The following is a 114,057-nucleotide window of genomic DNA, read 5'->3' on the forward strand; positions in this document are numbered from 1 at the left end:
GTACAACCACCACCGGCCCCACACCGCAATCGGCGGGTCAGCACCGATCACCCGGTTGACCAACCTCACCGATCAGTACAGCTAGCCGGTGAAACTGGAGCCTCACCCCCGAAACTTCGGCCGGTAACCTCCAGCTTCCCCGGATAGCCGGGGATCGCAACATCGCCCGTACCCTGCTCCGGTGAACGAGCAGCACCCGCAGGGGATCGACCCGGACGACCTCGCGACGACCGTCCGCGTCCTGCAGCAGGTGCACCAGCTGCCCGGCGACCACCCCGACCACATCCGCGTCAAGCGCGCCGCATCGGGCATGTACAAGGCGATCAAGGCCGAGCGCAAGCTGGCCAAGCGGGCCGCCGAGCTGGCGCACGACCAGGCCGTCACCGCGCGGACCGCGACGGGGTCGCCGATGCGCATCGACGACGAGACGGCGGGCCTTCCGCTGGTGTCCACGACCACCGGCGCCTTCGCCGGTGAGCTGCTCAACCCCCGCGGCTGCTACATCTGCAAGCAGGACTTCACCCTCGTCGACGCGTTCTACCACTGGCTGTGCCCCTCGTGCGCGGCCATGAGCCACGCCAAGCGCGACCAGCGCACCGACCTCACCGGCAGGCGCGCGCTGCTCACCGGCGGCCGCGCCAAGATCGGCATGTACATCGCGCTGCGTCTGCTCCGCGACGGCGCGCACACCACCATCACCACCCGCTTCCCCAAGGACGCCGTACGCCGGTTCAGCTCGCTGCCCGACGCGCCCGAGTGGATCGACCGGCTCAAGGTCGTCGGCATCGACCTGCGGGACCCGACCCAGGTGCTGTCGCTGGCCGACGACGTCGCCGCCGCCGGGCCGCTCGACGTGCTGATCAACAACGCGTGCCAGACCGTACGCCGCACGCCGGGCGCCTACGCCCCGCTGGTCGAGGGCGAGTCCCTCCCGCTCCCCGCCGGGGTGGCGCTGCCCGAGGTGGTCACCTTCGACCACGTCTCCGAGGCGCACCCCGCCGCGATCGCGGGCGCGCTGCGCGACACCGCGGTCGCGCACCACGAGGGCGAGTCGGTCGAGCACGCGCGCGCCGTGCACAACGCTGCCACCCTCACCGCGCTCGCGCTCAAGGCCGGACACGCGTCCCTCGACGCCCACCTGGCCGGGACGGCCGTCGACGCCGGCGGCCTGCTGCCCGACCTGCAGACCACCAACTCGTGGACCCAGACCGTCGGCGAGGTCGACCCGCTGGAGCTGCTCGAGGTGCAGCTGTGCAACTCGATCGCCCCGTTCCTGCTCGTCTCCCGGCTGCGCCCGGCGCTCGCGGCCGCGGCTGCGGGCGCGGCGTCCGGGCGGGCGTACGTCGTCAACGTGTCGGCGATGGAGGGCCAGTTCTCGCGCCGCTACAAGGGCGCGGGGCACCCGCACACCAACATGGCCAAGGCCGCGCTCAACATGCTCACCCGGACGTCGTCGGGCGAGATGTTCGAGACCGACCGGATCCTGATGACCGCGGTCGACACCGGCTGGATCACCGACGAGCGACCGCACCAGGACAAGCTGCGCATCGCCGCCGAGGGCTGGCACGCCCCGCTCGACCTGGTCGACGGAGCGGCGCGCGTCTACGACCCGATCGTGCAGGGCGAGGCCGGCACGGACCTGTTCGGCTGCTTCGTGAAGGACTACCAGCCCTCACCCTGGTGAGCGGCCTGCTGGAAACGCGCCCGCCAGGCTCACCGGTCCCTAGACTCCGGCGCGTGCGCATCCTGACCCTCGCGGCCGTCCTCGCCGCATCCATGCTCGTCCCGTCCACGGCTGCAGCGGCCGCGCCCGCTCCGAAGGACTGGCGCGCCGCTGCCTGCACCGACGGGGGGACGGTGGAGGACGCCCCGTCCGGCCCCTCGACCCGCGTGGCACGCAGCCTCGTCCCGGTCGACGGCCTGCCCGGCGTGCGGGTCGGGGTCGACCGGCTCGACTTCACCGGCGTCACCTGCGAGGTCCTCTACGTCCGCGGGGCGCTGCCGCGCGGCGCCTCGGTGAAGGTGGTCCGCAACAGCTCGTGCCGGGGGTTCGACTACGCGCTCGACGGCGTCCCCCAGGAGGAGGGGCGTTCCTGCTCGTCCACCGCCGGTCCGCTCCGCCTCTACTCGGGCGGCTGGTACGACGTGCCGAACAACGTCGAGGTGCTGGGCGTCGAGGCGTTCCGGGGCCACGAGACGGAGGTCATCGGCGCCGAGCCCGGCCTGCCGCCCGAGCTGGTCGGTGCGACGGTGTCGACCGTCCACACGGGATCGTGGTGGAGCGTGACCCTCTCCGGAACCTCGCTGGCCCGCCGCGAGTTCGTGCGATCGCGGGCCACGGACCGAGCCGCCCGAGCGGCGTACACGAGGCAGGTCGCCCGTGCCGCGCGGGTCTACGAGCAGCGGGTGGCGGAGATCGAGGAGAGCGGGCGCTCGCAGGCCTGGAAGGAGTGGCAGACCGACCGGGCCGCCACCGTCAGGAACGAGTCGGTGGCGCTGGCGCGCAAGAAGCGCCGTCTGGCACTGGAGGGCGTCCGCCTGGTCACCCGCGAGCTCGAGGGCACCTACTCCGGCACGCTCCCGCCCGTCGCGTGATGCGCTCACGGCGCGCGTCGCGACCCCCAGCCCTCACCCTGGTGAGCGGCCCTCGTCCGCGTCGTCCGCGGCGATGCCGACCCGCCACGTGACGCCGTAGCGGTCGACCACCGTGCCGACCTCGTCACCGTGCGCGGTGACCTCGAGCGGGCGCGTGACGGCACCCCCGTGAGCGAGCCCGGCGAACCACGCCCGCACCTGCTCGGCGTCGCGGTGGCTGGCCGACAGGCTCAGCGAGACGCGGCCGCCGACGGCGGGTCCCTGCTGGCCGGGGCACTCCTCGGCGCCGAGCAGCGTGAGGCCCGCCGGGGTCTCCAACCGCGCGTCACCGTGAGACGTGCGGACCAGCTCGCCGCCCAGCACCGACCGGTAGAACTCCATCGCCTCGCCGGCGCGGCCGTCGCGGAAGGTGAGGTACGGGGCGAGCCGGCTCGCGACCGTGGTCGTGCCACCGGTGGCGGCCTCGGTCCCGTCCGGCCCGAGCCGCGGGCGCGGCAGCACGCCCGGCGTCGAGGGGCGCGGATCGGGCGTCGGCTCCGCGGCCCTTCCGGTGGGGATCACCGCACCCGGCAGGATCGCCGGCGGCCGACCGGGCGAGCTCTGGCCCCGTCGAGCGCGGCGGCGCGGCTCCTCGCGATGTCGTCCATGGCGTCCCCTCCCCGAGTACGTCGTGCTCCCACGAGCGACGCAACCATGTTGGTACAGGATGCAACCACACCCGCGGGGCGGTGTCGTGCCGGCGAGCGCCTCAGCGTCCGAGGTTCAGCAGCACCGTCAGCAGCACCGACAGGACCACGGAGACGAGGATCATCATCAGGCAGCCGATGCCGCCACCGAGCGGGCGGACGCGGACGGGGCTCACCGCTCGCCCACGTTGCCTCCGGCGCCCTCGCCGGTCGACCACGCCTGGCCGGGCAGGTCCTCGCGGTTCTCGTGGCCGGTGCGCTGGGTGTAGTGCTCGGCGTGCAGGCCGCGGGCCTGCTCGTCCCAGGAGCCCTCGTCGTAGTCCGGGGCCTGCTTCACCTGGTCCTTGCTCACGTTGACGATGATCCGGCGTCCGTCGTGGTCCATCCCGACGACGGTGCCGGCCGGGATCACCCGCTTCTTGCCGAAGATCCAGAAGCCGGTGTCGACGACGAGCCACGCCCCGTCGGTGTCGGCGGTGGCGCGGTCGACGGTGCCGAGCGACCCGTCCTCGCCCTCGACGTCGTAGCCCACCAGGTCGCGGTCCTGCGCCCACTCGCTGTCGCGGTAGCTCCAGACGGTGTCGCTCATGGTCTCCTCCAGGGTCGGCGGTGCATGACCCTGCGAGGCAACCACGCGCCGCGGCTCGTCGCCACCCGCGTCGGGGTGGTGCCGGCGCGCGCCCGCCTCGACTGGAGCTCAGCTGGAGCTCGGCTGGCGCTCAGCCGGAGCCTCAGTCCGTGCCGCTGTGGCCTCGGAGCAGGTCGCCGAACGGCGTCACCTCGGCCTCGACCTCGGTGCCCGAGCTGCGCCGCGGGCGTGCCGCCAGGTCGGGGGCGAAGCCGCCGACGCCGTAGCCGCCCTGGCTCAGCACCGCCGCCGCGAGCTCGGCCGCCGCGCGGGTGATCCGGTCGGACAGGCCGTGGCTGCCGAAGTCCTCGGTCGCCGCGAACACCCCGGTGGGTACGACGACCGCGCGGAGGTAGGCGAACAGCGGCCGCATGGCGTGGTCGAGGACCAGCTGGTGGCGCGCGGTCCCGGCGGTCGCGGCGACCAGCACCGGCGTACCGGTGAGCGAGTCGGGGTCGAGGGCGTCGAAGAACATCTTGAACAGCCCGCTGTAGCCGCCGTTGAAGACCGGCGTGACCGCGATGAGGCCGTCGGCGGAGGCGATCTGCTCGCGCAGCGCGGTCAGCCGCGGGGTGGGGATGCCGCCGGTGACCATGAACGTCGTCAGCTCGCCGGCGACCTCGCGCACCTCGACGAAGTCGATCTCGACCGCCTCGCCCCGCGCGGTGACCTGTGCCGAAGTCGCCTCCGCGACCTGGTCGGCCAGCAGCCGGGTCGAGGACGGGACGGTCAGCCCGGCCGTGACGACCACGATGCGCCGGGTCATGCGTTCGACCCGGCGGCCTGGGCGGCCTGGGCGGCCTCGACACGGGCTCGGGCCGGCTCGACGAGGTGGTGCGGCGCCTCGGGCCCGGCCGCCACGAGGGAGGCGTGGGTGGGCGGGTCGCTGGGCACGTGGGCGGGACGACGCCGCTCGAACTCCGCCCGGAGCACCGGCACGACCTCGGTGCCGAGCATCTCCACCTGCTCCAGCACCAGCGACGTCGGCAGTCCCGCGTGGTCGACGAGGAACATCTGCCGCTGGTAGTCGCCGACGTAGTCGGCGAAGCCGAGGGTGCGCTCGATGACCTGCTCGGTCGTGCCGACGGTGAGCGGCGTCATCGTGCTGAAATCCTCCAGGGAGGGGCCGTGGCCGTAGACCGGGGCGTTGTCGAAGTAAGGCCGGAACACGCGCTTGGCCTCGGCCTCCGTGCCGGCCATGAACACCTGCCCGCCGAGGCCGACGATCGCCTGGTCGGCGGCGCCGTGCCCGTAGTGCTCGAAGCGCCGGCGGTAGAGCCGCACCATCTGCTCGGTGTGCTCCTTGTTCCAGAAGATGTGGTTGTGGAAGAAGCCGTCGCCGTAGTAGGCCGCCTGCTCGGCGATCTCGGTGCTGCGGATGGAGCCGTGCCACACGAAGGGCGGCGTGCCGTCCAGCGGCGCCGGGGTGGAGGTGTAGCCCTGGAGCGGCGTGCGGAACTGGCCCTGCCAGTTGACGACCGGCTCGCGCCACAGCTTGCGCAGCAGGTGGTAGTTCTCCACGGCGAGCTTGATGCCGTCGCGGATGTCCTTGCCGAACCACGGATAGACCGGGCCGGTGTTGCCGCGGCCCATCATCAGGTCGACGCGCCCGCCCGAGAGGTGCTGCAGGAAGGCGTAGTCTTCGGCGATCTTCACCGGGTCGTTGGTGGTGATCAGCGTCGTGGACGTGGAGAGCAGCAGCTTCTCCGTCCTGGCGGCGATGTAGCCGAGGTGGGTCGTCGGCGAGGACACGACGAACGGCGGGTTGTGGTGCTCGCCGGTCGCGAAGACGTCGAGCCCGACCTCCTCGGCCTTGAGCGCCAGCTGGGTCATCGAGGCGATCCGCTCGGCCTCGGACGGGGTGGTCCCGTCGGTCGGGTCCGTGGTGACGTCGCCGACGCTGAAGATGCCGAACTGCATGGTGTCCTCCGACTTGGTTGAAGTTTGTATCACCTCCAACGGGGCTGCCCCGCCCAGTATTCCGTGGAATCGCCGCGAGGCGTACGGCGTTGGGCCGGCATCCGGGCGCACGCTCGGGGTACCCCCCGAAGGCGACCGGCGCGAGAGGAGCGACGATGACCGACTTCACCCCGTTCGAGGACCTCCTGCGCGGGCACGCGGGCCTGCTCGAGGACACGACGCACGACCGCTGGGTGCGCGCGCAGGCCCTGTTCGAGGAGCGCGCCTACCGCGAGGCCGCCGTGCTCCTGACCGAGCTGCTCGACGACCCCGGCGAGGTCCGGCACGAGCTCACCGACGTACGCCTGCTGCTCGCGCGCTCGCTGTTCCACTCCGCGCAGCTCGACGGCACCATCCGGGTCGCCACCGAGCTGCTCGAGCACGACCCCAACGAGCCCTACGCCCACCTGCTCCTGGGCCGCGCGCTCCAGCGCCAGGGCCGGCGCGAGGAGGCGCAGCCGCACCTGCGACTGGCCGAGCTGCTCGGCGGCTACCGCAGCTGACGCCCCGCGACGACCGGGTGTACGACGTCCGCTGGCACGCCACCGACACCGGCGCTCGCCGGGCACTCGAGCTGCACGCCGCCGCCCACCTGCGCGCTGCCGCCGGGCTCGTCACCAGCGGGCGCCTGTGCCCGCGGTGCGGGTCGTCGAGGCACGGGCGCCCGTGGCTTCGCGTCGGCGGCACCCGCCACCACGTGTCGCTGTCCCGGTCCGGCCCCCACCTCCTGACCGCGATCGCCGACCGCCCGGTCGGCGTGGACGTCGAGTCGGTGGCCGCGGTCGCGTCGCGCTGGGACCCGGGCCTGGTGCTGGCCGGCGGCGAGGTGGCCACGGACGACGTCGCTCGGGCGCGCGCCTGGGCGCGCAAGGAGGCGGTGCTCAAGGCACGCGGAACCGGCCTGGCGACACCGATGGGCGCCGTCCTGCTCGCCGAGGAGCGGTGGGCCGACCTCGACGCGCCCGAGGGCTACGTGGCGGCCGTCAGCTGGGGAGGTCGGGGAGCGGGAGCTCCCTGAGCCACGCGTCGAGCAGCGCGCCCTGCGGCGACCCCGTGACGTCCTCGACGAGGGCCTCGAAGTCGGCCGTCGTCACGCTGCCGCCGGTGTTGTCGGCCACCCAGGTGCGGAGCACCGAGAAGAAGGCGTCGTCGCCCACGGTCGTGCGCAGCGCGTGCAGCGTCAGCGCGCCCCGCTTGTAGACGCGGTCGTCGAACATCAGCTCCGGGCCGGGGTCCGCGAGCAGGAGGTCCTGGTCGAGGTCCGCCAGCAGCTCGTGGTGGTGGCGCGCGCACTCGTGCGCCGACCGGCGCCCGGACTGCTCGGACCACAGCCACTCGGCGTAGCAGGCGAAGCCCTCGTGCAGCCAGATGTCCTTCCACTCCGTGAGCGTGACCGCGTTGCCGAACCACTGGTGGGCGAGCTCGTGCGCGACCAGCCGCACGGCGTCCCAGTCCTCGGAGGCGAAGTTGCGCCCGAAGGTCGACAGCGACTGCGACTCCAGCGGGATCTCGAGGTCGTCGTCGGTCACCACGCACGTGTACGTGTCGAACGGGTAGTCGCCGAAGCGCTCCTCGAAGAAGTCCATCATCGCCGGCTGCTGCCCGAACGAGGCGTCGTACGCCGGCCCGGACAGGTCGCCGGGGGCGACGACGACGACGCGGTCGGACAGCTCGCGGGAGACGTAGCGCCCGATCTGGCAGGTCGCGAGGTAGGTCGCCATGGGCGTGGTCATCTCGTAGGTCCACTCCACGGTCGACCCGCGTCGGGTGCGGCCGGTCAGCTCGCCGGACATCGCGACGTGGTAGTCCTGCGGTGCCGCGACCGTGACCGCGTAGGTCGCCTTGTCGGCGGGGCGGTCGTTGCAGGGGAACCACGTCGGGGCGCCGTGGGGCTGCGCGGCGACGATCACCCCGTCGGCTAGCTCCTCCCACCCGGCGGTGCCGAGGTGGCGCGCGCGCACGGGCTGCGGGTTGCCGGAGTAGCCGACGCGGACCTCGAACTCCTCGCCCCGGCTCGCCGAGACCGGCACCTCGAGCCGGTTGCGGCGGTGGTGGTGGCGGACCTGACGGCCCCGCACCCACACCTTGGCGACCCGCAGGCCGGCCAGGTCGAGGGTGATCGACTCGAGGTCGGCGTGGGCGACGCAGGTGAGGCGGGCGTCGCCGTCGAGCCGGTTGCCGACCACCTTGTAGGCCAGCCCGAGGGAGTAGTGGCGCACCCCGAACGAGGTGTCGCCGTGGTCGGGCACGTAGGGGTCGGTCATCGCCGAAGCAGCGTATCCGCTGGTCACCTCACGCCTCCCACGGGCCGATGGGGTTGCCGATCCAGCGGGTGCGCGAGGGCACCGCCTCGCCGCGCATCACCAGCGACACCGGACCGACGGTGGTGTGCCGGCCGATGCTCGCGGCGGGCAGGATCACGCTGTTGGGACCGAGCGTCGCGCCGGCGCGCAGCACGACCTCGTCCATGCTCAGCACCCGGTCGTGGAAGAGGTGGGTCTGCACCACGCAGCCGCGGTTGACCGTGGCCCCGTCGTCGAGCCGGACCAGGTCGGTCTCCGGGAGCCAGTAGCTGTCGACCCACACGCCGCGGCCGATCCGCGCGCCGAGGCTGCGCAACCACACGTTGAGGGCGACCGTGCCCTGCGCCGGCCCGGCGAACCACGGTGCCGCCACCACCTCGGTGAAGGCGTCGGCCAGCTCGTTGCGCCACACGAAGGACGACCACAGGGGGTGCTCGCCGACGCGGTGCCGGCCCACCAGCACCCACTTGGCCAGGGTGGAGATGCCGGCCGCCGCGATCCCGGCCAGCAGGAGGACCGGGCCGGCCGTCAGCACCGCGACCCCCAGGCTCTGCTGCATCAGCCATCCGATTCCCAGCGCCACGCCCGCGACCAGGTGGGCCAGCACGAGCATGGGCACGACCCGCACCAGCTCCACCGCGCCGCGGGCCACCCGCAGCCGCGTCGGTGGGTCGTAGGTCCGCGAGCCGTCGCCCGCCGCGGCGGAGCGGCGCAGCCTGGTCGGCGGGCTGCCGACCCAGGACGACCGTGCCTTCGCCTCCCGCCGCGCCGGGGCGGCGGACAGCACCGCGACCAGCGACTCCTTGGGGACCTTGCGGCCCGGAGCCGCCATGCCGGAGTTGCCGACGAAGGCGCGCTTGCCGATCTTGACGTGGGCCACGCGCATCCAACCGCCCCCGAGCTCGTAGCAGCCCACCAGCGTGTCGTCAGCCAGGAACGCGTGGTCCCCGATCGTGGTGAAACGCGGGATCAGCAGGACCGTGGAGGCCTCCACGCCCTCGCCGACCCGCGCGCCGAGGAGGCGCAGCCAGGTCGGCGTGAGCGCGCTGGAGTAGAGCGGGAACAGCCAGGTGCGGGCCTCGTCCAGCACGCGGAGGGTGCCCCAGATGCGAACCCCGGTGCCGGAGCGCACCGGGACGTGGCCGTCGCTCATCCCCGCGCCGAGCACCCGCACCAGCCCGAGCACCAGCAGCGCCAGGACGGCGTACGTCACCAGGGTGGCCAGGGGCAGCCAGGGCCAGCCGGCGCGGACGGCGTCGCCGAGCGAGTCGGCACCGCGCACCGCGGGCAGCAGCACGAGGCCGCCGCACGCCAGCGCGACGGCGGGCAGCGTCGCGATGAGCCAGGCGAGCGCGCCGTAGGCACCCAGCCAGACGCCGTCCCCGGACGAGGACGCCTCGCCCTGCCACGGCCCGCGAGCCCGGTCCGCCTGGCGCTCCGCCGGAGCCCCCGACCAGTACTCCCCGGCGGGCACGACGCCGTCGACGTACGACCCCGGCGCCACCTCGGCGTCCTTGCCCACGACCGCGCCCGGCGCGAGGGTGCACCGCGCCCCGACGCGGGCGCGCGCCCCCACGGTGATCGGCCCCACGTGGAGCGCGTCGCCGTCGATCCAGTGCCCGGCCAGGTCCACCTCGGGCTCGATCGCCGCGCCCTTGCCGACGGTGAGCATCCCGGTCACGCTCGGCAGCGTGTGCAGGTCCACGCCCCGGCCGACCCGGTTGCCCAGGAGCCGGGCGTACGCCGGGAACCACGGGGCGCCCGCGAGCGCGCGGGCGGCGAGCTCGTCCTGGATCCGCTCGGCCAGCCAGATGCGCAGGTGCACCTTGCCGCCGCGTGGGTGCTCGCCCGCCGTCACGCCGCGCAGCACGAGACGGGCCAGCAGCGCGGCGAGCGTCATCCGTCCCGGCGGGACGAGGAAGAACCATCCCAGGACGATCAGCGCCCAGAGCGGGTACGTCGGGAGCCAGGCCAGGTCGAGGGCGCCGTGGGCCACGGTGCTGGCGATCATCAACCAGGTCAGCCACCGCATCCCGGCCAGCGCGCGCAGTGGCCAGAAGGCCAGCAGCTGGCCGGCCTGGGTCTTGCGGCGCAGCGGCACGACGTGGCGGTCGGTCTGGGTGGACCCGGTCGAGAGCCTGGGCAGCGCCGCGGCGAGGGCGCCGATCGTGGGGTTCTCGTAGACGTCGCCGACCACGACCTCCGGGTGGCGCTCGCGGATCCGGCTCACCACCTGGGCGGCGGTGAGCGACCCGCCGCCGAAGGCGAAGAAGTCGTCGCGGGGACTGGTGGCCTCCGCCCCGAGGACGTCGGACCAGATCCCGGCCAGCCATGCCTCGGTCTCGTCGAGGCCTCCCTCGCGCGCCGCTCCGGCGCCCGGAAGGGGCCAGGGCAGTGCGTCGCGGTCCACCTTGCCGCTCGTGCGCGTCGGCATCTCCTCCACCACAGCCAGCCGCGGCACGAGGGCGGCGGGCAGGCGCTCGCGCAGCAGGTCGGCCGCGGCGGCGGCGTCGTACGACGCGTCGACGGTGAGGTAGCCGACGAGGAGCTTGTTGCCCGACCTGGTGGACCGGACGGCGGCGGCGGCGGAGACCACGCCCGGAAGCCGGAGCAGCTGGTCGTCGAGCTCGCCGAGCTCGATGCGGCGCCCGCCGATCTTGACCTGGTCGTCGGCGCGGCCGGCGAAGACCAGGCCCAGCGGGTCGTTGCGCACCACGTCGCCGGAGCGGTAGGCGCGGTCCCAGCCCAGCGCCGGCATGGGGGCGTAGGCGGCGGCGTCCTTCTCGGGATCGAGGTAGCGGGCCAGGCCGACGCCGCCGATGATCAGCTCGCCCGACTCGCCCTCGGCGACCGGCTCACCGGCGGCGTCGACGACCGCGAGGTCCCACCCGTCGAGGGGCAGTCCGATCCGGACCGGCTCGCCGCCGTCGAGCAGCGCGGCGCACGCCACCACCGTCGCCTCGGTGGGGCCGTAGGTGTTCCACACCTCACGGCCCGGCGCCTGGAGCCGGGCGGCCAGCTCGGGCGGGCACGCCTCGCCGCCCATGATCAGCAGCCGCACCCGCGCCAGGGACTCCGCCGGCCACAGCGAGACCAGGGTGGGCACGGTGGAGACGACGGTGACGCCGTTGGCGACCAGCCACGGGCCGACGTCGACCCCGGAGCGGACCAGCGAGCGGGGTGCGGGGACCAGGCAGGCGCCGTAGGCCCAGGCCAGCCACATCTCCTCGCAGCTGGCGTCGAAGGCCACGCTGAGGCCCGCCATCACGCGGTCGCCGGGTCCGATCGGCGCGTCCTGGAGGAAGAGCGCGGCCTCGGCGTCGACGAAGGCGGCGGCGTTGCGGTGGGTGACGGCGACGCCCTTGGGGGTGCCTGTCGAGCCGGAGGTGAAGATCACCCACGCGTCGTCGGACGGCACCGGGTCGCGCCGGGGCCGCGGGGGCTGGACCCGGGTGACGCTGACCGCCAGGTCGTTGCCGACGATCGCCGCGGCGCGCGACTCCGCGACGACGACCCGCGCCCGCTCGTCCGGGTCGTCGGCGTCGAGGGGGACGTACGCCGCTCCGGCGCACAGCACGCCGAGGATCGCGACGTAGAGGTCGGTCGTCCCGGACCGCACCCGCACCGCCACCTTGTCCCCGGGGCCGACGCCCGCCTGGGCCAGCTCGTCGGCGAGTGTGTCGGCCGCCTCGAGGAGCTCGGCGTACGTCAGCACGGCGACGCCGCTGTCGACCGCCGGCTCGTCGGCGTAGTAGGCCGCCGTGGCGCGCAGGATGTCGACGAGCGTCCGCGGTGCCGGTGCCCGGTCACCGGCGAGGAGCGAGGGCAGGAGAGGGTGCGGCACGCCGCGCATTGTGGGGGGTGCCGGCGACCAGCAGGTGAACGCGTGTCGGGACCCGGACGCCCCGACGAAGCCTCGGTGAACACTCGCTCGCCGGGCCCGCCGCACCGCGACAGCCAGGGCACGGCGGCCCATGCTGGGTCCGTGACCAGCTACGGCGACCACACCGGCCCGCTCGCCATCGCGCACCGCGGCGGCATGGGACTCGCACCCGAGAACACGCTGGCCGCCTTCGGGCGGGCCACCTCACTGGGCCTGACCCACCTCGAGACCGACGTGCACACCACCCACGACGGGCACGTCGTGTGCTTCCACGACGCCACCCTGCGTCGCGTCACCGGGCACCCGGGACGCGTCGCGGACCTCGACCTCGCCGACATCCGCCGCCTGCGGGTGGGGGGCACCGACCAGGTGCCGACCCTCACCGAGGCGATGGCGACCTTCCCGCAGGCACGGTTCGCGATCGACCTCAAGGACGAGGCGTCCATCGGTGCGATGGCCCGCCTGCTGCGCGCCCACCCGGGCTGGGCGGAGCGGATCTGCGTCGCCGGCGCCCGCAGCCGCTGGCTCAGCCGCCTGCAGGACCAGGCGCCGGGCGTCACCACGGCGCTCGGCTGGCGCGCCCTGACGGCCCTCATCGCCTGCTCGCGCGGCGGCGTCCGTCCCCTCGGGGTGGCGGGCGGCGCGTTCGCCCACGTGCCGCTGCGCCTGGGGCGGCTGCCGGTCCACTCCGAGCGGGTCGTCGCGCGCGCCCACGAGATGGGGATCCGGGTCGTCGTGTGGACCGTCGACGACGCCGCCACCATGCGCTCGCTGCTCGACGCCGGCGTCGACGGCATCATCACCGACCGCCCCGACGTGCTGCGCGAGGTGCTGATCAGCCGCGGCCAGTGGACGCGGGCGGACCTACGACCGGCGCCGCCGGTCGCGCCCGCGGGGCTGGCGCTGCAGGACGGGTGAGGCTCAGGCCCGGTCCAGCACCTCGGCGCGGACCCCGTGGGAGACCGCCCACAGGACCGCCTGGCTGCGACTCTGCACACCGGTCTTGCGATAGGCGCTGCGGATGTAGGACTTCACCGAGTTGAGCGAGATCTGCATCTCCTCGGCGATCTCGTTGTTGCTCTTGCCGGTCGCGATGTGGGCCACCGTCTCGCGCTCGCGGACGGTGAGCAGGTCGACCTCGCTCGAGGTCCTCAGGCCGCTGCGGGCCGGGACCGGCTGGCGCGGTGCCACGACGAACTCGCCCATCTCGATGGCTCGCAGCGCCCGGCCGAGCTGCGCGGCGCTCAGGCTCTTGCTGAGGTAGCCGGCCACGCCCGTGCCGACCACCTCGTGGACGAGGGCCGGCTGGTGGTTCCAGGTGAAGACGGCGACGTGCCTGATGTAGGGGTCGGCGACGGCCCGCTGCAGGTTGGTGTCCGCGCGCGCGCCGAAGGTCTCGACGAGGGCGACGTCGATGGGGGCGTGAGCGCGGTCCTTCACGCTGCCGAGCTCGAAGCCCCCGAGGGTCCTGAGCATGCTTTCGAGTCCACGGCGGACGAGCTCGTCGCCGCCCAGCAGGGCAACACGGATGGTCATGGGGGTCCTCACACGTCGTACGACAGAGGCGTACGTGCGTACGCCCCTCGACGACCCCCAGATCGCCACCACCGACTGTAGGCGACGTCGCCCGCTCCGGTCGCCTGCCGGAGCCCCGCTTCCGCGTGCACCGGGCGGTTTTCCCACCCCGACAGGTGGGCCCTGGATTGTCCGCAATACCCCGGGGGGGTATGGTCGACGACATGAGCGAGCACCACGGGCACCTGCAGGGCAACGACGACGCCGTCCAGGCCCACCTCAAGCGGCTGCGCCGCATCGAGGGGCAGGTGCGCGGCATCCAGCGCATGGTGGAGCAGGAGGCCTACTGCATCGACGTCCTGACCCAGGTCTCCGCAGCCACCAAGGCTCTGCAGGCCCTCGCTCTCTCGCTCCTCGACGACCACATGGCCCACTGCCTGGTGGACGCGGCCCGCCAAGGCGGTGCCGAGCAGGAGCAGAAGATCAAGGAGGCCTCGGAGGCCATCGCGCGCCTCGTGAGGTCCTGAACCACCCACATGCCCGAGTCCCCCACCCGAACCCCGAGGAGCACCCCATGAGCCAGACCCAGTCGTTCACCGTGACCGGCATGACCTGCGGCCACTGCGCCACCTCCGTCAGCGAGGAGATCTCCGAGATCGCCGGCGTCGAGTCCGTCGACGTCGTCGTGGAGACCGGAGCCGTCACCGTCACCAGCACCGCACCCCTCGACGCCTCGGCCGTGCGTGCCGCCGTCGAGGAGGCGGGCTACGCCCTCGCCGACGCCTGATCCCTGACCCAGGAGCCACCATGAGCACCCCTGTCCGCGTCGCCGCGTTCGTCACGGCCCTCGCCACCGCCTTCGCGCTGGCCTGGGGCGGCGGCCGGCTGGTCGGGCCACTCGACGCCGAGCCGGTCGCGCACGAGGGATCGGGCACGCACGATCCTGGCGAGTACGATCCTGCCGGTCACGGCTCGGCAGGCCACGGCTCCGGCGTCGCGGACGCCACCGGGCTGACCGCCCGGGTGGACGGCTTCACCCTGGCGCTCGCCGACCGCACGCTGCCGGCCGGGCGCACGCGGCTGGACTTCCAGGTGCTCACCTCGAGCGGGCGGCCCCTGCTCGACCACACGCGCCAGCACGAGAAGGACCTGCACCTGATCGTCGTACGGCGCGACCTCACCGGCTTCCAGCACGTGCACCCGCGTCTCGACGAAGCGACCGGCACCTGGTCGACCGAGGTGCGCCTGTCGCCCGGCGTGTGGCGGGTCGTCGCCGACCTCGCGCCGGCGGGCTGGGAGGGCATCACCCTCGCCGACGACCTGGCCGTGCCCGGCGACTTCGAGCCCGCGCCGCTCCCCGCCGACGACCGCTCGGCGAGCATCGCGACGCCCGAGGGCACCTACACCGTCACGCTCGGCGGCGACACCGCCCCGGGCGCGGAGACGGTGCTGACCACGCGGATCGAGCTCGACGGCCGACCCGTCACCGACCTCGAGCCCTACCTCGGCGCGTTCGGACACCTCGTCGCGATCCGCGCCGGCGACCTCGGCTACCTGCACGTCCATCCCGAGGAGGGCCGGCCGGGGCCGGGCATCGACTTCGCGACGGCGTTCCCCACACCCGGGACGTACCGCCTGTTCCTGGACTTCGCGCACCGGGGCGCCGTCCACACCGCCGCCTTCACCGTCGAGTCCGGCGGCGTCCCCAGCGTCCCCCGCAGCAACGACGACAGCGGCACCAGCCACGAGCACGAAGGAGGCACGGACCATGCCCACTGAGTCCACGACAGGTCCCCTCACCGACGTCGAGCTCGCAATCACCGGCATGACGTGCGCGTCGTGCGCCAACCGCATCGAGCGCAAGCTCAACAAGCTCGACGGGGTCAGCGCCTCGGTCAACTACGCGACCGAGAAGGCGAAGGTCACCTATCCGGCGACGCTGTCCCCCGACGAGCTGCTCCGCACCGTCGAGGCCGCCGGCTACGCCGCCACCCTGCCGACGACGGCCGAGGCGGACGGGGCCGACCGGGCCGACGGGGTCCCCGAGCACGACCCGCTGCTCCAGCGGCTGCTCGTCAGCGCCGCGCTGAGCGTCCCCGTCGTGGCGATGGCGATGGTGCCCGCCTGGCAGTTCACCTACTGGCAGTGGGCCTCGCTGGCCCTGGCCGCACCGGTCGTGGTGTGGGGAGCGCTGCCCTTCCACCGAGCCGCGTGGACCAACCTGCGCCACGGTGCCACCACGATGGACACCCTCGTCTCGGTCGGCGTGCTGGCCGCCTTCGGCTGGTCGCTGTGGGCGCTCTTCCTCGGCACGGCCGGCGAGCCCGGGATGACCCACCCCTTCCGCATCCCCATCGACCGCACCGACGGCGCCGGCAACCTCTACCTCGAGGCCGCCGCCGGCGTGACCACCTTCCTCCTCGCCGGCCGCTGGCTCGAGCACCGTTCCAAGCGTCGTGCGGGGGCTGCGCTGCGCGCCCTGCTCGAGCTCGGCGCACGTGACGTCGCGGTGCTGCGCGACGGCGTCGAGACCCGGATCCCGGTCGACCAGCTGCTCGTCGGCGACACCTTCGTCGTACGCCCCGGGGAGAAGGTCGCGACCGACGGCGAGGTCGTGGAGGGCACGTCGGCGGTCGACGCCTCGATGCTCACCGGCGAGTCCGTGCCGGTCGAGGTCCGGCCGGGGGACCCCGTCGTCGGAGCCACCGTCAACGCCGGCGGCCGGCTCGTCGTGCGGGCCACCCGGGTCGGTGCCGACACCCAGCTGGCCCAGATGGCCCGGCTCGTCGAGGACGCGCAGAACGGCAAGGCCGAGGTGCAGCGCCTCGCCGACCGCGTCTCCGGGATCTTCGTCCCGGTCGTGATCGGCCTGGCCGTGGCGACGCTCGGCTTCTGGCTGGGCGCCGGCGCCGGCACCACGGCGGCCTTCACGGCAGCCGTCGCGGTGCTGATCATCGCCTGCCCCTGCGCGCTGGGGCTGGCCACGCCGACCGCCCTCATGGTCGGCACCGGCCGCGGTGCCCAGCTCGGCATCCTCATCAAGGGCCCGGAGGTGCTCGAGTCCACCCGCCGCGTCGACACCGTGGTGCTCGACAAGACCGGCACCGTCACGACCGGCGAGATGACCGTGCACGACGTGGTGGCCGCACCCGGCGAGTCCGCCGACGACGTACGCCGCCTCGCCGCCGCGCTCGAGTCGGCGTCCGAGCACCCCATCGGCCGGGCGATCGCCGCCGTGCCCGGTTCGCTGCCCGCGGTGGAGGACTTCGCCAACCGCGAGGGCCTAGGCGTGCAGGGCGTCGTCGACGGGCACGCCGTCGTCGTCGGCCGGCCCAGCCTGCTCGCCGAGTGGGCCCAGCATCTGCCACCCGAGCTGTCCGGCGCGGTCGCTGCGGCCCAGGGCGCCGGTCGCACGGCGGTGGCCGTGGGGTGGGACGGCCGGGCGCGTGGCGTGATCGTCGTGGGCGACACGGTGAAGCCCACCTCCGCCGAGGCCGTCGCCCGCCTGCGCGGCCTCGGACTGACGCCGGTCCTGCTGACCGGCGACAACGCGGCCGCCGCCCGCCACGTCGCCGACCAGGTCGGCATCGACACCGTCGTCGCCGACGTGCTGCCCTCCGACAAGGTGGCCGAGGTGCAGCGGCTCCAGGCCGCCGGCAAGGTCGTCGCGATGGTCGGCGACGGGGTCAACGACGCGGCCGCGCTCGCCCGCGCCGACCTCGGCCTGGCGATGGGCACCGGCACCGACGTGGCGATCGAGGCCAGCGACCTCACGCTCGTGCGGGGCGACCTCCTCGTGGCCGTCGACGCGATCCGGCTCTCCCGGCGGACCCTGGGGACGATCAAGGGGAACCTGTTCTGGGCCTTCGCCTACAACGTCGCCGCCCTTCCGCTCGCCGCCGCCGGGCTGCTCAACCCGATGCTCGCCGGCGCGGCGATGGCGTTCTCGAGCGTGTTCGTGGTGACCAACAGCCTCCGGCTGCGGGGCTTCCGGTCCTCGCTCGCCTGAGCCGCGGCGCGGCCTGCGAGAATCGCCCGTCGTGGACGGACCCCTGCCCCTCGCGCTGCTCGTCGGCTCGCTGCTGTTCGCCGCCGTCGTGCTGGTCTACGTCGTGCTGGACCGCACGCCCGACTGGGGCCTGCTCGGCCTCGCCGCCCTGCTCGAGGCGGCGACGCTGGTGCTGCTCGTGGTCGCGGCGGTCCAGGTCGGCGACGTGGACCTGTCCGGCGGCGCGGTCGTCACCCTCTTCGGCTACCTCGTGGCGGGCCTGGTGCTGCTGCCGCTCGGCTTCGTGTGGTCCCTGGCCGAGCGCAGCCGCGGCGCGACCGCGGTGCTGCTCGTGGCGGGGCTGGCGCAGGCCTTCGTCGTCGTACGCGTCATGCAGGTGTGGCCGTCGTGAGCGCGCGCACGTCGGGGCGCACCTCGACCAGCACCGGCCTCGGCCGCGTCCTGGTCGCCGTCTACGGCGTGTTCGCCCTCGCCGCGACCGCGCGCTCGCTCGTGCAGCTGCTGACGAAGGCCGGCGAGGCGCCCCTGGCCTACTCGCTCTCCGCCGTCGCCGGACTGGTCTACGTCGCCGCCACGCTGGGGTTGGCGGAGGTGGGTCCGTCCCCGCGCCGGACGGCGTGGGCGGCGGTGGCCTTCGAGCTCGCCGGCGTGCTCACGGTCGGCACCCTGACCGTGCTCGACCCCGAGCTGTTCCCCGACCAGACCGTGTGGTCGGCGTACGGTGCCGGCTACGGCTGGCTGCCCCTCGTGCTGCCGTTCGCCGGGATCGCCTGGCTGGTGCACACCAGGACGCACTCGCCCCGGACGTAGGCCCCGGACGCGGCCACCCGCCGCGTCGTGTCCCTACGTCGTGGGCGGCAGGTGCTTCTTCATCAGGCGCCGCACCCGCTTCTGCTTGCGGTCGGGGATCATCGAGCGCATCTCCTCGAGCTTGCCGAAGCAGAGCAGCCGGTCCTCGCCCTCCAGCACCGTCTTGTTGCGCGGGTTGGGGATCACCTGCGTCCCGCGGTGCAGCGTCAGGACGGTGATGTCGCGCTCGTCGAGCCCGGACTCCCCGAGCCGCTTGCCCACCATGTCGGAGCCGGTGTGGACGACGATCTCGGCGACGCCGTAGCCCGTCGACACGGTGAGCCGCTGGCGCACGTCGATGTCGGGGAAGGCGACCTGGTTGGCCATGTAGTCGACGATGGCGCCGGCCACGTCGAGCTTGGTGGCGGTCTCGATGCCCTCGAGCCCGGGCGAGGAGTTGACCTCCATCACCTGCGGACCCCTGCGGCCCTCCAGCATGTCGACGCCCGCCACGCGCAGCCCCATGATCTGCGCCGAGCGCACCGCCACCCGCTCGAACTCCTCGTCGAGCTCGACCGACTCGACGCTCCCGCCGCGGTGCACGTTGGAGCGGAACTCGTCGCCCTGCGCGACGCGGCGCATCGCCGCGACGACCCGGTCGCCGACGACCAGGGCGCGGATGTCGCGGCCCTTGCTCTCCTTGACGAAGCGCTGGATCAGCACGTTCTGCCGCGTGCTCTGCAGCGTCTCGATGATCGCCTCGGCCACCTTGATCGTCGGGGCCAGGATCACCCCGATGCCCTGGGTGCCCTCCAGCAGCTTGATGACGACCGGCGCACCACCGACCCGCTCGATCGCCGGGATCACGTCCGCGCGGTCGCGCACGAAGGTCGTGGCCGGCATCGGGATCTTGTGCCGCGAGAGGATCTGGGTGGCGCGCAGCTTGTCGCGGCTGTTGGCGATGCCGTAGCTGGTGTTGGGCGTGTAGACGTCCATCTGCTCGAACTGGCGCACGACGGCGGTGCCGAAGTAGGTGATCGAGTTGCCGATGCGCGGCAGCACGGCGTCGTACGTCGAGAGCTGCTTGCCGCGGAACAGCAGGTCGGGCTCGTCTCCCGAGAGGTCGATGCCGAAGCGCAGGGTGTTGAGCACCTTGACGTCGTGGCCGCGGTCCAGCGCGGCGGTCCGCAGCCGCTGCGTGCTGTACGAGCGCGGCGCACGGGAGAGGATGGCGAGCTTCACGGGCGACATACAAGCACGCCCGCCGAGGCACCGGACCACCTGACAAGATGGGCCCGTGTCCTCCGCCGAGCCGCCCGACCCGGAGCAGGTCGTCGTCGGCTGGCGCGAGTGGGTGGCGCTCCCGCAGGCCGGCGTGCCGTGGGTCAAGGCGAAGATCGACACCGGCGCCCGGACCTCCTCGATCCACGCCTTCGGCCTCGAGGCCTTCGCGCGCGACGGCGAGGAGTGGGTGCGCTTCCTCCTCCACCCCTGGCAGCGCTCCGACGAGGACTCCGTCGAGCTCCGGCTGCCGGTGCTCGACCGGCGCGAGGTGCGCAGCAGCAACGGCCAGGCCGAGCAGCGCTACGCCGTCGCGATGGACGTCACCCTCGCCGGCCGCACCATCACGACCGTGATGACGCTCAGCAACCGCGACGAGATGGGGTTCCGGATGCTCATCGGGCGCGAGGCGCTCGAGCGCGGGTTCCTCGTGGACGCCGCGCGGTCCTACGCCGGCGGCCGGCCCCGGCGCGCGGTGCGCCGCAAGAACTGGGGCAGGTAGTGGCCCGGGAGTCCTTCGCGATCGGCGGCGTGCGGATCCGCGCCGGGTCGGCTCGGGCGCTGGAGCTGCCCATTACCCGGCTGGTGACGGGCGCCGACGTGACCCTGCCGGTGCGCGTGGTGCACGGTCGCGAGGACGGACCGAGCGCCTGGATCAACGCCGCCATCCACGGCGACGAGGTCGCCGGGGTGGAGGTGGTGCGCCAGGTGATGGCCGACCTCGACCCCAAGACGTTCCGCGGCACGCTGGTGGCGGTGCCGATCGTCAACGTCCTCGGCTTCATGACCGGCGACCGCTACCTCCCCGACCGTCGCGACCTCAACCGCTCGTTCCCGGGCTCCGCGCGCGGCTCGCTCGCCAGCCGGATCGCCCACCTCTTCATGCGCGAGATCGTGGCCGGCTGCGAGGTCGGCATCGACCTGCACACCGGCTCGGACCGGCGCAGCAACCTGCCGCAGGTCCGCGCCGACCTCGACGACCCGCGCACCCGCGAGCTCGCCGCCGCGTTCGGCGCGCCCGTGATGCTGCACGCCCGGATCCGCGACGGCTCGCTGCGCCACGCCGCGCGCGAGCAGGGCGCCAAGGTGCTGCTCTACGAGGCGGGCGAGCCGCTGCGCTTCGACGCCTACGCGGTGGACGCCGGCGTGGTCGGCGTACGCCGGGTGCTGGCCGCGCTGGGCATGACCGAGGCGGTCGACGAGCCGGCCGCCGAGCCGAGCCGGGAGTGCCGGGCCAGCGGCTGGGTGCGCGCGCGGCGCACGGGCATCCTGCACCTCGACGTCGCCCTCGGCCAGGAGGTCAGCGACGGCGAGCGGCTCGGCACGCTCTTCGACTCCTTCGGCAAGACCCTCCGCGCGGTCTACGCCGACCGCGACGGCATCGTCATCGGCCGGACAGAGGCACCGCTGGTGAACTCCGGTGACGCGGTCGTGCACATCGCCAGCTGAGCGCGCGCGGCCGTCTGGTTGGCTTGCGGCATGTCCTTCGACGTGGCGGCGTTCCGCGCCGGATTCCCCTCCCTCGCCTCGGGGATCGCCCACTTCGACGGCCCGGGCGGGACGCAGACCCCCCAGGTGGTCGGTGACGCGATCGCCCGGACCCTCACCGGGCCGCTCTCGCAGCGCGGCTCAGCGCTGGTCAGCCAGCGCAACGCCGAGGACGCGGTGGCCGGCTTCCGGTCCGCCATGGCCGATCTCGTCGGCGGGAAGCCCGGCGGGGTGGTCCACGGCCGCAGCGCCACCGCGCTGACGTACGACTTCTCCCGCACGCTGGCGAAGGAGTGGTCGGCGGGCGACGAGGTCGTGGTGTCCGAGCTCGACCACGACGCCAACGTGCGTCCGTGGATCCAGGCGGCGCAGCGCGCCGGCGTGACCGTGCGGTTGCTGCGCCTGGACCCGGCGTCCGCGGAGCTCGACCTGTCCGACCTCGACGAGGTGGTCAACGAGCGCACCCGGCTGGTCGCGCTCACGGCGGCCTCCAACCTGCTCGGCACCCGCCCGCCGGTCGCGACCGTGGCCCGCCGCGCCCACGAGGTCGGGGCGCTGGTCTTCGTCGACGCCGTGCACCACGCCGCGCACGGCGCACCCGACCTGGTCGCGATGGGCGCGGACCTCCTGGTGTGCTCGCCCTACAAGTTCTTCGGCCCCCACTGCGGCGCGCTGGTCGCCGATCCCGGGCTGCTCGAGACGCTGCGCCCCGACAAGCTGGTGCCGTCGAGTGACGCGGTGCCGGAGCGCTTCGAGCTCGGGACGCTGCCCTACGAGGTGCTGGCCGGGGTCACCGCCGCGGTCGACGTGATCGCCTCGCTGGCTCCCGCGCCGGGCTCGCGCCGCGACCGGCTGGTCGCGGCCGCGGCGGTGGTGGCCGAGCACGAGCACCGGCTGCGCCGCCGGGTCGAGGACGGCCTGGCCGCCCTGGGCGACCGCCTGACCGTGCACTCGCGGGCGGCCGAGCGCACCTCGACGCTGTTCCTCACCTTGCGCGACCGCTCGCCCGTGGACGCCTCGGCGTTCCTGGCGGCGCGCGACGTGCTGGTCCCGGCCGGCACGTTCTACGCACACGAGACGTTCCGTGCGCTGGGGCTGCCGGTCGACAGCGGGCTGCGGATCGGGCTGGCGGCGTACAACGACGACGCCGAGGTCGACCGGCTGCTCGAGGGGCTGGCCGACTTCCTCGCGGCGCCGGCCGCCTGATCGGGCGCTTCGCCCGGCGCAGCGCGTCACCCGGTCCCGGAGCGACGCAGCCCCCCGTCGCGCCCGCGGGTGCGGGGCGACGGGGGGCTGCTCGGGACGGAAGCGCCGGTGGCCGGTCCTCAGCGACGGACGCGGGCGTCGACCTTGGTCTCGCGGAACGCCGTGATGCGGTCGCCGGTCAGGGGCGCGTAGCCGCTCGCCTCGGAGTTCCAGGCCAGCCCGAACCACACCTCGGGGGTGGACAGCAGCGTCTCGCCCGCCTGGGCGATCGCCTGCGCGGTGAAGCCGTTGTACTCGCCGAGGCCGAGAGGCTTGTCGGGGTGCCCCACCGAGTCCATCCACCGCGCCAGCAGCGGGATGGCGCGGGCGGGCAGCAACGCACCGGGGTCGGCGGCGGTGCCGGACTGGTAGGAGTCGACGGCGACGAAGTCCCACTTGCGCAGCAGGTCGGCGTCCGTGTATGACGCGAGGTCGGCGACGCGACGGTCGAGGAGCCAGCCGTTGAGGATCGGGCCGACGGCGATGTCCGGGGCGTCGACCACGTCGACGAAGCGGTGGCTCGCGGCCCGGAAGACGGCCGGATCCATGTCGCCGTGCGGCTCGTGCCAGAACGTCGCGGTGACGGGGGCGTCGAGGGCCACGAGCTGCTCGCGCAGGGTCGCCAGCCAGGAGTCGTACGCGCCGTTTGCCATGGCTGCCGGGTCGGCGACCTTGTAGGAGATGACCGGCATCATGCCGTCGGCGATCGCCCGGCGGATGAGCGGCAGCTGGCTCGAGCCGGAGGCGGTCAGCTCGGCGAAGACGCGGCGCGCCGTGACGCCTTCGGCACCGACCTCACGGAGCCGGGCGTCCCACAGGGAGTCGGGGGCGCTCATCCCGATGACCTTGGGGGCGACCGGAGCGGCGGGCGGGAACGCCTCGCTGCCCGGCGCGGGCGTCGGGACCGGGGGGGTCGGGACGGGCGTGGTCGGGACGGGGGTCGTCGGGACGGGCGTCGTGGGGACCGGCGTCGGGACCGGCGTGGTGTCCGGCGCGTCGGCGACCGTCACGGACAGCACCGGCCGGGTCGCGGCGCGCGCCTCGCGCGATCCGAAGGTGAGCGTCTTCCGCGCGGAGGTCTCCACGCGCAGGGCGAGGGTGCGACCGGGGGTGATGCGCTGGGCATCGAGGGCGACGACCTCGGCGGTGCCGGCGCGCAGCGCGTCGGACGTGCCGAGCAGCGTCCGCTCGGTGGGCATGGAGCGCCACGTCAGGGCGTCCTCGTCCCACCCGGTTCCGGAGCGGTGGACGGTGATCCCGCGCGGCGACGCGGTCAGCGGGTGCAGGCGCAGCTCGACGGCGTCGAGGCGCTCGCCGGAGGCGAGCGCGGGCACGGTGAACTCGAGGAACGCGTGCTTGCGGCGACCGGCGGTGCCGTCGACCTCCAGCACGCGGCTGTCGCCGAAGTTGGCGCTCGCGGAGCGCGCGTCGACGTGGGAGTCCGCGACGGGGGCGAGGTCGCTCGCCGCGGCTCCCGCCGGGGTCAGCGCGAGGCCGGTGGCGCCGATCGCCAGGGCCAGGACGGGGGTGAGCTTCTTCATGCGGGTGGATCTCCAGGGGGGTCGGGGCTTCAGCACGCAGTGCTCCTCGGCGGCTGCCGGCCGTCCCAGCGCAAGCGCGGCGGCATGCCGCACCGACTCCGGGGCATGCGTGCGCGGCCGCCGGAGGTGCGCGTGCCGGCGCGCGCTGGACGCGCGCGGCACCGCTGGACGTTCTGTGCAGCGCGCTGGATGCGGCGCTGCCGGGGACGAGCGTCAGGTCCCGTCGAGGAGTGGTGCCCGGTCCGCGCACGGTGACGAGGACCGGTTTCTTTACTTTGTCGACATTAGACAAACCTGTCGACGACTGCACATCGACCGACGCTTTTCAGCAGTGAGTCGCCTCACGGCTGCACGGACCGCTGCCCTGGATGCGGGGGTCCGCCGCCCCGATCCTCAGTCGGCCTGGTGCCCCTCGACCTGCTCGTCGACCTCCTCCGCGCCGGCGCCCTGCTCGTGGGCGCGCGAGTCGACGCCTCCGGCGTCGACCATGTCGCCGACGGTCGCGTTGCCCGCCGGCGCGGCATCGAGGGCGGCCTGCCGCTCCTCGTCGCTGACGCGCTCGCCGGCGGTCGGGAACGCCGACTCCTCCGGGTGCGGCGCGTAGGGGTCGGGCTGGGTCTGGTCGTCGCTCGTCATGCCCCGACCGTACGCCCGCCGTCGGAGGCCTCCGACACAATGGCCGGGTGAGCCAGCAGGGGCCGCAGCACTGGGTGCTCCACGTCGACATGGACCAGTTCCTCGTCGCGGTCGAGCTGCTGCGCCGTCCCGAGCTCGTCGGACGGCCCGTCGTGGTGGGAGGCCGGGGCGACCCGAGCGAGCGAGCGGTGGTCTCCACCGCGTCCTACGAGGCGCGCGCCCACGGCGTACGGTCGGGGCTCGCGCTCCGGCTCGCCGCCAGGCGCTGCCCCGACGCGGTCTTCCTCCCGGTCGACTTCCCCGTCTACGAGGAGGCCTCGGCGCGGGTGATGGAGACGCTGCGCGGGTTCCCCGGTGCGGTCGTCGAGGTGCTGGGCTGGGACGAGGCCTTCGTCGGGGTCGAGACCGACGACCCGGTCGCCACTGCCCGGGCGATCCAGGCCGCGGTGCTGGAGGCGACCGACCTGCACTGCTCGGTCGGCATCGGCGACACCCTGGTTCGCGCCAAGATCGCCACCGACTTCGGCAAGCCGCAGGGCGTCTTCCGGCTGACCCGCGACAACTGGATGGACGTGATGGGCGCGCGCCCGACGACCGCCCTGTGGGGCGTCGGCACGAAGATCGGCCGCCGGCTCGAGGCGATCGGCGTCCACACCGTCGCCGACCTCGCCAGCGCCGACGAGCAGGCACTGGTGGCCGCCTTCGGGCCGACCAACGGTCCCCATCTCGGCCGTCTCGGGCGGGGTGGCGGCAGGACGCGGCCGGACGACACCCCGTGGGTGCCCCGCGCGCACGGGCGCGAGACGACCTACCAGGCAGACCTCACCACGCCCGCGGAGGTCCAGGCCGCCCTGTCCGAGCTGGCCGCGCGGGTGATCGACGACGTGCGGGCCGAGGGCCGGCAGGTGCAGCGGGTGCACCTCAAGGTGCGCTTCGTCCCGTTCTTCACCTACAGCCGCATCCGCAAGCTGGCCGAGCCGACGTACGACGTCGAGGTGGTGGCGCGCACGGCCTTCGACCTCTACCTCGCGCTGGAGGATCCGCGCCCGGTGCGGCTGCTGGGCGTGCGCGGCGAGATGGTGCCGCCCGAGGGCGGCTACTGAGCGGTCAGTGACCGAGGAGCGAGAGGCCGGCTGCCAGCGCGAATCCGACCACGGTCGCGAGACCGGCGAGGTCGCGCGCCTTGGCCTTGGCCTCGGGCACCATCGAGTCGATCAGCATCGTCAGCAGCGCGCCGGCGGCGAAGCCGTCGACGAACGCCTGCGCCTGCGCGCTCACCGACTCCGCCAGCGCAGCGCCGGCGACGGTCGCCAGCGCGCAGGCGAGCGCGACGAGGCCCCACAGCCGGAGCACCTGCCCGCGGGAGTGACCGGCCGCCCGCATGTCGGCCGCGGAGCCGACCGCCTCCGGAAGGTTCGACGCGAAGACGGCCACGAGCAGGGCCACGCTGATGCCGTCTCCCGCGGCGAGGCCGATGCCCAGCACCGCCTGCTCCGGGATCCCGTCGAGGAAGGCGCCCACGGCCAGCGGCGCGCCCGCCGACGACCCGCCCGAGCGCGCGCCCCACGTCTCGACGAGGCGGTCGGCGGCGAAGAACACCGCAGCGCCGACGGCCAGGCCGGCCGCCACGGCGTACGCCCCACCGATGCGGAGCCCGCCCTCGGCGAGCTCGAAGGACACGCTGGCGATCAGGGCCCCGGCGCCGAAGCCGAGCACGAGTCCCACGACGCGGGCCGGCCAGGAGCGGAGCAGGGCCAGGAGCGCACCGACGACCAGCGAGCTGGCGGCCAGCGCTCCCCAGCCGAGCGACTCGACCATGTCAGTCGACGCCCGCCATCAGCCGGTGGATCGGCTTGTTGGCGGCCATCACGACGAGACCCGTGACCACCGAGGCGAGGCCGACCCACAGGAAGAACGGTCCCTCCGCCTCCGGGTCGTAGAACCGGGCCAGCGTGCCGGCGAGGGCGGTGCCGAGGGCGATCGAGAGGAAGTAGAGCGCGATCATCTGCGTCGCGAACTTGCGCGGCGCGAGCTTGGTCGTCGCGCTGAGGCCGACCGGAGAGATCAGCAGCTCGGCGAGGGTGAAGACGAGCAGGATGCCCACCAGGCCGAGCAGCGGCGCGCTGTTCTCGCCACCGGGCATGGCCAGGAAGCAGAAGAAGGCCACGCCCATGAGGGCGGTGCCGGCGCCGAACTTGAACGGCGTGGCCGGCTGCCGCTCGCCCAGCCTGGTCCACAGCGCCGCGAAGACGCCGGCCAGCACGATGATGAAGACCGGGTTGATGCTGTTGACCCACGGGATGGGCATCTCCCAGCCGAACAGGTCGCGGTCCAGGCGCTCGTCGGCGTAGATCGTCACCACCGTGAACTGCTGCTGGTACAGCGCCCAGAAGACGACGTTGCACACGAACAGCGGGACGAAGGCGAGCACGCGGCTGCGCTCCACCCCCTGGACCTGCTTGTCGGTCAGGATCACCGCGAAGTACGCGATCGCGGCGACGGCACTGATGCCGATGACGATGTCGGAGAGCCGCTCGGTGGTGATCACCCCGGCCCAGCTCAGCAGCGCGACCAGCACGAGGGCCGCGACCGCGCCGCCCGCGTACGCCGCGCGCCGGCCCGCGGGGAGCGGGTTCGCGACGTGGTGGGTCTCCTCCGGGAGGCGGCCGCGGAAGGCGGCGTACTGCGCGAGGCCGAGCGCCATGCCGACCGCGGCGGCACCGAAGCCCCAGTGGAAGCCCACCTCGTCCTGCAGCAGGCCCGTGAGCAGCGGGCCGACCAGGGCGCCGATGTTGATGCCCATGTAGAACAGCGAGAACCCGGCATCGCGCCGCGGGTCGTGCTCGTCGTAGAGCGAGCCGACGAGCGACGTCGCGTTGGCCTTGACGCCGCCCGATCCGAGCGCGACGAGCACGAGGCCGACGCCCACGCCGCTCAGTCCCGGCAGGACGGCCAGCGCGACGTGGCCGAGCATCACGCACACCGCGGAGTAGAACAGCGTGCGCTCGGGGCCGAGCACCCGGTCGGCGAGCCACGCACCGAGGATGGTGGAGAGGTAGACCCCGCCGCCATAGGCGCCGACGATGCCGGTCGCGACGCCCTGGTCGATGCCGAGGCCGCCGTCCGCTGCGGAGAAGTAGAGGTAGATCAGCAGGATGCCCTGCATGCCGTAGAAGCTGAATCGCTCCCACAGCTCCACCCCGAACAGGTTGGCCAGCACCCCGGGCTGTCCGAGGAAGCCGGTGTCGCTCCTGCTGTCGCGTGTCGTCTGCTCGCTCACCCGCCCACGGTGCCACCGCTCGAGCGGCCGCACACCCCCGGGGGGTCGCCGCGGTGAGGCGCCTCACAGGCACCTGCCCAGGACCCGCCGGTCCCCATGGGGTGCGGCTACTCGGTCGCGATGGCCTCGAGCACCTTCATCCGCGAGGCGCGGACCGCGGGGATGATCGCCGCCAGCACTCCGAACACCACGGCGACCGCCAAGAAGACGGCCAGTGAGCCGAGCGGCAGGGAGAGCACCGTGAGGTCCTCGGACAGCGACTGGCGCAGCGCGACACCGATCAGCAGCCCCACGACCAGGCCGAGCACGGCACCGAGCACCGCGATGGCGATCGACTCGAGGGTGATCATCCGCCGCAGCCGGCGCCGTGACAGCCCGATCGCGCGCAGGAGTCCCACCTCACGGGTGCGCTCGATGACGCTGAGGCCCAGCGTGTTGACGATGCCGATGACCGCGATGATCACCGCGAGCGCGAGCAGTCCGTAGATCATGAACAGCAGCTGGTTGACCTGCTGCTGGATCAGCTCGGCGAAGCCCTCCTTGTCCTGCACGGTGACGATCGGGACGTCCTCGACGACGGCGTCGAGCTCGTCGTGGACCGCGTCGACGTCGGCGCCGTCGGAGACGTTGATGCTGAGCAGGCTGTCGTTGCGCCGCAGGCCGGCGTCCTCGAGCACGCTGATCGGCAGGGTCACCCCGTTGGTGATGGGCGTGTCCTCGAAGATGCCGACGACCTCGAGGTCGACCGTCTCTCCGCCGGGGAAGGCGACCGGCACGGTGGTGCCGACGTCGGCGTCCAGGTCACCGGCGGCGCTGGCGCTGAGGATCGTCTGGTCGCCGCTCATCTCCTGGGTCCCGCGACGCATGTCGAGCTCGTAGATCTCGCCGAAGGCCTCGTCGACGCCCATCACGAAGCTCTGGTCCTTGTCCACCATGGCCACCGACCCCTGCATGCGCGACACCGTCTCGACCCCCTCGACCCGCTCCATCTCGTCGCCGATCGTGGTGGAGAAGCCCTGGAAGGTGGGCGACTGCACGAGGAAGTCGCTGCGGAACTCACGGTCGACCACCTCGTCGTTGGTGGCGCTCAGCGACGAGGCGAGCACGCCGACCGCGGACACCACGGCCAGGCCGATCATCAGCGCCGAGGCGGTCGCGCCCGTACGACGCGGGTTGCGCAGCGCGTTCTCGCCGGCCAGCTTGCCGGTCGTGCCGAACAGCCGGCCGAAGACGCTGCGGCACGCCAGCAGCACCGGGTGCCCGAGCACGGGCGCCATCACCGCGACGGTGATCACCCAGATCACCGCACCGGCGCCGATCCACCCGGCGTCCGCCCCGGGCGCGCCGACGAGCCCGGCCCCGACGAGCGCGGCGCCGACGAGCAGCGCCGCGGTGCCCAGGACGATGCGCCGGCGGCCCAGGGCCTTCTCCTGCACCGCGAGGTCCTCGCGCAGCGCCGCGACCGGCGGCACCTTGGCCGCGCGGCGCGCGGGCACGAAGGCGGCGATCATCGTCACCGCGACGCCGACGGCGTACGCGGCGATGACCGTCGACGGCGTCAGCACCAGCACCTCGCCGGCGATGTCGAGACCCTGCAGCCGGAAGACGGCCGCGAGGCCACGGGAGAGCCCGAGGCCGAGGAGCAGGCCGAGGGTGGAGCCGAGCACGGCCATGAGGAAGGCCTCGACCAGGACCGACCGGGTCACCTGGGCCCGGCTCGCGCCGAGGGCGCGCAGCAGCGCCGACTCCCGGACGCGCTGGGAGACCAGGATCGAGAAGGTGTTGAAGATGATGAAGGCGCCCACGACGATCGCGATGACCGCGAAGGCGATCAGGAAGTAGCCGATGAGGTCGAGCAGCTGGCCGATCTGCTCGTCGGACTCGTCGATCACCTCCTGGCCGGTGACCGCGGTGAAGCCGTCGGGCAGCACCGTCTGGGCCGCGTCGGCCAGCTCGGTCTGGCTGACGCCGTCGGCGGCCGTCAGGGTCACGGTCGTGAACGCGTCCTCGCCCGCCAAGAAGGCGTCCTGGGCCTGGCTCGTCTCGAGCAGGGCGAGCGTCGCGCCGGCCGTGCCGCCGCCGTTGAAGTTGGAGGTACCGACCAGCTCGAAGGTCCGGCGCTGCTCGCCCGTCGGCATCAGCAAGGTGACCTCGTCACCGATCTCGTAGCCGCCGCGCTCGGCCGAGGACACGTCGAGGTTGATCTGGCCCGGCGCCGTCGGCCACGACCCCTCCTCGAGGATCAGCACCGGCTCGCCCTGGATGTTGACGCTGTCGTAGTAGTTGAAGACGAGGGTCGGTGCGCCGTTGCCACCGACGAGCTTGCCGTCCTCGTCGAGCAGGTTGGCCCCGACGCCGTCGACCGAGCCGTCGGCGGCCGCGACCTCCGGCAGCCCCCGCAGCCGGTCGACGACCTCGGGGCGCAGCAGCCTCGTCGTCCCGGCACCGGAGGCCTGGAACGACACCTCGCCCTCGGTCCGCACGATGGCGTCGGAGGTCGAGCCCTCGACGATGTTGTCGAACGTCGCGCCGAGTCCGTGGCTGAAGGTCAGCACACCCGCCAGGAAGCCGATCCCCAGCACGATCGCCAGGGTGCTCATCACCAGCCGGACCTTGCGGGCCAGCAGGTTGCGCCACGTCAGGCGGAACATGCTCAACCCGCCTTCTCGGCCGCGCCGGCCCGCCGGGCGGCGTCGTCGTGGAGGCGGCCCATCCGCACCAGGATCGCGTCGCGGTCGGGGTCGCGCAGCTCGTCGACGATCCGACCGTCGGCGAGGAAGAGGACGCGGTCGGTGTACGACGCCGCGACGGGGTCGTGCGTCACCATGACCACTGTCTGGCCGAACTCGTCGACCGAGCGGCGCAGGAACCCCAGGACCTCCGCGGAGCTGGTGGAGTCGAGGTTGCCGGTGGGCTCGTCGGCGAACACGATCGAGGGCCGGCTCACCAGGGCGCGGGCGCAGGCGACGCGCTGCTGCTGGCCGCCCGACATCTCGCTGGGTCGGTGCTGGAGGCGGGGGCGCAGGCCCACCGCGTCGATGACCGCGTCGAACCACTCGCGGTCGGGCTTGCGTCCGGCCAGGTCGAGCGGCAGCAGGATGTTCTCCTCGGCGGTGAGCGTCGGCACGAGGTTGAAGGCCTGGAAGACGAACCCGATGCGGTCGCGTCGCAGCGTGGTCAGCGCCTTGTCCTTGAGCGTACGCAGCGACGTGCCGTCGACGACGGCCTCGCCCGACGTCGGGGTGTCGAGGGCAGCCAGGCAGTGCATGAGCGTGGACTTGCCCGATCCCGAGGGCCCCATGATGGCGGTGAACTCCCCCTGCATCAGGTCGACGGTGACCCCGTCGAGGGCCCTCACCTGCGCCTGTTCGGTTCCGTAGACCTTGACCAGGTCCTGTGCGCTCGCCGCGACGCCTCGCGTCGCCTCCCCGGTGGGCTGCTCAGTCATGCCGGCAAGTCTCGCAGCGCCTGCCGACGCCGTGCCATGGGAAAAGACCCGCAGGCGACCCTGACATCTGTCAGGGCCCGTCCGGGCACCCCGGTCGGGCCCCCTAGATTGGGCGCGTGGGTGACCTCGCCGCCGGGCTGCTGACCGGCCTGTCCCTCATCGTGGCCATCGGCGCGCAGAACGCCTTCGTCCTGCGGCAGGGTCTGCGCCGCAGCCACGTCGGGTTGGTCGTCGCCGTCTGCGCGCTGTCCGACGTCGTGCTCATCGCAGCCGGCGTCGCCGGCATCGGCGTCCTGGTCGACCGCGCCCCGTGGGCCGTCGAGGTCGTGCGCTGGCTCGGCGTCGCGTTCCTCACCGCGTACGGCGTCAGCTCGCTGCTGCGCGCCCGCCGCCCGCAGGCGCTGGCGGTGGGCGACGCCGCCGCCGAGCGGCGCGGGGGCGTGGTTGTCCGCGCCGTCGCGCTGACCTGGCTCAACCCGCACGTCTACCTCGACACCGTGCTCCTGCTCGGCTCCATCGCCGGCACGCACGGCGACCCGGGACGCTGGTGGTTCGCGCTGGGTGCGTGCGCGGCGAGCGTCGCCTGGTTCGCCGGTCTGGGGTACGGCGCCCGGCTGGCGGCGCCGCGTCTCGCGGACCCGCGGGCCTGGCAGGTCCTCGACGTGGTGATCGGCCTGGTCATGCTGGCGATCGCGGCGCGCCTCGCCCTCGGCGCCTGATCCCCCGCCCGGGCGTACCCGCCCGCCCCCTGCCCCGGGCGTACCCGCCCGCCCCCTGCCCCGGGGTATCTAGGGACGTCCTGGTAGGTCGAACGGGCCGCTTGCCGACGACTTCGTCCCTAGATACCCCGCAACCGGGCGCTCCGGCCCGGGGAACTCACCCCGCCCCTGCCCGGGGTATCTAGGGACGTCTTGGTAGGTCGAACGGGCCGCTTGCCGACCACTTCGTCCCTAGATACCCCGCAACTCGGGCGCCCGCAACTGGGCGCCCCCCGCAACTGGGCGCCCCCCGCAGCCGGGCGCCCCGCAACCGGGCGCACCGCCGCGGGGGCCGGGGGGAGAGGGCGGGTCGGCCTCAGGCCTCGCCGACCGTGGTCGTGCCGTTCGCCTCGCGGGCCACGGCCTCGTCGTGGCGCGCGTGCAGTCGTCGGCGGATCTCCGCGGGCTCGTAGTGGCGACGTACGCGCTCGTCGCGGGCGACGGCCGCCCCCGTGGCGACCCCGGCCAGGATCCCGGCCAGACCCAGCAGCTTCCACACGCGCATGCGGCGAGCCTAGGGCAGACTTCCCGGCATGGCACCGGCGCTGACCCTCGACCAGGCGGTCGACCTCACCCGCAGCGGCGACATCTGGCTCTTCCGCGGTCGCCGAGCGCCGGACCGGGCGATCCGGGCGGTCACCAACTCGCCGGTCAACCACGTGGGCATGGCCGTCGTGGTCGACGACCTCCCGCCGCTGATCTTCCACGCCGAGCTCGGCAAGAAGCAGGTCGACATGTGGACCGGCGCCCACCATCGCGGGGTGCAGCTGCACGACCTGCGCGAGGCGGTGTCGCGCTGGCAGTCCGAGTACCGCCAGGACGCGTGGCTGCGCCAGCTGCATCCGGAGATCGGTCGCGAGCAGGAGGACGGCATGCTGCGGGCGGTGGCGCGGCTCGACGGCGTCTCCTTCCCGAGCCTGACCCGGCTCGGTGCGCGTTGGCTGCGCGGCCGCGACGCCTACGTCCCGCGCCGTCAGCGCGGTCGACGGGCGACCCCCGAGGCAGCGTTCTGTGCCGAGATCGTCGCCACCTGCTACATCGAGATGGGCATCCTGCGCGACGACCGGCGGGCCACCTGGTACGACCCCGGCACCTTCTGGAGCGGGGACTACCTGCCCATCTCCGACGGCTGGACCCTCGGCACGGAGGTCTCGGTCGGCCCCTGAGCCCGCGCGTCCCGCCTGTCGCGGACGTTTGGGACGAGCCCGAGGCGGGGATCGTGGTGTGCATGGACATCGAGATCGACCCCACGGAGGTGCTGCGCAGCGCGAGCATCCTCGAGACGGTCGCCGCGGGCCTCGAGGGCGGCAGCGCACCGGCGCACCCCGGCAACGCCGGCTTCCTCCTCAGCGACGCGATCGGCCGCTTCGCCTCGCAGATGCAGACCACGTCGGACGAGGCGACAGCGGGAGTCCGGACGACCGCCGCCAACCTCGACGTCTCCGCCACGCTGCTGCGCCGCGCCGACGACGACGCCGGCGCGGTCGCCCGGTCGCTGTGGTCGCGGATCGGATGATCGCGCGATGATCACGGTGAGTCGGCTGGTCGCCTTCGAGCCCGGCCCGTGGCAGAGCGCCGCCGAGTGGTCGCGCGAGCGGGGCAAGGCGGCCCGGCGCACCGAGACCGACCTCGACCAGGAGGCCGCCAAGGTCGCGCAGGCGTGGCCCTCGCCGGTCGGCCAGCTGGCCGCGGCGATCCTGCGACAGCAGGCCGACGCCCAGGGCGAGCTCGCCGTCGCCTACGACGATGCGGGGGTCGTCATCGACGACGCCACCATCGCGATGGGCGACCTGCGCCAGCAGATGGTCTCGTTGCAGGCCACGGTGGCCGGCACGCCGGACATGTCCGGTCCCGACGACTCCGGCGTCGTCACCGGGACGCGGGCCTTCGACAACCTCGTCGAGTTCCTGCAGAACCGCGCCGCCGCCGGACAGTTCACGATCACCGCCCGCGAGATCCTCATGCAGGCCACCGACCGTGACCGGGCCGCGAGCATCGCGCTGCTGGGGATCGTGGGCATCGACGTGCCGCCGACCAACGACGGCCCGATCGATCTGTCCGACGACGGCATCCAGCTCCAGGCGGACCTCAACGCGCAGGACCGCTACGGCGACTGCACCACGCTGTCCACGCTGATCGGCATCGCCCACTCCGACCCCGACTTCATCCGCCGCCACATGGTCTGGGACCCCGAGACCGGCACCTACCAGGTCACGCTCTACCGCGACGGCGAGCCGGTGACCGTCAGCGTCGACCCCGCAACGCTGCCCACGGACGGCTCGCAGCAGGCGGCGACCAACAAGCCGAGCTGGCTCTCGGTCTACGAGCAGGCCATCCAGCAGGAGTTCGGCGACGTCGCCAACGGGCAGTTCGAGGAGGTGCCGATCGCGCGCATCACCGGTGAGGACGTGCCGCGCACCGGTCCGCCCTCGGCGGCAGACATCGAGCGGGCGATGGACCAGGACCCGCGCGGGGTGATCACCGCCGACACCGCCAACGCGCCGGCCCAGCCCGACAACGTCGACCCGGCCAAGAGGGTCGTGCCCGGGCACACCTACTGCGTGCGCGGCCTCGACGCCGACGGCAACGTCATCCTGCAGAATCCGTGGGGCCCCGGCGGTGGTTGGCACGACGGCAAGTACTACCCGGGCGAGGTGCACCTGACGCCCGAGGAGTACGAGAGATGGTTCAGCAACGGTGCCGTGCTGAACCCGCCCTACTGAGCCACTGAGCCACCGGAGGACTCCGCATGACCCACGACCTCGACGCCCAGGCGCTGGCTGCCGACTACGGGCCGATGCTCGACGAGCTGCGGCGCGCCCTCGACCGGGAGATCGGTCCGCTGACCTGGACGCCCCGCACCGATGCCGAGGAGGTCACCCGCCACGACGGCAGCCGCGCGCTGCGCGTCGGCGCCGTCAACGCCATCGGCGTCCGGACCGCCGAGCTCGAGCCGCGGCGCCTGACCGGCGCCGTGAACGCGGTGCTCAGCCGCCACGGCTTCCGCGAGCAACCCGCCATGACGGGCAGCCCGTCGGGACACCTGGTCTGCGAGTCGACCAACGGCAGCGGCGCCGAGTTCACCCTGCTGGTCAAGATGGCGGTGGACGCCTGGGTGGACCAGCCGCTGTGACTCCCGCGACCCGCCTCGCCCGGGCGCTGCCGGTGCTCGCCGCGGCCCTCGTGTGCACCTCGTGCGCGGCGCCGGGCGACGGCCCGGCGAGTCCGCCGAGTCCGGAGAGTCCGGCGAGCCCGACGAGCCCGGCGAGCCCGCGTCCGTCCACCTCGACGCCCGGCGAGCAGGCCACACCCACCTGGCAGCCCAGCCGGCCGAGCGACCCGGTCGACCTGCGGCAGGCGCGGCGGACGTACGCCCCCGTGCTCGACGCCGCCGTCGCGGCCCTCGACGAGGCCACCGGCGCGGCCCTGCGCTGGAGCGGTGCCGAGGTCTCGCTCGAGCGGTTCGCCGGCGTCTGCGTGGCGAAGGTGGAGCGGTCCGGCACCGGCTCGGTCGCGCTTCGCCCGGCCGACGTCCTCGACGCCGTCCGGCCCGCGATCGCACCTCACGGATTCGACGACCTGGCCGTGGCCGACGACCCGGGCGGGGCGCTGCTGCTCGTGGCCCACGACGCCGAGGCGCTGCTCGAGCTGCGGAGCAGGGGCGTCACCACCGTCGCCGTACGCGTGAGGACCACGGACGAGGAGTGCGGCGGCTAGACCGCTCGGGCGAGACGCTCGGCCACGGCGGCGACCGCCGAGCGCAGTTCCTCCCCGCCCACGACGGTGAAGCCGAACGGCACGCCCGCGAGCCACTCGCCGGCGTACGCCGCGGGGTTGCTGGTGCTGCCGACGAGCTCGCAGCGACCGTCCGGCAGCGCGCTCAGGGTGCCGAGGGTGGGCCTGATCCAGGGCTGCACGTCGGCGAACGACGCGTCGAAGACGACGTGGGTCGCGTACTCCCAGCCCGTGGCGAGGTTGGCCTCCAGCTCTCGGGCCGGGTCGAGGTCGGCCGGCACCTCGAACGTCGCATCGAGCCGGTCGACCCGGGTGATGCGGTCGACGCGGAGGGTCCGCAGCGCGGCGGCGTGGTGGGAGTGGCACAGCAGGTACCACCGCCCGTAGCGGACGACCACGGACCAGGGGTCCACCTCGAAGGAGCGCTCGTTGCCGGCTGCGGTGCGGTAGCCGAGCCGCACCCGGTGCTGGGCCGCGACGGCGGCGACGAGCTCGCTGGTCACGACCGGGTCCGGCCGCGCCGGCGAGCGCTCCGGCACGGTGCGCGCGGTCTCCCGCACCGCCACCGCCTGGCGCGCGACGTTGGTCGGCAGCACCCGCAGGATCTTGCCGAGCGCCGACCCGACGGGGTCGCCGGGGTCCGCGACGGCGTGCTGGGAGTCGAGGGCGGCCATGACCAGGCCCAGCGCCTCCGTGGCGGTGAAGACCAGCGGCGGCAGCCGCAGTCCGCGCCCGAGCGTGTAGCCGCCGTGGGGTCCGCGGGTGGACTCGACCGGGATGTCGGCCTCGCGCAGGATGGCGACGTAGCGGCGGGCGGCTCGTTCGGTGACCCCGAGGCGTCGCGCCAGCTCGGCTGCGGTGACCCCGGGTCGGGCCTGCAGGATGTCCAGCGCGCGCAGCGCACGCGCGGTCGGACTGATCTCGCTCATCCTCGGATCCTCCCACCGCAACCGGTCGTAGAGCGTCCGGAATCGGTCCTACGGTGGCGGCACCAACCGAGAAGGAGAACCCATGGACATCGTGCTCATCGCCGGACTCTGGCTCGACGGCTCCGCCTGGGACGACGTGCTGCCCGAGCTGGCGGCCCTCGGCCATCGCGGCATCCCGCTCACGCTGCCCGGGCAGGGCGACGGTGCCGGCTCGGCGACGTACGAGGACCAGGCCCAGGCGGTCCTGGCCGCGGTCGACGCCGCCGAGGGAGCGCCGCTCGTCGTGGGCCACTCGGCTGCCTGCACCCTGGCCTGGGTGGCCGCCGACCGCCGGCCGGACGCGGTGACGGGCGTGGTGCTCATCGGCGGCTTCCCGGCCACGGACGGATCCTCGTACGCCGACTTCTTCGAGCCCGACGGCGACGTCGTGCCCTTCCCCGGGTGGGAGCCCTTCGCCGGCCCCGACTCCGACGACATGTCGAGCGAGCTCAGGGCCGCCGTCGCGGAGCGGACCCACCCGGTGCCCGCCGGCGTCACGCGGGCGGTCGTGCGCTGGACCGACGAGCGCCGACACGGCGTGCCGCTGACGCTGGTGTGCCCCGAGTTCAGCCCGGAGCAGGCTCGCGAGTGGATCGCCTCGGGCGACGTGCCGGAGCTGGCCGACGCCACGGCGCTCGAGCTGGTCGACCTCGACTCCGGGCACTGGCCGATGTTCACGCAGCCGGCCGCGTTGGCGGCGCTGCTGGACGAGGCGACCCGGCGCCGGGCGGCGGATCGGGTCGACGCCTAGGGCTGGTCGAGCAGCTCGGGAGCGCTGGCCGGGACCGTCGGCGTCTCCGCGGGCCGCGCCGCCTGCAGCGGTCGCACGGGCGTGGCCGGCGTGGCGGGCTGGACGAGGTGGCCGCTGGCCACGCCCGACGCGAGGCCCAGATCGAGTCCCGCCAGCTCGGTGGTCGTCATCCCGAGCATCATCGCGACCGCCCGGGCGTTCTCGGGGCGGGCGGTCGGGTCCTTCGCCAGCAGCGCCTCGACCACGACGCGCAGGTCGGCGGGGACCTCGTCGCCGAGCGGCGGCGGGGCCTCGTGGACGTGCGACATCGCGGTGGCGATCGGCGTACCACGGTCGAAGGGCCGTTGGCCGGTGAGCATCTCGTGCGCCACCACGCCCAGCGCGTAGAGGTCGCTGGCACCGGTCGCCCGACCGCCGACCGCCTGCTCGGGGCTGATGTAGTTGGGCGTGCCGAGCATCTCGCCGACGCGGGTGTGGCCGATCGCGTCGATGGCGCGGGCGATGCCGAAGTCGGTCAGCTTCACCACGCCGTCCTCGCGGAGCAGGATGTTGGCGGGCTTGACGTCGCGGTGCACGACGCCCGCCTCGTGGGCGGTGCCGAGCGCGAGGGCCGCCTGCCCCAGGATCGAGCGCACCGTCTCGGGCGGCAGGGCGCCGTGCTCGCGGATGGCTGCGGACAGCGGCAGGCCCTGGACGAGCTCCATCACGAGGTAGGACAGGTGGTCGTCCTCGCCGTAGTCGAAGACCGTGGTGATGTTGGGGTGCATCAGCGCCGCCGAGTGCCGCGCCTCGTCGCGGAACCGCTGGGCGAAGACCTCCTCGTTGTCCGGGTCGGCGCGCATCACCTTGACCGCGACCCGTCGCTGCAGCACGTCGTCGAGCGCGTTCCACACGTCCGCCATGCCGCCCGAGGCGATGCGCTCCTGAAGCACGTAACGGCCCCCGAGGCGCAGTCCTGCCACGAGTCTGTGCACGAGGCGTGCCCCACTTCTGTCCGGTTCCGGCGCGAGGTCCGCACCGCGCAGGATGCTAACCCGCGGACCAGGGGTCCCATTCCTGCGCCGACCCGGGCCACCTCCCTGCGGGTGGACCCTTGACAACGTACAACTACTTGGTTGTATGTTTTTCCCATGACAGCGACCGACGAGGACCGGGCAGACGCCTGGTTCCACGCGCTCGCCGACCGGACGCGGCGCGACATCCTGCGCCGCGTGCTGGCCGGCGAGCACTCCGTCTCGGCTCTCGCGCAGAACTACGACATGAGCTTCGCCGCCGTGCAGAAGCACGTCGCCGTGCTCGAGCGCGCGGGCCTGCTGTCCAAGCGCCGCCAGGGTCGCGAAGCCCTGGCGAGCGGCGACGTGGAGGCCGTGCGCTCGGTGGGCGCCATGCTCACCGAGCTCGAGGCGCTCTGGCGCGGCCGCATCTCACGGATGGACGAGCTTCTCGCCCACCCCGACCACACCCAGCGATAGACCCACCCCTGCACCGATCGGAAGAGACCCATGCCCGTCACCGACGTCCAGCACGACCTCGACGCCCTCACCCTGACCATCACCGCCGACTTCGCCGCTCCCGTCGAGCGCGTGTGGGAGGTGTACGCCGACCCGCGCCAGCTCGAGCGCGTGTGGGGTCCGCCCGGCTACCCCGCCACCTTCGTCGCCCACGAGCTGGTCGCCGGCGGGCGCACGACGTACTACATGACCAGCCCCGAGGCGGAGAAGTACTACGCCTACTGGACCATCACCGATGTCGAGGCGCCGACGCGCTTCACCTTCAACGACGGCTTCGCCCTCGACGAGACGTTCGCCCCCAACCCCGAGATGCCCGAGTCGAGCAACGTCTACTCCTTCGCGCCCGCCGAGGACGGCACCACCCGCGCCACCTTCGTCGCGACCTACGCCAGTGCCGAGGCGCTGCAGCAGGTGCTGTCGATGGGCGTGGTCGAGGGCTCCACCGCCGCCATCAACCAGATCGACGACCTGCTCGCGGCCGACGCCGCCTGAGCGACGACCCCGAACCCCGAGAGGACCACCCATGCGCGCCATCGTCGTCACCGAGTTCATCACCCTCGACGGCATCGTCGACTCCCCCGGGGGCGGGGACCACCCCCACGCCGGCTGGACCTTCAAGGACGTCGCGTTCGACGAGTCGGCCTACGACATCAAGGGCCGGGAGCAGGAGGCCGCGAGCGCCCTCCTGCTCGGCCGGCAGTCCTACGACGAGTTCGCGCCGGTGTGGCCGTCGATGGAGGAGTTCGCCACCTACAACGCGATGCCGAAGTACGTCGTCTCCACCACGCTGGCCGGCGACACCGCGCCCTGGGGCGACGGCCACGCCGACGTGCTGCGCTCGCTCGACGACGTCGCCGCGCTCAAGGAGACCGAGGGCGGGGAGATCCACGTCCACGGCAGCCCGACGCTCGCCCGCGGCCTGGCCCGCGCCGGCCTGGTCGACCGCTACCACCTCTTGGTCTTCCCGCTCCTGCTCGGCACCGGCAAGAAGCTGTTCGGCGAGGGCGAGAAGACCAACCTCCGGCTGGTCGAGCACGCCGCGTACGGCAACGGGGTCACGCTGCAGTGCTACGAGGTCGCTCGCTGACCCACCCCCTGCGAGACTTCCCCCGTGGAACTCGCCCTGCTCCTCGTCTCGATGGCGGCGGTGGTCCTTGCCGCGACGGCCGTCAGCGACCGCCTGCACGTGCCGGCACCGCTGCTGCTCATCGTGGTGGGCGCCGCGGCGTCGTACGTCCCCGAGGTGCCGACCATCCACCTCGAGTCCGAGGTCGTCCTGCTCGGACTGCTGCCGCCGCTGCTCTACGCCGCCGCCATCCAGACCTCGCTGGTCGACTTCAACGCCAACCGCGGCTCGATCCTGCGACTGTCCGTGGTCCTGGTCGTGATCACCTCGCTGGTCGTCGGGGCGGTCGTGCAGTGGCTCGTGCCCGGCATCGGGTGGGCGGCCGCCATCGCCATCGGCGCGGTGGTCGCCCCGCCGGACGCCGTCGCGGCCACCGCGGTCGCCCGGCGCATCGGCCTGCCCCGCCGGGTCGTGACGATCCTCGAGGGCGAGTCGCTGCTCAACGACGCCACCGCCCTCGTGGCGCTGCGCACGGCGATCGCCGCGCTGTCCGGGGGCGTCGCGCTGACCGAGATCGGGGTCGACTTCGTCCGCGCCGCCGGCGGCGGGCTCGTCATCGGCGTCGCGTTCTTCCTGCTGGTGGCCTGGCTGCGCAAGCGGGTCACCGACCCGCTGATGGACACCGCCATCTCCTTCCTGACCCCGTTCGCCGCGTTCGTGGCCGCCGAGGAGATCCACGCCTCAGGAGTCATCTCCGTGGTCGTCGCCGGCCTGCTGCTGGGGCACAAGGCACCGATCATCCAGACCGCGCAGTCGCGCATCACCGAGCGCATCACGTGGCGCACCGTGGCGTTCGTGCTGGAGAACACCGTGTTCCTGCTCATCGGCCTCCAGCTCGACTGGATCCTGGCCGACGTCGCCGACTCGACGCTGTCCAGCGCCCGGATCGCGCTGGTGTGCGTCGCCACGCTCGTGACGGTGATCGTGGTGCGGATGGCCTGGGTCTTCGCGACCCTGCTGTTCCGCCGCCTCGGCACCGACCCCGTGCCGGCCGCCTGGACGTTCCTCATCGGCTGGGCCGGGATGCGCGGCGTGGTCACGCTCGCGGCGGCCTTCGTGATCCCCGACGACGCTCCGCACCGCGAGGTGCTGCTGCTCGTCGCCTTCACCACCGTCGCGGGGACGCTGTTCCTCCAAGGCCTGACGCTCCCGCTGCTGACCCGCCTCCTGAAGGTGCCCTCGCCCGACCCCGCCGAGGACGCGCTGTCGCGGGCGGCGCTCCTGCAGTCGGCGGCCGACGCCGGCTTCGCGCGCCTGGAGGAGCTGGAGTACGACGACCACCACGGCGTGGCGGCCCAGATCCGGGCCCGGCTCGACCAGCGCACCTTCGCCGCGTGGGAGCAGCTCTCGACCGCCATCGACGAGGAGACGCCGTCGGAGCTCTACGCGCGCATCCGCGGGGAGATGATCGAGGCGGAGCGCGCCAAGGTGCTGATGGTCCGGAGCAAGGGCAAGGTGCCCTCCGACGTGGTCAGCCAGGTCCTGGGGATGCTCGACATCGAGGAGTCGATGCTCGACGCCGGCACCGAGGCGCGCGCCGGCGTGCGCACCGGCACGCTCGCGTTCACCGCGGGCCGCCAGTGCGACGACCTGCGCGAGCACCCCGCGGTCGAGACGGTCGCCGACCCCGCCTGCCAGACGTGCCTCGCTGACGGCACGCGGTGGGTCTCGCTGCGCCAGTGCCTGGAGTGCGGCCACGTCGGCTGCTGCGACTCCTCGGTCGGCAAGCACGCCACCGGCCACTTCCACGAGACCCTCCACCCGGTGATGCAGTCGGCGGAGCCGGAGGAGTCCTGGCGCTGGTGCTACGTGCACAACCTGACGGGTTGATCACCACTACGCTTCCCCGCATGGGAGCGCCCGCGATCATCATCGCCTCCGCCCACCACGCCGACGCGCTGGCCGAGGGCTTCGCCCGCTACGAGCGGGAGTACGACGTACGCGTGGTCGGCGACGAGATCGCCGCCAAGGCGACGGCCAAGGAACTGCTCGGAGCCGGCGGGCAGGTGGCGCTGTTCGTGATCGACACCGACCACGACCGGGACCGGCTCTACGCCCTGGTGGGCGGCACCCGCCAGGTCGTGCCGACGGCGCGCCGGTTGATCGTGTCGCACGTGAGCCGGTTCAGCGAGGACAACCACACCTTCCGGCACGCGGTCGCCACCGGCAAGGTCGACGCCCTGCTGCTGATCCCGCAGGGACCGCGCGACGAGGAGTTCCACGGGGCGGTCGGTGAGCTGCTCAACGAGTGGAACGCGACCGTGGCCGCGCCCGTCGTCGAGAGCGTGCGGATCGTCGCGCCCGAGAAGGACGGCCTCGTCCGCGAGCTGCTCGACTACCTGGCCCGCATCGGCATGCCGGCCGGCGTGCACCACCCCGACAGCAAGGTCGGCCGCGAGGTGATGGCGGCCTGTCCCGAGGACGAGGGCCGGTGGCCGGTGGTGTCGTCGGTGGTGGGCTGGTGCGGGCACTGCCCGAGCGTGCGGGCCCTCGCCAATCAGCTCTACGGCCGTCCCGACGACATCGAGGTCGACGACGTGGTCGACCTGGTCGTGGTCGGCGCCGGACCTGCCGGGCTCGCCGCGTGCGTGTACGCCTCCAGCGAGGGGCTCACGACGGTGTGCCTGGAGTCGGAGGCGATCGGCGGTCAGGCGGGCACCAGCTCGATGATCCGCAACTACCTCGGCTTCCCGCGCGGCATCTCCGGCATGCGGCTCGCCCAGCGCGCCCGCGGGCAGGCGCTTCGCTTCGGCACCCGGTTCTTCACCGGCTGGCCGGCCACCGGGCTCACCCCGGCCACCGACGGCGGCCACCACGTGGTCCACACCGACGGCGGCGACGTGCGCGCCCGCTCCGTCCTCATCGCCACCGGCGTGGACTACCGGCGCCTGGGGGTGGCGTCGCTGGAGGAGCTCGTCGGCCGCGGGGTCTACTACGGCGCCGCGATGGCGGCAGCGCGCGAGCTCGCGGACGACCACGTCGTGATCGTCGGCGGTGGCAACTCGGCCGGCCAGGCGGCGATCCACGCGGCCCGGTTCGCCCGCAGCGTCACGCTCGTCGTCCGTCGCCGCGACCTCACCGCGACCATGTCGTCGTACCTCATCAACGAGATCGAGTGGAACCCGCGGGTCACGGTGCGCGGCTCGACACGGGTGGTCGACGGTGGTCCCGACGACGTCGGGCACCTGGCGTGGGTGGACATGGAGGACGTCGAGACGGGCGCGCGCGAGCGGGTGGAGGCGCGCGGTCTCTTCCTGCTGCTCGGCGCGGCACCCGAGTGCGGGTGGCTGCCCGAGGTGGTGCTGCGCGACGAGCGGGGCTTCCTGCTGACCGGCCGCGACATCCCCCGCGAGCGCTGGGTCGAGGACGTGCCGCCGGAGGACCTGGCCACCACGGTGCCGGGAGTGTTCGCGGGCGGCGACATCAGGTCCGGCTCGATGAAGCGGGTGGCGTCGGCGACCGGCGAGGGCGCCTCGGTGGTGTCGTCGGTGCACGCCTGGCTGGGCCAGTAGGGCGCGAAGGCGGACGCACGCACCCCTCGGTGGGTGGTACGCCGGTTCCTCCCGGCGCACACTCGGACCCACGGCTGCCCGGCCGGCTGACTCCGAGGAGGGACCCGTGGGACGACTGATCGGCATTCTGCTCGTCATCTGGCTCGTCATCGGCGCGTTCGCCGCCTACCAGCGCGGCTACTTCGAGGACACGAGGACGAACTGCTCCGAGGCGAGCGACATCGCCCTCAACGTCGTCGCGGGGCCGCTCAACTACGTCGGGCTCAACCCCGAGGTGGAGTGCGCCGACGTCGACGTGCCGGAGCCCAGCAAGTAGGTCGGCGCGGCGGGCCGAACGCCGTCGGCTCAGCACCGGAGCAGCACGCCCGAAGGGGCCTGGACAGGGCGACGCGACGGGAGCAGGGTGGCGGGCATGCGACGACTCGGAACCACCGCCCTGACCGCGGCCCTCGCCCTGGCCCTGACCGCGAGCGCCACGTCCGCGACGAGCTCGGCCGCCGCGCCGTCCGCCGCCCCGACCTCGAAGGCTGACCCCTTCGACGCCTGGACCGAGACGGTCGTCGACGCCGACCAGAACCTCCGCGGCCTCGTCGCGGTCAGCCGCAGGGAGGCGTGGGTGACCGGCGAGAGCCTGACCGACGGCGGGCCCGCCCGCGTGTACCGCACCACCGACCGTGGCGAGACCTGGACCGACGTCAGCCCGGACGCGACCGAGGGGCTGTCCTTCCGCGACGTCGAGGTCAGCGGAGGCGTCGCGCACGTCCTCGCCATCGGTCCCGGCGAGGCCTCGCGCATCTATCGCTCGACCGACGGCGGGACGTCGTGGACCGAGCCGTTCCGCAACACCGACGAAGCGGCGTTCTACGACTGCATGGCCTTCTACCCCGGCGGCCGCAAGGGCCTCGTCGTCAGCGACCCGGTCGACGGCAAGCTGCGCATCCTCTCCACGAGCGACCGCGGCCGTACGTGGTCGGTCCTGGCCGATCGCGGGATGCCCCGCTCCGCCGGCGAGTTCGGCTTCGCCGCCAGCGGCGACTGCCTCGTCACCGCCGGCAAGACGGCCTTCCTCATCACCGGCGGCAAGAAGTCGCGGGTGCTGCGCTCCGACGACCGCGGCCTGACCTGGACCGCCGTCCGCTCCGGCATCCCGGCCGGTGAGGCCGCGGGCGGGTTCGCCGGCGACTTCGCCTCGCCCCGGCGCGGCATCGCCGTCGGCGGCGACTTCGCGGACCCGAAGGACACGACGGACAACGTCGCCTGGACCCGCGACGGCCGCACGTGGGCCCTCGGGGAGAGCCTGACCCACGTCGGCGAGGACGTCTCCTACCTCCGCGGCTGGCGCCACGCCGTCGCGACCGGCGACTACGACGGCTCGGCCGGCTCGAGCCTGACGCGCGACGGCGGCCGGACCTGGACCCGGGTGAGCAGGCTCGGCTACCACGCGATCGACTGCACCGCGCAGGTGTGCTGGGCCGCGGGCAGCGAGGGACGCGTCGGCCGCGGCTGACCCGGCGGGGACGCTGGCTAGGCTCGGGCCGTGCCCGCCCTGACCCGCGTCCCCACCGCTCCCGTCCTCGCCGCCGGGCTGCTCGGCGGCTTCACCGTCGCCCAGCGCACCGGCGTACGCCCCCTCGGCGCCGCCGCGATGCTCGGCGCCAACGCCGCTGCCGCGCCGGCGTGGTACGCCGTGGGCGGCGCGCCCCTCGCGGCCGGTCTGTCCGCGGCGTACTGGACCGCGATGGGCGTCTCGCACCCGCTGGCCAAGAGGGTCGGCACCTGGCCGGCCGTCCTCGGCGTGACGGCCGCCGCGGCCGGAGCCGCCTGGGTCCTCGCCGACCGCCGGTCCTGACCGCCGCCTTCGCGCCTGCGCCTGTCCCGCCTGCCTGTCCACGCCTGCGCCTGAGCCTGACCCGCCTGCCTGTCCATCAAGGTATGTCGGTCAACAGGCACTTCCCCCGGCGAACTCCGCGAGGGAAGTGCCCATCCGGCGACATACCGTGATGTACGTGCGGCGCGTGGGGCAGCGTGCCGCGACCACGTCCGCATGATGCGGTCGACGAACGCCGCCCGGCCGCAGCACCCGCCGAGGTCAGTCCTCAGGCAGGTCGGCGAAGGCCTGCTTCATGTCCCGGTACCACCCGAGCGACCGCTTCGGGTGCCGCCAGCGAGCCTTCATCTCGTCGCGGGCCGGCTGGTGGGCGGCGTCCCCCTCCTTCTCGGCCTGCTTGAGGTGCGCGTCCTGGGCGACGATCACGTCGTCGTGGGTCTCCCCGCGGTGGGCGAGGTCGCACGGGCCGCCGAGCTGGCGGCAGGTCATGGTCTTCATCTGCTCTCCTGAGGTCGGTGCTGGAACGGTGTGCGGGTCGGTGTGCGGGTCGACCCACAGAAGTCTGACGCCCGGACGACCGTCGATGTGACCGTCGGCGTACCCCGTGGCGCGCCGCCGGGGTGCCCGACGCGGGGTGCCTGTACGCCGACATCCCTTGATGAACGGGCACTTCCCGGGCTGAATTCGCCGGGGGAAGTGCCCATTCGCCGACATGCCGTGATGAAGCAACACGGAGGCGCGGGCCCGACCCAGAACGGCGGCCGCTAGCCGGGCCCGGCCTTCACCGCCGCGCCGGTACGGCGCACGACCCGCCCGAGCACGTGGGGGTCGGCCCGGAAGGTGATGCCCGCGACGCGGCCCCGCTCGACGGTGAAGTCGAAGACGACGGCAGCGGCGCCGCGGTGGAACCACGCCGAGCCCGGCCGGTCGTCGACGAAGACGGGCAGCGCCGCATGCGCGCTGCCGTTGAAGAACGCCGCCACCTCGCCACGCCCCTCGATCGAGGCCGGGGTGCCGGCGAGGATCGCGGCCTCGTCGGCGCCGACGACAGCATCGGGGGCGAGCAGCTGCAGCAACCGGTCCAGGTCGCCCCCGCGCGCCGCGGCCATGAAGGCGTCCACGACCTCCCAGTCGGCGAGTGCGTCCTCGGCGGCCGGCTGGGCGACCTTCGAGCGCGCCCGTGAGGCGAGCTTGCGCGCCGCAGCAGGCGTCGTGTCGAGGACCGCGGCGATGGTGGCGAACTCGAAGCCGAAGCTGTCGTGCAGCACGAACGCCACCCGTTCCCGGGGCGTGAGGCGGTCGATCACCGCCTGCAGCGCGATCCCGACGGTGTCGGCCAGAGCGACGTCGTCGGCCGGATCAGGTGCGGTCTCCGCGACGTCGACCTCGTCGACCGGCACGGGAGTGCGCGCGCGGAGCCGGTCGAGGCACAGCCGCGTGGTCACCGTGGTCAACCACGCGGGCAGGCTGTCGATCGCGGTCTGGTCGCGGCTCACCGTCCGCTCCAGGCGCAGCCACGCCTGCTGGACGACGTCCTCGGCCTCCGCGTGATCGGCCAGCACCCGGGTTGCGATGCTCAGCAGTCGCGGCCGCTCGGCCTCGAAGATCTCCGTCTGGTCCATGGCCACCCTCCGTCGCGTGCATCATCCCAATCCTTCGATGAGCGGGGGCCCGGACATGTGACCGCCCGGCTGGGTCGCCTCCCGCACACTGGGACCATGGACGGCCCCTGGCGGCGACGCGCCGCTGCACTGGCGACCCTGCCCCTCCTGGCTGCCTGCTCCGGCTCGCCCGAGGAAGGGGAGCCGTCACCGTCCCCCACCGCATCGTCGAGCTCTGCGAGCCAGACGCCGACAGGCGAACCCAGCGAGTCGCCCAGCGAGTCGCCGGCAGCACCGGCACCCCCGCCCCACCCGATCTCGGTGGCCGCCCTCGCCGCCGCGGACCTCACGGGAGGCGGCCTGCGGCTCGGGGCCGTACGTGAGCGCACGGCGGCCTACACGTCGTACGACGTCACCTTCGCCTCGACGACCGCCGGCCGCGGCACCGCGCCCCTTCGGATCAGCGGCGTGCTCAACGTGCCGACCGGCCGGGGGCCCTTCCCAGCCGTGGTGCTCGCCCACGGCTACATCGACCCGTCGTACTACGTCCGCGGGCAGGGGATGACCCGTGAGCGCGGCTTCCTGGCCGAGCGCGGCTTCGTCGCCCTGCACGTCGACTACCGCAACCACGCCGAGTCCGGCGACGACCCGCGCGTCGAGCAGGCCGTCCGGCTGGGCTACTCCGCCGACGTCGTCGCCGCCGCCCAGGCGCTGCGGGACTCCCCGGACGTACGCGTCGACGCCGACCGCGTCGCCCTGTTCGGCCGCTCGATGGGCGGCGGGGTCATGCTCAAGGCACTCGCCGCCGAGCCCGGCCTCTTCGCAGCAGGCGTCGGCTGGGCATCCGTGTCCAGCCTGGAGGCCGAGAACTTCGACCAGTTCCAGCGCCCGGACGCGCCGCTCGCGCAGCTCGAGGCGGGCTTCCGGGGTCGCCACGGCCCGCCCGGCGAGCACCCGGAGTTCTGGCGCGGCGTCTCCTCGCGCCCGCACTTCGACCAGGTCACCGAGCCCGTGCTGCTGGTGCACGGCCGCTTCGACGACACGTGTCCGCCGCGCTGGGCGAGCGCGACGCACCGGGCGCTGACGCGGGCGGGGGTGGACTCCACCCTCGAGTGGTACGACGACGGGCACGCCTTCGGGCCCGCCTTCGTCGCCGCGATGGACCGCACCGTCCGCTTCCTGCAGGCTCGGATGCCCGCCTGACGGGAGCCATCGGGCAGCGGCTCGCGTCCCACTGACATGCGCCGCCGTACGCCGCCCGTCCTCGCGACCGCCCTCCTCGCCCTGGTGGTGACCGGCTGCGGCGCCGGGGAGCGGGCCACCGAGGTCGCCACCGACGCCCGGGACCTCTCCACCGCGTCCCTGGAGCCGACCACCCTGTCGCAGCCGACCCAGGGCACGACCGTCCCCCCGAGCGAGGGACTGGAGAAGGTGCGCGTCGTGGGGGAGGTCGCGCAGGTGGGCAACTGCACCGTCGTCGAGGACGACAACGCCATCACCTGGACGATCACCGGCGACCGCGCAGCCAGCCTGGAGGTGGGCGACCGGGTGCAGGTGACCGGGACGCCGGACCTGGTGGCGCTGGGGTGCGGCGGTCCGGTCGTCCGGGCGTCGGTCGTCACCGTCGTCGGCTGACGCGGGCGCGGGCGCACGAAGGGGCCGGGAGCTGTCGGCTCCCGGCCCCTCTGTGGACGGGTTCTGTGAACGGGTTGTGCGAACCGTCGCGCGGACGGTCAGCCCGTGATCAGTTCACCCGGATCCGCATGCTGGTGCCGTTCTGCTCCAGCACCTGGATCTGGACGCCCGCGCCGGCCACCTTCACCCCGACCCGGGGCAGGCCCGCGTCGACGAACGGCTGGAAGTAGCGGTTCGGGTCGCTGTCGTCGAAGAGCGGGTTGGCCGCCCGACCACGGATGTAGCTGCGACGACCGCCGGCCGTCAGGTAGAAGGAGTCGGAGCGCTGGAGGCCGAACGGCGCGTCGTAGGTCTGGATGCGACCGCGCCATGCCTGCCCCTGCAGGTTGTAGTGCGCCTCGGGGTTGGCGTCGACCGGGAGCACCAGGCCACCACCGGGGTGCTGGCTGGTGTTGTTGTCGGCGTAGGAGGAGTCCCAGTAGTTCACCAGGAGCCCGTCCTGGTAGGGGAACTTCTCCACGAAGTCCGGCCGCTCGGGGAAGCTGAAGTTGTACGGGCCGGTCTGCAGGTACTTGTCGTAGGAGACGTAGGTGCGGTTGCTGGCCAGGTAGAACTGGTCGTAGGGCGTGTTGAAGCTGGCGCCCACCGAGGCGAACCCGCTGAGGCTCCACCCGTTGGGCGAGGTCTCGGCACCGTCGGCGAGGACCGTGTTTGCGCCGTTGGTCACCTTGATGTCGTCCACGAGCAGGCCCGACCAGCCGAGGTCGGCGGACTGGCCCTGAACGGCACCGTCGGTGGTGTAGCGCACGCGGAGCCCGATCGTCTGCCCGGCGTAGGCCGAGAGGTCGAAGGTCGCGGGCACGTAGCCGTCGCTGACGCCGTCGATGCCCGACTCCTTGGCGGGGTCGTTGTCCGGGTCGGTGTCGCTGTCGGTGTCGGGGTCGATCGCCGAGGTGTCGAGCGGCGTCCAGCTGCCGCTGCCGGCCGGCGACTGGACCTCGACGTAGCCGTAGTCGTAGTCCTCCTCGATGTTCCACGCCGCCTTGAGCGTCAGCGTCGTGGTGCCGGCCGGGATGGCGAGGCCGCTGCGCGACATCGACGACTGGTAGTTGTTGCCGGCGCCGCTGTACCACTGCTTGCTGGCCTCGGCCGGGGCGAGCAGCTCGGTCGCGATCTGCTTGTCCGGGAGGACCACTGCGACGCCCTGCGCCTTGGCCGAGTTGTACTCGTGCGGGCCGAGGTCGATCGTGCGGTCCTGCCCGGCGACGACGGTTTCGTAGTCGAGCCAGCCGAGCTGGAGCTTGTCCCACACGCCGAGGTCGGCGGCGCGCGTGCCGATGCCCTGGTCGCCGGCGGCGGAGACGCGGCTCTGCGCCATCAGCGTCCACCAGTTGACCGGGTTGTCGCCGGAGGCGGCGGTGTCGTAGTGGTCGGGCAGGCCGAGGTCGTGGCCGTACTCGTGGGCGACCACCGAGATGCCGCCGTTCTCGGGCTGGATGGTGTAGTCGGCCACCCAGATTCCGGTGTTGCCGATCTGGGTGCCGCCGTCGGGGTTCGCCACGCCGTTCACGGTGGGGCCCTGTCCGGTGCCCTGGAACGCCTTCCAGCGGTGGCTCCAGATCGCGTCCTCGCCGTAGATCGGGTCGCCGTCGGCCTGATCGCCGCCGGAGTGGATGATCTGGAACCGGTCGATGTAGCCGTCGGCCTCGTCGAAGTTGCCGTCGCCGTCGAAGTCGTAGCGGTCACGGATGTCGTACTGCGACACGATCCGCTTGATCTGGGCGTCGGTCTTGCCGGCGGCCTTCTGGTCGGCGACCCACTGGGTCATGCCGTCCGAGACCAGGTTCCAGGTGTTGTTGCAGACGTTGCCGGCGCACGGGTAGCCGTTGCTGCGTCCGTAGCGGGCCTGGTTGTAGGGGACGGTGGTGAAGTCGGTGACCATGCCCTCGACGCTGTAGCGGCCCGAGGACTGGCGCTCGTAGTAGCTCTTGAGGGAGTCGGCCAGCTCGCCGTCGCCGAAGTAGAGGTCGCGGTAGTACTTCTTGGTGTACTTCTTGCGCCACTGGGTCGAGTTGTCGTCGGGGCCCGGCTGCGGGATCTCGTTGAACCCGGGGCCGTCGTAGGTGGCCGGGCCGACGGTGTTGGGGTCGGTGTCGCGGTCGGGGTAGCTCGGGTGCCTCTGGTTGCCGAAGTCGACGAGGAACACGAAGACCTTGTCGGTGCGCTCGTTGCTGAGCTCGACGTACTGGTCCTGGGAGCCCGTGGCCTTGGCGCGGGCGTCGCCGCGCCGGGCGGCGGCCGGCTCCTTGCCGACCTTGAGCACGTCGTTGCCGCTGATCGTCTGCGGCGCTGCCTCACCGCTGATGACGTCGGCCCAGGCCTGCTGGCGCAGCGCGTCCTGCTTCTCGGCCTCCGGGTTGGGCAGGACATGGTCGGCGTTGTGCGCGTGCGCCTCACCGACGCTGCGCTGCGAGGCAGGTGCTGCGGGGGCAGCGGTGGACGGGGCAAGGGTCAGTGCCGCGCCACTGATCAGGGCCAAGGACAGCCCAAGGGTCGTGGATCTCACGATGTTTCCTTTCCGAGAGGCAAGGAGGCGGGCCGATCAGCCACGACAACTCCCTGCCCTGCGGACCCTAGGCACAACTCGGGTGCGTTGAACAGACCCCCGGCTGGGTGAAAAAGCTGCGCTCAGGCGGCGGGCCCCGCCGCCTCGAGCTGCTGCGGTGGCGCGGCGGCGTAGGCCGCGGAGAGCCGGCGGTAGGGCGCCGAGGCGAGGGCGAGGAGCACCGTGACGAGCATGATGGCTCCGGCAGCGAGGAACACCAGGGCGATCCCGCGCGCCTCGCCGCTGCCGAGGAGCCAGCCCCAGGTCTCGCGCCCGTCGGCGGACTCCATGTAGGGGATGAGGGCGAACTCCGCGATCGGGCCGATGAGGAAGGCCGAGACCGGGCTGGCGGCCAGCTCGACGCTCTGGGCGAACCCGAACACCCGGCCCTGGGTGCGGAACGGCACCACGCGCTGCAGGATCGTCTGCTCGGCCGACTCTGCGGCCGGGATGATCGCCATGAAGACGAACATGCCCAGGACGTAGAGCCAGGCCCACTCGCGCAGGGTGAAGGTCATGCCGAGCACCGCGATGCCGAGGTTGACCAGCAGCAGCGTGCGGACGGGGTTGCGACCGAGGCCGACCTTGGCGACCAGGCCGCCGCCGACGACGAAGCCCAGCCCGGTGAGACCCAGGACGACTCCCCAGGCCTCCACGCTGAACAGGGTGAGGCCGTAGGGGTCCATCAATGCGATATAGACGCCGTTGACCAGGTTGTTGAAGGTCGAGAAGAGGATCAGCGCGACAAGTCCGGGCACGGCGGTGATGGCGGCGACGGCGCTGCGGACGTCGAAGCGCGACCCGCCCTCCTCCGGGTGCGGGGCGAGCTCGGGGATCGGGATCGGCAGCAGGTGGAGCAGCGACGCCCCGGTCAGCGCGATCGCGACGGCGAGGGTCCAGCCCATGCCCACGAGGCCGACACTGAGGCCGCTGAAGACGCTCGTGATCATGAACGCGATGCCCTGGACGGTGCCCACGAGGCCGTTGGCCTTGTCGCGACCGTCCTCGGGCACGAGGAGCGTGACCGTGGTGGAGAGCGCGATGTTGCGCAGGCTCTCCACGACGCCGCCGACCAGGATCACCGCCGAGAACAGCCAGAACCACGCGCTGCCCCAGTCGGCGAGGCGCTCCTCGCCGAGCAGCAGCCAGAGGCCGCCGGCCAGGGCGTACGTGACGAGCGTGACGGTCGAGGAGGTGACCATCACCTGCTTCTTGAGGTGGCGGTCGACCAGCGTCCCGAAGAACGTGCCGAAGACGGCCGTGAACAGCATGTAGCCGCCGCCGATGATCGCCGTCGCCATCACCGAGCGGGTCTCGAGGTAGGCCCAGAACGTCAGCGCGAACCACAGGTAGCTCGATGTCACGTTGGCGACCAGCGTGTTGCCCAGCACCCGTCGGAAGGCGCGCAGCGTCTCCTCGCCGCGCGTCACACCGGGCGGCAGGTGCGCCTCGGCCTGCGGCGCCAAGGGGTCCTCGGGGACCTGGTCGGAGTCGTCCAGGGGCACGCCAGCACCCTAGGGGTGGCCACCGACAGCGCGCCTGCGACTTTTCGCCCCCCTCGGTCCGCCCGCCGGGCCTGGCGGACCTCGCCGTGGTCGCTCACCGGAGCGGTCCTACCCGGGTGGCACGTACGGTCGCACCGTGAGTTCCGACGACCGTCCGCGCGTGGCGGCGATCCACGTCGCGCCGGGGCGCCGGCTCCCCACCAAGGCGGTGGACTCCGTCGAGGCGGAGGCCGGGGTGGGACTGGTGGGCGACCGCTACCACGGCGCGCGGCACCGGCACGTCACCGTGCAGGCGCTCGACGACCTCGCGGCGGCGGCGGCCGACCTCGGACGTCCGATCGACCCCGGGCTGACCCGGCGCAACGTGACCCTCGACCGCGGTCCGATCCCCACGCGGCCGGGCGAGCGGATGCGCATCGGAGACGTCGAGCTCGAGGTGGTGCGCATCGCCGCCCCGTGCCGGCTCCTCGACGACTGGCTCGGCCCGGGCGCGATGAAGGCCCTGCGCTCACCGCGCGGCGGCACGGTCTTCCGGCTGCTGGGATCAGGGACGATCAGCGTGGGCGACGAGGTCGTCACCGGCTGACGTCACGCGCCGACGTGCTCGATCAGGTCCACCTCGAACGAGGGGACGTGGTCGCCGAGGGTGCCGTCGTCGCGGTCGGGGAAGTCGAACACGCCGACGAACAGCTGCAGCGGGTAGGTCGGGCACTGTTCGGAGGTGCGCAGCACACGCCCGTCCACCGACCAGCTGCAGCCCCCTGGGCCCATCTCCACGGAGAAGTCGTGCCACTCGCGCAGGTCGAGGGGGAGGGTCGTCACGGAGAAGTCCTCGCGCAGGGCCGGGTCGCGGAACGCGTGCACTCCGGCGCCGACGCCCGCCGAGTCCGCGGTCACGGTGTCCCCGAACACCTCGAAGACGCACACCTCGCCGCACCGCTCCGGCTCGTCCTCGAAGCCGGTGAGCCAGACCGAGACCATCGACCGGGCGCTGAGGTCGGCGCGGGCGCGCACGGTCAGCCGGCCGCCGGCGAGCAGCCAGCCACGGAACGGGTCCTGCTCCTCGGTGACGGTGAGCCCCTCGGCGAACGGCTGCTGGCCGACGGTGGACCCCCGCGGTCCGGCGTACAGGCCCGAGGCGATGGTCGAGGTGCGCAGCGCCGGCGTGTGCCGCTCGGGGCACCACAGGCCCTGCTCGACGGGGATGTGCAGCCGGAGGACCGAGCCGGAGACGTCGTACGACGCCCGGCTCCGCTCGCGGGACGACCAATGGGGGAGGTAGTGCGGCACCCAGGTGTCGGCAGCGAGGCCGTCGCCCTCGAAGTGCTCCGTGCGGATCGTCATGACCCCACGCTAGAGCGGCCCGAAGACGTCGGCGACCTCCGCGTGCAGGTCGAGGCGGTCGAGCACGTCGTTCAGGGTGCGCTCCTCGAAGGCGAAGTGCGACTCCACGATCGCCGCCAGCCCGTCGAGATGTCTCCCGATCGCGAGCGGGTCGGCCGGCGCGTCGACGGCCGACTGCAGGCCGGCGAGCAGCGTGCCGATCATCGCGTGGTCCTGCTCGAGCTTGCGCAGCCGGGGGCTCAGGTCGGGGTGCTCGGCCTCGACGGCGGGGAACAGCAGGGAGTCCTCGCCGCGATGGTGCCCCTCGAGCGCCGAGCAGAAGCCGTGGCAGAACAGCAGCAACTCACGCCCGGGCTGCGGGAGGTCGCGCCCGTCGGCCGCAGCCTCCTGGGAGATCCGCAGCGCGGACCGCAGCCGCTCGTGCACCGCACGCATCTCGGCGGCCCAGGCGATCAGCCGGGCGGTCTCGCCCTCAGTCACGTGAGGGCGAAGGGGACGACGTCATGCCGTGCTCCTTCGTGTCGGACGCCTCCATGCCTGGCACGGCCTGCCACCGGCACGCGACGTCGGCGCCACTCTAGCGGCCGTGACGCGCGACGGCCCGGACCCCGAGCGGGGTCCGGGCCGTCGTGGCCGTACGACGCGTCAGCGCAGGTCGAACCGGTCGTTGTCCATGACCTTGACCCAGGCGGCGACGAAGTCGTGCACGAACTTCTCGCGGGCGTCGGCGCTGGCGTAGACCTCGGCCAGCGACCGCAGCTGCGAGTTCGAGCCGAAGATGAGGTCGACCGCAGTGGCCGTCCACTTCAGCTCGCCCGTCGCCGCGTCGCGGATGTCGTAGACGTTCTCCTCCGACTCCGAGGCCTTCCACTGCGTGCCCGGGGCCAGCAGGTTGGCGAAGAAGTCGTTGGTGAGCACGCCGGGACGGTCGGTGAGCACGCCGTGCTGCACGCCGCCGACGTTGCCGCCGAGGGCCCGCATGCCGCCGACCAGGACGGTCATCTCCGGGGCCGTCAGGTCGAGCATGTACGCGCGCTCGACCAGCAGCTTCTCCGGCATGAGCTTCTCGCCGCCGCGCAGGTAGTTGCGGAACCCGTCGGCGCGGGGCTCGAGCACCCGGAAGGACTCGACGTCGGTCTGCTCCTGCGAGGCGTCGGTGCGACCGGGGTGGAACGGCACGGTGACCTCCACGCCGGCGTCGCGGGCGGCCTTCTCGACCGCGGCGGAGCCGGCCAGGACGATCAGGTCGGCCAGGGACACCTGGGCGCCGCCGCGAGCGTTGAAGTCGGCGCGCACGCCCTCCAGGACGCCCAGGACCCGCTCGAGCTGCTCGGGCTGGTTGACGGCCCAGTTGCGCTGCGGCTCGAGGCGGATGCGAGCGCCGTTGGCACCACCGCGCTTGTCGGTGGAGCGGAAGGACGCAGCGGACGCCCACGCGGTCGAGACCAGCTCGGAGATGGTCAGGCCCGAGTCGAGGACGGCGCTCTTGAGCGCGGCGACGTCGCCGTCGCCGACGAGGTCACCCTCGTGCGCCGGCACCGGGTCCTGCCACAGCTGGGTCTCGGGCACCCACGGGCCGAGGTAGCGCGTGACGGGGCCCATGTCGCGGTGGAGCAGCTTGTACCAGGCCTTAGCGAAGGCCTTCGCGAACTCGTTGGGGTTCTCCAGGAAGCGGCGCGAGATCTTCTCGTACGCCGGGTCGAAGCGCAGCGCCAGGTCGCTGGTGAGCATCGTCGGCTTGCGCTTCGGCGAGTCCGGCGTCGGGCCGGGGACGATGTCGTCGGCGTCCTTCGCGACCCACTGCCAGGCGCCGGCCGGGCTCTTCACCAGCTCCCACTCGTACTGGAACAGGAACTTGAAGTAGTCGTTGCTCCACCGCGTCGGCGTGGAGGTCCAGGTGACCTCGAGGCCGGAGGTGATGGCGTCCTTGCCCTTGCCGGAGCCGAACGAGCTCTTCCAGCCCAGGCCCTGCTCCTCCAGCGGAGCGGCCTCCGGCTCGGGCCCGACCAGGTCGGGGTCGCCGGCGCCGTGGGTCTTGCCGAAGGTGTGGCCGCCGGCGATGAGGGCGACGGTCTCCTCGTCGTTCATGGCCATGCGGGCGAACGTGGTGCGGATGTCGCGCGCCGAGGCCAGCGGGTCGGGGTTGCCGTTGGGGCCCTCGGGGTTGACGTAGATGAGGCCCATCTGGACCGCGCCCAGGGTCTCCTCGAGCTCGCGGTCGCCGGAGTACCGCTCGTCGCCCAGCCAGGTGTCCTCGGGACCCCAGATGATCTCCTCGGGCTCCCAGATGTCCTCGCGGCCGAAGGCGAAGCCGAAGGTCTGGAAGCCCATGTCCTCCATCGCCACCGTGCCGGCGTACACCAGCAGGTCGGCCCACGAGATCTTCTGGCCGTGCTTCTGCTTGACCGGCCACAGCAGGCGACGGGCCTTGTCGAGGTTGGCGTTGTCGGGCCAGCTGTTGAGCGGGGCGAACCGCTGCGAGCCCTCGCCGGCGCCGCCGCGGCCGTCGAAGATGCGGTAGGTGCCGGCGGCGTGCCAGCTCATGCGGATGAAGAGGCCGCCGTAGTGGCCGAAGTCGGCGGGCCACCAGTCCTGCGAGGTATTGAGCACCTCGACGATGTCGCGACGCAGCTCGGCGAGGTCGAGCTTCTTGAACTCCTCGGAGTAGGAGAAGTCCGGACCGAGCGGGTTGCTCTTGGAGGAGTGCGCGTGCAGCGGGGTCAGGTCGAGGCTGTTGGGCCACCAGTCCTGGTTGGTGCGCGGGCGACGGTCGGTCGCCGGCGTGGGCGAGTCGATCGCGGGGTTCTCGCTCTCGCTACCGTGGGCGGCGGCGGAGTCGTGCATCACCGGGCACCCGGCCTCGGCCTTGCGGTCCACCCCCTGCGGGCTCTCGGTCACGTTGTCCTGGCTGTCGGTCATGGCGTTCCTTCCGGGTGCGGATCTGGCGGGAGTCGGGTCGGGTGGGGTCAGGTCGCGGCCGGGGCGCTCGCGCACTCGGCGCAGGTGCCCCAGTAGGTGACCTCGGCCTCGTCGATGACGAAGCCGTCGGCGGCGGAGGCGGTGAGGCACGGCCGGTGGCCGACGGCGCAGTCGACGTCGGCGACGCGTCCGCACGAGCGGCAGACCACGTGGTGGTGGTTGTCGCCGACGCGCAGCTCGTAGCGGGCGGCAGAGCCCGCCGGCTGGATCCTGCGGACCAGGCCGGAGTCGGTCAGGGCGCCGAGCACGTCGTAGACCGCCTGGTGGGAGACGTTCGGCTCCTCCACCCGCACGGCGGCCAGGACGCTGCCGGTGTCCGCGTGCGGGTGGCGGCGTACGGCGCGCAGGACCGCCAGGCGGGGGCGCGTGACCCGCAGGTCGGCGCTGCGGAGCAGGTGCTCGAACTCGCTGTCGTCCATCGGCTTCACCCTGCCCGGCTTTCTTGAACGAGTCAAGTCTTGCTCGACCCCGGCTTCGCCTTCGCCGCCGCTGCCGCCGCCGCTGCCCCCCTGGCCGGGTATCTATGGACGTTTTGGTAGGTGAAACGGGCTTCCGGCCTACCAGAACGTCCCTAGATACCCCGGCGGGGGCGGATACCCCGGCGGAGGCGCGTACCCCGGCCGGGGGCGCGGAGTTGGGGCGGGGTTGGAGGCGCGAGGGTCAGCTGGCGTCGAGGCGGGCCAGCTCGTCGGCGCTCAGCTCGAGGGCGGCGGCAGCCGCGGAGTCGGTGATCGAGGACGGCCGCTTGGCGCCCGGGATCGGGATGACCACGGGCGACTGCGCCAGCTCCCAGGCGAGCGCCACCTGCTGGGCGCTCACGCCGTGGTCGGAGGCGATCTCGGCGAAGGCCGGGTGCTTCTCGGCGAGCTCCTTGGCGTCGGAGAGCCCACCCAGCGGGCTCCACGGCAAGAAGGCCAGGCCCAGCTCCTCGCACACGTCGATCTCGGGCCTGCTGGAGCGGAACTTGGGGCTGAACTGGTTCTGCACGCTCACGAGTGCGTCACCGAGGACGGCGTGGGCGTCGCGGATCTGCTGCGGGTCGGCGTTGGAGAGGCCGATGCGTGCGACCTTGCCGCTGTCGGCGATCTCCTTGAGCGTGCCGATGACCTCGTCGTAGGGGACCTTCGGGTCGGGACGGTGGTGCTGCCACAGCGCGATCTGCTCGACGCCGAGCCGCTGCAGGCTCTCGTCGACCGCGCTACGGAGGTGCGCGGCCGAGCTGTCGGTGTCCCAGCCGCCGCCGTCGGTGCGGACGTGGCCGCCCTTGGTGGCGAGCAGCACCCGGTCCCGCACGCCGAGCTCGTCGAGGATCGAGGCGATCAGCCGCTCGTTCTCTCCCTGGGCGCCGGCCCCCTTCTCCTCACCCGGACCGTAGGCGTCGGCGGTGTCGAAGAGGGTGACCCCCGCGTCCAGGGCCGCGGTGACGGTGTCGACGAGCTGCTGCCGGGGCTGGGTGCCGGTCTGGTCGAAGGTCATCAGACCGAGGCCGATCGCGCCGACCTGCTGGTTGCCGAGAGTGCGTGTCTGCATGTCCTCGACCCTAGACCGCGGCCGAAGCCGCCTTCAGACTGTGTTGACGCGGAACGCGCGGAGCAGGCCGAAGGCGGGACCCGCATGGGCGGCGAGGTCGTGGCCGACCGACTGACGCGCGAAGTCGTTGAAGTCCTCGAGATCGGCCACCTCGCGGGCCGTGACGTTGCGAAACCCCATCGACCAGGACGCGAAGGCGCGGCCGGGCACGGCCCGGCGGTCGACCACGTGCACCTCGCCGTGCCGCGGGTCGACCGCGATCGCGTCGAAGACCTGCGCGACGGCCAGCGCCGGACCTTCGAGCGTCTGGATCACGTTGCCGCCGCTGTAGAGGAGCAGGCCGGTGATGCCGAGACGCTCGTTCTTGGGGCGGATCTCCTCGATCAGCTCCACCAGCTGGGCGACGTCCATCAGCCGGGTGGCCGAGCTGGTGTAGGTCAGGGTCATCAGGTCGGCGTCGTCGTCCATGGCGGGTACGACGCTAGCCGCCGGCGAGAAGGAGACGCCTCACCCCTCCAGGTCCGAGCCCGTCAGATCGTGATGGCGATCTTGCCGCCGGGGCTTCCCTCCTGCGAGAGCCGGTGCGCGTCGGCGATCTGCTCCAGCGGGAAGGTGCGGGCGACGGTCACCTGGAGCCGACCGGCCTCGACGAGGGCGCCGAGGGCGTCAAGGCCGTCGCGGTCGGGCCGGACGAAGACGTAGCGGCCGCCGAGCCCGAGAACGGTCTCCGGGTCGATCACCGAGGCGATCCGCGCCGGGTCCCGCACCTGGGCCGGCGCGTCGGCGAGCGCCTCGCCGCCGACGAGGTCGAGGACGGCGTCCACAGGGCCGCCGTGGTCGCCCAGCTGGCCGCTGATCGGGCCGGCGTGGTGGTCCAGCACCACGCCCGCGCCCAGGCGGCGTACCAGCTCGTGGTGCGCGGGCGAGGCGGTGCCGATGACGTCGGCGCCGAGCGCCACGGCGATCTGGACGGCCAGCTGGCCGACGCCACCGGAGGCGGCGTGCACGAGCACCCGGTCCCCCGGGCCGACAGACAGCGCCTCGGTCAGCGCCTGGTGCGCGGTCAGCCCGGCCAGCGGGACCGACGCCGCCTCCTCGAAGGAGAGCGAGGCGGGCTTCAGCGCGACGCAGCGCTCGGGAGCCGGCACGAGCTCGGCCGCCGTGCCGTGCGCCACGTCGTCGCGGCGGACGTAGCCCCAGACCTCGTCACCGACCTGTACGCCGGTGCGTACCGAGGGACCCACGGCCTCCACGACGCCGGCGACGTCCCAGCCGGGGATGATCGGCAGGTGGTGCGGGTAGGCACCCTGGAGGTATCCCTCGCGGATCTTCCAGTCGACCGGGTTCACGCTCGTGGCCCGCGCCCGCACCAGCACGGTGTCGGGCCCGACCGGGGGGTCGGGGCGCTCGCCCACGTGGATGACCTCGGGCCCGCCGAAGGTGTCGTAGCTGGCTGCTCGCACGCGCCTCAGTCCTCGATCTCGATCGTGCCGACCCACCGCTCGCCGGGGTCGCCGCCCCAAGCGTCCCAGGCGACCCGCCCGGGGGACGGGAAGCCGTCGCCGCCCTGAGTGAAGCCTTCGGCGTCCTTGTCGACGGTGTGCCGGGCGAAGTAGGCCTGCATCTTCTTCACGTCCTCGTCGCTGACGTCCTCGCCGCCCGCCAGCTGGTGGGCACGATGACGCCCCACGTCGGTGAAGCCCTTGCCGGCCTTGCCGTCCTCGATCCAGCGGACGGCGCGCTGCGCCGCCTCCTGCACGTCCTTCGGGGGCTGGTGCGCCACGGGTCCTCCTGAGGTTGGGGATGCCTTCGACGGTAGGCGCTCTGACCCCGTGGGCACCTCACCCCTTCACACGGGGCGATCGGCCCCTGAGCCAGGCAAGGGCAGCCTGTCCTGTCTGGACGTGGGGCACGACGAGGAGGATCGTCGCTGCATGACCACCATGAACCTGCCGATCATCAGCTCGTGCAGCGTGGACGGCTGCTCCTACAACCACCACCACGACTGCCACGCCGGTGCGATCACCGTCACCGGGGCCGCGGGCGCCGCGTGCGGCACCTTCGTCGACGCCCACGACAAGGGTGGCGTCGACGCCCACGGTCACGTGGGCGCCTGCCACCGGTCCGACTGCCGGCACAACGACCACCTCGAGTGCACCGCGGCCGGTGTCGAGGTCGGTGCCGGCCCGGATCCGGCCGACTGCCTCACCTTCGCGCCCGCCTGATCCCCTCTGCCCCGGCTGCGGGTCGCCCCGACGGCCCGGGTCTGGTCGCGCCCGGGCCGCCGGCGGTTCGTCGCGAGGTCAGCGGGCGGCGCGCACCCGGATCCGGACCGTCCTGGTCGCCGCGCGGGTGGCGGCGTCGCCGGCGTACGACACCACGACCTTCCTCGTGCCCGTCGTGCGCCACACGGGCAGCCTCACCGTGGCCCTGCCGTCGCGCAGCCGTGCGGTGAGCCGCTTCGTGCCGACCTTGACCGTGACCGTGCCGGTCGGGGTCGCCCCGGCCGAGTCGACGGTGATTGCGAGCTTGGCCCGGGTCTGCTTGGCGACCACTCGCTTCGGCACCGCGACCTTGATCGCCGCCCTGGCCTTGGTGGCGATCGGCGGTGCGCTCGGAGTCGGCGTCGGGGTGGGGGTGGGCGTCGGGACCGGCGCCGGGGCGGGCGCCGGGGTGACCACGATCGGCAGCTGCACGGCGGTGCCGGTGGTGGAGCCGACGATCCGCACGGTCGTCGCGCCAGCGGGGAGGTCGACCGGCAGGGTCGCCCGTACCGCCACCTGTCCGTGGTCCTCGGGGGCGCCTGAGGTGTTGTCGACCGGGAACGAGCCGACCGGCCGTCCCGCCACGGTCACGTCGACCGTGTCGTCCCGCGGGGCGTCGGCGCCCGAGTAGGACCACGCGCTGAGGTCGACGGCGTACGTCGTGCCGGCGGCGTACGACGTCGGGGCGTCGGCCGGGACGTGGACGCCGACGCCGCGCTGGGACTGCGGCGCCGCGAGCGGCGTCTCGGTGGAGGCGTCGCTGATGTAGGCCGCCAGGGCCGAGACGGTGCTCGCCTCGCGGACCTGCGGGGCCTGTCCGGCGGTGAACCCGCGGAAGTTGTCGCCGCCGCTTGCGAGGGACTGGCTGACCGTGACCGAGTAGTTGCCGGTGGGCTTGAGTGGGACGCCGTCGAGCCACACACCGGTGATCCGGTCTCCCGCGGGGCGGCTGGCGTCGTGGGTCCATGTGAGTCCGGAGGAGGCCCCGAGGTGCACGAAGGCCGGGCTGGGCACGGTGCCGTCGGCCCTGGTCTGCCACTGCTGCTCGAGGACCGTCTTGATCTGCGTGCCGTTGAGCCGCATGTTGACCAGCGGCTCGGCGCCGAGCACCTCGGCGGCACGGGCGTACGTCGTGCTGGCGGGGTAGCCGCCGTCGGCGACGAGGTCGGCGCGCAGCGCGGTGGGGTTGACGAAGGCGATCTTCGCGTTGCCGCCGCTGGCGCCTCGGGTGGCCCACCGCAGGGCGTCGGCGACGAGGTTGGCGAGCGTCGACTCCCCGGACGGGGTCGACGTGGTGCCGTCCACGCCGGTGGCGCGCCGCACGGGGCCGGCGAGCGTCCCGAGGTCGACGCCGGGTCGCACCCGGATGTCGCGGAAGCTGACCTGGCCGGTGCCGGCGCGGTTCTCGAGGCCCAGGTGGCCGGACGTCGGTGCGGTGTGGTCGACGGCGTTGACGACGCGGCCGTTGAGCAGCACCCGGAGGCGGGCCGGAGTGACCTGGATCGTGAAGCGGTTCCACTGGCCCACGGGCGCGACCGCCTCGGCGACCGCCGCGGCGTCGGCGGGCTTCGTGGTGCCGCCGGTCGGCACGATGGCGGCGGTGTCGGTGGCGCCGATGCGCACCTGGTAGCCCCCCGCGGGGGTCGCGCCGCCGTTGCTGGTCGAGGCGACGTAGACGCTCGAGCCGGCCGCCGCGTCGCCGCGTCGCCAGTCGACGTCGATCGTGTAGGTGCCCGACTGCTGCGCGGTGGTCCAGGTCGCGCCTGGACCTCGGAAGCCGCGCAGGGTGCAGTCGACCTGCCGGCCGAAGCCGCCCGCGCTGGCCTTGCGCCACTGGTCGAACGACGCGAACGTCCCGTCGAAGAGGGCCGTGCTGCCCGCCGGGACCGGAGTCGCGACGCACGGGTCGGGTGCGGTGCCACCGACCTGGACGGCGTCGAAGTTGAGCCGGCACATCTCGGCGGCGCTGCGCTGGCAGTCGACCGCGAGGGTGTTGGTGCCCTGCTGCAGCGCGACGTCGGCGCGCGCCCACCCCCAGCTCTCCCAGCTCCCGGTCAGCGGGTAGCTGACGACCTGGCGCGCCCCGCCGTTGGTCAGCAGGCCCATGGCGCGCGTGACGTTCTCCTCGGCGCTGAGCGGTCCGGCCGCGTAGCGGACCCACACCGGGTACGTCCCGGCCGCCGGCGCCTGGAAGGTCATGGTCGAGCGCATCCCGCTCTCGCGGAACGTGTAGGAGCCGGATCCGGAGAAGTTGCCGTGGTCGCCGGAGTTCAGCGCCGGGCCGCCGACGATGGTGCCGTCCTCGACCTCCAGCCAGGCGATCACCTCGTCACCGACGGCTGCAGAGGCGGGACCGGTCGCTGCGACTCCGCTCACCACCATGGCGCTCGCGGCCAGGGCGGTGACGACGTGGCGCGCACGGGCGCCGATGGACCTGCGGATGGATGTGGCGGTCTGCGGCACGGCTCTGCTCCTCGCGGCGGGTGCTGTGACGCGCGCCACAGCAGGTCCGAACCTAGAGGCGGCGGTTCATCATGTCGAACTGTGTTCCACATTGCGGACCTTCCGAACCGTACACGCGCAGAAGAAGGCCGCGGTTCACATATGTGGTCCAGGCTCGACCGTCTCCGCGGCGTCCGCGGGCGTAGCCGGGCGGCGTACGAGCAGGGCGATCAGCACCGCCACGGCCGAGATGGCGCCGCCGTACATCAGTGCGGCGTGGATGCCCTCCGCGGTCGCCTCGACCAGCGGCTGGCCCGCCTCGGTGCCGGCGACGGTCCGGCGGGTCATCACGGTGACGAACAGAGCCGTGCCGGCCGCGCCGGCGACCTGCTGGAGGGTGGAGACGATGGCGCTGCCGTGGGAGTAGAGGCGTGGGGGCAGCGAGCCCAGCGCCGAGGTGAGCAGCGGCGTGAACATGAACGCCAGCCCGACGCTCATCAGCACGTGCAGCCCGACCACGATCGGACGGCCGGTGTCCAGGTCGAAGGTCGTCATGCCCCACAGCGCGACGCTGACGATGGCAGCGCCCGGCGCGACGAGCGGGCGCGGCCCGACGCGATCGAAGAGCCGGCCGACGACCGGCGCCAGCAGGCCCATGGTCAGGCCGCCGGGCAGCAGCACCAGGCCGGTGTCGAGCACCGAGAGACCGAGCACGTTCTGCAGGTAGAGCGGCAGGAGGATGAGCGTGCCGAACAGCGCCAGCATGCTGACCGCGACGAGGGCGACGGCCACCGTGAACGTCCTGACCGTGAAGGCGCGCAGGTCGAGGAGCGCCCGGTCGCCGAGCTGCAGCTGTCGGGCGATGAAGGCGACCAGCGCGCCGCCGCCGATCACGAGCGGCACCCACACCGGCATCGGAGTGTGCCCGCTGGCACTCTCGCCGATGCTGCTGAGGCCGTAGATGAGGCCGCCGAACGCCAGTGCCGACAGCACGACGGACACCACGTCGACCGGCACCCGGCGCGGCTCGGTCACGTTGCGCACCCAGCGGGCGCCCAGGGCGAGGGACAGCAGCGCGATGGGCAGCACGATCCAGAACATCCAGCGCCACGACAGCGAGTCGAGCACCAGCCCGGACACGGTCGGACCGATCGCCGGCGCCACCGAGATGACGATCGAGATCGTGCCCATCATCCGGCCGCGGCGCTCCTCGTCGACGAGGTTGAGGATGGTGGTGATCAGCAGCGGCATCATCAGCGCGGTGCCGACGGCCTGCACGACCCGGCCGGCCACCAGCACCGCGAACACCGGCGCGAGCGCCGCCACCAGGGTGCCGATGCTGAAGGACGTCATCGCCGCGACGAACACCGTACGCAGTGAGAAGCGGGTCAGCAGGAACCCGGTCACCGGGATGACGACCGCCATCGTGAGCAGGAACGCCGTCGTGAGCCACTGCGCGGTCGTGGCGCGCACCTCGAACTCGCGCATCAGATCGGGCAGCGCGACGCTCATGATGGTCTCGTTGAGGATCACCACGAAGGCGGACGCCACCAGCAGGCCGATCAGCCGACCGTGCCCTTCGGCGGTCGTGGGGACGGGCGGCGCGAGGCGCATGTCGGTGGTGCTCACGGGTGTGTTCCTTGGAGTCGGCGTCGGCGGCACCACGATGTCGTACTGCGCCATCGTGGCAGTGAGTGCCAACACGGCAGCAGAACTCGCTATTCCCTAGACTCGGCGGATGAGCGAGCCCGCCCTGCGTGAACGACGTCGTCGGCAGACCGAGCGCGAGATCGGCGACGTGGCCCTCGAGCTCTTCGAGCGCCAAGGGGTCGATGCCACCACGGTCGACGAGATCGCCCGGGCCGCGGGCGTCTCCTCGCGCACGTTCTTCCGCTACTTCGCGACCAAGGAGGCCGCTGCCCTGGTGCCGCACGTCGACCTCGACGAGCGGGTGGAGCGGATGCTCGCCGAGCTCGGCCCGGGCCGACCGCTGCTCGACCAGCTCGAGGACGTGTGGCGCGAGGTGCTCACCGCGTTCGACGACGGGCGCAGCGAGGCCGGCCGCCTGCTGCTGCGCGTACGCCGGCTGATGCTGACCGAGCCGGGCCTGCGCCAGGCGGCCGTCGCCCTGGACGCCGAGCGCGTCGACGAGCTGGTCGCGCGTGTGGCGCGGGCCATGCAGCTCGACGACGACCTCCCGGCACGCATCGCCGTGGAGGCCGCCGCGGTGGCCGTGCGCGTCACCCTGGACCGCTGGGCCGACGCCCGCGACGAGGGACGTCGGGTCGACCTGCTCGCGACGTACGCCGACGCGTGCCGGTATCTGCGCGAGCTGGGCGGGCCGGGCTGACGGCTGCGGGGCCAATCGCGCAGCCCCGAGGCTTCACGGACGTGGCGAGCTGCGCTCGCGGGCGACCTCGACTCCGCCAGTCGCTCAGCCCTGGGCCATGTCCACGAACCGCGAGTAGTGACCCTGGAAGGCGACGGTGAGGTCGCGGGTCGGTCCGTTGCGGTGCTTGGCCACGATCAGGTCGGCCTCGCCGGGGCGGGTCGACTCCTTCTCGTAGACGTCGTCGCGGTGCAGCAGGATCACCATGTCGGCGTCCTGCTCGAGCGAGCCGGACTCGCGCAGGTCGCTCATCATCGGGCGCTTGTCACCGCGCTGCTCCGGACCACGGTTGAGCTGCGACAGCGCGATGATCGGCAGCTCGAGCTCCTTGGCGAGGAGCTTGATGTTGCGGGAGAACTCCGAGACCTCGAGCTGGCGCGACTCGACCTTGCGGCCCGAGCTCATGAGCTGCATGTAGTCGATGACGATGAGTTTGAGGTCGTGGCGCTGCTTGAGCCGGCGCGCCTTGGCGCGGATCTCCATCATCGTCATGTTGGGGCTGTCGTCGATGAACATCGGCGCACCCGAGACCTGGCCCATCTTGCGGGCGAGCTTCTCCCAGTCGTCGTCGCGCATGGTGCCGTTGCGGATGTGGTTGAGCGGCACCTTCGCCTCGGCGGAGAGCAGGCGCATCATGATCTCCGAGCGCGTCATCTCGAGGCTGAAGAAGACGCTGGTCAGGTTGTTGTGGATCGACGCGGCACGGCAGAAGTCGAGCGCCAGCGTCGACTTCCCCATGGCGGGGCGCGCCGCGACGATGATCATCTGGCCCGAGTGCAGACCGTTGGTCAGGTCGTCGAGGTCGGCGAACCCGGTCGGCACGCCGTAGAGTCCGGCCTCGCGGTTGCCGATCATCTCGATCTCGTCGAGGACGCCGCTCATGATGTCGCTCAGCGGCGCGTAGTCCTCGGTCGCACGGCGGTCGGTCACCCGGTAGACCTCGGCCTGGGCGCTGTCGACGACGTCGTCGATCTGGCCCTCGCCGGCATAGCCCAGCGCCGCGATGCGGGTCCCGGCCTCGACCAGGCGCCGCAGCACCGCCTTGTCGCGGACGATCTCGGCGTAGTAGCCGGCGTTGGCCGCGATCGGCACGTTGGCCGAGAGCGTGTGGAGGTAGGGGGCCCCGCCGATGCGCTGCAGCTCGCCGCGCTTCTGCAGCTCGGCAGCGACCGTGATCGGGTCGGCCGGCTCGCCGCGTCCGTAGAGATCGATGATCGCGTCGTGGATGACCTCGTGAGCGGGACGGTAGTAGTCGACGCCCTTGATCACCTCCACCACGTCGGCGATCGCGTCCTTGGAGAGCAGCATCGAGCCGAGGACGCTCTGCTCGGCCGCGTTGTCCTGCGGGGGCGTGCGGTCGCCGGCCGAGCGCGGGGACTCGCCCGGCTCGTAGGCCGCGGGTCCGTCGCCCCAGGCCTCGTCGGTGTCGCCTCCGAAGGTGATGCTCACCGGTGCTCCCTCCACTGTCACTGCGTTCCGACGGTAGGGACGACCTCCGACATCGTCGCCGGGTCCGCACGCGCGGGAACTCACGTCCGCGCGAGACCGTACGTGCCCCGGCGGGTGTCGGGAAAGCCGGCGAGCCTCCGTCGTCCACAGGCTCTGTGGACAACCGGTGCAGCACCGTGGACGACACGCGGCGTCGTGCGCCCGGGTCGTGGACGGTCCTGTGGAGAGAGATCGTCGTCGACGGTCCGCACGCGGTCTGACCTGCGGAAACCCGGTGCACATGCTGTGGACGAAAATCCCCCGACGGTTGCTGGGTTCATCTGTCCGCCATCTGGGGGATACCCGCCGATTCGTCCGCACCCCGGCCGTGACGGGGGCCACGGCGGCATCATCCACATCGCCATTCACAGGTAGCCCGAACGGGCTATGTACATCGCGTCCGGATCGTCGGTACCGAGGCGCGACGCCGGCACGACCGAGCTCTTTCCTAGGCTGGACCCCGTGCGTGCCGTCGACCGGGAGATCTTGCGTCTGGCCGTGCCGGCCTTCCTCGCCCTCGTCGCGGAGCCGATGTTCCTGCTCTCCGACGCCGCCATCGTCGGCCACCTCGGCACCCCCGAGCTCGCCGGCCTCGGCGTCGCCGCGGTGATCCTCCAGACCGTCGTCGGGCTGTGCGTGTTCCTCGCCTACGGCACCACCGCCAGCGTCGCGCGCCACCTCGGCGCCGGGGACCTGCGCGCCGCCCTCGCCCAGGGGATCGACGGCATGTGGCTCGCCGTGATCATCGGCGCCATCGCCACCGTCGGCGGGATCGCGCTCACCCCGAGCCTCGTCGCGGCCTTCGACACCGGGTCCGAGGTCGCCCAGCACGCGGAGTCGTACCTGGCGATCGCCTTCCTCGGCACCATCCCGCTCCTGCTGATGCTGGCCACGACCGGGGTGCTGCGCGGCCTGCAGGACACGCGTACGCCGCTGGTCGTCGCCGTCGCCGGCAACGGCCTCAACATCGCGCTGAACTTCCTGCTGGTCTACGGCTTCGACCTCGGCATCGCCGGGTCCGCGATCGGCTCGGTCGTCGCACAGGTGCTCTCCGCCGCCTGGCTGGTCCTGGTCGTCGTCCGCGCCGCCCGGCGGCACGACGCCCCGCTGTCGCCGGACCGGGCCGGGATCAAGGCGGCGGCCCACGCCGCCGTGGCGCTGGTCATCCGCACGCTGGCCCTGCGCGCCTGCCTGCTCGTGGGCACGTACGCCGTCACGCGCGTCGGCGCCGAGGCCACCGACGTCAACGTCGCCACCCACCAGATCGCCATCACCCTGTGGAGCTTCCTCGCCTTCGCCCTCGACGCCATCGCCATCGCCGCCCAGGCGCTGACCGGTCGCGCCCTCGGCAGCGGGGACGTCGAGGGCACGCGCCGGCTCACCCGGCGGATGATCCAGTGGGGATGGGGCAGCGGGATCGTGGCCGGCCTGGTCCTCGCCGCGGTGTCCCCGGTCATCGGCATCCTGTTCACGAGCGACCCGGAGGTCCGTGAGCTGCTCGTCCCGGTGCTGCTCGTCGCCGCGCTCGGCCAACCCGTGGCCGGGGTCGTCTTCGTCCTCGACGGCGTCCTCATCGGCGCCGGCGACGGCGCCTTCCTGGCGTGGGCCGGCCTCGCGGTGCTGGCGGCGTACGCCCCGGCGGCTCTCTTCGCAGCCACCCTGCCGCACGGCCTCGTCGCGGTGTGGGTGGCCATGAGCGTGGTGTTCATGGGCGCCCGGGGACTGCTGCTGTCGTGGCGGGCGCGCGGCGACCGGTGGCTCGTGACCGGAGCGACGCTGGCTCGTTGAGCCATCACGGCACACGTCACGCCCCTGGGGAGGGACCGATGCACACCCACCGCGCAGCAGCTCGGCTCGCGATCGTTCCACTGGTCGCGGCCACGCTCGTGGGCCTCGGCGCGAGCACGCCCGCCGGCGCCACGCCGAGCTGCACCGACGAGACGCAGCCCGCGGCGATCCTCGGCCTGCCGATGGGCGACGGCTGCGACGACGACACCCCGCCGGAGACCACGGTGTCCGCGGCGACGCCCCCCAACGCCGCGGGCCTGGTCAACAGCCCTTCGATGACCTTCACCTTCGGCGTGCAGGTCACCGACGCAGACCCTGGTCCGTTCGCGCTGGAGTGCCGGCTGACCGGACCCGCCCAGGCCCACGACTGGCGCGCCTGCACCAGCCCCGTGACGTACGCCGGACTGCCGGACGCGCCCGCCGGCGCCTACGTCTTCGAGGCCCGCGCCGTCGACGGCGGCGACAGCGGCCGGACGCCCGACAACCCGCTGATCCCACCCACCACGCCGGACGTGCCCGACCTCGACCCGACCCCGGCGAGCGTCGCGTGGGGCCAGGACACCCGGGCGCCCTTCGTCTTCGTCACCCGGACCACCTACGACGAGCAGACCCCGACCCAGCCCGTGGTCACGACGCCCACGGTCCCGATCCGGCTCAACACCAGCGAGCCGGGCTCGACGCTCGAGTGCACCGACAACGACCGCCCCGTGCCCTGCTCGGCCGGCAGGTGGGAGCTCCGCGATCCCCGGGCCGGCCGGCACGTCTTCCAGGCGCGGGCGATCGACCCCGCCGGCAACGCCGGAGCCTGGTCCGCACCCGTCGAGTTCTTCGTCCCGCTCGACCTCCGGCGCACCCGCGGCTGGACCACGGTCCGCGACGACGCGCACTACCGCGGAACCGCGCTGCGAGCCCGGGAGCGAGGTACGCGCCTGGTGCTGCCGCGCACGGAGGTCGGCGAGCTCCGGCTGATCGCCGCGACCGGACCGCGCCACGGCAAGGTACGGCTGCGGGTGGGCCGGCGTGCCTGGCACGTGGTCGACCTGGCCGGCCCCCGCGCTGACCTGCAGCAGCTCACGGTTCTCGACCGCTACTCCGGGATGCGGACCGGTCGCATCGTCATCGAGACGCTGAGCGACAAGCCGGTGCTCCTCGACGCGGTCGTGGCGCGACCGAACCGGTTCCCGCCCGCGAAGTAGCGCCTCGGCGGCCGCCGGCGCGACGGCGCCGGTCTTCACCCCTACAGGGGGTCCGGCGTTACACGTGGGTTACGGAAGAACCTCCGGGCGCCGTAAGCGTTGACAGGTACTGCTCCTGTGACTTGGGATACAGCTGTTCACTTTCTTTCCTTGTGCACGCCGCACGCTGTTGGCCATCCGGCTCCCGCGTCGTCGTCCATCGGGCCATTTCCGTCGAACGGGAGATCCGCGTGATCCGTCGTACCGTTGCGGCCGCCGCTGCCACCAGCGTCGCTGCCGCCCTGCTCGTGCCGTGGGGAACGGCTGCCACCGCAGCCGAGGTCTCCCCCGGCGACCTGAAGCCAGCGGATTCCTCGCCGGCGAAGGCACTCGAGAAGGGCACCGTGCTCGAGCTCGGCACCGCCAAGCGTGCCGAGACCTACATCGTCCAGCTGGAGGCGCCGGCCGTGCCGACGCGGCACCTGGCCGACGAGCGGACCCTCGCCCGCGCGGCCGACTCGGAGTCGGCCTACCGCGGGGAGCTGCGCTCCGAGCAGTCGGAGCTGGTGTCCTCCATCTCCCGGATCACCGGCGGCGAGGCGCGCGTGCTCTACCGCTACACCGAGGCGCTGAACGGCATCGCGGTGCAGCTGACGCGCTCGCAGGCCCAGCGGGTCGCGCGCGTCGACGGGGTCGCTGCCGTGCAGGTCGACTTCACCCGCGAGCTCACCACCGACAAGGGCCCGGAGTGGATCGGCGCCCCCACCGTCTGGGACGGCTCCACCGTCCCCGCCGGCTTCGAGGGCAACAAGGGTGAGGGCGTCATCGTCGGCATCCTGGACTCCGGCCTGAACCCGGCCAACCCCTCGTTCGCCGACACGGTGCCGGAGGAGGAGGGCGGCGACGGCTACGACCACACCAACCCCCTCGGCTCGGGCAACTACCTGGGCATGTGCGACCCGGCGAGCAGCCAGTACGTCGCCGACTGGGGCTGCAACGACAAACTGATCGGCTACTGGAACTTCGAGAACCCCGCCGCCGGCGGCAACCCGTTCGACGACCCGTACGACGACGACGGCCACGGCAGCCACACCGGCAGCACCACCGCCGGCAACCAGGTGGAGGCGACCGCCTACTCGGCGCGCGGCACCGAGCACGAGTTCTCGGTGACCTCGACGATCAAGGGCGTCGCCCCGCACGCCAACATCATCGGCTACGACGTGTGCGACGGCGGCTGCCAGGGCTACTCGATCCTGGCCTCGATCAACCAGGCGATTCTCGACGGCGTCGACGTCATCAACTACTCGATCGGCTCGTCCGCGCCGTCCAACCCGTGGAGCGACCAGGACGCCGTCGGCTTCCTCAACGCACGCGCCGCAGGCATCCACGTGGCGACCTCGGCCGGCAACGACGGCCCCGGTGCGGCCACGCTCGGCAGCCCCGGCGACGTGCCGTGGATGACGACGGTCGGCGCGACCACGCACGACCGCAAGTACGTCGCCTCCGTGACCGACATCGCCGCCGGCGCCGCCACTCTCGGCGACCTGGCCGGCGCCGGTCTGGCCGGTCCGACCGACGGCTCGTACCGGGTGGTCTACGCCGGCGCCGCGCCCTACAACAACCCGCAGTGCGGCCTGCCGCCGGACAGCGAGCCGGCAGGCACCTTCCCCGCCGGCACCGACCTGTCCGGCCTCATCGTCATCTGCGACCGCGGCGGCAACGGGCGCGTCGAGAAGGGCGAGAACCTCGCGGAGCTCGGCGCCGAGGGCATGATCCTCGTCAACGACCAGGCCAGCGGTACCTCGCTCAACGGCGACGCGCACGCCCTCCCGGCGGCGCACCTCACCTATGCCGACGGCCAGGCCCTCAAGGCGTTCGTCGCCGCCAACCCCACGACCACCGCAGCCCTGTCCGGCTCGATCGCGGACATCGACGACGCCAACGGCGACATCATGGCGGCGTTCTCCAGCCGCGGACCGAACCGCGCGCTGTCGTCGATCAGCCCGTCCGTCTCCGCTCCCGGCGTGGACATCCTCGCGGCCGCCGGCGCTCGCAACAGCGTCGAGTGGCACTTCATCTCCGGCACGTCGATGGCCAGCCCGCACACGGCCGGCGCCCTGACGCTGCTCGAGGGCATGCAGGACCAGCTCCCGGCTGCCGAGCAGTGGACTCCGGCCGAGGCGCAGTCGGCGCTCATGACGACCGCTGAGCGGGACATCACCGACTCCGACGGCACCGAGGCGGACTGGTTCGACATGGGCTCGGGCCGCATCGAACTGCGCCGGGCCGCCAAGGCCGGTCTCGTCCTCGACGAGGACCTCGCCGGCTACCGGGCCGCGGACCCCGCCAGCGGCGGCGACGTACGAGCGCTCAACACCGCGAGCATGGCCGACGACGAGTGCCTGCAGACCTGCGAGTGGACCCGTACGTTCACCGGCACCGCGACCGGTGTCGGCACGTGGACGGTCTCGGTGGAGGAGCTCTCCGAGGGACTCACGCTCGACACGGACGTCGACACCATCGCCCTGACCGACGGCGGCACCGACGACGTCACCGTCACCGCGGAGGTCGCTCCCGGCACCCCGACCGACGAGTGGCTCTTCGGCACGCTGGTCCTGACGCCGCCGGCCGGGTCGGCGGCTCCCGTCGCGCACCTGCCGGTCGGCGTGCTGCCCTCTCCGGGCGTCCTGCCCACCTCGATCGACATCACGACCCGCCGGGACGCCGGCTCTCAGGTCGAGACGGACCTCGAGGCCATCGCGGTCTCGGACCTCCAGGTCGACGCCAGCGGCCTGGTCCCGGAGGACCGCACCGCGCTGTCCATCGTCGAGGACTCGACCAACACCGACGCCTTCGACGGCAACGGCACCGTGGTGACCAACGTCGAGGTGCCGGCGGGCGCCACCAGCCTGATCGCCGAGCTGCAGGAGCCCACGGCGCCCGACTTCGACCTCTACGTCGGCACGGGCGCGGTGTCCGAGGCGAACATGATCGAGATGAGCGCCAGCGCGGGCTCGAACGAGCGCGTCCAGATCGCGAACCCGGAAGCGGGGACCTACTGGGTCCTGGTGCAGAACTGGGAGGCGTCCTCGGCGGGTGGTACCGACACCACCGACCTGGTGACGGCGGTCGTGGCCGGCGACCAGGGCAACCTGCGGGCCGAGGGCCCGGACGGACCCATCCCGGCGGCCACCCCGTTCGACATCCGCACGTTCTGGGACGAGCCGGACATGGAGGCGGGCCAGACCTGGCACGGCACCCTGACGCTCGGCAGCTCGGCGGCCAGCCCCGGCGACATCGGCGTCATCCCGGTGACGGTCGACCGGGTCGCCGACGACGTGACCAAGACGGCGGACCGCACGGAGGCGGTGCCGGGCGACACGATCACCTACACCGTCGACGTCGCACCCAACGTGACGCGCGAGGATCTGCGCTACACCATCACCGACACGCTGCCCGCCGGCACGACGTACGTCGAGGGCTCCGCCACCAACGGCGCCGTCTTCGAGGACGGCGTGGTCTCGTGGGCCGGTGACCTCGGGTCCACCTACGGGCAGGACGGCAACTACACCTTCACGACCAGCGCCGATGACCCGTCCTGCACCACCCCGTTCGGTCCGGGTTACCTGGACCTCGCCGCGCTCCCGCAGGCGTTCCAGCCCGACCCCGACGTCACGGGCGACTCGACGGCCTTCACCGCCTACGCCTCGAAGACGTACGGGCTCTACGGGGAGAATTACCAGGGCCTGACCTACACCGACGACGGCTTCCTGGTGTACGACGCGACGACCAACTACGACGGCGAGGTCTACACCGCGCAGGCGGTCCCCGACCCGATGGCGCCGAACAACGTGGCGGCGATGCTGTGGCAGGACATGGAGTTCCGCTACGACGCCGCGTCCGGTGCCGGTGTGACCGTGGTCGGCGTCGGAGGTGGTGACACCGCGATCGTCGAGTACGACAACATGCGCTACTACGGCGACACCGCCGGTCGGTTCGGATCGCTCGACATGCAGGTCTTCGCGTTCGCCGGGAGCAGCGACCTGGTGTTCGCCTACGACAACATCACCGCCGGTCCGCTGCTCGGGAGCGACCCCGACGCCCCCGTCACCATCGGCACCGAGAACGCCGACGGCACGGTCGGAGCCGCGCTCGTCAACACGGGCGACGCGAGCACCGTCCTGCAGGACGACCTCGTGGTGTGCGCCAGCTACGCCGAGCCGGAGGCCGAGGGTGCGAGCTTCAGCTACCAGGTCACCGTCGACGCCACCGTGGGCGACATGGACCTGACCAACAAGGTCGTCCACACGACCGACGACCCGGGCGCCAAGCCCGCGTCGTCGAGCCACACCGTGGCGATCAAGGGCTCCGCGGCGTCGACCGACGTCGCCCTGGCGCTCGACCCGACCACCATCGGGACCGGTGGCACCACCACCGCCTCGGCGTCGGTGTTCGGCACGGGAGCCTCGACCCCGACCGGCGAGGTGCAGTTTTTGGTGGGTGACCGGGTTGCCGGCACCGGCACGCTCGACGCGTCGGGCAAGGCGACGGCGACGCTGTCCGGCTTCCCGAGCGCAGGGACGTTCCCCGTGACCGCGACGTACCTCGGCGACACCGCCAACGCGGCCGCGACCTCAGCGCCGGTCAACCTCGTCGTCAGGGCCGGCAGCGCGCCGGTCGACAAGCTGGCGCCGAAGATCGGCACGAAGATGGTCAAGCCGGTGGAGGTGGGCAACCGCGTCCGCCTGCGGGTGACCGTGCGAGCGCGCGACATCGTCCCGTCGGGGACGGTCCGCGTCGTCGTCCGCGGCGCCGGCAAGGTCAAGACCTACACCGAGACGCTGAGCGACAGGGGCCGGGCCAAGGTCAAGCTCCCGACGTTCCGCAAGACCGGCAAGGTGACGGTCAAGGTCCTCTACTCCGGCGACGCCGCGGTGGAGTCCGGGACCAAGAGGATCAAGTTCCGGGTCGTCGACCGAAGCTCCGTCCGATGATGTGACCGCTCCACGAAGGGGCCGTCGGCGCGCACGCGCCGACGGCCCCTTCGTTCATCTGCGGCATGCTGGCCACGTGTCCGGACTCCGTACGCTGCTCGCCGCGACCGCGTGCGGGCTCGCGCTGACCGGCTGCGGCGGCGCGAACACACCTCCCCCGACACAGGAGACCGCCGTGGACGAGAGCCCCTCCCCCAGTCCGAGCACCGGCCGGTCCCCCGACGTGGACGCCTCGGTGAAGGACCTCGCCGACTCGCTCGGCGTCGATGCGGACGGCATCGAGCTCGTCTCCGTGGAGCAGGTCACGTGGCGCAACGGCAGCCGCGGGTGCGCCCGGCCCGGCGAGGCGTACACCCAGGCGCTGGTCAACGGCCGGCGAATCACCCTCCGCGTGGGCGGGCGCACCTACGAGTACCACTCCGGCGGCTCCCGCCCGCCGACGCTCTGCGAGAAGCCGACCGAGTAGCTCCCCGAGCGGTGCGCCACCCACATCCGCGCGCGTACGGATGTGGCCCAGCCACCGCCCAACCCCCGGACCAGGCCACCGCGCGCCCCAGCGGTGCCCGACCCACATCTCAGCGCCGGCGAATGTGGCTGGGCCACCCCCAACCCCCCGACCAGGCCACCGCGCGCCCCAGCGGTGCCCCACCCACATCCGAGGGCCCTCGAATGTGGCTCAGCCACCGCTCAACCAGGGGACCGGACCACCGAACGCCCCAGCGGTGCGCCACCCACATCACCGCACGTACGAATGTGGCTCGGCCACCGCCCAACCCCCCGACCAGGCCACCGCCCGCCCCAGCGGTGCCCCACCCACATCCCAGCGCCAGCGAATGTGGCTGGGCCACCGCCCAACCCCCGCGCCCGGGACGGGCGGGCCAGGACGCACGACGGCCCGCCGCCTCCGCAGAGGCGACGGGCCGTCGGGTGGTGCGTGGAGCCGGCGGTCAGGAGGGAACGACGTTGAGGGCCACCGTGGCGGACACCTCGTCGTGCAGCTTGACCGACACCTCGTGGGAGCCGAGCGACTTGATCGGGTTGGCGACCACGATCGTGCGGCGGTCGACCTTCTCGCCCGACACCTCGGCGATCGCGTCGGCGATCTCGGAGGTGGTGACGGCGCCGAACAGGCGGCCGCCCTCGCCGGCGCGGACCTTCACGTTGACCGCGTTGGCCTCGAGCTTGGTCTTGATCTCCTGCGCGTGGCTCTCGTCGCGGGCAGCGCGGGAGGCGCGGGCGGTCTTGATCGACTCGATGGTCTTCTCACCACCGCGGGTCCAGCGGATGCCGAGACCACGGGGAACGAGGTAGTTGCGGCCGTAGCCGTCCTTGACCTCGACCACGTCGCCGGGGGCGCCGAGGCCGTCGACTTCCTGGGTCAGGATGAGCTTCATGTCCCGTGCTCCTCTCAGCGACCGGTGGACGTGTAGGGCAGCAGCGCGAGCTCGCGCGCGTTCTTGACGGCGATGGCCACGTCGCGCTGGTGCTGGACGCAGTTGCCGGTCACGCGACGGGCGCGGATCTTGCCACGGTCGGAGATGAACTTGCGGAGCAGCGTGGTGTCCTTGTAGTCGACACCGGTCGCCTTTTCCTTGCAGAACTGGCAAACCTTCTTCTTGGGCTTGCGCAGAATTGCCTTGGCCATTGTGGTGCTCCCTTTCAGTGAGCCCGGCCCTGAAGGCAATCAGGGACGGAATGGAATGTGTGTTGGAACTAGAACGGGGGCTCGTCGTTGCCGCCGCTGACCCCGGGCGTGGCCCACGGGTCGTTGGCCGGCGCGGACTGACCGCCACCGGAGGACTGGGACTGACCGCCCCAGCCGCCGCCACCCTGGGAGGGCGCCGGGCTGGCCCACGGGTCGTCGGCCGGCGCGGACTGACCGCCACCGCCCGAGTAGCCGCCGCCACCGCCGCCGCCGGAGTAGCCGCCACCGCCGCCGGACCGGGTCGTCTTGGTGACCTTGGCCGAGGCGTTGCGCAGCGACGGGCCCACCTCCTCGACGTCGATCTCGAAGACGGTGCGCTTCTCACCCTCGCGGGTCTCGTACTGACGCGACTTGAGACGACCCTGCACGATCACGCGCATGCCCCGCTGCAGGGACTCGGCGACGTTCTCCGCGGCCTGGCGCCACACAGCGCAGGAGAGGAACAGCGTGTCGCCGTCCTTCCACTCGTTGCTCTGCCGGTCGAAGGTGCGCGGCGTCGAGGCGATCCGGAAGTTGGCCACGGGAGCCCCCGAGGGGGTGAACCGCAGCTCCGGGTCGTCGACGAGGTTGCCGATCACGGTGATGGTGGTCTCGCCTGCCATGTCAGGTCTCCTCAGAATGTCCTGCTGCTGTCCTGTTGATCCGGGGGTGCTCCCGGCGTACTGCCATCAAACAGGCAGCGACCGACAGCGTGAAGGGTCTTTCCACAGACGCCCGAGAGGGCATCAGTGAGCGTCGGGACGCATGACCTTCGTGCGCAGGATCGACTCGTTCAGCGTGAGCTGGCGGTCGAACTCCTTGACCGTCGCGGGCTCGGCCGTCAGGTTGATGACGGCGTAGATGCCCTCGGCGTTCTTCTTGATCTCGTACGCCATCCGGCGACGACCCCACACGTCGAGCGACTCGATCGAGCCACCGTCCTTGCGGATCACGTTGAGGTACTTGTCGAGCGACGGCTCGATGGTGCGCTCGTCGAGACTCGGGTCGAGGATGACCATCACTTCATAGGCACGCATAGCGGTCTCCACCTCCTCTGGGCTAGAGCGGCCACGGGCTCTCCGTGGCAGGAGGACTGTGCGTTCGCGACGCGCGACATCGGTGGCGCGGCGCGGTCACCCGAAGGCAACCGGGGAAGGCTACCAGCGCCGTGGCCCCCGCCCGGAATCGTCATACGCCGGCGACGCACTGCCCTGTGGACGGGCGCCGCGCGCCGCCTCGCCGGGACTAGCGTCGAGGAGTGGCGGCAGTGATCTCCCTCCGAACCTCCGCGGTGGTCGCGGGGCGCTACGTCCTGCTCGACCAGGTCGGCACCGGCGGCATGGGGTCGGTCTGGCGCGCCCGCGACGCGCGCACCGGTCGCGTCGTGGCGGTCAAGGTCCTCGGGCGCCACAGCGCCGCGCTGCTGGCGCGCTTCGTGCGCGAGCAGGCGATCCGGGTGCGGCACCCGCACGTCGTGGCACCGCACGGGTGGGCGGCGGAAGACGACCTGGTCGTGCTTGCCATGGAGCTCGTGCCCGGCGGCTCGGTCGCGGACCTGCTGCGCGAGCACGGTCCCCTCGACGCCGGGACGGCGGGCGTCCTCGTGGAACAGCTCCTAATGGGGCTGGCAGCCGTGCACGCGGCCGGCCTGGTGCACCGCGACGTCAAACCGGCCAACCTGCTGCTCGAGGCGACCGGGGACGGGCCGCCGCACCTGCGCCTCGGCGACTTCGGGGTGGCGGCGCCGATCGCCGACCGGCGGTTCACGACGGTGCCGGGAGCCATCGGCACCGACGGCTACATGGCCCCCGAGCAGGCGCGCGGCGCTCCGCCGGAGCCGACGCAGGACCTCTACGCGGTGGGCCGGGTCGCGCTCGAGCTCGTCACCGGTCTGCCCCCGCCCGGCCAGCGGGAGATCGGGTCCCACCCGCTGCGGCCGCTGGTCGACCGGCTGCTGGTCGCCGACCCCGAGCAGCGCATCGCCACCGCCGAGGCGGCGCTGCGGCTGCTCCGGCGCCTGCACCTGCCCGACGCCCACCACCCCCACGTGCCCGACCGGCTTGGGCCCGCGCCGCGACGACGTACGTCCTCGCCCGCACACCGCGACGTCGACTGGGTCGGGTGGTCGGCGTTCGCGGCGCTGCTCGGCGTGGTCGCCGGGTGTCTGTGCGTCCTCCTAGGGTGGAGGCCATGACGACCCCCCTCGCCGTCGGCGCCCACGTCGCGCAGGACGACCCGATCGCCGAGGCGATCGCCCGCCAGACCACGCTGGTGCAGTTCTTCCTGGGCGACCCGCAGGGCTACAAGGGTCCGGAGATCCGCTACGCCGGCGGCGCCGAGGCACTGCGGGCGGCGGCCGAGGAGGCCGGCGTCGACCTCTACGTCCACGCCCCCTACATCGTCAACGTGGCCACCACGAACAACCGGATCCGGATCCCGAGCCGCAAGCTGCTCCAGCAGCACATGGACGCAGCCGCCGAGATCGGGGCCAAGGGCCTCATCGTGCACGGCGGCCACGTCAACAAGAGCGACGACCCCGCCGTCGGCTTCGACAACTGGCGCAAGGCCATCGACGCGACCGACCTCAAGATCCCGCTGCTCGTCGAGAACACGGCGGGCGGCGACAACGCCATGGCCCGCCACCTCGACCGGATCGCCGGCGTGTGGGACGCCATCTCCTCGGCCGACGGCTCGGACCGGGTCGGGTTCTGCCTCGACACCTGCCACGCCTGGGCGGGCGGCATCGAGCTGGGCGACGCCGTCGAGAAGGTGCGCGCGATCACCGGCCGGATCGACCTCGTCCACGCCAACGACTCGCGAGACGGCTTCGGCTCCGGTGCCGACCGCCACGCCAACTTCGGGCAGGGGCACTTGCCCGCCGACGAGTTCGCTGCAGTGGTGCGCGAGGCCGGCGCGCCGGTCGTCTGCGAGACCCCCGGCGGCGCGGCCGAGCACCTGGCCGACTTCGCCTGGCTGCGCGAGCACCTCTGACGCGTCCCGTCAGCGGGCGGGCTCCGCAGTGACCACGACGTTGCTGCGGTAGACCGTGCCGTCCCAGTCCTCGCAGGTGATCAGGACCAGGCGTCCCGGTCCGGTGGGGCGGAACACGCGGGCGTTGTCGCGGGCGAGCTGGGCACGTCCCATGACGCGGACCGACCGGACGTCGTACGACAGGCGCCGGCTGTCGACGACGACGTGCACCCGGTCACCGCGCTGCAGCTGCTCGAGGTCGTCGAAGGCTCCGCCGCCGGCGTGCACGGTGTGCCCGGTGAGCACGGTGGTGCCCGTCCGGCTGCCGGGGCGGGCTCCTCCGGACCACCAGCCCACGCGGCGCGGGTCGGCGGGCGGGTCGAGCGCGCCGTCGACGGCCGCGATCGGGGTGACGGCGGCACGCACGCCGAGCGCGGGTACGACCACCTGGCGCGGCATCGCCGCCCCGGTCTCGCGGGCCCGTGCCGTCGCCTGCACGGCGGGAACAGGTCGGGCGAGGCTCTCCGCGACCTGAGGTGAGGGAGCCGGCTGCGACCTCAGGCTCACGAGGACGCCGGACACGATCAGCGCCGGTGCGGCCAGCGCCGCCCCCAGGTGGAGGAGGCGCTGGCCGCGTCGGGACGTGGTCGGCTCAGCCACGGGCCCGTCGGGTCCACGCGAGCCGGGCGGCGACGCCGCCGAGCATGACCAGCAGCAGCCCGAGGAGGGTGATCTCGGTCGCGCCGATGGCGGCGGTCGTGCCGGCGGCACCGGCGTTCACGGCGGTCGGCAGTCCCGCGGTCGACCGGCTCTGCTCGCCCAGGGCGGTGGCGTCGGACACTGCCTCCTCGCCGAGCACCTCGGCGTCGGAGTACAGCGGCGACTCCGAGACCGCGGCCGGGGTAGGCGTGGCGGTGGCGGTGGCGGCCGGGTTGCCCGGCGCGTGGGGATTGCCCGGCGCGTGGGGGTTGCCCGGCGTCTGGGGGTTGCCGGGTGTGTGCGGGTCCGTCGCGACCTCCGTGCCCGGGACCGGCGCCTCGCACCCCTGCACCCAGAACACCTTCGACTTGGTGTCGTTGCCGTTCGAGCGCGGCGTGCTGACCGTGAGCTTCACGTGGTAGCCCTGCTTGGGGTGCGGAGCGCCGGTGAAGGACAGCGTGTAGGCCTGCTGCCCGTCGAGGCCGGTGGGCGTACCGGCTCCGCTGGCCGGGTCGCCTCCCACGAAGACCTGCGCCGGACCGTCGACCGTCATGCCAACGCCGGTCGTGGGTGCGTGCTCGGCGAAGGCGACGGTCGAGACGATGTCCGCGCCCTCGTCGAAGCCGTACCACTCGACCTGGAAGGTGCAGCCGGGGTGCGGCGTGTTGTCCGGGATGCCGTCCAGCTCGCCGAGGGGGGCGATCTTCACCGTGCCGTTGTTGCCGGCGGGGTCACCGTTGCTCGGGCCGGGGTTCTGGTTCGCGTTGCTCTGGCCGTTCCCGTTGGGCTGACCGTTGCCGTTCCCCTGACCCTGGCCGTCGCCGTTGCCGTTGCTGTTACCCGACCCGTTGCCGTTGCCCTGCCCCTTGCCCGGACCGTTGCCCTGGCCCTGGCCCTGGCCCTGGCCGTTGTTGTGGCCGTTGTTGTGGCCGTTGCCCGAACCGTTGCTGTTGCCGGGGCCGTTGCCGTTGCCCTGGCCGTTCCCCTGACCCTGGCCGTTGCCCTGGCCGTTCCCCGGACCCTGCCCGTGACCCTGCCCGTTGCCGGGGTCCTGTGCGGCCGGCGGCGCCTGCGGCGCGTGCGGAGCCGGCGTGGGCGCGCCGGGCGGCTCGGACGTGTGCGCCGGAGGGTTGCCCCCGTTGAGCCCGTTCGCGGCGCCGTTGCCAGCGCCGTTGCCAGCGCCGTTGCCAGCGCCGTTGCTCTGCCCGTTGCTCTGCCCGTTGCCGGGGTCGGCCACCGCCGGCCCGGCGTGGACCAGGCCGACCCCCAGGCTGCTGCCGACGGTGAGGATGGCCGCCGCGGCGAGTCGCGCCCCCGGCCGGGTGTGGTGACCGGTCGAGCGAGACGTGGATCCCATGATGTGTCCTCCCTGTGACCCGGCGCGGACGCCGGGTTCGATGAACGTGGCGCTCGGCCCAGCCGTCCCTCCCGAGCGGACCGACGCAGGCTTCGTGCAGCCTTCAACTACGCCGTCTCGGCCCGGGTTACGCGCCCCCACCCCGTCGGGTGGAGCGGCACCACCCTTCGAGGTAGCGGGCGGCTCGAGAAAAGTCCGGCGCTCGATGCAACCGTTCCCGGTGCACGTGCGTCTGTACTGACGAGGGGACCAGACACGTACGGGGGTCGTGTCTGGTCCCTTGTAGCGTGTCCGGGGTGACGACCCCCCTGACGCTGCGCCCCATCTCCGCGCAGGAGCACCGCGACTTCATCGCCGGCAGGTCGTCCGCGAGCTTCCTGCAGACGCCCGCGTGGGCGAGCGTGAAGGCGGAGTGGAAGGCCGAGTCGATCGGCTGGGTGCGCGGCGACCAGCTGGTCGGTGCGGGACTGGTGCTCTACCGCCAGCTGCCGAAGGTGCGGCGCTACCTCGCCTACCTTCCCGAGGGCCCGGTGATCGACTGGACCACCGACGACCTCGCGGCCTGGCTGGCGCCGATGGTGGCGCACCTGAGGAAGCAGGGCGCCTTCGCGGTGCGGATGGGACCGCCCGTGGTCACCCGCCGCTGGTCGGCCGAGCAGGTGAAGGCCGGCATCGCCGACGAGTCCGTGCGGCGGCTCGGCGACGTGCCCCCGCTGGAGCGCTCTCAGGACGGCGCCCGCGTCGTCGCGCAGCTCCACGAGCTGGGCTGGCAGCACCAGTCGGCCGAGGGCGGCTTCTCCGCCGGCCAGCCGCAGTTCAACTTCCAGATCCCGCTGGTCGGGGCGGACGGCAGCCCGCGCACGGAGGCCGACGTGCTGGCGGGAATGAACCAGCTCTGGCGCCGCAACATCAAGAAGGCCGACAAGGCCGGCGTCGAGGTCTCGCTCGGCGAGCGGACCGACCTCAAGGCCTTCCACGACCTCTACGCGCACACCGCCGAGCGCGACCGCTTCACGCCGCGACCGCTGTCCTACTTCGAGACGATGTACGACGCGCTCGACGCCGAGGACCCCGACCGGATCCAGCTGTGGCTGGCCCGCCACGAGAACGACCTCGTCGCCGCCACCATCGCGATCCGCGTCGGCACCCACGCGTGGTACTCCTACGGCGCCTCCTCGACGGAGAAGCGCGACGTGCGCGGGTCGAACGCCGTGCAGTGGGCGATGATCCGCCACGCCCTCGACGCCGGCGCCCACGTCTACGACCTGCGTGGCATCACCGAGACCCTGGACGCCGACGACCCGCACGTCGGACTGATCCAGTTCAAGGTCGGCACGGGCGGGCAGGCCGTGGAGCACGCCGGCGAGTGGGACCAGCCGGTCAATCGGGCCATCTACAAGGCGTTCCAGCTCTACCTCGCACGGAGAGGGTGAGCCGCGGATGAGCCTGACCCTCACCGTCGACGGCGAGCGCTGGCGCTCGCACCTGCTCGCGACGGTCGCCAAGGCGCCGGGCATCGTCCCGGTGGCGAAGGGCAACGGCTACGGCCTCACCCTCGCGCGGCTGGCCCGGCGGGCGCAGTGGCTCGCCGAGCACGCCGACAGCACCGGCGCACCGCTCGACCTGCTCGCGGTCGGCACCTACGACGAGGTCGACCAGGTCGCCACCCGCTACGACGGCGACCTGCTGGTCATGACGCCGTGGCGACCCTTCGGCGCGGCGCTCGAGCTCGACGAGCGGCTCGCCGGGCGCGTGGTGCACACGGTCAGCCGCCCCGAGGACCTTGCCGGTCTGCGGGCCCGCGACCCGCGGGCCCGGTTCGTGCTGGAGCAGCTGACCTCGATGCGGCGTCACGGCATGACCCGGCGCGACCTGGCCGCCGCGGCGCACCAGCTGCACGACGAGCACGGCGGGGGGCACCGCAGCGGCCTGCGGGGGGTCGCCATGCACCTGCCGCTCAACACCAGCTCGCACCTCGGAGAGGCGCGGCGCCTCATCAACGACGTGGTCGCCTCAGGCCTGCCGACCCGCACGGTGTTCGTCTCGCACCTCACCCACGCCGAGCTCGCCGAGCTGGCGGCGACCTACCCCGACTTCACCGTACGACCGCGCATCGGCACCGGCCTGTGGCTCGGCGATCGGGGCGCCCTCCGCGTGAGCGCCACGGTGCTCGACGTCCACGCCGTCGACCGGGGCGACGTCTTCGGCTACCGGGGCCGCACCGCGCCCAAAAGCGGGCACATCGTCGTGGTGAGCGGCGGCACCGCGCACGGCATCGGGCTCGAGGCGCCGACCGGCGACCAGTCCCTCAAGGCGCGGGCGGCCACGCTGGCACGCGGCGGGCTCGACGCGGTCGGGTTCGTCCGCTCCCCGTTCAGCATCGACGGCAAGCAGCGGCTCTTCGCCGAGCCGCCGCACATGCAGGCCTCGATGCTCTTCGTGCCCTCAGGCGCCCGGGTGCCGCGCGTCGGTGAGGACATCGACGTCCGGGTCCGGTTCACCGCGACCGACGTCGATCGCGTCGTCGTCGTCTGAGTCGTCGTCTGAGTCGTCGTCTGAGGCGCCGTCGTCTGAGGCGTCGCGGACCACCGCGACGACGAGCCACAGCAGCCCGGCGACGCGGAGCACGACCGCGAGCCAGTAGGCGCGCAGGTCGTCGGTGACCGTCGGCACCAGCGCGTTGCCGACGTACCACCCGGTGATCACCCAGCTGATGAGGTGAAGCCCCTGCCACACGAGCAGGTCGCGCCACCGGCGTACGGCGATCGCGGCCAGCGGCAGCGCCAGCAGGGCGTGCTCCGGCGGGGCGGACGGGGCCACGGCCAGCGCCGCCGCCATGACGACCAGGCCGGCGCGGGCGCTGGTGCGGACCGTGGGTCGCCCGGCTCGCCGCACCAGCCACCACACGACACCGCCGGCACCGGCCAGCACGGCCAGCTGCACCGCAGCGCGCGTCGCCGTCGAGGTGCCGACGGCGGCCTGCTGCAGCAGCAGCCAGACGGACCCGGTGTCGGGCTCCTCGACCCTGGCCCGTCCCGGCGCGGAGATCACGACGTACGTCGCCGCGGCCGCGAGCAGGGCGTCGACCCGGTCCCGGAGCCGGCCGCCGACCGCCACCACGCCCAGGAGCACCACCGCGACGGGCAGGGCGAACGCTGCTGCCACGCCGGCTCCGATGCCGGCCACCCAGCCGCGGCCCGAGGCCCACCCCCACAGCAGGACCGCGACGCCCGCGGCGGCCACGAGGTCCCAGGACAGCCAGTGCACCAGCAGCACCGGGGACAGCGCCCACCCGGCGGCGGCCCACGGCCGGCTCGCATCGACGCGGACGAGGAGGACGGTCGTCAGCAACGCCAGCGCCGCGAGCAGGACGGCCAGGCCGGCTGTCGTCGCCACCGTCCCGCCGCCGGGGAAGAGGCCGGCCAGCCGCTCGAGCCAGGTCGCGACGGTCGGCGGGGAGCCGGCGTCGGCCGACGTGCCCGCGAGGTCGGACCAGCACAGCTGCGCGAACGGCTGGTCCTGACGTCCCCACCCCGACGGGACGCAGGCGGACTTGCTCAGCATGCCGGCCGACAGCACGACGGCCGTGAGGCCCAGCAGCGCCCGCTGGGCGCTCCACCACGGATGCCCGCCCGCGTGGTCGCCGAGCGGCCCGCCGACGATCTCCGACATCGCCGCCGCGACCGGGTCGGTGCGCGTCGGTGCCTCGCGGTCGTGCGCCACGGTCAGGGTCGGGCGTCGACAGCGGGTCGCCGCAGCTGCATGCGCGCCGTCGGCGTGGCCGTGGCGGTGGGTGTCGCCGTCGGGACCGGGGTCGTGGGGACGGGGTCGGTCGGCACCGGAGTCGTCGGCACCGGGGTCGTCGGGACCGGCGTCGTCGGCGTCGGGGTCGTCGGTGTCTGGGTCGGCGTCGGTGTCTGGGTCGGAGTCGGCGTCTGGGTCGGCACGCCGCCGGTCTCGGTCGGGCGGTTGGTCGGCCGCGGCGGAGGCGGAGGCGGCGAGGAGGTGGTGGTCGGCGGCGCGACGTACTCGTGCCCGTCGTCGGGCGCGTCGCCGTCGACGAACACGGGCTCGGGGAACTCCTCGACCTCCATGCCCTCCATCACGCGCTGCATGATCGCGGTCCAGGTCTTGGCCGGGTAGTTGCCGCCGAAGTAGCCCGAGCGCCCGTCGCTGCTGGTGGGCAGCCACAGGTCGGCGCCGTCGGGCCGCGGCACGTCGAGCCCATCGCGACCGCGGCCGCGCACGTACATCACCGCCGTGGAGATCTGCGGCGTCATGCCGACGAACCAGGAGGAGGACACCTCGTCGTCGGCGTTGGTCGCGGTGCCGGTCTTGCCGGCGGCCGGTCGCGCGAGGGCGAGCGCCTCGGTGCCCGAGCCGGAGCTGACGACCTGCTGGAGGGCGTACGTCACGTCGGCGGCGATGTCGGGGTCGACGGTCTGCTTGCTGCGCTCCTTGGCCTCGTAGAGGACCTTGCCGTCCTTGTCGACGACCTTCTGCAGCACGTGCACCTCGTTGCGGGTGCCGCCGTTGGCCAAGGTGGCGTATGCGTTGGCCATGTTGATCGGGCTCACCTGGGCGGTGCCGAGCGTCACGCCGACTTCGTTCTTGAGGTCGATCGACTTGCGCGGGATGCCCCAGCGCTCGGGCTCGTTGCCGGGGATGCCGAGGTCCTCGGCGGCCTGGATGACCTTCTGCGGGCCGTCCTCCATGGAGTCGACCATGTCGACGAAGGCGGTGTTCACCGAGTTCTCGGTGGCGCTGAGCATCGAGACCGCGGAGCCGTAGTCGGTGTCGCCCTGGTTGCCGAACTCGGTGCCGGCGATGTCGATCGGGCTGTTGCCCTCGAAGGTGTCGTAAAGGGAGAAGCCGTCGCGGATGGCCGCGACGTCGGTGGCCGCCTTCATCGTCGAGCCGGCCATGCCGCCGGCCACCGCCCAGTTGATCTGCGAGTCGAGGTAGTTCTGACCGCCGTAGAAGCCGAGCAGCTCGCCGGTCCGGGTGTCGACGGTCGCGGCGCCGACGTGCAGGTCGGCGTCGCCGACCGGTCCGGGCATGCCCGCGTCGGGGCGCTGCTCGACGACCGCCTCCTCGACGTCGGCCATCACCTGCGGGTCGAACGTGGTGGTGATCCGCAGCCCGCCGCCATCGATCTCGTCCTCGCTGGCGATCCCGCGGTCGAGGATCTCCTGCTTGACCAGCGCGAGCATGTGACCGCGCTGGCCGCCGTACTGGCTCTGGGCCTCGACCTTCGGGAACTTGGGCAGCCGCTTGATGGCGGTGTCGCGCTCCTCGCTGGTGATCGTGCCCATCTCGGCCATGCTGTCGAGGACGTAGGCGTAGCGGCCCTTGAGGTCCTGCTTGGCCTCCTTGCCGTTGGCCGGGTCGTACTGCGAGGGGTTGTTGAGCACGGTGGCGAGCACCGCGGACTCCCGCAGGCTGAGGTCCTTGGCGTCGTGGTCGAAGTACGCCTTGGCAGCGGCCTGGATGCCGTAGGCGCCCCGGCCGAAGTAGATGGTGTTGAGGTAGCCCTCGAGCACCTCGGACTTGCTGAGCTGCTGCTGGATCTTGAGCGAGACGATCGCTTCCTTGATCTTGCGCTTGTAGCTCTGCTCGCTGGTGAGGTAGAGGATCTTGACGTACTGCTGGGTGATGGTGGACGCACCCTGGCGGGCGTTGCCGCGGGCGTTGGAGAACAGGGCGCGCACGATGCCCTTGGGGTCGATGCCCTTGTCGGTCCAGAACGTCTGGTTCTCGGCGGCGACGACCGCGTCCTGCATGGTCTGGGGCATCTCCGAGAGCGGGATCGACTCGCGGTTCTGCTCGTCGTAGTAGGTGCCGAGCTGCTGCTCGCCGTCGCGGTAGTAGACGAACGTGGTCTGCGCCTGGAACGCCGAGTTGGGTGTCGGGATGCTGATCGCCTGGTAGAGCACCACCACGATGCCGGCCATCACGAGGGCGCCGACGACCCCGAGGATCGCGAGCACCTTGACGACCTTGGCCGCCCGCTGGCGCGGCGTGCGCCGGGGCTGGGGGCGTCGGGTCTGGGCCTTGCCGACGGCCCTCCGCTTCTTCGCACTCACCGGGCAAGCGTAAACGGGGCACCGCGCCAACCCGGATTCGTCATCGGCGGATATATCGCTACGATAGGTCGCATGGCACGCCGTGGTGACACCATCGAGCTCGCGGTCCTCGGACTGCTGCACGAGGGACCCATGCACGGCTACGAGCTGCGCAAGCGCCTCAACCTGATGCTGGGCTGGGGTCGCGTGCTGTCCTACGGCTCGCTCTACCCGGCGCTGAAGAAGATGCTCCGCGCCAACCTCATCACCGAGGTCGCCGCCACCACGACCACGACGAGCCGTCGACCCCGGATCGTGTACGAGGTGACCGAGGCGGGCAATGCGGAGTTCCAGCGCCTCATGTCCGAGGTCGGGCCCACGGCGTGGGAGGACGACAACTTCGACATCCGGTTCGCGTTCTTCTCCTCCACCGACATGGAGATCCGTCTTCGCGTCCTGGAGGGGCGTCGCTCGCGGCTCCAGGAGCGGCTCGCCCGGGTCCAGGCCGAGCTGGCCCGCACCCAGGCGGAGGTCGACCGCTACGCCGGCGAGCTCCAGCGCCACGGCGTGGAGTCGGTGGAGCGCGAGGTCCGGTGGCTCTCCGACCTCATCCGGGCCGAGCGCGGCGACCAGGCACCCGCACCACACGACGCCACCGGCGTCCCGTCGACGACCGACTGACCAACCAGCCAACAGACCAGCAGACCTGCAGACCAGCAGTCAGAGAGAAGGGGAGCCCGATGGGTTCGGTACGAGTAGGCATCGTGGGAGTCGGCAACTGCGCCACCTCCCTCGTCCAGGGCGTTGAGTACTACAAGGACGCGGACCCGTCGGCGACCGTGCCGGGTCTCATGCACGTCGTCTTCGGCGACTACCACGTCAAGGACGTCGAGTTCGTCGTGGCGTTCGACGTCGACGACAAGAAGGTGGGCAAGGACCTCTCCGAGGCCATCAACGCCTCCGAGAACAACACCATCAAGATCGCCGACGTGCCCACCCTCGGCGTCGAGGTCAAGCGCGGCCCGACCCTCGACGGCCTCGGCAAGTACTACCGCCAGACCATCGAGGAGTCCGGCGCCGAGCCGGTCGACGTCGTGCAGGCGCTCAAGGACGCCGAGGTCGACGTCCTCGTGTCCTACCTCCCGGTGGGCTCGGAGGAGGCCGACAAGTTCTACGCCCAGTGCGCCATCGACGCGGGCGTGGCCTTCGTCAACGCCCTCCCCGTCTTCATCGCCTCCGACCCGGTGTGGGCCAAGAAGTTCGAGGACGCGGGCGTCCCGATCGTCGGCGACGACATCAAGAGCCAGGTCGGCGCGACCATCACCCACCGCGTGATGGCCAAGCTGTTCGAGGACCGCGGCGTGGCGCTGGACCGCACGTACCAGCTCAACGTCGGCGGCAACATGGACTTCAAGAACATGCTCGAGCGCGACCGCCTGGAGTCCAAGAAGGTCTCCAAGACCCAGGCCGTGACGTCGAACCTCAAGGGCGAGCTGGCCGACAAGGTCAGCGACCGCAACGTCCACATCGGCCCGTCCGACTACGTCGCGTGGCTCGACGACCGCAAGTGGGCCTACGTCCGCCTCGAGGGTCGCGCCTTCGGTGACGTCCCGCTCAACCTCGAGTACAAGCTCGAGGTCTGGGACTCGCCCAACTCGGCCGGCATCATCATCGACGCGGTCCGCGCCGCCAAGATCGCCAAGGACCGCGGCATCGGCGGCCCGATCCTGCCCGCGTCGGCCTACCTGATGAAGTCCCCGCCGGTGCAGATGGCCGACGAGACCGGCCGCGCCGAGCTCGAGAAGTTCATCCGGGGCGACGTCGAGGCCTGACGCCCGCCAGCACCCCAGCAGCACCCCAGCAGCACCACGACGGCCCCGCAGGTCCGCACCCGGACCTGCGGGGCCGTCGGCGTACCTCCCGTCCGCTATCCGGGGCCTGCGACGTCAAGCCGTCCGGAGGATAGAAGCGGTTCTCCAGGGGTACGTCCCTTCTCCGGGCTGGAGACGCCGGCTCCGGTGGAGGGAGATCGACATGCGGCTTTCCCAGATGGCGGTCGCGGCTCTCGCCGCGTGCCTGCTCGCCGGCTGCGCGCAGGGGACCGGGGACTCCGAGGAGACGACGGACGTCTCCTTCGACAGCAGCGCGGAGCTCAGCGGCGAGGTCGAGGTGATGGGCTTCGGTGCGGGCGACGAGATCGCGACCGTCCGGCTCGACCGGGCCGAGGAGGCGCTCGGCGCCGACGTCGATGTCACGCTCGTCGAGGGCGACCTCGACATCCAGCAGTTCCTCTCCTCGGTCGCCTCGGGCGAGCCGCCCGCGCTGGTGTACGCCGAGCGCAGCCAGATCGGCACCTTCGCCTCGCGCGGCGCGGTCGTCCCGCTGACCGACTGCATCGAGGGCGAGGGCATCGACACCTCGGTCTTCCGCGAGTCCGCGCTCGGCGAGGTCACCTTCGACGACGAGGTCTACGGCATCCCCGAGTTCAACGTCGTCCAGCTCACCCAGGCCAACGCCGACCTCCTCGAGCAGTCCGGGCACACCATCGAGGACGTCAACGGCTCCGACTGGGACGCCGTGCTCGCGGCCAACCAGGACCTCATGAAGGTGGAGGGCAACAACCTCACCACCATCGGCTACGACAGCAAGCTGCCGGAGTTCCTCCCGCTCTGGGCCAAGGCCAACGGTGCCGACCTGATCTCGGAGGACGGTCGCACCGCGCAGCTCGACGACCCGGCCGTGGTCGAGGCGCTCGAGTTCGCCGTGTCGGTCTACGACGCTCAGGGCGGGTTCGGCGAGGTGAAGGCGCTGCGCGACTCCGCCGACTTCTTCGGCGACGGCAACCAGTTCGCGAGCGGCACTCTCGGCGCCATGCCGATGGAGCAGTGGTACGTCAGCGTGCTCAACGACGTGTCCCCCGACGCACCCATGGCCTTCGACACCGTGCGCGACCTGCAGGGCGAGCCGCTCGCCTGGGCGTCGGGTTCCGCCTGGGCCATCCCCAAGGGCAGCCCGAACCCCGAGGCGGCCTGCCGCATGGCTCGCGTGATGACCGAGACCGACTCGTGGATCGCGGCCGCCGAGGAGCGGGTGCGGCTGCGCGAGGAGAGCGGCGGCCTGTTCACCGGCATCCTCACCGCCAACGAGGAGGCCGACGAGGCGGTGCGCGAGATGGCGCCGACCGACGGCGACTCCGTGTGGTCAGAGGCGGTCGCAGCGATGTACGAGGCCAACGAGCACACGTTCGCCATGCCCGCCAACCCGGCCGGCGACGAGTTCGAGCAGGCCTGGCAGGACGAGGTCAACAAGGTGCTCAACGGTGACAAGGAGCCGGCCGAGGCGCTGGCCGACGCGCAGGCGACCGCCCAGGAGGCACTCGACGAGGCGTGGGCGAGCTGGGACGAGAAGTGAGCGTGGCGGCTCCCGCGCGCCGCAGGAGCAGCGGCCGCGTCGCGTTGCTGTTCATCAGCCCCTGGCTGATCGGGTTCGCCGTCTTTATGGCGTACCCCGTCCTCTACACCGTCTACCTGTCGCTGACCGACTACGACGTCATCAACGACCCGACGTTCGTGGGCCTGGACAACTACCGCGAGCTGATGGGCGACGAGAAGGTCGTCCTGGCGATGCGCAACACGTTCGTCTACACGGCGATGGCCGTGCCGGCGCAGCTGGCGATCTCCCTCGCGCTGGCGCTGCTCCTGCAGCGGGCGGGGCGGGCGGCCGGCTTCTTCCGCACCGCGTTCTTCCTGCCCAAGATGACGCCGCCGGTGGCCGTCGGCGTCCTCCTGCTGCTCCTGCTCAACGGGCAGAGCGGCCTGGTCAACGAGTTTCTCGCCTGGTTCGGCATCGACGGGCCCAACTGGACCACGGACGCTGCCTGGGTCAAGCCCGGGCTCGTGCTGATGTCGCTATGGACGGTGGGCTCGTCGGTGATCATCCTGCTGGCCGCCCTGCAGGAGGTCCCCGAGGAGCTCCTCGACGCCGCCCGCGTCGACGGGGCCGGCTGGTGGAAGCGGCTGTGGCACGTCGTGCTGCCGATCATCAGCCCGGCCATCTACTTCATCGTCGTGGTCGACACCATCGCCTCGCTGCAGTCCTTCACCGAGGCGTACACCGCGTTCTTCGGCGCCGGCAACACGACGTACAGCAACGACGCCGCCCTCTTCTACGCCATCTACCTGTTCCAGCAGGCCTTCGAGTTCCTGCACATGGGCTACGCCTCGGCGCTGGCCATGCTGCTCTTCCTCGTCGTGATGCTCGTGACCGCGCTGCAGGTGCTCCTCAGCCGGCGGCTGGTCCACTACACCGGAGACCGCGCATGAGCACCCTGGACCGAGCCGGCCAGGTCGGCGACACCGGCTCGCCGATCGTCCCGGACGCCACGGCGGCACGACCCACCCCTCGACCGCGCCCGCAGGCGAGCCGCCCCCGGGGCCGAACCGGCCGCGTGGTGGTGGGCGCGCTGTTGGTGCTGTTCACCATCGCGTTCGTCTACCCGTTCGTGTGGCTGGTCAGCGCCTCGCTCAAGCCGCGCAGCGACGTCTTCGACAACCGGCTCATCCCGGAGACGCTGACCTTCGACAACTACATCGAGGTCTGGAACGCCGCGCCGATGGCCGCGTGGCTGCTCAACACCGCCTTCGTCACCGTGATGGCGACCATCACCGTGACCATGTCGAGCGCCCTGGTGGCGTGGGGCTTCGCGCGCTACCGCTTCCGGGGACGCAACCTGCTCTTCGGGCTGGTCCTGGCCTCGATGATGATCCCCGGCGCCGCCACCATGATCCCGACCTACCTGATCTGGGACTCCCTCGGCATGGTCGGCACCCTCACCCCGCTGTGGGCGGGCAACGTGTTCGGCACGGCGTTCTACATCTTCCTGCTCCGCCAGTTCTTCCTCGGCCTGCCGACCGAGCTGTTCGACGCCGCGGAGATGGACGGCGCCGGGCACTGGCGGGTGTTCTGGCACATCGCGCTGCCGCTGACCCGGCCAGCCCTCGTCGTGGTGGCGCTGTTCGAGTTCCAGGCGGCGTGGACCGACCTGATGCGCGGGCTGATCTACCTGCGCGACCGCGAGGACTTCACCGTGCCGCGCGGGCTGAAGTCGATGCTGGACCAGTTCGGCTTCGGCGGCGAGTGGCACTGGGAGCTGGTCGTCACCGCGAGCGTCATCACGACAGTGCCGATGATCGTGGTGTTCTTCCTGGGCCAGAAGCAGATCATCCAGGGCGTCGCCAGCACGGGGACCAAGGGCTAGACCGGGTCACGCCCCGCGGTCGGCCCACCAGGCGCGCAGCGCCGCCTCGGCCCGCTCGGGCGACTGCGGCCCCTCGTCCATCCGCAGCTCGAGCAGGAAGCGGTAGGCCGCGCCGACCTCCGGGCCCGGCCCGATGCCGAGCACCTCCATGATGCGGGTGCCGTCGAGGTCCGGCCGGATCGCGGCCAGCTCCTCCTCCTCGCCGAGACGCGCGATGCGCTCCTCGAGGGAGTCGTAGGTGCGTCGCAGGCGGTCGGCCTTGCGCTGGTTGCGGGTCGTGCAGTCGGCGCGCGTGAGGATGTGCAGCCGCTCGAGCTGGTCGCCGGCGTCGCGCACGTAGCGACGTACGGCGCTGTCGGTCCACTCCCCCGACCCGTAGCCGTGGAAGCGCAGGTGGAGCTCGACGAGCCGCGACACCGCCTCGATGTCGGAGTTGGAGAAGCGCAGCGCCTGCATGCGCTTGCGCGTCAGCTTGGCGCCCACGACGTCGTGGTGGTGGAAGGTGACCACCCCGCCGGGCTCGAAGCGCCGCGTCCGCGGCTTGCCGACGTCGTGCATCAGGGCCGCGAACCGCGAGACGAAGTCCGGCCCGCCACCGAGCCGGTGCTCGAGCTCGATCGACTGCTCGAGCACGGTGAGGGTGTGCTCGTAGACGTCCTTGTGGCGGTGGTGCTCGTCGCGCTCGAGCGCCAGGGCGGGCAGCTCGGGCAGGACGTACGCCGCCAGCCCGGTGTCGACGAGCAGCGTGAGACCGAGTCTGGGGTGGGGCGCGCACACCAGCTTGACCAGCTCGTCGCGCACCCGCTCGGCGGAGATGATCTCGATGCGCCCGGCCATCGCGGTCATCGCCTCGACCACGTCCGGCGCGACCGCGAAGCCGAGCTGCGCGGCGAACCGGGCCGCGCGCATCATGCGCAGCGGGTCGTCGCTGAAGGAGTCCTCGGGCCGGCCCGGGGTGCGCAGCACCCGCTCGGCGAGGTCGACGATCCCGCCGAAGTGGTCCACGAACTCGCGGCCCGGCACCCGCACCGCCATCGCGTTGACCGTGAAGTCGCGCCGGCCCAGGTCGCCGGCGAGGGTGTCGCCGAAGTCGACGTCGGGCTTGCGCGAGGACGGGTCGTAGGTCTCGGAGCGGTAGGTGGTGATCTCGACCTGCCACGGACCCTTGCGGCAGCCGATGGTGCCGAAGGCGCGACCCATGTCCCACACGGCGTCGGCCCAGCCGGAGACCAGTCGCTCGGTCACCTCGGGACGGGCGGACGTGGTGAAGTCGAGGTCCTGCTGGAGGCGGCCGATCATTGCGTCGCGGACCGGGCCGCCCACGAGGGCGAGCTCTTCACCGGCGGCGGCGAACAGCTCCCCGAGCTCGTCGATGACCGAGCCGATGCGCGCCAGCTCGGTGGCGACGCGGCTTTGGATCTCGACGATCGTGAGCGGTTGCAGGGCAGCGTCGGACACGACGGGCCAGTCTACGTCCCTGTCGCGGCCCACCCCTCATCTAGCATCGGTGCGTGCCCCGCCCGTCGTCGTTCCGTGCTGCCCTGGCGGGCCTCCTGACCCTCGGGGTCACGTGCGGCCCCCTGGTGCCGCCCGCGGCGGCAGCCCCGGTGGCTGAGGAGCAGGACCCGCTGGTGGTGCGCCTCGACACGATCAGCCCGGTCCTCCCGCGCAGCGGCGACGTGGAGATCACCGGCACGGTGACCAACGTCAGCGACGCCACGTTCACCGGCGTGAACCTCCACGCCTTCTCGTCCCAGACACCGATCCTCGACCCCACCTCGCTCGCGGCGTCCGCAGCCATCGACCCGGCCGAGTTCGTCGGCCCCCGCGTCACGGTGCCGGGCACCTTCGACACCGTCGACACGCTGGCTCCAGGCGAGACCGCCGAGTTCTCCGACTCGGTCCCGGTCGAGCTGCTCGGCATCCCCGACCAGGAGGGGGTCTACTGGATCGGGGTCCACGCACTCGGCGACGGCGCCGTCCCGCGCGACGAGATCGCCGACGGACGCGCCCGCACGTTCATCCCCGCCCGCCCCAGCGGCCGTCGCACCCAGGAGGCCTCGGTCATCCTGTCGATCCGCAACCGCGTCTGGTACGACGAGTCCGGCGCCATCGCCGGGACCGAGCGGTGGGCCCGCCGACTGGCCGAGGGCGGCAGCCTGGACGGGGTGCTCGACATGGCGGAGTCGGCCGGCTCGACGCCGTACACCTGGCTGGTCGACCCGGCCGTCCTCGTCGCGGTGGTGCGTCTGGCGACCATGGGCAACCCCCCGCGCAGCCTGGCGCCGGCCGAGACCGCGGCGGGGCAGGAACCCAGTCCGACCGAGACACCGGCTGACGACGACGGCGCGGCGACCGGGACGCCGGAGACCCTCACACCGTCGGCCCCCGAGACGAGCGACCCCCCCACCGAGGAGGAGGCCGCCCTCGCCGCGGCGGCCTCGCAGTGGCTGACCCGGTTCATCGGGGTGGTGGGCTCCGAGACGGTCCTCACGCTCCCCTTCGGCGACCTCGACGTCGCGGCCGCGGTGCGCAACGACCCCGATCGCTATCCCGAGGCGCTCGCTCGCAGCGCCGAGGTGATGCGCGACCTGGGCCTGGACTCGCGCATGGCGGTGGCGCCGGGCAACGGCGTCCTCCCACCCGAGGCGATCGCCGCCACGCCGCCCAGCGCTGCCATCCTGCTCGGCGACAACGCCTTCGCGCTCCCGCCGAGCAGCCGGAGCTCGGTCGTGCGGCTGCTCGGGCACCGGGTGCTGCTCACCAGCAGCGGGGCCGAGGCGGGAGGTCCCGGCCCGACCGCCCCCGGCGACCCCCTCGCGCTGCGCCAGCGGCTGCTCAGCGAGGCCGCCCTCCGGCTGGCGAACCGCGACACCGCGCCGCTCGTGGTCACCTTGCCGACCGTGTGGCGCGGCGAGGACGCCGCGTCGTTCTTCAGCGAGCTCGAGCAGCCGTGGCTCGACGTCGTCCCGGTGGACGACGTCGCGGACGGGTCCGCAGCCGACGTGTCCGCATCGTCCCTGGTCTACACCCAGGCCGACCTCGAGGCCGAGCTGAGCCCGGCCAACTTCGCCGCGGCGAGGCGCGCCGCGGACGCGGCGGCGCTGCTCGACGAGGTCCTCACCCAGGAGACGACGGTGGCCCGGCAGGTCAGCGACGAGGTGCTGGTGTCCCTGTCCGAGCAGCACCGCCGGCGCCCGGGGCTGGCGCGCGCCGCCGGCCAGCGGGTTGAGGACTCGCTGCGCGCCGACCTCGCCAAGATCCGCATCGAGGCGCCGACGGCAGTCACGCTCTCCAGCGACGCCGGGCCGCTGGGAGCCACCCTCGTCAACGGCCTCGACCAGCCCGTCACCGTCCAGGTCCACGTGACCACCGACGGCGAGCTCACCCTGACCGGCGGCGGGGTGCGCGAGCTGGGGCCGCTCGCGCGCAGCGTGGTCCGGTTCGAGGCGGCCACGAGCCAGGTGGGCGTCCACAACGTCCGGCTGGCGGTGACCAGCCTCGACGGCGTACCGCTCGGCTCGTCCGACTCGCTCCCCATCCGCGCGGCCCGGGTCAGCGCGCTGATCTGGTTCGTGATGGCCGCCGGCGCGCTCGTGCTCTTCGGGATGATCGGCTATCGGCTCCCGGGCCAGATCCGGGCCCGGCGCGCGGAGCTGGCCGCGGCGGAGCGTGCCGAGACCGCGTCGGACGTCGAGCGAGCATGAGCGACCAGCGGATCCTGGCCTCCTCGGCGGTCATGGCGGCCGGCACGGTCGTCTCCCGCGCGTCGGGCTACGTCCGCGCCGCGCTGCTCGTCTGGGCGCTCGGCGCCGCGCTGCGCGCCGACCTCTTCACGATCGCCAACACGCTGCCCAACATGGTCTACATCCTGCTGGCCGGCGGCATCTTCAACGCGGTGCTCGTCCCCCAGCTGGTGCGGCGCATCAAGGACGACCCCGACGGTGGCGACGCCTACGCCAGCCGCGTCATCACCCTCTCCGCGCTGTTCCTCGGCACGGTCACGCTGCTGCTGGTCCTGCTGGCGCCTCAGCTGCTGCGGCTGTACCTCGACGGCCGCTACCTCGAGCCGGACCGGGCCGCTCATCTGGAATCCATCGTCGACCTCACCCGGTGGTGCCTGCCGCAGGTGTTCTTCTACGGCATGTACGTGCTGGTCGGGCAGGTGCTCAACGCCCGGGGCCGGTTCGGCCCGATGATGTGGGCGCCGATCGCCAACAACCTCATCTCCATGGCGATGCTCGTCGCCTACCTCGTCGTGTGGGGCTCGGTCGGCACCACGCCCGCCCGCTACGCCCCGCTGAGCAGCAGCCAGGAGGTCCTGCTCGGCCTGGGCTCGACGGTGGGCATCGTCGCGCAGTGCCTGGTGCTCGTGCCCTACCTCCGCGCATCGGGCTTCACCTACCGGCCGCGCTTCGACTTCCGCGACCCCGAGCTGCGCAAGACCCTGTCGCTCGGCGTGTGGACCCTGCTCTTCGTGGTCGTCACCCAAGCGGCGTACCTCGTCGTCGTCAGGCTCGCCTCCGGCGGCACCGCCGGCGCCGACGACGGCACGGGACTCACCGTCTACTCCAACAGCCTGCTCATCATGATGGTGCCGCACGCGATCGTCACGGTGTCGCTGGCGACGGCGATCCTGCCGCGCCTGTCGGCACTGGCACACGAGGACCGGCTCGCCGAGCTCGGCACCACCGTGGGCTCGACGTTGCGCACGGCGCTGGCCCTCGTGCTGCCGTTCGCGGTCCTGCTCCCGATCCTCGCCGACGACGTGGCGACGGCGGCGTTCGGGTGGGGCGACCCCGACACGGCGGCCGCGTTCGCCCCGAGCCTGGCGCTCTTCGGCCCAGCCCTGGTCTTCTTCACCGTCCACTACTTCATGCTCCGCGGCTTCTACGCCATGGAGATGACCCGGCTGGTGTTCTTCATCCAGCTCGCGGTCTCGCTGACCAACGTCCTCGTCGCGACGGCGCTGGTGCCCGCGCGGCCGCCGGAGGAGACGGCCCCGATGCTGGTCCTGGCCTATCTCGCCTCGTACGCCGTCGGCGCGGGCGTGAGCTTCGTGCTCCTGCGGCGCACGGTCGGGGGGCTCGAGGCGCCCCAGCTGGTGAGGTTCCTGGTCCGGATGGCCGTCGTGCTGCTCGCGGCCGGTGCCGCGACGTGGCTGGTCGAGCTCGCGCTGTCCGGTCTGGGCGAGCGGCCGGGACCGCTGGTCGCCCTTCTCCGCGGGGGACTGGCCGGGCTCGCCGGCTGCCTGGTGCTGCTGGCCGGTGCCCGGCTGCTGCGCGTGCGGGAGGTCACCGGCCTGGTCGACACCGTCGCCGCGCGGGTGCGACGCGGCTGAGATTCGGGGTCGGGACTCCCTAGAGTGGCCGGAGCAGCGGTGGGGCCAGGACGCGCGAGCGGAACGCGTGGGAAGCGAGGTGACGGTGTCGACGTCGATGCAGGCAGGTGACGTGCTCGCTGAGCGCTACCGGCTCGACGACCTGCTCGCCGAGAACGGGTCCTGCCGCTTCTGGCGCGCCCACGACCTCGTGCTCCACCGTCCCGTCTCGGTCCACGTCGTCGCGGCCGACGACGAGCGGGCAGGTCCGCTCCTCGAGGCCGCCCGCCGCGCCGGTCCGGTGATCGACCGGCGGCTGCTGCGGGTGCTGGACGCCGAGACAGCGGGCGAGCACTGCTACGTCGTCAACGAGTGGGGCCAGGGCGAGTCCCTCGACGCCCTCGTCACCCGTGAGGGTCCGCTGGCCCCGCGCCGCTCGGCGTGGCTGGTCGCCGAGGTGGCTGACAGCCTGGCCGTGGCGCACGCCGCGGGGCTCGCCCACGGTGCCCTGTCGCCGGAGAACGTTCTCGTCGACCAGCACGGCCACGTCCGCATCATCGGCTTCGGCGTGGAGGCCGCGCTGCGCGGCCTGCCCTCAGGGCGCACCTCCGTGGACGAGATCGACCTCGCCGGCATGCTCTACTTCGCGCTGACCGGCAAGTGGGCCGGGATCTCGGAGTCCGCGGTCCCTCCGGCACCCGAGGTGCACGGCGAGGTGCTGCGGCCGCGCCGCGTGCGCGCGGGCATCCCGCGGGTCCTCGACGCCCTGTGCGACCAGGTGCTCAACCCTCCCCACGAACCAGGCCCGGACGGTCCCGACCTCACCGCGGGTCGGATCCGCGACCTGCTCTCCGACTACGTCGGGGACATGACCGGGACGCACGTACCCGTCGTCGCGGTCCGCCCGCCCCAGCCACCCTCGGTGTCCCCGCCGACCGCGGTCGTGCCCGTCGTGCCCCCGTCACCCGCCGCCTCGCCGACGTCACGGGTGGACCCGACGCCTCGCACCGAGCCTGAGCCCGAGCCTCAGCCCGACCCCGAGCCGGTCGCCGAGCCGGTCGCCGAGCCGGTCGCCGAGCCCGAGCCTCGGGTGGAGACCTTCGAGGCGGAGCAGCCGCCGCCCGGGCCCACCCCGGTCACCGACCTGCCCACCCAGGCCGGCATGCCCGTCTTCCACGACGACGACGAGGTCGACTGGCTGCGGGCCCGCGCGGAGACCCCCGCGCCGCCACCGCCCCTGACCGAGCCGGAGCCCAAGCCGCTGTTCGCGCCCGACCCGCCCGAGGGCCAGCCCGTACGCCGCCCGCGCCCCGGCAGCCGGGCGGCGTCGGCCAGCACGGACTACTGGCCCTGGGACGCCTCCCAGGACTCCGGCGTACGACCGGTCGGTCGCGACACCGGCTCCTGGGCGTCGGGGTCCTGGGCGTCGGGGTCCTGGGCGTCGGGCCCGTGGACGGAGGACCGGTGGGCCACCGGCGAGGGCCTCGAGGACACGGGCGACCAGGTCCCGGGTCGCCGCTGGAACCGGCTCGCGCTCATCCTGACCGCCTGCCTGCTGGTCGGCGTCGCCGCGGTCGCCGCCTACCAGCTCGGCCTCAAGCCGCCCTCCACCGGCACGGGCGACGACGATCCCACCACGAGCGCCACCCCCACGGCGGTCGAACCCACCCCGTTCGCCGACCTCGTCGCCGACGACTTCGACCCGCAGGGCACCGACGGTCAGCAGGAGAACCCCGAGACGGTGGCTGCCGTGCTCGACGGCGACGCGACCACGGCGTGGACCACCTCCACCTACGAGCAGAACTTCGGGCCCGGCGGGCTCAAGACGGGTGTCGGCCTGGTGATCGACCTCGGCGCGACCAGGGCCGTGCGTGAGGTGCGGGTGACCACCGCGGGCGGGCAGACGTCGCTCGCGGCGTACCTCACCTCCGAGCCGCCCACGGGCGTGTCCGAGCTGACGCCCGTCGGCACGGCATCGGGCACCGACGAGCTCACGATCAGCCTCGACGAGGCGGTGTCGGGACAGTACGTCACGGTCTGGCTGACCCTGCTGCCGCAGGTGGAGGACGGCTTCCGCGGCAGCATCGCCGAGGTGCAGGTGCTCGGGTGAGCGACGACCGCTCCGACCAGCAGCTGCTCCGAGCGCACGTCGACGGCGACGCCGAGGCGTTCGGCGTGCTGTTCGCCCGCCACCGCGACCGGCTCTGGGCGGTCGCGCTGCGGACGATGGGCAACCCCGAGGACGCCGCGGACGGCCTGCAGGACGGCATGGTCGCCGCGTTCCGCCGCGCCGGGTCCTTCCGCGGCGAGGCCGCCGTGACCACCTGGTTGCACCGGGTGGTGGTCAACGCCTGCCTGGACCGCATGCGTGCCGCGAAGATCCGTCGGCTCGAGGCGCTCCCGGACGACGTCGAGGACCGCGGGACGCTCGTGGCCACCGCGGTGCACGACGACCAGCCGGACGAGGCCGCGGAGGACTCCGAGCGGCGCCGGCGCGTCCTGGCGGCGCTCGCCACGCTTCCTCCGGACCAGCGCGCGGCGCTCGTCCTGGTCGACATGGAGGGCTACCCGGTCGCCGAGGTGGCCCAGATGCTCGGCTGCGCGGAGGGCACGGTGAAGTCACGCTGCGCGCGCGGCCGCACGCGGCTGGCCACCCTGCTCGCGGACCTGCACCACCCCGCCGGTGACCCGCCTCACGGGAACCCGCCGCCGGACGGCCCCGTCCGACCCACAGCACGTCCCCGCGGGCCGCCCGCGTCCTGAGCCCGTCCCGACCCGTTCTCAGCCCGTTCTCAACCCGTCCCGCCGCCGACCAGCCGTGCCCGACCACCTCGAGGAGGTGCGATGACCGATCCCGGTGGACTGCCGCGCGAGCAGGAGGCCGTACGCCGCCTGCTCGCCGACGCGCGCCACGACGCGCCGCCGCCGGCCGAGGTCGTCGCCCGCCTCGACGAGACCCTCGCCTCGCTCGTCGCCGAGCGCGGCTCCGAGCCGCTCCGCGACGCCGACGCGCTGACGACGACTCCGGTCACCGACCTTGCCGCACGCCGTCGCCGAGCGGTGGGCACCGGGCTGCTCGCGGCCGCTGCGATCGTCGTGGCGGGCGTCGCCGTGGGGCAGCTGGTCCCCGGGGGCGGGGGCGACTCCGAGTCGGCAGCCTCCAGCGCCACGTCGAGCCGCGACCTGTCGCCCACCGACCCGCCCCAGGAGCGCTCCCAAGCGGACGCGGGTGCCGCCGAGGCGGGACCCGAGGCGGGACCCGAGGCGCCGATGAGGAGCACCGCGCCGCTGGCGGTCCCGACGCTCTCCTCCGCCGACCCCGACCTCGACGAGGACGTCCTCGACCTCCGCACCCGCGCGACGTTCCAGGCAGACCGGCTGGACCCGTCCGAGGCGCTCGCCGGGTGCGAGCTCCCGCGACTCGAGCGCGGCCGGAGCGTCGGCGCCGAGGTCGACGGGCGGCCGGGCGCCGTCGTCTTCGCCCAACCGTCCGGGGCCGCCCAGGACGTCGCCGTCTACGTCTGCGGCCGCGAGGAGCCCGTGCGCACCCTCACCCTGCCCGCACCCTGAGCCCGCCGGGGCTCGTGGACCGGCCTCGACGGGAAGAACGCTGGCCTACGATCGGTTGAGGACGTCGTACGCCACCATCGATCCAGCAGGAGTCACTGACCGCTCATGAGCACCAGCACCGCGCCCGTCGCCTCGACACCGCGCAACGTCATCATCATCGGCTCGGGGCCCTCCGGCTACACCGCGGCCGTGTACGCCGCTCGTGCCGCGCTGCAGCCGCTGGTGCTCGAGGGGTCGGTGACCGCCGGCGGTGCGCTGATGAACACCACCGAGGTCGAGAACTTCCCCGGCTTCCGCGACGGCATCATGGGCCCGGCGCTGATGGACGAGATGCGCGCCCAGGCGGAGCGGTTCGGCGCCGAGCTGGTGGCCGACGACGCCATCGAGGTGGACCTCACCGGTGACGTCAAGATCGTCCGGACGGCCACCGAGACCTACACCGCGCGGGCGGTGATCCTCGCGACCGGCTCCGGCTACCGCAAGCTCGGCCTGCCCCGCGAGGACGAGCTGTCCGGCCGGGGCGTCTCGTGGTGTGCCACCTGTGACGGCTTCTTCTTCCGCGAGCAGGCCATTGCCGTCATCGGCGGCGGCGACTCGGCGGTCGAGGAGGCGACCTTCCTGACCCGGTTCGCCTCGAAGGTCTACCTGGTCCACCGCCGCGACGAGCTGCGCGCCTCCAAGATCATGCAGGAGCGCGCGTTCGCCGACCCCAAGCTCGAGATGGTCTGGAACGCCGAGGTCGCCGAGATCAACGGCGCCGACAAGCTGGAGTCGATCACGCTGCGCGACACCACGACGGGCGAGGAGCGCCAGCTCGACGTCACGGGCCTGTTCATCGCCATCGGGCACGACCCGCGCTCGGAGCTGCTGACCGGTCAGGTCGACCTCGACGACGACGGCTACGTCTTGGTGGACCACCCCTTCACCAAGACCAACCTCCCCGGCGTCTTCGCCGCCGGTGACCTCGTCGACCACCACTACCGCCAGGCCATCACGGCCGCCGGCACGGGTTGCCAGGCGGCCCTGGACGCCGAGCGGTTCATCGCCGCCCTCGACCACGAGGCGTCGACCGCCGACGGCGCCGCCGCGACGGTCGAGGCGATCGAGCAGCAGATCGAGACCGCCCGCGCCTGACCACTTCGGCACCGGACGGGAACAACTGTCCGTGGGCCGGTGTTCAATCGACATCCACACGAACGACTACCGAAAGGGCACTGACGTGGCCAACATCGCCGCTGTGACCGACGCCGAGTTCGAGGCGCAGGTCCTCAAGTCCGACAAGCCCGTCCTCGTCGACTTCTGGGCGGAGTGGTGCGGTCCGTGCCGCCAGGTCGCCCCGATCCTCGACGAGCTCAACGCCGAGCACGGTGAGAAGCTCACCTTCCTCAAGATGAACGTCGACGAGAACCCGGTGACACCCTCGTCCTACCGCGTGACCGGCATCCCGACCATCAACGTCTACCAGGGCGGCGAGGTCGTGAAGTCCATCGTGGGCGCCAAGCCCAAGGCCGCGCTGCTCAAGGAGCTCGAGGGCATCATCTGAGACACCCCGCGACGAGCGGTGCCCGCTCGTCGCGTCGCTCGCCTGAGGCGGCCCGCACCGATCCGATCGGGCGGGCCGCTTTCGGCGTCGGGCGTACGACGCCTCGCAGCCGCTCGAGGGCGAGCTCGACCTCGTCCTTCCAGCGCAGCGCCGTGCGCAGCTCCATCCGCATCCGCGGTGTCGTCGGGTGGGCGCGCTGGGTCTTGAAGCCCACGCTGCCGAGGAACTCCGCCGGCAGCACGCACCCGTCCGAGCGGCCCCGCGTGTCGCCGTACGCCTCGATCGCCGTGTGGCCCCGGGCGACGAGGTCGGCCGCCATCGCCTGCACGAGCAGCCGCCCGAGTCCGCCGCGGCGCATCGCGGGCTCGACCCAGGCCGTGGCAGCGACGACCGCGTCCGCCGACGCCGGAGCCGTCGGCAGCGCCACCGCGCCGGGCAGCCTCGCCGCGGGCGCGTACACGATGTGCCCGACGACCCGGCCGTCGACGTGGAGCACGCGGCCGCACGAGCCCCAGTCGCGCAGCACCCCGGACAGCCAGCTCTCCTTCTGCGCGATGCGCTCCCGCTCGTCGAGCCGGGCCCGTTCGACCGGCCCTAGCTCCCAGAACAGGCAGGCGCGGACCGGGTCGGCCAGCTCCGCGAGGTGGTCGACCGTCAGGCGCTCGGTCTTGCGGGACACATCGCGATGCTAGCCCCGCCGCTGGCCTGAGAGGATGCAGCGTGCGCCCGATCCGACAGAGCAAGAAGCTGCAAGGTGTCCGCTACGACGTGCGTGGCCCCATCCTGGTGGAGGCCCAGCGTCTCGAGGCCGAGGGACACCGGATCCTCAAGCTCAACATCGGCAACACCGCCCCGTTCGGCTTCACCGCGCCCGAGCAGATCGTCGCCGACATGGTGCACCACCTGCCGCAGTCGCAGGGCTACGCCGACTCCCAGGGCATCTGGTCGGCCCGGACCGCGGTGATGCACTACTACCAGTCGCACGGCTTGCGTGACGTCGGCGTCGAGGACGTCTTCATCGGCAACGGGGTCTCCGAGCTGATCTCGATGGTGCTCCAGGCGTTCGTCGACGACGGCAACGAGATCCTCGTGCCGGCTCCCGACTACCCGCTGTGGACCGCTGCCGTCACGCTCGCCGGCGGCATCCCGGTGCACTACCGCTGCGACGAGGAGGACGACTGGAACCCCGACCTCGCCGACATCGAGGCCAAGATCACCGAGAACACCCACGCTCTCGTCATCATCAACCCCAACAACCCCACCGGCGCGGTCTACAGCGAGGAGATCGTCAAGGGGCTGGTCGACATCGCCCGGCGCCACCAGCTCGTGGTAATGGCCGACGAGATCTACGAGAAGATCCTGTTCGAGGACGCCGAGCACCACCACGCGGCGACCTTCGCCGGCAACGACGTCCTGTGCCTGACGTTCTCCGGGCTTTCTAAGGCCTACCGGGTGTGCGGCTACCGGGCCGGCTGGGTGATGGTGTCGGGACCCAAGGAGGTCGCGACGGACTTTCTCGAGGGCCTCACGCTCATCGCCAACATGCGGATGTGCGCCAACGTGCCGGCGCAGCACGCGATCCAGACCGCCCTCGGGGGCTATCAGTCGATCGAGGAGCTGATCGGCCCCGGCGGACGCCTCTACGAGCAGGCGATGCTGGCGCACCGGCTGCTCAACGAGATCCCTGGGGTGAGCAGCGTGAAGCCGCGGGGGGCGCTGTACTGCTTCCCCCGCCTCGATCCCGACGTGTACGCCGTCGAGGACGACCAGGAGCTGGTGATCGACCTCCTGCGCGCGAAGAAGATCCTGGTCACCCACGGCACGGGCTTCAACTGGCCGACGCCCGACCACTTCCGCCTCGTGACGCTCCCAGAGGCGAGCGTGCTCGAGGAGGCGATCGGTCGGATCGCCGACTTCCTGGCGACCCGCCGCTGACGCTGCGACGGCTCGGACCCTAGGCTCCTCGTCATGCGCGACCTGACCTACCCGCCGATCATCGCCACCGCCAAGGCCGGGTTCCGCGCGCTGGGGCAGCGCTTCGAGATGACCGGCACCGAGCACGTGCCGCGCGACGGTGGTGTGCTCCTGGCCTTCAACCACGTCAGCTACCTCGACTTCATCTACGGCGGGCTCGCAGCCCACCCCTCTCGGCGCCTCGTGCGGTTCATGGCCAAGCGCGAGATCTTCGACCACGCCGTCGCGGGACCGGTCATGCGCTCGATGCACCACATCGAGGTCGACCGCGGGGAGGGCGTCGCGAGCTTCCACACGGCCGTCGAGCAGCTGCGCAGCGGTGAGGCCGTCGGCATCTTCCCCGAGGCGACGATCTCCCGGGCGATGGAGCTCAAGGAGTTCAAGACCGGGGCCGTCCGGATCGCCGCCGCCGCCGGCGTACCTCTCGTCCCTGTGATCCTCTGGGGCACCCAGCGGATGATGACCAAGGACCATCCGCGGGACTTCTCGCGCGGCAAGACGATCGCGATCCGCGTCGGTGCGCCGATCCACCCCACCGGTGCCGACCCCGCTGCCGAGACGACCACCCTCCGTGCGCGGATGTCGCAGATGCTCGCCGAGACCATCGCCGCCTACCCGGCGGACGAGCAGCCACCCGGTGCCTGGTGGGTGCCGGCGTCGATGGGCGGCGGCGCACCGACGCTGGAGGAGGCGGCGGCGCTGGACCGCACGGAGCAGCGCGAGCGAGCCAAGCGGCGGGCACCCAAGCGCGCCCGGCGCTGAGTGGCTTCATCGACCTGACGACTCGTCGATAGGCCGCTCAGTCGTCAGATCGCTTTAGCGTTTTGTCGACTTTTCAGATCGCACGAGGCGGACTCGTCCCGGCCGAGGGGACGGACCTCAGTCGCTGCTCTCCCGCCTCCCGGCGGGCCGGCAGCTCAGTCCGGACGGTCCTCGCGGCGCGGGTCCATGATGTCGACGATCCGGCGCAGGTCGTCGAGGCTGGCGAACTCGACGGTGATCTTGCCCTTCGCCTTGCCGAGGTCGACCTTGACACGGGTCTCCAGCCGATCGGAGAGCCGGTCGGCCAGCTCGCTGAGACCCGGCGCGACGGGCTTCCTCCGGACGACGCGCGGCGTCGCGTCGTCGGTGACCCCCACGGACACGATCTCCTCGAGGCCGCGCACGGAGATGCCTTCCGCCGTCACCCGGGCCGCGAGCCGGTCCTGGAGGTCGGCGTCGTCCACGCTCAGCAACGCACGAGCGTGCCCCGCGGACAGCACGCCGGCGGCGACCCGCCGCTGCACTGCCGGGGACAGCTTGAGCAGGCGCAGTGTGTTGGAGATCTGAGGCCGGGACCGGCCGATGCGCTGCGCCAGTTCCTCGTGGGTGCAGCCGAAGTCCTCGAGCAGCTGTCCGTACGCGGCTGCCTCCTCCAGCGGGTTGAGCTGGGAGCGGTGCAGGTTCTCCAACAACGCGTCGCGCAGCATGTCGTTGTCGTCGGTCTCCCGGACGATGGCCGGGATGGTGTCGCGGCCGGCCTGCTGCGAGGCGCGCCACCGCCGCTCGCCCATGATCAGCTCGTAGGACTCCTGGCCGGTGCGGCGCACCACCACCGGCTGCAGCAGCCCGACCTCGCGGATCGAGTGGACGAGCTCCGCGAGCGCCTCCTCCTCGAACACCTGACGCGGCTGGCGCGCATTGGGGCGCACCTGCGCGATGGGAAGCTCGGCGAAGTAGGCCCCGGCCACCGATCCGCCGGCGACCGCCGCTGCCTCGCCCAACGAGGGCGGCGCGCCATCGCCCACGGATGCGGAGCCGTCCACCGACGTGGTGTCGGGAGCAGGCGCGGCCGCGGGAGCCTGCTGCTGGCTGGGCCCGGTGGGGATCAGGGATCCCAGACCACGGCCGAGTCCACGACGGGGCGGGGTGCTGGTCACGCAGGTGCTCCTCTGGTGGCGATCTCTCGGGCGGCCTCGAGGTAGGAGAGTGCTCCCGCCGACGCCGGGTCGTAGGTCATGACCGTCTGTCCGTAGGACGGCGCCTCGGACACCCGGACCGACCGCGGCACGGCCGTCTTGAGCACCTGGTCGCCGAAGTGTCCACGTACCTCCTCGGCGACGCCCGCAGCCAGACGTGTGCGAGCGTCGTACATCGTGAGCAGGATCGTCGACACGACGAGGTTCGGGTTGAGGTGCTGGCGCACCATCTCGACGGTCTCGAGCAGCTGGCCGAGGCCCTCGAGGGCGTAGTACTCGGCCTGGATCGGGATGAACATCTCGCGGCCGGCGACCAGAGCGTTGAGGGTGAGCAGGCCCAGCGACGGCGGGCAGTCCACGAGGACGTAGTCGAAGCGGTCGTCGCCGACCTCGGCGGCCGAGCCCACGAGAGGGTGGGCGCTGATCGCCCGGGACAGGCGCTGCTCACGAGCGACGACGCTGACGAGCTCGATCTCCGCTCCCGCGAGGTCGATGGTGGCGGGCACCACCCAGAGCCCGGGGAGGTCGGCGCACTCGGTCACGACCTCGACCAACGGTCGGCCGTCGACGAGCACGTCGTACGTCGACGGCACGCCACGATGGTGGTCGACCCCGAGCGCGGTCGAGGCGTTGCCCTGCGGGTCGAGGTCGATCACCAGCACCCGCTGGCCGAGCTGGGCGAGACCCGCGGCGACGTTCACGGTGGAGGTCGTCTTGCCGACCCCGCCCTTCTGGTTCGCCACGACAAGGACCCGGGTGGCGTCCGGACGGGGTACGCCCTGCCGACGCAGACCGCCGGTTCGCGCCAGGACGGAGTGCTGTGCGGCCTGTGCCAGCGGCGTGGTCTGGTCCTGGAACTCGTTGTCCTGGGCTGCGACGTCGGCCGCGGTGCGCGGCTGCCATGCAGGTCGTGTTTCACGTGAAACAGCGCCCGGCGTTTCACGTGAAACACCCATGTCCACTCCCTGTGGAGAAAAGCCCCCGCCCTGTGGAGAACCACGCTCAGCACCGCTGTCGGCACCGGTGGAAAACTCCTGACGCTGGCCATCGCCGCGCCCGACCGCCGCCGGCGGGACGGGTTCGTTGGTCACGTCAGCCCTCCTCTCGCCGGGATGAAGTCCGCGCAGCTCCGCCACGTCGACGCTTCGCACCTGTCGTTGTGGCGCGCAGGGGCCAACCTATCCGCGACGGGTCCGCCCACGACACCCGCACCACAGTGGTCGGCGGTTCCACCAGATCGACTCCCAGCTCGAGGACCTCAGGCTCGCCGCATCGCCACTGCTGAAGCAACCCCCGCGACTCCTCGATCTCCTCGATCACCGACCGCCCCTTCATCGCGACGAGCGCGCCGCGGGGGGCCACCAAGGGCATCGACCACTCGAGCAACCTGCCGAGCGGGGCCACGGCGCGCGACGTCACCACGTCGAAGGTCGACCGACCGTGCAGCACCTCAGCGCGCCCCCGGACCACGGTCACGTGATCGAGCCGCAGCTCCGCGACGACCTCGTCGAGGAACGTCGTACGCCGCAGCAGCGGCTCCACCAGCGTCACGGACAGGTCGGGCCGGGCAATGGCCAGGACGAGCCCCGGCAGGCCGGCACCGGTGCCGATGTCGCATACCGTCGCCCCCTGCGGCACCGCTTCGGCCAGCACGGCTGAGTTCAGGACGTGCCGTTCCCACAGACGAGGCGCTTCCCGCGGTCCGATGAGCCCCCGAAGGACGCCCTCGGTCGCGAGGAGCTCCGTGTACCGCTCGGCGAGCGGGAGTCGTTCCACGCCGAACACCCCCTGCGCCTCATCGGGCACCGGGGGTGTTCCACGTGAAACATCGTCGCTCACGCGGGAAGGATCACCACGTGGCGCTTCGGCTCCGCACCCTCGGACTCCGAGCTCAATCCGGCGGCAGCGACAACGTCGTGCACGACCTTGCGCTCGAACGCGCTCATTGGCTCGAGGGACAGGGACTCACCCGTCGCCTTGACCTCCGCGATCGACTTCTCGGCCAGCGCGACCAGTCGGGTGCGCTGCTGGGCACGGTGACCACTGACGTCGAGCATCAGGCGCGAGCGCTCGCCGGTCTCGCGGTACACAGCCAGCCGGGTCAGCTCCTGCAGCGCTTCGAGCACCTCGCCGTTGCGACCGACGAGCTGGCTCAGGTCCGCACCGCCGATCTGGACGCTGGCGCGGTCCCCCTCGACGTCCATGTCCAGGTCGCCATCGAGGTCCGCGATGTCGAGCAGCTCCTCGAGGTAGTCGGCCGCGATGTCACCCTCGCGCTCGAGCCGCTCCAGCTTCGACAGCCGCGCGCCGCCGGCGCCCTGGTTGTCAGCGACGTCGTCGGGGTGCGTCTCGTCGGCCGCGGGGTGGGTCGTCTGCTCGTTCACGTGTATCTCCTGCGTCTGCATGAGGGAGGCGACCGTCGCCGGGCGCCCGGGTCACTGGGTCAGCGCTTCTTCTTGCTGCGCTGCGCCTTGGTCTGGCGCTGCGGCTGCTGCCGCACCTGCTGGGCCTTCTCCGCCCGCTTGGCCTCAGCCTCGGCGGCGATCCGCTCCTCCTCGAGCTGCGCGGGGGTCTTCAGCCCCTTGCGCTCGGCCTTCGCGCGATCCCGCTGCTCCTTGGCCTCCGCCGCGGGAGTGCCCGGGGCGGGGTTGTTGCGGATGACGTAGAACTGCTGGCCCATCGTCCACAGGTTCGAGGTCGTCCAGTAGAACAGGACGCCGACCGGGAAGGCGATGCCGCCGACGGCGAACACCACGGGCAGGACGTAGAGGAGCAGCTTCTGCTGCTGCGCGTAGGGCCCGGTCAACGCATCGGCCGGCATGTTCTTGCTCATCAGCTGGCGCTGGGTGAGGAACGTGGTCGCCGTCATCGCCAGCACGAGCAGCGCCGCGAGCACCCGGACGCCGATGTCGTCGGTGTTCATGAACGTGTCGGAGATCTTCGCGCCCAGGAAGACCGCGTCGCCGAACTGGGTGTTGAGCTGCTCGGTCATCAGCCCCCGCTCGTGCGCGGGGTCCTTGGCAGCCTGGTCGATGAGGCGGAACAGCGCCAGGAAGATCGGCATCTGCAGCAGGATCGGCAGGCACGAGGCGAACGGGTTGGTGCCCGACTCCTTGTACAGCTTCATCGTCTCCTGGGCGAGCTTCTCCCGGTCGTGCCCGTACTTCTTCTGCAGCTCGCGCACCTTGGGCTGGACCAGCTGCATGTTGCGGCTGGACTTGATCTGCTTCACGAACAGCGGGATCAGCGCCATCCGGATCACCAGGGTGAGGCCGATGATCGAGAGCACCCAGGCGGTGCCGGAGGCCTCGCCGAACAGACCACCGAAGAGCTTGTGGAAGCCCACCAGGACCGCGGAGATGACGTAGTAGAGCGGCGCCATGATCGCGCCGCCGATGTCACCGAAGAAGTCGAGCACTCATGCTCCTCGAGTTGCAGGGGTCTCCGCGGCCGGCCTGGCGCGGGAGGGAACGGGGTCGTAGCCGCCGTCGGCCCAGGGGTGGCACCGGGCGATACGGCGTACGGAGAGCCATGTGCCGCGCAGGGAGCCGTGCTCGGTGACGGCCTCGAGGGCGTACGCCGAGCAGCTCGGGTGGTAGCGGCACACCTGGCCGTAGAGCGGGCTGATCGCGAACCGCCAGGCGCGGATGAATCCGATGAGCAGGCGCTTCACGACGCGATCACCCGACCGAGCGTACGGCCCAGGTCCGCCCCGAGTGCGGCGTACGACGCGTCGGCCGCCGCGGGGAGCGCCCGCACCACGAGAGCAGCACGACCCGGGAGCCCCTCCAGCGTCGGAAGGTGCTCCCGGGTCAGGTGGCGCAGTCGTCTCTTCACGCGGTTGCGGGTCGCGGCGTTGCCCACGGCCTTGCTGACCGTGAACCCCACCTGGACCGGGAGCGGCTCTGCGTCGGGATCCACCCAGAGGTGGACGACCAGCGTGGAGCAGCCGGCCCGTCGCCCGCTCCGGACCGCGCGGCGGAAGCCGTCACTGTCGGTGAGGCGGTGGACAGCGGAGAGCACGGCGGGTGCCGTGAGCTCGGGCCGTCAGACTGCCAGGCTCTTGCGGCCCTTGCGGCGCCGGCTCGACAGGATGGCGCGACCGGCACGGGTCCGCATGCGCAGGCGGAATCCGTGCACCTTGTGACGGCGACGGTTGTTCGGCTGGTACGTACGCTTGCTCACGGCTCTTCTCCGAAGGTTTCGAGGGATGTCCACTCCACGCGAGGACGGCGCAGGTCATTCGGCCGGCACCGCCCACCCACGCGGCCGCCCGGATGGCGGATCGTGGACATGCGGCACCCGTCGACACGGAGCGACCGGCCAACGGTACGCGGTGCGGAAACAGGGGGTCAAACCCTCGCGCACCTGCGCCCGGCCGCCCTGTGGATGACGGCTTGCCCGTGCCCTCGGGAAGTTGTTACGTTCGCGGTCTTCGAGGCCTGTGGACAACATATGCCGAGCAGGGTGGACGGCGCGCCGTGGCCCACCGCACACCTTCGGTGAACACGCCGATGACCTGCGGAAATGCTGGCATGATCACTGCTTGCGCGTCTCGGAGGGTCCTGGCCCCGACGGTCGGGCCCAGGAGTTCACAGCTTGTGGACAACTCTGTGGACCAGTGCGGCAGCCGGCCGGCGCGAGCCACACCCCAGGGCAATCTCACGGTGAAAGCGAAGGCGGTCCGGTGGACGACCAGCAGGTAGACCTCCAGACGACGTGGCAGCAGATCGTCGAGGACCTCCAGCCCAACCAGCGCGCCTGGCTGCGACCCAGCGTGCCGATGACCCTGCACGAGAACACCGCCATCATCGCGGTGCCCAACGACTTCACCCGCAACCAGCTCGAGGGCCGGCTGCGCAACCACATCGAGGACGCCCTCAGTGAGGGGTTCGGGCGCGAGATCCGCATGCTCGTCACGGTGAATCCGGCGCTCGAGGACGCCCCGATGCGGACCACGGTCGACGAATCGACAGATCGATCCATCGACATATCGACAAATGCCGGGTCGGCGGCGTCGGACGTCCCCCCAGTCGCGGACCACCCCGAGCCGGCTCCCACCAGCGGTGAGCGTCGCCCGTCGGCGCTGGAGACCCGCCTCAACCCCAAGTACACCTTCGAGACGTTCGTCATCGGCTCCTCCAACCGCTTCCCGCACGCGGCGGCGGTCGCCGTGGCGGAGGCGCCGGGCAAGGCGTACAACCCGCTCCTGGTCTACGGCGAGTCCGGGCTGGGCAAGACCCACCTGCTGCACGCGATCGGCCACTACGTCCGCAGCCTCTACAGCAACGCCAAGGTGCGCTACGTCTCCAGCGAGGAGTTCACCAACGAGTTCATCAACGCGATCCGCGACGACCGGCAGGACCGGTTCAAGCGGCGCTACCGCGACGTCGACGTGCTCCTGATCGACGACATCCAGTTCCTGGAGGGCAAGACCCAGACCCAGGAGGAGTTCTTCCACACGTTCAACACCCTCCACAACGCCAACAAGCAGATCGTCCTCACCTCCGACCGCGCTCCGAAGCGCCTCGAGGCGCTCGAGGACCGGCTGCGCAACCGGTTCGAGTGGGGGCTCATCACCGACGTCCAGCCGCCGGACCTCGAGACCCGCATCGCGATCCTGCGCAAGAAGGCCGCGATGGACCGGCTGACCGCGCCGCCGGACGTGCTGGAGTTCATCGCCTCCAAGATCCAGACCAACATCCGCGAGCTCGAGGGAGCGCTGATCCGCGTCACCGCGTTCGCCAACCTCAACCGCCAGGAGGTCGACATGACCCTGGCCGAGATCGTGCTCAAGGACCTGATCCCCGAGGGCGGCGAGCCCGAGATCACGCACGCGTTGATCATCGCCCAGACCGCGGCGTACTTCGGCGTCTCACTCGAGGACCTCACCGGCCCCTCGCGTGGGCGCCACCTGGTGATGGCGCGCCAGATCGGCATGTACCTGTGCCGCGAGCTGACGTCGATGTCACTGCCGCAGATCGGTCGCGAGTTCGGCGGCCGCGACCACACCACGGTGATGTACGCCGACCGCAAGATCCGCCAGCTCCTCGCCGAGCGCCGCGCGGTCTTCAACCAGGTCAGCGAGCTCACCAACCGGGTCAAGATGCAGGCCCGCCAGTCCTGAGCCAGGGCGGCGCGGGGCGGGTGTCTGAATGAGGAATCCCCGGCCGCCCGGGGATTCCTCACGTTGTCGGCCCTTACAAGCCCTGACAACCTTCGCAAAGGCCTGACAACCTCCGGCAGCGTCCGCCTAGCCCGCCAGTGGTCTGGCCCACCTGGGTGCGGGTCGCGATCGGCGTCCCCTTCGACGAGCTCGTACGCCGCCTCGGCGGCGACCGCGTGACGCCGGCCGGCCGGGGCGCGGCCGTCGTCCCGGGTGGTCAGACGTGCTTCGTGCACCCTCTCTGGGACTCCGACGCAGAGGAGTTCGACGCCGAGGGGCG

At 72.5% G+C, this 114,057-nt stretch carries 109 protein-coding genes and 1 pseudogene (1 of these 110 only partly in view); 59 read left to right on the forward strand and 51 right to left on the reverse strand.

Annotated features, from left to right (window positions below; all coding sequences use genetic code 11):
• Positions 1–181: 181 nt before the first annotated feature.
• Positions 182–1,684 (forward strand): SDR family NAD(P)-dependent oxidoreductase, encoded by a 1,503-nt coding sequence (locus tag J3P41_RS13495; protein ID WP_210650899.1) that lies wholly within the window; start codon positions 182–184, stop codon positions 1,682–1,684.
• Between the two features lie 53 nt (positions 1,685–1,737).
• Positions 1,738–2,595, forward strand: a complete 858-nt coding sequence (locus tag J3P41_RS13500) for a hypothetical protein (protein WP_210650900.1) — start codon at positions 1,738–1,740, stop codon at positions 2,593–2,595.
• 33 nt (positions 2,596–2,628) lie between these two features.
• Here J3P41_RS13500 and J3P41_RS13505 read toward each other — a convergent pair whose 3' ends face one another.
• The 4 genes from J3P41_RS13505 to J3P41_RS13520 all read right to left on the reverse strand — a co-directional run bounded on the left by J3P41_RS13505 (position 2,629) and on the right by J3P41_RS13520 (position 5,829).
• The gene (locus J3P41_RS13505; protein WP_210650901.1) at positions 2,629–3,156 is read right to left on the reverse strand and encodes a glyoxalase/bleomycin resistance/extradiol dioxygenase family protein; all 528 of its coding nucleotides are present in this window, start codon (positions 3,154–3,156) and stop codon (positions 2,629–2,631) included.
• Positions 3,157–3,453: 297 nt separating this feature from the next.
• A complete protein-coding gene (locus J3P41_RS13510) occupies positions 3,454–3,870 on the reverse strand; it encodes a PRC-barrel domain-containing protein (RefSeq protein ID WP_210650902.1) in 417 nt (138 codons plus the stop codon).
• 142 nt (positions 3,871–4,012) lie between these two features.
• Positions 4,013–4,675 carry an FMN reductase gene (locus tag J3P41_RS13515; RefSeq protein WP_210650903.1) on the reverse strand — a complete coding sequence of 221 codons (663 nt, stop codon included), beginning with the start codon at positions 4,673–4,675 and terminating at the stop codon, positions 4,013–4,015.
• Complete coding sequence (locus J3P41_RS13520; protein WP_210650904.1) at positions 4,672–5,829, reverse strand: CE1758 family FMN-dependent luciferase-like monooxygenase; 1,158 nt, start codon at positions 5,827–5,829, stop codon at positions 4,672–4,674. The genes J3P41_RS13515 and J3P41_RS13520 overlap by 4 nt, the downstream gene beginning before the upstream one ends.
• 155 nt (positions 5,830–5,984) lie before the next feature.
• On the opposite strand from J3P41_RS13520, the gene J3P41_RS13525 reads away from it, so the two are divergent.
• Together J3P41_RS13525 and J3P41_RS19325 are read left to right on the forward strand one after the other, a co-directional pair.
• Positions 5,985–6,371, forward strand: a complete 387-nt coding sequence (locus tag J3P41_RS13525; protein WP_210650905.1) for a tetratricopeptide repeat protein — start codon at positions 5,985–5,987, stop codon at positions 6,369–6,371.
• 17 nt (positions 6,372–6,388) lie between these two features.
• Positions 6,389–6,886, forward strand: coding sequence for a 4'-phosphopantetheinyl transferase superfamily protein (locus tag J3P41_RS19325; RefSeq protein WP_210650906.1), 498 nt, complete (start codon positions 6,389–6,391; stop codon positions 6,884–6,886).
• On the opposite strand, the gene J3P41_RS13535 is transcribed toward J3P41_RS19325, so the two are convergent.
• Both J3P41_RS13535 and J3P41_RS13540 read right to left on the reverse strand, forming a co-directional pair.
• Positions 6,852–8,132, reverse strand: a complete 1,281-nt coding sequence (locus tag J3P41_RS13535) for a M1 family metallopeptidase (protein WP_210650907.1) — start codon at positions 8,130–8,132, stop codon at positions 6,852–6,854. The genes J3P41_RS19325 and J3P41_RS13535 overlap by 35 nt on opposite strands.
• A 28-nt stretch (positions 8,133–8,160) precedes the next feature.
• Positions 8,161–12,015, reverse strand: a complete 3,855-nt coding sequence (locus J3P41_RS13540) for a Pls/PosA family non-ribosomal peptide synthetase (RefSeq protein ID WP_307861986.1) — start codon at positions 12,013–12,015, stop codon at positions 8,161–8,163.
• Between the two features lie 141 nt (positions 12,016–12,156).
• Here J3P41_RS13540 and J3P41_RS13545 point away from each other — a divergent pair, with 141 nt between their 5' ends.
• Entirely contained in the window at positions 12,157–12,972 is an 816-nt protein-coding gene (locus J3P41_RS13545; protein WP_210650909.1) for a glycerophosphodiester phosphodiesterase family protein, read from the forward strand.
• Between the two features lie 3 nt (positions 12,973–12,975).
• On the opposite strand, the gene J3P41_RS13550 is transcribed toward J3P41_RS13545, so the two are convergent.
• Entirely contained in the window at positions 12,976–13,590 is a 615-nt protein-coding gene (locus J3P41_RS13550; protein WP_210650910.1) for a response regulator transcription factor, read from the reverse strand.
• Between the two features lie 203 nt (positions 13,591–13,793).
• Between J3P41_RS13550 and J3P41_RS13555 the strand changes: the two genes are divergently transcribed.
• The 6 genes from J3P41_RS13555 to J3P41_RS13580 are packed head-to-tail and all read left to right on the forward strand — an operon-like array spanning position 13,794 to position 18,388.
• Positions 13,794–14,096: a metal-sensitive transcriptional regulator gene (locus J3P41_RS13555; protein WP_210650911.1), complete on the forward strand. Its 303-nt coding sequence runs from the start codon at positions 13,794–13,796 to the stop codon at positions 14,094–14,096.
• 47 nt (positions 14,097–14,143) lie between these two features.
• A complete protein-coding gene (locus J3P41_RS13560) occupies positions 14,144–14,356 on the forward strand; it encodes a heavy-metal-associated domain-containing protein (protein ID WP_210650912.1) in 213 nt (70 codons plus the stop codon).
• Between the two features lie 20 nt (positions 14,357–14,376).
• Positions 14,377–15,348 (forward strand): hypothetical protein, encoded by a 972-nt coding sequence (locus J3P41_RS13565; protein ID WP_210650913.1) that lies wholly within the window; start codon positions 14,377–14,379, stop codon positions 15,346–15,348.
• Positions 15,338–17,578 (forward strand): cation-translocating P-type ATPase, encoded by a 2,241-nt coding sequence (locus tag J3P41_RS13570; RefSeq protein ID WP_210650914.1) that lies wholly within the window; start codon positions 15,338–15,340, stop codon positions 17,576–17,578. The genes J3P41_RS13565 and J3P41_RS13570 overlap by 11 nt, the downstream gene beginning before the upstream one ends.
• A 31-nt stretch (positions 17,579–17,609) precedes the next feature.
• Positions 17,610–17,969: a hypothetical protein gene (locus J3P41_RS13575; protein WP_210650915.1), complete on the forward strand. Its 360-nt coding sequence runs from the start codon at positions 17,610–17,612 to the stop codon at positions 17,967–17,969.
• Positions 17,966–18,388, forward strand: a complete 423-nt coding sequence (locus J3P41_RS13580; RefSeq protein ID WP_210650916.1) for a hypothetical protein — start codon at positions 17,966–17,968, stop codon at positions 18,386–18,388. Before J3P41_RS13575 ends, J3P41_RS13580 begins: the two co-directional genes overlap by 4 nt.
• Positions 18,389–18,421: 33 nt before the next feature.
• Here the strand turns inward: J3P41_RS13580 and J3P41_RS19420 are convergent, their stop codons facing one another.
• Positions 18,422–18,754: a cation:proton antiporter regulatory subunit gene (locus J3P41_RS19420; RefSeq protein WP_374192890.1), complete on the reverse strand. Its 333-nt coding sequence runs from the start codon at positions 18,752–18,754 to the stop codon at positions 18,422–18,424.
• Positions 18,752–19,609, reverse strand: a pseudogene (locus J3P41_RS13585) (RimK family alpha-L-glutamate ligase); the annotation flags it as partial. The pseudogene J3P41_RS13585 and the gene J3P41_RS19420, both read right to left, overlap by 3 nt.
• A 55-nt stretch (positions 19,610–19,664) precedes the next feature.
• On the opposite strand from J3P41_RS13585, the gene J3P41_RS13590 reads away from it, so the two are divergent.
• Genes J3P41_RS13590 through J3P41_RS13600 form a run of 3 tightly spaced genes read left to right on the forward strand, consistent with a single transcriptional unit; the run spans position 19,665 to position 22,342 of the window.
• Positions 19,665–20,150 carry an ATP-dependent zinc protease gene (locus J3P41_RS13590; RefSeq protein ID WP_210650918.1) on the forward strand — a complete coding sequence of 162 codons (486 nt, stop codon included), beginning with the start codon at positions 19,665–19,667 and terminating at the stop codon, positions 20,148–20,150.
• Complete coding sequence (locus tag J3P41_RS13595; protein WP_210650919.1) at positions 20,150–21,097, forward strand: succinylglutamate desuccinylase/aspartoacylase family protein; 948 nt, start codon at positions 20,150–20,152, stop codon at positions 21,095–21,097. Before J3P41_RS13590 ends, J3P41_RS13595 begins: the two co-directional genes overlap by 1 nt.
• Before the next feature lie 30 nt (positions 21,098–21,127).
• Positions 21,128–22,342, forward strand: coding sequence for a cysteine desulfurase-like protein (locus J3P41_RS13600; protein ID WP_210650920.1), 1,215 nt, complete (start codon positions 21,128–21,130; stop codon positions 22,340–22,342).
• 119 nt (positions 22,343–22,461) lie between these two features.
• Here J3P41_RS13600 and J3P41_RS13605 read toward each other — a convergent pair whose 3' ends face one another.
• Positions 22,462–23,922 carry a DNRLRE domain-containing protein gene (locus tag J3P41_RS13605; RefSeq protein ID WP_210650921.1) on the reverse strand — a complete coding sequence of 487 codons (1,461 nt, stop codon included), beginning with the start codon at positions 23,920–23,922 and terminating at the stop codon, positions 22,462–22,464.
• 393 nt (positions 23,923–24,315) lie between these two features.
• Entirely contained in the window at positions 24,316–24,558 is a 243-nt protein-coding gene (locus J3P41_RS13610) for a hypothetical protein (protein ID WP_210650922.1), read from the reverse strand.
• 47 nt (positions 24,559–24,605) lie between these two features.
• Between J3P41_RS13610 and J3P41_RS13615 the strand changes: the two genes are divergently transcribed.
• Positions 24,606–25,661, forward strand: a complete 1,056-nt coding sequence (locus J3P41_RS13615) for a DNA polymerase IV (protein WP_307861987.1) — start codon at positions 24,606–24,608, stop codon at positions 25,659–25,661.
• Positions 25,662–25,665: 4 nt separating this feature from the next.
• On the opposite strand, the gene J3P41_RS13620 is transcribed toward J3P41_RS13615, so the two are convergent.
• From J3P41_RS13620 to J3P41_RS13635, 4 genes are all read right to left on the reverse strand, one after another.
• Positions 25,666–26,376 carry a ZIP family metal transporter gene (locus J3P41_RS13620; RefSeq protein ID WP_210650923.1) on the reverse strand — a complete coding sequence of 237 codons (711 nt, stop codon included), beginning with the start codon at positions 26,374–26,376 and terminating at the stop codon, positions 25,666–25,668.
• Between the two features lies 1 nt (position 26,377).
• Complete coding sequence (locus J3P41_RS13625) at positions 26,378–27,838, reverse strand: peptide MFS transporter (protein ID WP_210650924.1); 1,461 nt, start codon at positions 27,836–27,838, stop codon at positions 26,378–26,380.
• A 107-nt stretch (positions 27,839–27,945) separates the two neighbouring features.
• Entirely contained in the window at positions 27,946–30,489 is a 2,544-nt protein-coding gene (locus J3P41_RS13630) for an ABC transporter permease (RefSeq protein WP_210650925.1), read from the reverse strand.
• A gap of 2 nt (positions 30,490–30,491) precedes the next feature.
• Positions 30,492–31,286, reverse strand: coding sequence for an ABC transporter ATP-binding protein (locus J3P41_RS13635; RefSeq protein WP_210650926.1), 795 nt, complete (start codon positions 31,284–31,286; stop codon positions 30,492–30,494).
• A 116-nt stretch (positions 31,287–31,402) separates the two neighbouring features.
• On the opposite strand from J3P41_RS13635, the gene J3P41_RS13640 reads away from it, so the two are divergent.
• Positions 31,403–32,005 carry a LysE/ArgO family amino acid transporter gene (locus J3P41_RS13640; RefSeq protein ID WP_307861988.1) on the forward strand — a complete coding sequence of 201 codons (603 nt, stop codon included), beginning with the start codon at positions 31,403–31,405 and terminating at the stop codon, positions 32,003–32,005.
• Positions 32,006–32,360: 355 nt separating this feature from the next.
• Here J3P41_RS13640 and J3P41_RS13645 read toward each other — a convergent pair whose 3' ends face one another.
• Complete coding sequence (locus J3P41_RS13645; RefSeq protein ID WP_210650927.1) at positions 32,361–32,549, reverse strand: hypothetical protein; 189 nt, start codon at positions 32,547–32,549, stop codon at positions 32,361–32,363.
• 28 nt (positions 32,550–32,577) lie between these two features.
• Here J3P41_RS13645 and J3P41_RS13650 point away from each other — a divergent pair, with 28 nt between their 5' ends.
• The 5 genes from J3P41_RS13650 to J3P41_RS13670 all read left to right on the forward strand — a co-directional run bounded on the left by J3P41_RS13650 (position 32,578) and on the right by J3P41_RS13670 (position 35,761).
• Positions 32,578–33,210 carry a hypothetical protein gene (locus J3P41_RS13650; protein ID WP_210650928.1) on the forward strand — a complete coding sequence of 211 codons (633 nt, stop codon included), beginning with the start codon at positions 32,578–32,580 and terminating at the stop codon, positions 33,208–33,210.
• A gap of 62 nt (positions 33,211–33,272) precedes the next feature.
• Positions 33,273–33,560 (forward strand): hypothetical protein, encoded by a 288-nt coding sequence (locus J3P41_RS13655; RefSeq protein WP_210650929.1) that lies wholly within the window; start codon positions 33,273–33,275, stop codon positions 33,558–33,560.
• Positions 33,561–33,567: 7 nt separating this feature from the next.
• Complete coding sequence (locus tag J3P41_RS13660; protein WP_210650930.1) at positions 33,568–34,767, forward strand: C2 family cysteine protease; 1,200 nt, start codon at positions 33,568–33,570, stop codon at positions 34,765–34,767.
• A gap of 26 nt (positions 34,768–34,793) precedes the next feature.
• Positions 34,794–35,177: a hypothetical protein gene (locus J3P41_RS13665; RefSeq protein ID WP_210650931.1), complete on the forward strand. Its 384-nt coding sequence runs from the start codon at positions 34,794–34,796 to the stop codon at positions 35,175–35,177.
• Entirely contained in the window at positions 35,174–35,761 is a 588-nt protein-coding gene (locus J3P41_RS13670; protein ID WP_210650932.1) for a hypothetical protein, read from the forward strand. The genes J3P41_RS13665 and J3P41_RS13670 overlap by 4 nt, the downstream gene beginning before the upstream one ends.
• On the opposite strand, the gene J3P41_RS13675 is transcribed toward J3P41_RS13670, so the two are convergent.
• Positions 35,758–36,708 (reverse strand): YafY family protein, encoded by a 951-nt coding sequence (locus J3P41_RS13675; protein WP_210650933.1) that lies wholly within the window; start codon positions 36,706–36,708, stop codon positions 35,758–35,760. The genes J3P41_RS13670 and J3P41_RS13675 overlap by 4 nt on opposite strands.
• Before the next feature lie 82 nt (positions 36,709–36,790).
• Between J3P41_RS13675 and J3P41_RS13680 the strand changes: the two genes are divergently transcribed.
• A complete protein-coding gene (locus J3P41_RS13680; RefSeq protein ID WP_210650934.1) occupies positions 36,791–37,498 on the forward strand; it encodes an alpha/beta fold hydrolase in 708 nt (235 codons plus the stop codon).
• On the opposite strand, the gene J3P41_RS13685 is transcribed toward J3P41_RS13680, so the two are convergent.
• Positions 37,495–38,430, reverse strand: coding sequence for a serine/threonine-protein kinase (locus tag J3P41_RS13685; RefSeq protein WP_210650935.1), 936 nt, complete (start codon positions 38,428–38,430; stop codon positions 37,495–37,497). The two genes, J3P41_RS13680 and J3P41_RS13685, sit on opposite strands and share 4 nt — an antisense overlap.
• 198 nt (positions 38,431–38,628) lie before the next feature.
• On the opposite strand from J3P41_RS13685, the gene J3P41_RS13690 reads away from it, so the two are divergent.
• From J3P41_RS13690 to J3P41_RS13725, 8 genes are all read left to right on the forward strand, one after another.
• Positions 38,629–38,970: a helix-turn-helix transcriptional regulator gene (locus tag J3P41_RS13690; protein ID WP_210650936.1), complete on the forward strand. Its 342-nt coding sequence runs from the start codon at positions 38,629–38,631 to the stop codon at positions 38,968–38,970.
• Positions 38,971–39,000: 30 nt separating this feature from the next.
• Positions 39,001–39,501, forward strand: coding sequence for an SRPBCC domain-containing protein (locus tag J3P41_RS13695; RefSeq protein WP_210650937.1), 501 nt, complete (start codon positions 39,001–39,003; stop codon positions 39,499–39,501).
• A 31-nt stretch (positions 39,502–39,532) separates the two neighbouring features.
• Positions 39,533–40,096, forward strand: coding sequence for a dihydrofolate reductase family protein (locus tag J3P41_RS13700; RefSeq protein ID WP_210650938.1), 564 nt, complete (start codon positions 39,533–39,535; stop codon positions 40,094–40,096).
• Positions 40,097–40,120: 24 nt separating this feature from the next.
• Entirely contained in the window at positions 40,121–41,965 is a 1,845-nt protein-coding gene (locus J3P41_RS13705; RefSeq protein ID WP_307861989.1) for a Na+/H+ antiporter, read from the forward strand.
• Positions 41,966–41,985: 20 nt separating this feature from the next.
• Positions 41,986–43,647 (forward strand): NAD(P)/FAD-dependent oxidoreductase, encoded by a 1,662-nt coding sequence (locus tag J3P41_RS13710; RefSeq protein ID WP_210650939.1) that lies wholly within the window; start codon positions 41,986–41,988, stop codon positions 43,645–43,647.
• 106 nt (positions 43,648–43,753) lie between these two features.
• The gene (locus tag J3P41_RS13715; RefSeq protein ID WP_210650940.1) at positions 43,754–43,963 is read left to right on the forward strand and encodes a hypothetical protein; all 210 of its coding nucleotides are present in this window, start codon (positions 43,754–43,756) and stop codon (positions 43,961–43,963) included.
• Positions 43,964–44,059: 96 nt separating this feature from the next.
• Positions 44,060–45,154, forward strand: a complete 1,095-nt coding sequence (locus J3P41_RS13720) for an oxidoreductase (protein WP_210650941.1) — start codon at positions 44,060–44,062, stop codon at positions 45,152–45,154.
• A 30-nt stretch (positions 45,155–45,184) separates the two neighbouring features.
• The gene (locus tag J3P41_RS13725) at positions 45,185–45,496 is read left to right on the forward strand and encodes a hypothetical protein (protein WP_210650942.1); all 312 of its coding nucleotides are present in this window, start codon (positions 45,185–45,187) and stop codon (positions 45,494–45,496) included.
• Between the two features lie 240 nt (positions 45,497–45,736).
• Here the strand turns inward: J3P41_RS13725 and J3P41_RS13730 are convergent, their stop codons facing one another.
• Positions 45,737–45,973: a hypothetical protein gene (locus J3P41_RS13730; RefSeq protein ID WP_210650943.1), complete on the reverse strand. Its 237-nt coding sequence runs from the start codon at positions 45,971–45,973 to the stop codon at positions 45,737–45,739.
• A gap of 266 nt (positions 45,974–46,239) precedes the next feature.
• Positions 46,240–47,097, reverse strand: a complete 858-nt coding sequence (locus tag J3P41_RS13735; RefSeq protein WP_210650944.1) for a sigma-70 family RNA polymerase sigma factor — start codon at positions 47,095–47,097, stop codon at positions 46,240–46,242.
• A gap of 96 nt (positions 47,098–47,193) precedes the next feature.
• On the opposite strand from J3P41_RS13735, the gene J3P41_RS13740 reads away from it, so the two are divergent.
• Positions 47,194–48,279, forward strand: coding sequence for a S9 family peptidase (locus J3P41_RS13740; protein ID WP_210650945.1), 1,086 nt, complete (start codon positions 47,194–47,196; stop codon positions 48,277–48,279).
• A 36-nt stretch (positions 48,280–48,315) separates the two neighbouring features.
• Complete coding sequence (locus tag J3P41_RS13745) at positions 48,316–48,711, forward strand: hypothetical protein (RefSeq protein WP_210650946.1); 396 nt, start codon at positions 48,316–48,318, stop codon at positions 48,709–48,711.
• A 109-nt stretch (positions 48,712–48,820) separates the two neighbouring features.
• Here J3P41_RS13745 and J3P41_RS13750 read toward each other — a convergent pair whose 3' ends face one another.
• Together J3P41_RS13750 and J3P41_RS13755 are read right to left on the reverse strand one after the other, a co-directional pair.
• Entirely contained in the window at positions 48,821–51,277 is a 2,457-nt protein-coding gene (locus J3P41_RS13750; RefSeq protein ID WP_210650947.1) for an immune inhibitor A domain-containing protein, read from the reverse strand.
• A gap of 122 nt (positions 51,278–51,399) precedes the next feature.
• Positions 51,400–52,821 carry an MFS transporter gene (locus tag J3P41_RS13755; RefSeq protein WP_307861990.1) on the reverse strand — a complete coding sequence of 474 codons (1,422 nt, stop codon included), beginning with the start codon at positions 52,819–52,821 and terminating at the stop codon, positions 51,400–51,402.
• Between the two features lie 136 nt (positions 52,822–52,957).
• Here J3P41_RS13755 and J3P41_RS13760 point away from each other — a divergent pair, with 136 nt between their 5' ends.
• A complete protein-coding gene (locus tag J3P41_RS13760; protein WP_210650948.1) occupies positions 52,958–53,407 on the forward strand; it encodes an MOSC domain-containing protein in 450 nt (149 codons plus the stop codon).
• 2 nt (positions 53,408–53,409) lie between these two features.
• On the opposite strand, the gene J3P41_RS13765 is transcribed toward J3P41_RS13760, so the two are convergent.
• The 8 genes from J3P41_RS13765 to J3P41_RS13800 form a co-directional block, all read right to left on the reverse strand.
• The gene (locus J3P41_RS13765; RefSeq protein ID WP_210650949.1) at positions 53,410–54,165 is read right to left on the reverse strand and encodes a glycoside hydrolase family 16 protein; all 756 of its coding nucleotides are present in this window, start codon (positions 54,163–54,165) and stop codon (positions 53,410–53,412) included.
• A 9-nt stretch (positions 54,166–54,174) separates the two neighbouring features.
• The gene (locus J3P41_RS13770; RefSeq protein WP_210650950.1) at positions 54,175–54,645 is read right to left on the reverse strand and encodes a hemerythrin domain-containing protein; all 471 of its coding nucleotides are present in this window, start codon (positions 54,643–54,645) and stop codon (positions 54,175–54,177) included.
• Positions 54,646–54,810: 165 nt separating this feature from the next.
• Positions 54,811–57,084 (reverse strand): catalase/peroxidase HPI, encoded by a 2,274-nt coding sequence (katG, locus tag J3P41_RS13775; protein WP_210650951.1) that lies wholly within the window; start codon positions 57,082–57,084, stop codon positions 54,811–54,813.
• 47 nt (positions 57,085–57,131) lie between these two features.
• Positions 57,132–57,563, reverse strand: coding sequence for a Fur family transcriptional regulator (locus J3P41_RS13780; RefSeq protein ID WP_210650952.1), 432 nt, complete (start codon positions 57,561–57,563; stop codon positions 57,132–57,134).
• Between the two features lie 241 nt (positions 57,564–57,804).
• The gene (locus tag J3P41_RS13785; protein ID WP_210650953.1) at positions 57,805–58,674 is read right to left on the reverse strand and encodes an aldo/keto reductase; all 870 of its coding nucleotides are present in this window, start codon (positions 58,672–58,674) and stop codon (positions 57,805–57,807) included.
• A gap of 33 nt (positions 58,675–58,707) precedes the next feature.
• Positions 58,708–59,142, reverse strand: coding sequence for a BLUF domain-containing protein (locus tag J3P41_RS13790; RefSeq protein WP_210650954.1), 435 nt, complete (start codon positions 59,140–59,142; stop codon positions 58,708–58,710).
• Positions 59,143–59,204: 62 nt separating this feature from the next.
• On the reverse strand, positions 59,205–60,137 hold the full coding sequence (locus J3P41_RS13795) for an NADP-dependent oxidoreductase (RefSeq protein WP_210650955.1): 933 nt from the start codon (positions 60,135–60,137) through the stop codon (positions 59,205–59,207).
• Between the two features lie 5 nt (positions 60,138–60,142).
• Positions 60,143–60,457: a hypothetical protein gene (locus tag J3P41_RS13800; protein WP_210650956.1), complete on the reverse strand. Its 315-nt coding sequence runs from the start codon at positions 60,455–60,457 to the stop codon at positions 60,143–60,145.
• 151 nt (positions 60,458–60,608) lie between these two features.
• On the opposite strand from J3P41_RS13800, the gene J3P41_RS13805 reads away from it, so the two are divergent.
• A complete protein-coding gene (locus J3P41_RS13805; RefSeq protein WP_210650957.1) occupies positions 60,609–60,899 on the forward strand; it encodes a DUF1540 domain-containing protein in 291 nt (96 codons plus the stop codon).
• A 78-nt stretch (positions 60,900–60,977) separates the two neighbouring features.
• On the opposite strand, the gene J3P41_RS13810 is transcribed toward J3P41_RS13805, so the two are convergent.
• Together J3P41_RS13810 and J3P41_RS13815 are read right to left on the reverse strand one after the other, a co-directional pair.
• Positions 60,978–63,401, reverse strand: a complete 2,424-nt coding sequence (locus J3P41_RS13810; RefSeq protein ID WP_210650958.1) for a 5'-nucleotidase C-terminal domain-containing protein — start codon at positions 63,399–63,401, stop codon at positions 60,978–60,980.
• 135 nt (positions 63,402–63,536) lie between these two features.
• Positions 63,537–65,009: an MDR family MFS transporter gene (locus tag J3P41_RS13815; RefSeq protein WP_307861991.1), complete on the reverse strand. Its 1,473-nt coding sequence runs from the start codon at positions 65,007–65,009 to the stop codon at positions 63,537–63,539.
• A 109-nt stretch (positions 65,010–65,118) separates the two neighbouring features.
• Between J3P41_RS13815 and J3P41_RS13820 the strand changes: the two genes are divergently transcribed.
• Positions 65,119–65,730 (forward strand): TetR family transcriptional regulator, encoded by a 612-nt coding sequence (locus tag J3P41_RS13820; RefSeq protein ID WP_210650959.1) that lies wholly within the window; start codon positions 65,119–65,121, stop codon positions 65,728–65,730.
• A gap of 84 nt (positions 65,731–65,814) precedes the next feature.
• On the opposite strand, the gene dnaB is transcribed toward J3P41_RS13820, so the two are convergent.
• Positions 65,815–67,212, reverse strand: coding sequence for a replicative DNA helicase (gene dnaB, locus J3P41_RS13825; RefSeq protein ID WP_210651249.1), 1,398 nt, complete (start codon positions 67,210–67,212; stop codon positions 65,815–65,817).
• A gap of 507 nt (positions 67,213–67,719) precedes the next feature.
• Between dnaB and J3P41_RS13830 the strand changes: the two genes are divergently transcribed.
• From J3P41_RS13830 to J3P41_RS13845, 4 genes are all read left to right on the forward strand, one after another.
• Complete coding sequence (locus tag J3P41_RS13830) at positions 67,720–69,045, forward strand: MATE family efflux transporter (protein ID WP_307861993.1); 1,326 nt, start codon at positions 67,720–67,722, stop codon at positions 69,043–69,045.
• 38 nt (positions 69,046–69,083) lie between these two features.
• Positions 69,084–70,241 (forward strand): hypothetical protein, encoded by a 1,158-nt coding sequence (locus tag J3P41_RS13835; protein WP_210650961.1) that lies wholly within the window; start codon positions 69,084–69,086, stop codon positions 70,239–70,241.
• Positions 70,242–70,471: 230 nt separating this feature from the next.
• Positions 70,472–75,214: a S8 family serine peptidase gene (locus tag J3P41_RS13840; protein ID WP_210650962.1), complete on the forward strand. Its 4,743-nt coding sequence runs from the start codon at positions 70,472–70,474 to the stop codon at positions 75,212–75,214.
• A 76-nt stretch (positions 75,215–75,290) separates the two neighbouring features.
• Positions 75,291–75,680: a hypothetical protein gene (locus J3P41_RS13845; protein WP_210650963.1), complete on the forward strand. Its 390-nt coding sequence runs from the start codon at positions 75,291–75,293 to the stop codon at positions 75,678–75,680.
• A 481-nt stretch (positions 75,681–76,161) separates the two neighbouring features.
• Here J3P41_RS13845 and rplI read toward each other — a convergent pair whose 3' ends face one another.
• From rplI to rpsF, 4 genes are all read right to left on the reverse strand, one after another.
• Positions 76,162–76,608: a 50S ribosomal protein L9 gene (gene rplI, locus J3P41_RS13850; RefSeq protein ID WP_210650964.1), complete on the reverse strand. Its 447-nt coding sequence runs from the start codon at positions 76,606–76,608 to the stop codon at positions 76,162–76,164.
• A 14-nt stretch (positions 76,609–76,622) separates the two neighbouring features.
• On the reverse strand, positions 76,623–76,859 hold the full coding sequence (gene rpsR, locus J3P41_RS13855) for a 30S ribosomal protein S18 (protein WP_056603689.1): 237 nt from the start codon (positions 76,857–76,859) through the stop codon (positions 76,623–76,625).
• A 68-nt stretch (positions 76,860–76,927) separates the two neighbouring features.
• Entirely contained in the window at positions 76,928–77,521 is a 594-nt protein-coding gene (locus J3P41_RS13860) for a single-stranded DNA-binding protein (RefSeq protein ID WP_210650965.1), read from the reverse strand.
• A gap of 123 nt (positions 77,522–77,644) precedes the next feature.
• Positions 77,645–77,935: a 30S ribosomal protein S6 gene (gene rpsF / locus J3P41_RS13865; protein ID WP_210439315.1), complete on the reverse strand. Its 291-nt coding sequence runs from the start codon at positions 77,933–77,935 to the stop codon at positions 77,645–77,647.
• Positions 77,936–78,165: 230 nt separating this feature from the next.
• On the opposite strand from rpsF, the gene J3P41_RS13870 reads away from it, so the two are divergent.
• Both J3P41_RS13870 and J3P41_RS13875 read left to right on the forward strand, forming a co-directional pair.
• A complete protein-coding gene (locus tag J3P41_RS13870) occupies positions 78,166–79,092 on the forward strand; it encodes a serine/threonine-protein kinase (RefSeq protein ID WP_307861994.1) in 927 nt (308 codons plus the stop codon).
• Positions 79,089–79,889: a deoxyribonuclease IV gene (locus J3P41_RS13875; RefSeq protein WP_210650966.1), complete on the forward strand. Its 801-nt coding sequence runs from the start codon at positions 79,089–79,091 to the stop codon at positions 79,887–79,889. Before J3P41_RS13870 ends, J3P41_RS13875 begins: the two co-directional genes overlap by 4 nt.
• Positions 79,890–79,898: 9 nt before the next feature.
• Here the strand turns inward: J3P41_RS13875 and J3P41_RS13880 are convergent, their stop codons facing one another.
• Positions 79,899–80,528: a class F sortase gene (locus J3P41_RS13880; RefSeq protein ID WP_307861995.1), complete on the reverse strand. Its 630-nt coding sequence runs from the start codon at positions 80,526–80,528 to the stop codon at positions 79,899–79,901.
• A complete protein-coding gene (locus J3P41_RS13885; protein WP_210650967.1) occupies positions 80,521–81,924 on the reverse strand; it encodes a hypothetical protein in 1,404 nt (467 codons plus the stop codon). Before J3P41_RS13885 ends, J3P41_RS13880 begins: the two co-directional genes overlap by 8 nt.
• Positions 81,925–82,220: 296 nt before the next feature.
• On the opposite strand from J3P41_RS13885, the gene J3P41_RS13890 reads away from it, so the two are divergent.
• On the forward strand, positions 82,221–83,357 hold the full coding sequence (locus tag J3P41_RS13890) for a peptidoglycan bridge formation glycyltransferase FemA/FemB family protein (protein ID WP_307861996.1): 1,137 nt from the start codon (positions 82,221–82,223) through the stop codon (positions 83,355–83,357).
• Positions 83,358–83,364: 7 nt separating this feature from the next.
• The gene (locus J3P41_RS13895) at positions 83,365–84,459 is read left to right on the forward strand and encodes an alanine racemase (protein WP_210650968.1); all 1,095 of its coding nucleotides are present in this window, start codon (positions 83,365–83,367) and stop codon (positions 84,457–84,459) included.
• On the opposite strand, the gene J3P41_RS13900 is transcribed toward J3P41_RS13895, so the two are convergent.
• Positions 84,370–85,647, reverse strand: coding sequence for a hypothetical protein (locus J3P41_RS13900; RefSeq protein WP_210650969.1), 1,278 nt, complete (start codon positions 85,645–85,647; stop codon positions 84,370–84,372). The two genes, J3P41_RS13895 and J3P41_RS13900, sit on opposite strands and share 90 nt — an antisense overlap.
• A 2-nt stretch (positions 85,648–85,649) precedes the next feature.
• Entirely contained in the window at positions 85,650–88,010 is a 2,361-nt protein-coding gene (locus tag J3P41_RS13905; protein ID WP_307861997.1) for a transglycosylase domain-containing protein, read from the reverse strand.
• A gap of 72 nt (positions 88,011–88,082) precedes the next feature.
• Between J3P41_RS13905 and J3P41_RS13910 the strand changes: the two genes are divergently transcribed.
• The 5 genes from J3P41_RS13910 to J3P41_RS13930 all read left to right on the forward strand — a co-directional run bounded on the left by J3P41_RS13910 (position 88,083) and on the right by J3P41_RS13930 (position 93,246).
• Entirely contained in the window at positions 88,083–88,670 is a 588-nt protein-coding gene (locus tag J3P41_RS13910) for a PadR family transcriptional regulator (protein ID WP_210650970.1), read from the forward strand.
• Positions 88,671–88,729: 59 nt separating this feature from the next.
• Complete coding sequence (locus J3P41_RS13915) at positions 88,730–89,821, forward strand: inositol-3-phosphate synthase (RefSeq protein ID WP_210650971.1); 1,092 nt, start codon at positions 88,730–88,732, stop codon at positions 89,819–89,821.
• Between the two features lie 202 nt (positions 89,822–90,023).
• Positions 90,024–91,400 (forward strand): extracellular solute-binding protein, encoded by a 1,377-nt coding sequence (locus J3P41_RS13920; protein ID WP_210650972.1) that lies wholly within the window; start codon positions 90,024–90,026, stop codon positions 91,398–91,400.
• 2 nt (positions 91,401–91,402) lie between these two features.
• A complete protein-coding gene (locus J3P41_RS13925; RefSeq protein WP_210650973.1) occupies positions 91,403–92,311 on the forward strand; it encodes a carbohydrate ABC transporter permease in 909 nt (302 codons plus the stop codon).
• Positions 92,308–93,246, forward strand: a complete 939-nt coding sequence (locus J3P41_RS13930) for a carbohydrate ABC transporter permease (protein WP_210650974.1) — start codon at positions 92,308–92,310, stop codon at positions 93,244–93,246. The genes J3P41_RS13925 and J3P41_RS13930 overlap by 4 nt, the downstream gene beginning before the upstream one ends.
• Before the next feature lie 6 nt (positions 93,247–93,252).
• Here J3P41_RS13930 and J3P41_RS13935 read toward each other — a convergent pair whose 3' ends face one another.
• On the reverse strand, positions 93,253–94,704 hold the full coding sequence (locus tag J3P41_RS13935) for a CCA tRNA nucleotidyltransferase (RefSeq protein WP_210650975.1): 1,452 nt from the start codon (positions 94,702–94,704) through the stop codon (positions 93,253–93,255).
• A 53-nt stretch (positions 94,705–94,757) separates the two neighbouring features.
• Between J3P41_RS13935 and J3P41_RS13940 the strand changes: the two genes are divergently transcribed.
• From J3P41_RS13940 to trxA, 7 genes are all read left to right on the forward strand, one after another.
• Positions 94,758–96,953: a DUF6049 family protein gene (locus J3P41_RS13940; RefSeq protein WP_210650976.1), complete on the forward strand. Its 2,196-nt coding sequence runs from the start codon at positions 94,758–94,760 to the stop codon at positions 96,951–96,953.
• On the forward strand, positions 96,950–98,587 hold the full coding sequence (murJ, locus tag J3P41_RS13945) for a murein biosynthesis integral membrane protein MurJ (RefSeq protein WP_210650977.1): 1,638 nt from the start codon (positions 96,950–96,952) through the stop codon (positions 98,585–98,587). Before J3P41_RS13940 ends, murJ begins: the two co-directional genes overlap by 4 nt.
• Before the next feature lie 67 nt (positions 98,588–98,654).
• Positions 98,655–100,676 carry a protein kinase family protein gene (locus tag J3P41_RS13950; RefSeq protein WP_210650978.1) on the forward strand — a complete coding sequence of 674 codons (2,022 nt, stop codon included), beginning with the start codon at positions 98,655–98,657 and terminating at the stop codon, positions 100,674–100,676.
• On the forward strand, positions 100,673–101,329 hold the full coding sequence (sigM, locus tag J3P41_RS13955; RefSeq protein ID WP_210650979.1) for an RNA polymerase sigma factor SigM: 657 nt from the start codon (positions 100,673–100,675) through the stop codon (positions 101,327–101,329). Before J3P41_RS13950 ends, sigM begins: the two co-directional genes overlap by 4 nt.
• An 81-nt stretch (positions 101,330–101,410) precedes the next feature.
• Entirely contained in the window at positions 101,411–102,136 is a 726-nt protein-coding gene (locus J3P41_RS13960) for a hypothetical protein (RefSeq protein ID WP_210650980.1), read from the forward strand.
• Between the two features lie 105 nt (positions 102,137–102,241).
• Complete coding sequence (gene trxB / locus J3P41_RS13965; protein WP_210650981.1) at positions 102,242–103,270, forward strand: thioredoxin-disulfide reductase; 1,029 nt, start codon at positions 102,242–102,244, stop codon at positions 103,268–103,270.
• A gap of 85 nt (positions 103,271–103,355) precedes the next feature.
• The gene (gene trxA, locus J3P41_RS13970) at positions 103,356–103,679 is read left to right on the forward strand and encodes a thioredoxin (RefSeq protein WP_056603764.1); all 324 of its coding nucleotides are present in this window, start codon (positions 103,356–103,358) and stop codon (positions 103,677–103,679) included.
• On the opposite strand, the gene J3P41_RS13975 is transcribed toward trxA, so the two are convergent.
• On the reverse strand, positions 103,672–104,358 hold the full coding sequence (locus J3P41_RS13975) for a GNAT family N-acetyltransferase (RefSeq protein WP_210650982.1): 687 nt from the start codon (positions 104,356–104,358) through the stop codon (positions 103,672–103,674). The two genes, trxA and J3P41_RS13975, sit on opposite strands and share 8 nt — an antisense overlap.
• A gap of 41 nt (positions 104,359–104,399) precedes the next feature.
• On the opposite strand from J3P41_RS13975, the gene J3P41_RS13980 reads away from it, so the two are divergent.
• A complete protein-coding gene (locus tag J3P41_RS13980) occupies positions 104,400–105,614 on the forward strand; it encodes a pyridoxal phosphate-dependent aminotransferase (RefSeq protein ID WP_210650983.1) in 1,215 nt (404 codons plus the stop codon).
• Positions 105,615–105,647: 33 nt separating this feature from the next.
• A complete protein-coding gene (locus J3P41_RS13985; protein ID WP_210650984.1) occupies positions 105,648–106,415 on the forward strand; it encodes a 1-acyl-sn-glycerol-3-phosphate acyltransferase in 768 nt (255 codons plus the stop codon).
• A gap of 155 nt (positions 106,416–106,570) precedes the next feature.
• Here J3P41_RS13985 and J3P41_RS13990 read toward each other — a convergent pair whose 3' ends face one another.
• The 8 genes from J3P41_RS13990 to rpmH form a co-directional block, all read right to left on the reverse strand.
• Complete coding sequence (locus tag J3P41_RS13990; RefSeq protein ID WP_210650985.1) at positions 106,571–107,572, reverse strand: ParB/RepB/Spo0J family partition protein; 1,002 nt, start codon at positions 107,570–107,572, stop codon at positions 106,571–106,573.
• Entirely contained in the window at positions 107,569–108,447 is an 879-nt protein-coding gene (locus J3P41_RS13995; protein ID WP_307862024.1) for a ParA family protein, read from the reverse strand. The genes J3P41_RS13990 and J3P41_RS13995 overlap by 4 nt, the downstream gene beginning before the upstream one ends.
• A 256-nt stretch (positions 108,448–108,703) precedes the next feature.
• Complete coding sequence (rsmG, locus tag J3P41_RS14000) at positions 108,704–109,450, reverse strand: 16S rRNA (guanine(527)-N(7))-methyltransferase RsmG (protein WP_210650987.1); 747 nt, start codon at positions 109,448–109,450, stop codon at positions 108,704–108,706.
• Positions 109,447–109,995, reverse strand: a complete 549-nt coding sequence (locus J3P41_RS14005; RefSeq protein WP_374192886.1) for a protein jag — start codon at positions 109,993–109,995, stop codon at positions 109,447–109,449. Before J3P41_RS14005 ends, rsmG begins: the two co-directional genes overlap by 4 nt.
• 59 nt (positions 109,996–110,054) lie before the next feature.
• Positions 110,055–110,993 (reverse strand): membrane protein insertase YidC, encoded by a 939-nt coding sequence (yidC, locus tag J3P41_RS14010; RefSeq protein ID WP_246862269.1) that lies wholly within the window; start codon positions 110,991–110,993, stop codon positions 110,055–110,057.
• A gap of 36 nt (positions 110,994–111,029) precedes the next feature.
• Entirely contained in the window at positions 111,030–111,284 is a 255-nt protein-coding gene (gene yidD / locus J3P41_RS14015) for a membrane protein insertion efficiency factor YidD (protein WP_210650990.1), read from the reverse strand.
• Positions 111,281–111,634 carry a ribonuclease P protein component gene (rnpA, locus tag J3P41_RS14020; RefSeq protein WP_210650991.1) on the reverse strand — a complete coding sequence of 118 codons (354 nt, stop codon included), beginning with the start codon at positions 111,632–111,634 and terminating at the stop codon, positions 111,281–111,283. The genes yidD and rnpA overlap by 4 nt, the downstream gene beginning before the upstream one ends.
• A 24-nt stretch (positions 111,635–111,658) precedes the next feature.
• The gene (gene rpmH, locus J3P41_RS14025) at positions 111,659–111,796 is read right to left on the reverse strand and encodes a 50S ribosomal protein L34 (protein ID WP_011758123.1); all 138 of its coding nucleotides are present in this window, start codon (positions 111,794–111,796) and stop codon (positions 111,659–111,661) included.
• Positions 111,797–112,298: 502 nt separating this feature from the next.
• Here rpmH and dnaA point away from each other — a divergent pair.
• Positions 112,299–113,738 (forward strand): chromosomal replication initiator protein DnaA, encoded by a 1,440-nt coding sequence (dnaA, locus tag J3P41_RS14030; protein ID WP_374192887.1) that lies wholly within the window; start codon positions 112,299–112,301, stop codon positions 113,736–113,738.
• A gap of 137 nt (positions 113,739–113,875) precedes the next feature.
• Positions 113,876–114,057 carry the 5' portion of a hypothetical protein gene (locus J3P41_RS14035; protein ID WP_210650993.1) on the forward strand. It continues 127 nt past the right edge of the window, so the window shows 182 of its 309 coding nt (coding positions 1–182); its start codon is at positions 113,876–113,878; its stop codon lies off the right edge, out of view.

Origin of the sequence: Nocardioides sp. SYSU D00065, assembly GCF_017916425.1 — a bacterium.
In the GTDB taxonomy this organism is placed as follows: domain Bacteria; phylum Actinomycetota; class Actinomycetes; order Propionibacteriales; family Nocardioidaceae; genus Nocardioides.

Coding starts and splice junctions, on each gene's coding strand:
- J3P41_RS13510 (WP_210650902.1), bottom strand. CDS start 3,870: ATGAGCGACACCGTCTGGAGCTACCGCGACAGCGAGTGGGCGCAGGAC.
- J3P41_RS13515 (WP_210650903.1), bottom strand. CDS start 4,675: ATGACCCGGCGCATCGTGGTCGTCACGGCCGGGCTGACCGTCCCGTCC.
- J3P41_RS13520 (WP_210650904.1), bottom strand. CDS start 5,829: ATGCAGTTCGGCATCTTCAGCGTCGGCGACGTCACCACGGACCCGACC.
- J3P41_RS13525 (WP_210650905.1), top strand. CDS start 5,985: ATGACCGACTTCACCCCGTTCGAGGACCTCCTGCGCGGGCACGCGGGC.
- J3P41_RS13535 (WP_210650907.1), bottom strand. CDS start 8,132: ATGACCGACCCCTACGTGCCCGACCACGGCGACACCTCGTTCGGGGTG.
- J3P41_RS13550 (WP_210650910.1), bottom strand. CDS start 13,590: ATGACCATCCGTGTTGCCCTGCTGGGCGGCGACGAGCTCGTCCGCCGT.
- J3P41_RS13555 (WP_210650911.1), top strand. CDS start 13,794: ATGAGCGAGCACCACGGGCACCTGCAGGGCAACGACGACGCCGTCCAG.
- J3P41_RS13560 (WP_210650912.1), top strand. CDS start 14,144: ATGAGCCAGACCCAGTCGTTCACCGTGACCGGCATGACCTGCGGCCAC.
- J3P41_RS13565 (WP_210650913.1), top strand. CDS start 14,377: ATGAGCACCCCTGTCCGCGTCGCCGCGTTCGTCACGGCCCTCGCCACC.
- J3P41_RS13570 (WP_210650914.1), top strand. CDS start 15,338: ATGCCCACTGAGTCCACGACAGGTCCCCTCACCGACGTCGAGCTCGCA.
- J3P41_RS19420 (WP_374192890.1), bottom strand. CDS start 18,754: ATGGCCAACCAGGTCGCCTTCCCCGACATCGACGTGCGCCAGCGGCTC.
- J3P41_RS13600 (WP_210650920.1), top strand. CDS start 21,128: ATGTCCTTCGACGTGGCGGCGTTCCGCGCCGGATTCCCCTCCCTCGCC.
- J3P41_RS13605 (WP_210650921.1), bottom strand. CDS start 23,922: ATGAAGAAGCTCACCCCCGTCCTGGCCCTGGCGATCGGCGCCACCGGC.
- J3P41_RS13610 (WP_210650922.1), bottom strand. CDS start 24,558: ATGACGAGCGACGACCAGACCCAGCCCGACCCCTACGCGCCGCACCCG.
- J3P41_RS13620 (WP_210650923.1), bottom strand. CDS start 26,376: ATGGTCGAGTCGCTCGGCTGGGGAGCGCTGGCCGCCAGCTCGCTGGTC.
- J3P41_RS13630 (WP_210650925.1), bottom strand. CDS start 30,489: ATGTTCCGCCTGACGTGGCGCAACCTGCTGGCCCGCAAGGTCCGGCTG.
- J3P41_RS13635 (WP_210650926.1), bottom strand. CDS start 31,286: ATGACTGAGCAGCCCACCGGGGAGGCGACGCGAGGCGTCGCGGCGAGC.
- J3P41_RS13645 (WP_210650927.1), bottom strand. CDS start 32,549: ATGCGCGTGTGGAAGCTGCTGGGTCTGGCCGGGATCCTGGCCGGGGTC.
- J3P41_RS13650 (WP_210650928.1), top strand. CDS start 32,578: ATGGCACCGGCGCTGACCCTCGACCAGGCGGTCGACCTCACCCGCAGC.
- J3P41_RS13655 (WP_210650929.1), top strand. CDS start 33,273: ATGGACATCGAGATCGACCCCACGGAGGTGCTGCGCAGCGCGAGCATC.
- J3P41_RS13660 (WP_210650930.1), top strand. CDS start 33,568: ATGATCACGGTGAGTCGGCTGGTCGCCTTCGAGCCCGGCCCGTGGCAG.
- J3P41_RS13665 (WP_210650931.1), top strand. CDS start 34,794: ATGACCCACGACCTCGACGCCCAGGCGCTGGCTGCCGACTACGGGCCG.
- J3P41_RS13675 (WP_210650933.1), bottom strand. CDS start 36,708: ATGAGCGAGATCAGTCCGACCGCGCGTGCGCTGCGCGCGCTGGACATC.
- J3P41_RS13680 (WP_210650934.1), top strand. CDS start 36,791: ATGGACATCGTGCTCATCGCCGGACTCTGGCTCGACGGCTCCGCCTGG.
- J3P41_RS13690 (WP_210650936.1), top strand. CDS start 38,629: ATGACAGCGACCGACGAGGACCGGGCAGACGCCTGGTTCCACGCGCTC.
- J3P41_RS13695 (WP_210650937.1), top strand. CDS start 39,001: ATGCCCGTCACCGACGTCCAGCACGACCTCGACGCCCTCACCCTGACC.
- J3P41_RS13700 (WP_210650938.1), top strand. CDS start 39,533: ATGCGCGCCATCGTCGTCACCGAGTTCATCACCCTCGACGGCATCGTC.
- J3P41_RS13710 (WP_210650939.1), top strand. CDS start 41,986: ATGGGAGCGCCCGCGATCATCATCGCCTCCGCCCACCACGCCGACGCG.
- J3P41_RS13720 (WP_210650941.1), top strand. CDS start 44,060: ATGCGACGACTCGGAACCACCGCCCTGACCGCGGCCCTCGCCCTGGCC.
- J3P41_RS13730 (WP_210650943.1), bottom strand. CDS start 45,973: ATGAAGACCATGACCTGCCGCCAGCTCGGCGGCCCGTGCGACCTCGCC.
- J3P41_RS13735 (WP_210650944.1), bottom strand. CDS start 47,097: ATGGACCAGACGGAGATCTTCGAGGCCGAGCGGCCGCGACTGCTGAGC.
- J3P41_RS13740 (WP_210650945.1), top strand. CDS start 47,194: ATGGACGGCCCCTGGCGGCGACGCGCCGCTGCACTGGCGACCCTGCCC.
- J3P41_RS13745 (WP_210650946.1), top strand. CDS start 48,316: ATGCGCCGCCGTACGCCGCCCGTCCTCGCGACCGCCCTCCTCGCCCTG.
- J3P41_RS13765 (WP_210650949.1), bottom strand. CDS start 54,165: ATGACGATCCGCACGGAGCACTTCGAGGGCGACGGCCTCGCTGCCGAC.
- katG (WP_210650951.1), bottom strand. CDS start 57,084: ATGACCGACAGCCAGGACAACGTGACCGAGAGCCCGCAGGGGGTGGAC.
- J3P41_RS13780 (WP_210650952.1), bottom strand. CDS start 57,563: ATGGACGACAGCGAGTTCGAGCACCTGCTCCGCAGCGCCGACCTGCGG.
- J3P41_RS13785 (WP_210650953.1), bottom strand. CDS start 58,674: ATGCAGACACGCACTCTCGGCAACCAGCAGGTCGGCGCGATCGGCCTC.
- J3P41_RS13790 (WP_210650954.1), bottom strand. CDS start 59,142: ATGGACGACGACGCCGACCTGATGACCCTGACCTACACCAGCTCGGCC.
- J3P41_RS13805 (WP_210650957.1), top strand. CDS start 60,609: ATGACCACCATGAACCTGCCGATCATCAGCTCGTGCAGCGTGGACGGC.
- J3P41_RS13820 (WP_210650959.1), top strand. CDS start 65,119: ATGAGCGAGCCCGCCCTGCGTGAACGACGTCGTCGGCAGACCGAGCGC.
- J3P41_RS13835 (WP_210650961.1), top strand. CDS start 69,084: ATGCACACCCACCGCGCAGCAGCTCGGCTCGCGATCGTTCCACTGGTC.
- rplI (WP_210650964.1), bottom strand. CDS start 76,608: ATGAAGCTCATCCTGACCCAGGAAGTCGACGGCCTCGGCGCCCCCGGC.
- rpsR (WP_056603689.1), bottom strand. CDS start 76,859: ATGGCCAAGGCAATTCTGCGCAAGCCCAAGAAGAAGGTTTGCCAGTTC.
- J3P41_RS13860 (WP_210650965.1), bottom strand. CDS start 77,521: ATGGCAGGCGAGACCACCATCACCGTGATCGGCAACCTCGTCGACGAC.
- rpsF (WP_210439315.1), bottom strand. CDS start 77,935: ATGCGTGCCTATGAAGTGATGGTCATCCTCGACCCGAGTCTCGACGAG.
- J3P41_RS13875 (WP_210650966.1), top strand. CDS start 79,089: ATGACGACCCCCCTCGCCGTCGGCGCCCACGTCGCGCAGGACGACCCG.
- J3P41_RS13885 (WP_210650967.1), bottom strand. CDS start 81,924: ATGGGATCCACGTCTCGCTCGACCGGTCACCACACCCGGCCGGGGGCG.
- J3P41_RS13895 (WP_210650968.1), top strand. CDS start 83,365: ATGAGCCTGACCCTCACCGTCGACGGCGAGCGCTGGCGCTCGCACCTG.
- J3P41_RS13910 (WP_210650970.1), top strand. CDS start 88,083: ATGGCACGCCGTGGTGACACCATCGAGCTCGCGGTCCTCGGACTGCTG.
- J3P41_RS13915 (WP_210650971.1), top strand. CDS start 88,730: ATGGGTTCGGTACGAGTAGGCATCGTGGGAGTCGGCAACTGCGCCACC.
- J3P41_RS13920 (WP_210650972.1), top strand. CDS start 90,024: ATGCGGCTTTCCCAGATGGCGGTCGCGGCTCTCGCCGCGTGCCTGCTC.
- J3P41_RS13930 (WP_210650974.1), top strand. CDS start 92,308: ATGAGCACCCTGGACCGAGCCGGCCAGGTCGGCGACACCGGCTCGCCG.
- murJ (WP_210650977.1), top strand. CDS start 96,950: ATGAGCGACCAGCGGATCCTGGCCTCCTCGGCGGTCATGGCGGCCGGC.
- J3P41_RS13960 (WP_210650980.1), top strand. CDS start 101,411: ATGACCGATCCCGGTGGACTGCCGCGCGAGCAGGAGGCCGTACGCCGC.
- trxB (WP_210650981.1), top strand. CDS start 102,242: ATGAGCACCAGCACCGCGCCCGTCGCCTCGACACCGCGCAACGTCATC.
- J3P41_RS13985 (WP_210650984.1), top strand. CDS start 105,648: ATGCGCGACCTGACCTACCCGCCGATCATCGCCACCGCCAAGGCCGGG.
- yidC (WP_246862269.1), bottom strand. CDS start 110,993: ATGGCGCCGCTCTACTACGTCATCTCCGCGGTCCTGGTGGGCTTCCAC.